The sequence below is a fragment of the Sutcliffiella horikoshii genome, from assembly GCF_021991925.1.
Taxonomy (GTDB): domain Bacteria; phylum Bacillota; class Bacilli; order Bacillales; family Bacillaceae_I; genus Sutcliffiella_A; species Sutcliffiella_A horikoshii_F.
This window is the reverse complement of sequence record NZ_RXZI01000003.1, coordinates 56,818-172,160: the sequence shown is the minus strand read 5'-3', so window position 1 is coordinate 172,160 and position 115,343 is coordinate 56,818. Positions and strand designations below refer to the sequence as shown.

Below are 115,343 nucleotides of genomic sequence, written 5' to 3'. Positions count from 1 at the left end.
GATATCCTAGACTTAATGATATATCCCAAAATTTCATGATATATCTCTAGTTTTAATGATAAATCTCAAAATTTCATGATATATCTCCAAACTTCATGATATCCACCTATTTTTCATGATATATCTCCAAACTTCATGATATCCACCTATTTTTCATGATATATCCCAAAATTTCATGATATCCCCCAAGATTTCATAATATAACCCAAAACTTCATAGTATCCCCTCAATTGTTCTTCACCCTAAACCACTCCAACCAAACAAAAAAGCCAACTGCTACGCAGCCGGCAAGTTTAGAAGTCCAAGTCCTGCTTATGGTCATTATAAGATTGACTTGATTGGCTTCCTTTGTTCTGTTTATTGTTATTCAACATATGTTGGACCTTTTCAACTGCCTGCGGGGCAAGATCCAACAGTCTTTCATAGATACTTGTGCTTTCATCGAGGTGTAACATCTTCACCCCATGGGAATTTACAATCAAGAAAGCAATTGGTGTGATGGAAACCCCACCCCCACTACCTCCGCCAAACGGAAGCTTGTGACCTTGGTTCTGTTGGTTGCCGCCACCTCCATCATGTTTCTCTGGACCGGATGACCCACCGCCGTGGAACTCACTTCCTCCTGCGGCAAATCCGAATCCTACTTTGGAAACGGTAAGGATGACACTTCCATCCGGGGTTTCGACCGGATCACCGATGATTGTATTTACATCAATCATGTCCTTTAAATTTTCCATTGCAGTTGTCATCAGACTCTTAATAGGATGTTCAGACATATTAATCCTCCTTTGTTCTTTTACATGGATTCGTGCTTATCCTCCTTGGACAACACGGATAGCGGACGGGTTTTGAATGTTGGTCTGCCACCCTTCCAATATTTAACGATTCTTATTCCTGCCAACATAGCATGCCCGATTCGAAATCGAAACATACACTTTATTAGAGTTTGGGATACAGCTTGTTGGAAGTATGGCGTGATGGAAAGAACCGGATGAGCCTTAAAGACGGTGTAGTCACTTAATATACCAACCATTCCCCCTTTAATCGACCAACCTACTCCCACAATCATGCCAGTGTGTGCCGCATCCCCCAATCCAATATTGCTATGCCATTCCAATTGCTTCACTTCTATTCTTGCCAACATTCTCCGAACTATTTCATGCATGCCCACAACATGTCGTACAAGTTCATACGTGTCTTGAAAGCTCTGCCAAATCTCTTTAGGTGAGAAGTCCTTCTCCTTCTTCTTGCCCTGGGACGGATCTCCTGCTCCCATCTTGGTTTTTTCCTCGACGTGAATGGATGCCGTATCCGTGTCCACGCTGATCAGTGGTACGTCAATGGTATACCGCAACAATCCAAACCATGCACTCAGTTTCACTGTCATCTGATCATCATTGTCTATCTGATGATGGAAATAAAATTGAATGGTAATTCTTGTGACGAGAACCACAATCAAGAGAATAAGTATGATGGCTACGATAATACTGGTCCAAATCACGTTTTCACAACCTTTCTACCCTCTTCCATTATCTCCGAGGATAAAAAAAATAAACCTGCGAACCATTTGTGGCCAGCAGGTTTATTCCTTAATTTTCATGTATGACAGTAGTGTCTGCGATAAAGTCGTGCACTCCCTGCTTTTTGCTTGTAAAAGCGGCAACAAGAAAGACGATATACGTTAAAGGGAAATAGAACAAGGCAATGTAACGCCCTACTCCTTCCCTGAACAAAATACTTTTCCATGACAAATGGTCATGCTTCAAGTCTATTACCTTTAAGCCAAACACCATCTTTCCCAGTGTTTGTTTGAAATACTTCGTCATTAAAATGAAGTATCCATACAAAATGATAGCTGTTGCGATTGATGCCGGTGAAAATAGGAAAGTCTTGCTCTCTGAAATGCCCAGTAACCTAAATAGCGGAAATACCACAATCGCACCAATGCTCCATACAATCAATAAATCTAATAGGAATGCCCATAACCTCATCCAAAATCCTGCATAGCGGTAAGTGGGGGCAGGAACTTTTTCAGAAACTGCAAGAATGTGATCTCCTTCTGTTACCAAAGATTCTCTGCTTTCTGCTACCCTAGATTCGTCTTTGGCTAGAAGGGACTCTTCCTGGTCTATATTTTCGTACTCGTTTTCTTTATACTGCTCTTCTCTCATCATATTCCCCTCCTACTCTGCATATAAGTACATTAGTCTTGGAGAATTAGGTTGATTGATCAGTCTTGCCAACATCTGCATTTCTGACTCTGGCTTCAATAGGGATTGAACATTCATACTGAATAAGGAGCCCCATCCCAGGTTTTCTGTATATTGAACCACCTGGACATTCCCCAACTCATGGTCATTCTTCATCGCATCGATGACATCTTCAAAGTAGCCAAGCTCATCTACAATATTAATGTCCTTTGCCTGTTGCCCATCATAGATTCGTCCGTCCGCAAAATTACGTACTTCCGCTTCACTCATTCCCCTGCCCTCAGCGATAACCTCCACAAACTGGTTATACATATTGTCTACCATGGATTGCAGGATCTGGCGTTCTTCTTCAGACATGTCCTTTGTCGGGGACATGATATCTTTATAAGGACCGCTTTTAATGGTTTCAAATTTCACTCCATAGTTTTCAGCAAGCTCTTTATAATTAATTCCCTGCATAATGACTCCTATGGAACCAGTAATCGTTTCACGAGATGCATAGATTTTGTCAGCAGGAGCAGCTATATAATACCCTCCTGAAGCAGCCATCGTACCCATAGAAATATAGATTGGCTTTTCTGTTTCTTCCTTGATTTCCACCAATCGCTTATGTATCTCTGCACTCTCTGACACTCCCCCACCCGGGGAATTCACTCGGACAATGATCCCTTGTACGGAATTATCTTCCTTAGCCTGGTCTAACATTCTTAAAAACTGACGATGATTGTAGCCTGGTGATTGAAAGATGGAAGTTACATCACTTCCGGTATCTTGAATAACACCGTTCACTTCCAATACAAGTATCTTACGGTTTGGACTTCCATCCTTTATTACTTCTTCGATGAATTCTGCTTCGCCCCCGAAAATACTGGAAAATGACTCAGATGTGGCGCTTTCGGATGGCCTTGTGGCTATGCTTGTGATGATGGAAACAAAAAATAACAACGCCGCTATCCCTAACGCGGCCCAACGCTTTCCGTTCATATTCAAACCTCCTAGTTGTTCGTACAGTACCTATACGTTAAATGGTTTTAAAAAGTTTCATCAAAATGGTAAACTTATCACAATATAGAATTGTACTAAAGTTCTTTCCAAAAGGGTAATGTTTTCTGGATATTTTTTGTTAGTATTCCAATTTTTATTATAATTGAGGAGGCAATAAGGATGACAGAACGCCGTAAAATTTTTTTCTTTTACAAAAGAGAAGAAGAATTGGTGGCCAAAGTTGCAAAGCTTGAGCAATTGGCTGAACAAAATAACTTCGAAATTCTAAATGATTACCAACATGCCAATATCATTGTGGCAGTCGGTGGAGATGGTACATTCCTGCAAGCGGTACAAAAAACAGGCTTCAAAGAGGACTGCCTATACGCCGGCATCAACACCGGAGACACGTCTAGTTTCTATTGCGACTTCCATATTGATGATACAGAAAAAATGGTCGAAGCAATGACCTTTGAACAAATTGAGGTGAGAAAGTACCCTACCATTGAAGTATCTATTGATGGGGTGTCAACATTCCAATGTTTGAACGAATGCTCGATCCGTTCTGCCATCATTAAAACATTCGCTATAGATGTCTACATAGATGATCTCCACTTTGAAACATTCCGCGGGGATGGGATGATCGTATCTACCCCTACAGGCAGTACAGCTTATAATAAATCCGTACAAGGGGCAGTCGTTGATCCGATGTTGCCATGCTTTCAAGTGAGTGAATTGGCATCAATCAACAATAACAGTTACAGGACGCTTGGATCACCATTTATCATGGCCGGTGCAAGAAAGCTGACATTGAAAGTGATACAAGACGGCAACGATTATCCTACAATCGGGATTGATAATGAGGCTTTAAGCATTAAGCATGTCGAGCGTTTGGATATTCAATTGACTGATAAAAAAATTAAGACGGTTAAGTTGAAGGATAATTCATTTTGGGAGAAGGTTAAGAGGACTTTCTTGTAGGCTGGAATTTTTGAGAGCTTGACACATCATTGGTAATCGGAGGACATTGAAGGTATAAGTGTCCCCCGGTTACCTTTTTTCATAAGTTAAGAATCTTGTCTTACATACATCACGGTGCCATCAATAATGGTCATCATGACATTTGCATCTAAAATATCATCTTGTGTTGCTTGGAATAGGTCTGTATCAAGGACAGTAAAATCGGCATAGTAGCCTTTTTCGATGATGCCTTGTTTATGTTCCTCGGAAATTGCTTGGGCACTTCCCTTTGTAAAGAGTCCTATTGCCTCATACATAGATAGGCACTGTTCTGGTTGGTAGACCGTTTTCTCCGGGTCACCGGGAGTTTGCCTTGTAACAGCAGCGTGGATGCCAAGGAGCGGGTCTACCGGTTCGATAGGTGCATCAGAGCCACCTGCACAAATCAACCCTTCGTCTAATAACGTTTTCCAAGCATACGAGTAGTTCAATCTTTCTTCCCCTAAGCGTTCAATAATCCATGGGAAGTCTGTTGCCACAAAGCGTGGTTGAATATCTAGTATTAATGGAAGCTGTTTTGCTCTTTCTATCAGATCACTGGTTAAGATTTGGGCATGAATCAATCTATCTCGCTCTCCTACCGGTGCAGGATGCTTTTCTATGGCATCCAACATATATTCAAATGCGAGATCTCCAATTGTGTGGACGGCCACCGTCATGCCATAGTCCCTCGCCTTTTTAACCAGGTTTTCTAATTGAGTTGGGGTATGAATGGCCACACCGGATGTTTCCGGGGCGTCATTATATGGACGGCTCAATAGGGCTGTTCTGCCGCCTAATGCCCCGTCTGCAAAAATCTTCATAGAGCCAAGAGTAATATAACCGGTTGTATCTTTATAACGATGCCCTTCTTCATGCATATCATCTACCACTTCATGATGTACCAAGAGATGTGCCCGATATTTAAAGCCATCCCGTTCAATTAGGTTTTGAAAGGCACCATAAGTTTTCGTGAAACTACCATAATAGCTTAAATCCTCACTGTGACTTCCAACGAGCCCAAGACGTATACAATCTTCAATCGAAGTCTTCAAAGCCTGATAAAGGTAATTCTCACTTGCTTTTGGTATCATTTTTTTCACTAATTCTTGTGCCTGGTCAAGGAGATAGCCTGTCGGTTCCCCAATTATATCTTTAACAATCACACCACCAGGGGGATTTTCTGTATCTTTAGTGATGCCTGCGAGTTCCAAAGCCCTTGTATTGACCAAGACAGCATGCCTGCAAACCCTCGATAAAATCATGGGGTGAGATGACGTAATTTCATCGAGTTCCGTTTTATGAAATATTTTACGGTCGACAAAATTATTCTCATTCCACCCCTCCCCGAAAATCCATTCGCCTTCTGGAGTTTCTTGAACTTTTTTTAGAAGTACCTCTTTAACATCTTGAGAAGAGGTATAGGTGGAAAGATCGAGGCGAAGCAGCTTTTCTCCATGCCCTATCAGGTGCATATGGCTGTCTGTGAAGCCTGGGTACATTACTGCCCCTTTAATATCTTGTTTTTTGGCATCCGGGTATGTAGCGAAAAGATTCTCCCTGGATCCTAAGTTTTTAATGAGTCCATCTTCTGTATAAACGGCCTCCACCGTTTCCATTTCTGCTTTCATTGTATAGATTGTTCCACCGTACCAGATTTCTCCCATGTGTTCTTGCTCCTTCTTTTTATAAAATTACTATTAGAGTATCATTTGTTAAGATTATGCACAAAAAAATTGCATTAAAAAAGGCAGGATAGGTGGAGTCAAGGAATCGTGTCCCCACCAGCCTGCCTTCTTTGAATTATTTAGCCGCTTGGGCTAATTCCTGTTGCCTTAATTCTATTCTTCTTATTTTTCCTGAAGTGGTTTTCGGAAGTTCTGTCACATACTCGATTTTCCTTGGGTATTTATATGGTGCCGTCAGTTCTTTGACATGCTCCTGAAGCAGCTTTGTCAGTTTTGCTTCATCCTGATCCACTCCATCTTGCAGGACGACAAATGCCTTCACCACATTCCCCCTGATTTCATCTGGACTTGCCACAACAGCGCACTCACGTACCAACGGATGCTTTACTAATGCATCTTCCACTTCAAACGGTCCAATGGTATATCCTGAGCTGATAATGATATCATCGCTTCTGCCTTCAAACCAAAAATATCCGTCTTCATCTTTTTTCGCCTTATCACCTGTAATATAATAGTCCCCTCTGAATTGTCTGGAGGTACGCTCCGGATCTTTGTAATAGTGCTTGAATAAGGCCGGTGTCTCCACATGGACGGCGATGTCCCCTACTTCCCCGACCGCACACTCCTCCGCATTCTCATTTATAATTGTCACCCTGTTACCAGGTGTCGGTTTCCCCATCGATCCCGACTTGATCTCCATCCCCTTTAACACTCCAAGCAGAAGCGTGTTTTCGGTTTGTCCGTAACCATCTCTCACGTCTACTTGGAAATGCTTGCGGAATGTCTCAATGACTTCACGATTCAACGGTTCACCAGCTGAAACTGCACTGTGAAGGTGCGGTAGCTGATAAGCATTCAAGTTATCCACTTTCGCCATTAAACGATATTCCGTTGGTGTGCAACAGAGGACATTTACTTCATATTTCTCCAACAGCTTCAAATATGTGTTCGGATCGAACTTGCCATGATAGACAAATCCCGTTGCCCCGGAACCAAGTGTAGATAAGAAAGGACTCCAAATCCATTTTTGCCAGCCAGGGCTAGCTGTTGCCCACACCACGTCATTGTCTTCGATCCCTAGCCAATTCTTAGATGTCGTACGAAGATGTGCATAAGCCCAGCCATGCGTGTGGACGACCCCTTTCGGATTGCCTGTTGTCCCGGATGTATAGGATAGGAATGCCATGTCATCATTGGAAGTCGAAGCAAATTCCAGTTCATCGGATTGTTTTTCCATCGCTTCATGAAGGTTTGTCCACCCTTTTTCAGCTATTCCTCCAACACTGAATCTTACCAGGTTGCTTACTTCCTCCAGTTTATCTGCCTGTTCCACGAACGGTTGATATGTAATGATTCCCTTAACATCCCCGTGCTCAATACGATAGGCTAAATCTTTTTCCCTTAGCATTTCAGAGCATGGAATCACTACAATCCCCGCTTTTAGCGCTCCAAGGTACACTTGATAGGAATCTATCAGCCTTGGCATCATGACAAGGACTACATCCCCTTTTTTCAATCCTTCCGAAAGTAAAGCGTTTCCAATTTTATTTGCAGCTTTCATTAACTCTTGATAAGTTACTTGTTCTTTCTCCCCTTGCTCGCTCTCCCAGATCAAGGCAAGCTTTTCACTATCCATCGCGTACTTTGCAACTTCTTCAACCAGATTGTACTTTTGCGGTGCTAAAAGTTCTTCTCTTTTCATATGAAGTCATCCCCTTTGTAATAGTACTACCTCCATCTTACAAAATTTTTAAAATAATTTGAATTGTTTTGTAGAATTATTCATTATTTTTGTGGTGATTTAGTAAATGTCCAAAGATTTGCAGAAGTTGTCCGAAGTTTTTTAAAAGTTGACCAAAGATTTGGCAACGTTGACCGAAGTTTTTCAAAAAGTGACCGAACCAATTTTTCAAATGACTGAACCATCAAGTTTCTTGACCAAACCTCATCTTCAATTGGCCGAACCACCTGCATATTTAAACCATATTTGTCCGAACAAAGCAGTAGATTGACCAAACTACTATAAAATTGAGGTCATTTCATATAATTATTTTTGAAGTAAACACACCACACTTAGGTCTAACTGATCCATCATTCATTAAAAACGCCATGAATAAACTCCTTAAAATAAAAACACCTTCCTAAAAGAAGGTGTTCAGAAAATAATTACTGCTCATTCGATTTTTCAGCATGTTTTGGCTCATTACGACGTTTTCTGCCCTGTTTCTTCTGCTGTTTTTCTACTTGATTTTGCTCCTTCATTAAAAAGCACCTCCAAGATAAGAATAGAAGAAAGGTGGGGTTTCCCCCACCTCGTAGCCATTTTATATATTATTTTTGGTAACCACCGCTGAAGCTTTGTTCAGCCATTTGAACTAAGCGTTTAGTGATTTCTCCACCAACGGAACCGTTAGCGCGAGCAGTTGCATCAGGACCAAGTTGAACTCCGAATTCAGAAGCGATTTCGTATTTCATTTGGTCAAGAGCTTGTTGTACACCAGGTACAACTAGTTGGTTTGAACTGTTGTTTGCCATGTGTTTTCACCTCCTTGTGAATATAGAATGTGTCAAAACACATGGCATCATTCATGTTTTAAAAATGGTAATTCTTCACAGCACCCTATTATTAAAACAAATCATTGATACTGCTGTCTTCTTCTTTCTTTTTCCCTGTAATTAGCAGTTTCTCCGTACGCTCTACCGCATCGTCGACCATTTTATCAATATCGAAAAAGCTTTCGTAAAAATTGATTTTTTCCTTTTTGGGTTTCGTTTTTGGAGCGGATGGAGTAAAAATGGTACAGCAATCTTCATAAGGTCTATTGGAGATTTCCAAGGTATCAATCTTCCTTGCGATATCCATGATTTCAATTTTGTCCATGGTGATCAATGGCCTGATGATGGGAGTTGACGTGACCTCATTGATGGTGGACATGCTTTGCAGCGTTTGGCTTGCTACCTGCCCAAGGCTCTCTCCGGTGATGATGGCAAGACCTTGTTCTTTTTCTCGTATTTTATCAGCGATCTTCAACATGAACCTTCTTGTAGAAGTCATAGTGTAGTTTTCAGGAACCTGCTTTTGAATGGCTACTTGAATGTCTGTGAATGGCACGATATGCAAGTTGATGGAGTGACCAAAGTCTGTAAGCCTTTCTGTCAGCTCGACCACCTTCTGTTTGGCACGTTCACTTGTATAAGGTGGACTGAAGAAATGAACAACCTCCAGTCGAATTCCACGTTTCATTGACAAATAGCCGGCTACAGGACTATCAATTCCACCAGAAAGCATCAGTACACCTGTGCCACTTGTTCCAACAGGAAGCCCACCTGCCCCCATAATATCTTTACAGGTAATATAGGTCGCTTCTTCTCTGACTTCCACTCTGACATTGATATCAGGCTGTTTCACATTGACTGTTAAATCATCTTCTGTATTACGCAGTAGGTGTGACCCGATTGCGTGGTTGAGTTCATTGGTATCAAGCTCAAAATTCTTATAGGCGCGTTTAGCCGTGACCTTGAAGGTCTTGCCTTTATAGGGTAACGCTTCAAGGGCAAACAAAGCACCTTCTTTCATGCTTTCGATTTCCGTTTTTGTTTTAACAGCCAAACTGAATGAGTGGATGCCAAAAATGCTTTGAAGGCGGTCAATGATTGGTTCATGTGGCTCACCATTCAATTTGATGAACATTCTGTCCCTGCTTTTTTCAATGCTTATTTCAGGAAAATCCTTTATCTTTTCAAGAATGTTATAGCTGAGTCGTTGGACAAACTGCTTTCTATTTCTTCCTTTGGTGGATAGTTCACCAAACCGGATTAATATATGATCATATTTCATGTTCTTTACCTCGTTACTTCTTTTATAGTAATAATTGCATCTTCAAGTTCATGAAGGAATGTTTGAATTTCCTGCTTGGTTGTATGATAGGTCATGCTCACCCTTATCGCGCTTTCTGCTTTTTCCCTGGAAACGCCCATTGCCATCAATGTCTTACTTGGCGCTTTTCGCTTGGAGGAGCAAGCAGAAGTGGTGGAAACGAAAACCTTCTTTGATCCAAGTGCATGTACCAATACTTCTGACTTGATGCCAGGTACCGAAAAGTTAATGATATGCGGAGCGGAATGAGTTTCTGGCGTATGGAGGAACACACCATCCATTTTCTTCAACTCATGTATACAGAAATTCTTCAATGCCTGCATTTCCGACAGGCCGTTCTCTCCTTTTTCCAATGTCATTCTAAGTGCCTTGGTCATTGCCACAATTCCAGCAACATTCTCTGTTCCCGAACGGAGTGTCCATTCCTGATTTCCTCCACTAAGGATTGGGTGGAGTTTCACCCCGCTTTTAGCAATGAGGATCCCATTTCCTTTCAGGCCATGAAATTTGTGTGCAGAAAGGGAGCAAAGATCGATGTTTTGCATATTTAATGTAACTTTTCCTATTCCCTGTATGTGATCTACATGGAAGGTTACTTGTGGATAGTTTGCAAGAAGTTCACCGATTTCTTTCACGGGTTGAATGACTCCCGTCTCATTATTTACGTGAATAATGGAGATAAGGACCGTTTCTTTCCTTATTGCTGCCTTTACTTGCTCGGTGGAGATCCTTCCATCCTTATCGACCGGCAGAATCGTAACATCAAATCCTTCCGCCTCCAAGTCTTTTATCGCATTGATGACAGAGGGATGTTCTATTGACGTAGTGATGATGTGGTTCCCTATGCTTTTTTTACTAAGGGCGCTTCCTTTTATGGCAAGGTTATTGCTCTCGGTCCCACCAGATGTGAAAATCACTTCCTTATGATGAACACTCAAAAGGGAAGCAATGGTCTCACGAGATCGGTGCAGCAGCTTCTCCGCTTCTCCTCCCATCGAATGGATGGAGGAGGGATTCCCGTAATAATCCGTTGATACCGTCAGATAAGAATTCAGAACTTCTTTATATGGTTTAGTTGTTGCGCTATTGTCTAAATAAATCATGTCATCCTCCATTTTTTTATGAGGAATAGAATTCATCAAATATATATAGATAAATTTTTATTCTAAGCGAATATTAATGTTAGCATACTTTATATCCATGGAAAAGATAAGCGTAACCCTTAAAAGATATCCACCTGTAGATTGGAGTGCAAGGTGTGAGACTCCAGCGGGGGAGAACGGTAGACTTGAGACCCCGCAACGAAGTGAGGAGGCTCAAGCACCGTCCCGCGGAAAACGAACACCTGGAACGTAAATCTACAGGAGTTTAAGAAGTTCATCTATATTTATTAAAAGGAATTACAGGAAATTTGCAATTTCCCCTTTCAACTCTTGTATAGACATGTTAAACTAATAAATGTTTTTCTAATATATTGAATTGTTGAACTTTTAAGTTATTCGACAAATTTCATCAAAATTATGATAGGATGAAAACGTATTCATTTCATTTTCTCATCAGGAGGATTATTCATGCAAAAAAAATATACAAATAAGGATATATTGGTATTGGGGCTTATGCTTTTTGCCTTATTCCTAGGAGCAGGAAATATGATCTTCCCTCCGTTGCTTGGACAGGCAGCCGGAGAAAACGTTGGCATCTCCGTCATCGGATTTCTGATAACCGGGGTGGGGCTTCCACTTCTCGGAGTAATGGCAATCGCTTATACTGGAGGCGACCTCCAAACCCTTGCCAATCGTGTAAACCCAATTTTCGGAATTATTTTTACTATCATCATGTACTTGGCGATCGGGCCATTCTTTGGAATTCCACGTACGGGGACCGTGGCATTTGAAATAGGGGCAACGCCATTCCTGCCTGAAACAGTAAATCCACAGGGTTGGGCGCTATTTCTATTCACCATTGTATTCTTTGCGATAACCTATTATTTAGCACTTAATCCCACAAAGCTAGTGGATCGAATCGGAAAAATTCTTACCCCTATATTATTGACGGTTATTGGGATTCTTGTTTTTAAAAGCATTGTCACACCAATGGGGACTATCGGGGCTCCATCAGAAGGATACCAAAGTTCCCCATTTTTTAAAGGGTTCCTTGAAGGCTATCTGACGATGGACACGATTGCAGCCCTAGTTTTCGGAATTGTTGTAATTTCAGCAATAAAAGATAAAGGTGTAACCGATAAAAAGACAATTACTTCTCTTTGCTTAAAGGCAGGCTTCATTGCTGCTATCGGTCTGACTATCGTTTATGCAGGTTTGTCCTATCTTGGTGCAACGAGTGTTGATGCGATCGGTGCAGCAGGAAATGGTGGCCAAATCCTTTCAGGGTCCGCTAATCATCTGTTTGGATCCATCGGGGCAGTCATTCTTGGCCTGGCAATTACATTTGCTTGCTTGACTACCTCTGTCGGATTGGTTTCTGCGACAAGTAAATTCTTTTCGAAGATTATGCCATCCGTATCCTATAAAGTGTTTGTTGCGATTTTAAGTATCTTCAGTTTAATCGTCTCAAACGTCGGACTGGAACAGCTGATTGCGTTCTCATTGCCGGTATTGATCATGATTTATCCTTTAGCGATTGTATTGATTCTTCTATCCTTCTATCGTTGGAGAAATGAATCCTACGTCTATGGGTTTGCTCTTTTATTTACAGGGATTGTGAGCTTTGTGGACGGCTTGGCCATTGCTGACATCAACATCACTTTCCTACAAGACATCTTCAGCATCCTACCATTATACAGTGAAGGTGTTGGCTGGTTGATACCTGCCATCATCGGGGCACTGATTGGAATGTTGATTGGTGCATTGACTACGAAACAATCAAAAGAGAGCATTGCTTAATATGCAGTAAAGTGATGCACGATAAAAAACAGCCCGGAAAGTATACATCTACTTTCCGGGCTGTTTTCTTATGTTATTCATCATGACCTTCTATAAGAGATAGCAGGCGGTCGATGCCTACCCCATCTTTTCCGATATTCCAACCCTTCACCATTTCTTTGGTAAGGCCTTGACGAACATCGGTTTTTAGGGTAGGACTCTTCTCTTCCCGCAGTTCTTCTTTTGGATGCACAAGTTCTTCCACCACTGGCGGCTTGACCGACAAATCTGGTTTGGACCCATTTTCTTGAAGGGATGAGATGACAGTGAACCAGGTAAGTCCACCTAAGATAAGGAGAAGGGAAACGAGTGCATACGGTACGTACTTCACGTACTTCACCTGCTTAACTCTCCTTTTCTAAAATCTTTTCAATTTTCTTCATGACGCCAGGTTCCACTTTTTCCAAAGAGGTTGCGGCTTCTTCCAAAGCGTTCTTATATTCGTAGTTTCTAAACAACTGCTCTGCCTCTACCAGGCTTTCATGAACAGAAGGATGCTTGCTGCGATATCTATTTCCATATTGAATGACGCTTTCAGCTAAATAAGCATGGTCAAGGATTTCCAATGCTTCCTCATGGCATTTCTCCACACTTGCCACTGCTTGCTGCAGGATGGCATTTACATCCACTATATTCAATGGCTTTTCTTCTAGCTTATCCATCACTGCTTTCAACTGATCGTTAGCTAAAGATAAATCTTGGTAGACGCTTTTTGGCAATCCCGGTATATTACTTTTTTCAATGGAACGCTTTACTTCAAACAACATTCTTCTTAAGGCATTCAACTGATCTCTTGCTGCCATTTCGTCTTTTCGTAAAGCCATTAAGATATCCATATATTGTTGATGAATTCCCTGAAGAGAATTTATCTGTTCACAAATATCCTCTAGCTCTTCTTTCAGGATTGTGAAGGCAATGGTCTGGTCTTTGAGATGACCACTCAGCTTTTCATAACGATCATTAAGTGCTAGCATTGATTCTTCAATCTTGCGCTGCGTTTGAATGTCCTCTTCTTGAAGCTGATAGCTTTCCTGTACCACATAGGTTTCCTGTCTTGTCTTTTCACTAGCGGAAGATAAGGCGGAAAGAATGGCTTCAACAGCCGGAAGCTCCTTGACGACAAAATGCTTTGCTAAGACTTCCTTCTCAATTTGATCATATAGCTCGTCCATTTCTGATTTAATAATCTCAATGCCTTCTTTTGCTTCCATAACTTTCGTTTCCATCAGAAGCTTGGAGGTCTGTTTCATCTTATCTTGTAGACCTGTTAGGCTCTCCTCAAGATTAACGTGGTCTAGGATATAGCCTTCTACCAACATTTCATTGTAACCTGTTTCCACTTCTGCAAGCTGACTTGGAATCACGGACTGGCAGTCTATCAGAAGACCTGGAATATGCTCCAATTTCACTTCAAAGCCTGAGAGCTCCATTTCTATTTTATTGATTAATTCTCTGGCAACCAAGTAGTTGCCATTGGATATTGCCCCATTGAATTCAATGAAAAGTTGCTCGATTTGTTCCAATTCTTTCTCTAATAAAGGTGTAGTACTTCCGTATTGATGGCGTTGATTTAAAAGCTGTTTCTTTAAGTCTGCATACTTTCCTTCCAGCTTTTCGTTTTGCTCCACACTCTTTGCCTGGCTACCTATCAAATCATCCAGTTCATCATAAATGGATTTGATTTTCATTTCGATATCACGCAATTTGTCATCTGCTATCGACAATACTTCTTTGGCTTTTTTAAACCGGTATTTGTCCACATAGTCTTCTGCATCAAAAAGATACTCCTCGATGCTGACAAGCTCTGTAGACAAGATATCATCCCACTGATAGCGCCAGTTCTCGAACAATTCCTCCGTTTGGCCAGTCATATTCAAATCTTTCACTTTGGAAAGTTCTTCGGATACGGGCTTGTTCATGATTGAAACTTTCCACGTTTCCAGTCGATCCACTTCTTCGTAAATCTTCTTTCTTCTTAAAAAGCTTACACTGATAAATATAACTACTAGTGCTAAAATCCCAATGATTATTTCCATGCCTAGTCCCCTTCTACCCGGATGGTGGTTCCTGTCTTCTATGTTTATATTAATAAGGTTCGAATAAAAAAATAGTTATTCTTCCGTTGAAGAATGTATGTAGAAAAATGGGTAAATGGGTCGATATGTATATCTGCCCCATTTTATTTATATTTGAATGTTTTTATGATACCATGTAAACGACATTTTTTGAGCAATATTTTTAAATTTTTTACATATTTCTTCAAGTATCGGAGGGTTTTTTTTGATAATCGACAAACATGTCCATACTCCCTATTGTCCGCATGGTAGCACAGATAAGATAGAAGCGTATATAAATCAAGCTTTGGAGCTGAACTACCAAGAGATTTCTTTTACAGAACATGCGCCATTACCTAGAGGGTTCCATGATCCTGCACCTGATAAAGATAGTGCTATGGAATGGGCAAGCCTCCCCTCCTACTTAGAAGAATTGCAAAAGCTGAAAGCCTATTATGCGTCCACTATCAACATTAATATCGGGCTTGAAGTTGATTATATTGAAGGGTATGAAAAAGAGACCCGGGAGCTTTTAAGTGAAATCGGCCCTTCCTTGGACGACAGCATTTTATCTGTTCATTTTCTGAAGAAAGAAGCGAAGTATTACTGCATGGACTTCAGCGAGGAAGAATTTGAAAGGATGGTCGAAATCTTTGGAGGTCTTTCCTCCGTTTATGAAAGTTACTATTCTACCCTTTTGAAATCCATTGAAAGTAATTTAGGGCCATACAAACCAAGACGGATCGGGCATATCACCCTTGTGGAGAAATTCAAGAAAAAGTTTCCCCATACTATTCCTATAATGGAGTATACAGCCCCTATACTTGATGCCATTGCCTTAAAGCGGTATGAGCTGGATTACAATGGAGCTGGCTTCGCTAAACCGTTATGTGGGGACTCCTATCCTCCTGCCCACATTGCAAAAGAAGCTCACAAAAGAAAAATCCCCTTAATCTATGGGTCAGATGCCCATACAGCAAAGGGATTGGCGCAAGGATATGAAGGGATGGATAAAGAATTATTTAAGCTGTGAAGGGGGATGCGGATCAACGGAAGCTAAAGCGCTATTTTCTCCAGCTGTGGTTTCGCAAAAACAGACTGCTCCAACCACTGCACAATTACCTTCTCATATTGATCAATTGCGGAAGTCTCATAAGGCATGATATGCCAGACTTCCGCAAGATACTGGGATTGGAGAAACGGGGTGCTGATCATGCTCTTTAATTGCATGACAGCAAGTAGCACGGAATGTACCACAAACTCCTTCGATTTATGTCCTTTTTCCAGAATGGCTTTGAAGTAATATTTTTCCTTTGTGAGGTAAGTGGACATGATCTCTCTGACAAGCATCGTATCCAAAGTGACTTCGCGATAAACATATCGTGCAAGCTGCCGGTTCTCCCTATGAAACTTCATGGTTTTTTCCACACATTCCAACATACACTCTTTTGCTGAAATGGCAGGCATTTTTTTATAAGCATTTTCCAATATGTTTACGTATTGATCAAAGAAGCTTGAAAGAAGATGTTCTTGCAGGCCTGCTTTGTTTTCAAAATAATAGGATATGTGCCCCACATTTACATTCGCCTTTTTGGCCAACTCCCGAATCGAGGTACCATCATAGCCTTTTGTATTAAATAGAATAATCGCTGCGTCAATGATTCTTTGCTTCGTCTTTTCCATATTCATTCACCCTTTCTGGTGATTTCAGATCTTAATTATTGATTTCGTGAAGATGAACGTATATCCTTTTATTAAATGTCGACAACTTCAATTGGTATTCTGCTTAAATAGTTGTTTTTCCACAATAAGTTTTGAAAATGCGAGGGGATTATGATGTTTCAAGTCGAAAACTACAAAGGAACGCGAGAAGAAAATTACGAGCTTGTCTTAAAACAGCTGCAAGCGCTAATTTCTGATGAGCCTAATTTCATCGCCAACCTTTCCAATGCTTCTGCCTTATTAAATGTCTTCTTAAACAATATAAACTGGGTAGGTTTCTACCTTACCGATGAGACCAAGCAAGACATGCTGGTATTGGGGCCATTCCAAGGTCTGCCTGCATGTGTAAGGATTCCATTCGGACGTGGAGTATGCGGAACTGCCGCCTCCACCAAAGACACACAGCTTGTTGCAGATGTACATGCATTTCCAGGTCATATCGCCTGTGATGCGGCTTCCCAGTCAGAAATCGTCGTACCGATGGTGGTAGACGGTAAGGTGATAGGGGTCTTAGATATCGATAGTCCTATCAAGGATCGTTTTGATGAGGTAGACAAGGATTACCTAGAGAAGTTTGTTTCCATATTGCTTGCTGAAGCATAAAAAAAAGCGCCGACTTGGCGCTTTTTTTTCTTCTATAAGTTATCCAATGCCTGTTTTAAATCCTGCCAAATATCTTCCTTGCCTTCGAGCCCTACAGAAAGACGCAATAGCCCGTCTGTTATTCCCATCTGTTCTCGGTTTTCCTTTGGCACAACAGCATGTGTCATGGTAGCAGGGTGCTGGATCAACGTTTCGGCGTCTCCAAGACTTACTGCAATTTTAATCAATTTTAACTGATTCAGTAACTTTTGTGCTTCCTCTTTTCCACCTTTCACAGTGAAAGAGATAAGCCCACCACCCTTTTTCATCTGCTTTTGCATAATGGAATATGCTTCGCTTTTCTTATCACCAGGGTAATATACCTTTTCAACCATTGGATGTGCTTCTAATTGTTCGAAAATGTATTCCGCATTATCACAATGGCGATCTAAACGGACATGCAGGGTCTTCAATCCACGGATCAAAAGCCAAGCGTCAAACGGAGACATCACTCCTCCGATATCCTTTAAGGTGGTCATGGAAATTTCTGTGATCATTTCTTTGGAACCGACGATTAATCCCGCAATAACATCCCCATGCCCTCCGATATATTTGGTGGCACTGTGAATAACAATGTCACAGCCGATATCAAGTGGCTTCTGCAGATAAGGGGAGCAGAATGTATTATCCACCACCACTTTTATATTTTTCTCTTTTGCAATAGTTACGATAAGATCAAGATCGATAAGTGCCATCGTAGGGTTTATGGGCGTTTCCACATAGATGCAGGTCGTATTCGGTTGGATTGCTGCCCTGATATCCTCCTCTGATTGCATGGTACAAAAGCTATGGGATACCTCATATTTACTTTTTAACAACTGCAATAAGCCAAACGTACAGCCATAAATCCCTTGGGAGCAAAGAATATGGTCATTGCTTCTTGTTAAAGCAATCAATACCGCAGACACTGCTGCCATTCCGGAGCCGAATGCAAGACCCGCCTCTCCGTTTTCAAGTGCTGCAATCCGCTCTTCCAGCATTTTCACTGTTGGATTTCCAAGCCTTGAATATATATAACCTTCTTCTTCTCCGGCAAATCTATTTTCCCCTTGTTGTGCCGTTTGAAAGGAAAAGGTAGAAGTTTGAAAGATTGGTGGTGCCAAGCTTCCCTGATAAATGGAACTATCATATCCATGGTGAATGACTTCTGTCTCAAACTGCTGCTTATTTTGCTTTTCCATAATAATTTCTCCCTTCCAATTTCCCATCCATTACTAGCATATGGCAAACAAAGAAAAATTGAAAGCGTTTTCTTTTAAATTTTGTTTCCTCATAAAAACCCCTCCTTTTCTCTTAAAGGAGGGGGTTCAGTTTGTAGACAAAGCTTAAAATAATGAGATTCTCAAGTTGATCGCAGTGGAAGGAGCGTAGACTCCTGCGGGAGGAAAGGACATGGAAGACCCCGCAGGGCGTAGCCCGAGGAGGCTTCCGGACTGCCCGCGGAAAGCGAAGCTCCTGCAACGAAGATCAACTCTTCCAACAGAAAACCTAACTAGTTTATAGTGTGTCAACAGTCTGCCCCCCTTTTCTCAATTAAAGGAGGGGGTTACACTATTTTTTCAAATTACTAACTCTTGCACTTTTCGAGTGATTCAAAGCACATTTGATTCTTACCTTGATCTTTCGCTTTATACAAGGCATGATCCGCTCTTAGAAAAAGATCTTTCGGGGTATCCGTTGAATTCTTGCTCCAACATGATATTCCACAGGAAACCGTTATCCCCGGGTTGGTCTCTTCCCTTATCTTATCTATGATTCTAGTAACTATGCCCTTCCCCAAGGTTAGGTCGATTTTCGGCAAATAGATGGCAAGCTCTTCCCCACCCCATCTTGCCCCGATATCCGTATCTCTGATATTGGCTTTAATGATATTGGCTACCTGTATAAGAATTTTATCCCCAACTTGATGTCCGTATGTATCGTTAACAATTTTGAAATCGTCGATATCCAATAGAATGAACGTACCGTAAGAATCATGTTTCATGGACTTTTCTATTTTATCGTCCAAATATTTCCGGGAATAAAGCTTTGTCAAGTAATCAGTGATCACATATTGCTCCAATTCCTCTCGCAACATCGAATTATTAAAGGCCAATGTGGAATGGTGAATCAGTGATTGTAATAGCTTAAATTGTTCAAAACTGAAATAGTAAGGTAATGGATGTGTAAGGACACATGCTCCTTTGATTCCATTTGGCGCAAGCATCGGAATAACCATACAAGAACAAAAAGGAAGGTCCGACAAGCGCTCATGTACCCGAAGGTCACCAATAAAAAGTGGTTCTCCATCGGAGTAGAGATACTCCTCCATATGTATTAGGTATTTCTTTATGTCCTTTTGTTGGAAGAAGTCTGTTGAACCCGGCAACACTTCCGCCCCTTTTTCCTTGAATAGAATAAATGCGGCTTCCTTCGCCTTAAAGGAAATTAGGATTTTCTTGACCATAAATGTGGTCACTTCCGACAACCTAAGATTAGTATTTAATTGATGGGAGGTTTCATTTATCAACTGCAAATCGGAAATGACTTGTTTGGATTGCTCATAAAGATGCGTATTTTCCAGTGCAGAACCAGTGGCATCTGCTATAAGCTTGATGAAATCTATCTCTGCTTCAGGGAGGGTGGTGGCATCTAGAGACATAATTTGGAGAACTCCGTACACTCCCTGCTCACCTTTAATGGGAACATAAATGTATGCCCTTCTGTCTATAATAGAATTTTCATATTGGACATCGCCTGTCACATAGGCATTCATGGCGCATAGGTTTGTATCATCAAAGTCCAATTTTTTAATAGGTAGATGCTGAAGATCATCATTATCAGAAGTAAGCAAAAGTAGATAGGAAAAGTCGTCATACATTTTTTGCAATAACTTGATGACTTCTGATAAAATGCTTTCCACTTTCATAGCAGAATGAAAATTGGATGTGATGTTATATAATTCTTCATATTGTTTCTCGATGTATCTTTTATGTATGTATTGATTATAGTGTTGAAAAATGATTGAAAGCTCTTTTGAAATATGATTGAAGCTATCTAATGGAAGGGGTAGCGGAGAAAGGAAATGCAGATCTATCTTCCCGATGGCATCTGCCTCATCAAAAAGCGGTATGACTACATTTTCCATATTGCTACCAATGTTCATGGGTGCGGAATAGGATACAGCCTGTTCACATATAGTGGACAGATTTCGGGCTACGGGTTTTCCTTCCAATGTGACGATTGCCTGTTCCGCACAGAGCTCCTCTTTCAATAGAAGTTGCAATTGTGTCAGAAAAGTAGATTGTGTTAGATCGGAAGACGAAAGGAAAAAATCAAATATTCTGCTTTTAATTTCGAGCATCTTGGTATTAGATTCCATTATTTTCACCTTTTATATTACTTATTACCTATATTATAACGGTAATAGGTAACATTTTCCTAGCATTATTTTAAGGCACTAACAAAATTGTATCTTTTTCAAATAGAACGAACCATAAATCTTCATTCTCGGAAAGGCGAACAACCGATAGCGGTTTTTCTTCCAAAGTCTTTTCAAGTATCGGGCCCTGTTTATTGTTTACTTGCAGAACATAATTGTCTGTATCCAATTCTTCTATATTAGTAGAAAAACTTTGTTCTGCCTTTATTCTGAATTTCTCTTGCCTTTTCTCCACTAGCAATTCCGGGTTGTAGTAGATCCAATTGTTTTCTTCCTTCAACCAAACCCCATCCGTTTTTTGATCCTGTTGCATATCGGTTGGCGCAATCTTCAGGTTAACTGCTTGCATGGTTTCAAAACGATAGTTGTTCTCTGTATCCACTTGATAGGTAACAAGAATCGGTTCCCCTTCATGTTCCCTCACCATTGTAAGCTTGGGAATGGCCTGTTCCTGATTTCTCTCTTGTAAGACCACAGCCATTTGCTTTACTGTTTTTTTATGTAGCGGGGCGTTGGCGGCTTCATCCTGTGGAGTATATTGATTTACAAATAAGTACAGTGTGATAGTTGCAATTGCAGCAATAATGGAGAATCGAATAACTTTTTCCTTGCCAGTTTCCTTATACATCTTCATTCCACCTTGATATAATTCTGAAAAAATTATATCATAAACATCTACTTTTTTTTCCTATTTAATAGTTCACAAAACATTTTAAACTGTAAAGTCCCCAACCTTTTTGAAACTATCCTTGACTTCTTATCCTTTTTTCCGATATAATAGCCTTTGTGTAAAATATTGCAGCCTATGTGGTATGCTATGTTGATTCATTTTGTTCCCCGTATTGCTTTACGGAGGTGTATCGTGTAACTCTTTGCTGCAGAGCGAGGATACATGAAAACAAAATGTCCAAGTAGATTAGTCACATCTGTTATTATTTTACAACAAATAATAACACGAAGGAGGAGTCATTCATGGCTCGTTATACAGGTCCAAGTTGGAAACTCTCTCGCCGTCTAGGCATTTCATTAAGCGGTACAGGTAAAGAATTAGAAAAGCGTCCTTACGCACCAGGACAACACGGTCCTAACCAACGTAAAAAGCTTTCTGAGTACGGCTTGCAATTACAAGAAAAACAAAAATTACGTCACATGTACGGCGTAAATGAGCGTCAATTCCGTAGCATTTTTGATGCTGCTGGTAAAATGCAAGGTAAGCACGGTGAAAACTTCATGATTCTTTTAGAATCTCGTTTAGATAACCTAGTTTACCGTTTAGGTCTTGCTCGCACTCGTCGTGGAGCTCGTCAATTAGTAAACCACGGTCACATCACGGTTGATGGATCTCGCGTAGATATCCCATCTTACCGCGTAAAGCCTGGTCAAGTAATCGGCGTTCGCGAAAAGTCTCGCAACCTAAGCTCTGTTAAAGAATCTGTTGAAGTAAACAACTTCGTACCAGAATTCTTAACTTTCAGTGCTGACGCTTTAGAAGGAACGTTCACTCGTTTACCTGAGCGCTCTGAATTAGCTGCTGAAATCAATGAAGCACTAATCGTTGAGTTCTACTCTCGTTAATAGTGATGACCTCAAAAACAGGACGGAATTTTCCGCCCTGTTTTTTTATTGCCTAAAAGGATTTTTCCATTCCATTAAGGTGGCATAGTTACGTGAATCCTCGTCTTCCAGGTAGTTTTGCGCCACTTTTACAGGGCTCCTTCCACAGCGTAAAAGGAAGGTAATGACAGGGTCCTTGATGTCGCCACTCACCACTTTTTCAAGGTAGTCCTCCGCTGACATTTCATCTTCATACTTATGATAATGCGGCATCCTTCCACCACCAAGTAAGCGTTCCATCCCAAGCTGTATGACCACTTCATACATAGATTGCATGAGCCACTTACCAAGCCCAAGTTTCCGGTATGATGGACTGACGCTGATATCCACCACATACAAAGTGTTTCCTTCAGGCTGGTGGTTACGAATGTAGCCGTTATCCGTAATTTGCTCCCAAGAATGATCAGGCTCACCTGGGGAATAATTAACACGCAAGCCAGTCATCGATCCAGCAATCTCCCCATCAATTTCTACACAAAGTGCCCCTTCCGGAAACAAATTCACATGATTCTTCAGCTGTTCCTCGGTCCACCACAGCTCTGATGGAAATGGTGGCGGAAAACACTCCTGCTGTACGCGAATCAGTTGCGCAAAGTCCTTTTCCTGATAATTTCGGATAACAGCTTTAATCGGCTTGTCATTATCAAAAACATAAACCTCTTTTCGAAACAATTCCATCCCTCCTAGTAAGCACTTTATAAACAAGTTTACCACCTATCAATTTGTGAGTGTAAAAAAAAGACTGCCCAAACGGACAGCCCTCACAAAAAGTTAGTATTTAATAAGGAAGTATTTCTTCTTCCCTCTTCTTACAACCGTAAATTGACCCTCGATACGGTCGTTTTCACCTAACACATAAGCAAGCTCTTGAACCTTCTCCCCATTAATGGAGATAGCGCCATTTGTAATATCTTCACGTGCTTGACGCTTAGAAGGTGCAATTTTACTCGCAACCAATAATTCCACTAATGCAAGCTGCTCCTCGTTTTCCACTGTAAAAGAAGGAACATCTGCAAAGCCCTGCTTGATTTCATCGGCAGAAAGTTCAGAGATGGATCCACTGAACAATGCTTTAGAGATGCGAATTGCCTGTTCTAAAGCATCTTCCCCGTGCACCAATTTCGTTACTTCTTCTGCAAGGCGTTTATGTGCGGAACGCTTTTCCGGTGCTTCTTGCAATTCTTTTTCAAGCTCTGAAATCTCACCATGAGACAAGAACGTAAAGAATTTCAAGTATTTCACAACATCACGGTCATCTGTATTGATCCAGAATTGGTAGAACTCGTAAGGAGATGTCTTCTCACGATCTAACCAGATTGCGCCGCCTTCTGTTTTACCGAATTTCGTGCCATCTGCTTTTGTCACTAGAGGAATTGTCATACCAAATGCTTTGGCATTTTCTTCGGACTTACGGATTAACTCCATTCCTGCAGTGATATTTCCCCATTGATCACTTCCACCAATTTGAAGCTTACAATTTTGACCTCTGTATAAATGTAAGAAATCTAAGGATTGAAGAATCATGTAACTGAATTCCGTGTAGGAAATACCAGATTCAATTCGAGATTGAACGGAATCTTTAGCAAGCATGTAATTAAGACCAAAGTTCTTTCCGACATCACGAAGGAAAGAGATAACATTCATTTCCCCAATCCAGTCATGGTTGTTTGCAATCACTGCTGGATTATCAGTAGCTGTGAAATCCAAGAATTGAGATAGTTGACCTTTAATACGATTGGACCACTCCACTACGATATCAGAAGTATTCAATGTACGTTCCGCTTTTTTTCCACTAGGATCCCCGATCAAACCAGTTGCTCCACCTACCAACGCGATTGGATGGTGCCCTGCCTGCTGGAATCTTTTTAATGTAAGAATCGGCAGCAAATGTCCGATATGCAAACTGTCCCCTGTTGGATCAAAACCAGAGTATAACTTCACCTTTTCCTCCGATAAAAGCTTCGTCAATCCTTCTTCATCCGTAACCTGATTCACTAACCCTCTAAACTGCAGATCCTCTAATAAGCTCATGATATAATCTCCTTTTTTCTAAGAAAGTTTGATTGTTTTAAAACCCTAGCTGTTGATTGTAGCACAGAGCGCAGACTCCAACGGGAGGTAGCGGGTAGTGGAGACCCCGCAGGTTTGCCGAGGAGGCTCCACAGGCGCCCCGTGGAAAGCGAAGCTCCGTGCGGAAATCAACAGCGGTGTCAAAGAGTGTTCCAAAACACAAAAAAACCCATCCCTCCTATAAAAGAAGGGACGAGTTTATACGCGGTACCACCCTAATTGAAAAGCAGACTAAGCCGCTTTCCCACTCAAAAATGTAACGGTTCTCACCGTCTCCTGCTACTAAGCCTACGTTAAGCCTTTCCCAAAAGATGCTCGAGGAGGTAATTCATCCAAACAGGTGTACTGATTCTCACCAACCATCAGCTCTCTTTAAGCATGCCTATTTGTACTACTTATTCCTGTCTTAGCACATTCTATAACTAATCAAAAATTTATATAAAGTCTTTTTACCATAAAAATGAGTTTCATGTCAATATAATCTTTAAGAAAATTTTGGTAAAGAATAAAAAGTTTGTCGCTATAAAACCTCAATATGCTATAATTAGTATGATTTGCCGGGGGGTAGATAAATTATGTCAAACTACGACAAGTTCAAAGAAAAATCGCAGACCTTTTTTCGATTTTTTGTAAATAATAAGACGAAAAAAGGCGCCAACATTACATATTTAGTAGTGTGGAATCTAATTCTTGTTTTTCTCGTTATCGGATTGATCGGCGTGTCTTTCGCTGGTGGTGCTGGTGCCGGATATTTTGCCGCACTGGTAAAGGAGGAGCCTATCCGTTCTTATGAAGATATGAGAACAAACATTTACAACTACGAAGAATCTACAGAAATGTATTTTGCAGATGACGTTTATTTGGGAAAATATCGTGCAGATCTACTTCGTGAAGAAGTGTCCCTGGATAACGTTTCAGAGCATTTAATCAACGCGCTTATCTCCACGGAGGATGAGTACTTCTACGAGCATGAAGGGGTCGTACCAAAAGCGATTGTCCGTGCCATTGTTCAAGAAGTGACAAACTCGGCCAACCAAACCGGTGGTAGTACGTTGACACAGCAATTAATCAAGAACCAAGTTTTAACAAACGAAGTCTCCTTTGATCGTAAAGCGAAAGAGATTCTTCTTGCCCTTCGATTAGAAAACTATTTTTCAAAAGAAGAGATTTTAGAAGCATACTTAAACGTTTCCCCATTCGGAAGGGATTCAAATGGTAGAAACATCGCAGGAGCCCAGACTGCAGCTGAAGGTATCTTTGGCGTAGATATAGGGGAACTGTCGATTCCACAGGCCGCTTTCATTGCTGGCTTGCCGCAAAGTCCTTTTGCCTATACTCCATTCACCCGTTCCGCAGAGGTAAAAGCGCCGGAAGGACTGGAGCCTGGCCTTGAAAGAATGCGCTATGTTCTACACCGGATGCACACAATGGGACATATCGATGACAAGCAATACGAGGAAGCAATGGCATATGATATTACTAAGGACTTAACAGGTCCAACTAATAGTGCCATTGACGAATTTCCATATGTAGCATTTGAAATAGAAGAAAGAGCACAGGAAATCATCGCTGAGCAACTAGCATTAAATGATGGATACGAGAAAACAGACCTAGAAAATAACGATGAATTGTATAGGGAATATAAGCTTTTGGCAGACACCGCCTTAAGGCAAAAAGGGTATGTCATCAAGACTACCATAGATAAAGAGATCTATTCAAAAATGAGGGAGATAACGCAAGAGTTCCCTTATTTCGATAATACAAAGGTTTACTCCTATGAAGAAGAAGAAGATCCGGATACCGGGGAAATGGTTGCAAGAAACGCAGAGCAAGTAGGGGCTTTGTTGATGGATAACAAAACAGGTGCAATCATCAGTTTTGTTGGGGGACGCGACTTCAAGCTGAAGGATTTGAACTTTGCAACGAATACATGGCGTCATAACGGTTCCACGATGAAACCATTATTAGGATATGCACCTGCCTATGAGATGGGAACTTTACAGCCTGGTAGTATACTTGCAGATACACCATTGACGGTAAATCTTCCAGGTCAAAAGCCATGGTCTCCTAACAACTGGAACAACCGATTCAATGGTTTACAAACGGTTCGTGAATCTGTTGCCCTATCCCATAACTTGGCAGCTATCCGCGGATATATGGAAATCCTTCCACAACGTCCAATGGATTATCTATTCAAGCAAAACTTCACGAAGCTTACACAAGGCGATGCCGGAAACATATCAGCTGTTCTTGGATCTCCATCAGTCGGGGTAAGTGTAGAAGAGAACACTGCCGGTTATGTAACCTTTGCAAACGGAGGAAATTACGTAGAACCGTACTTAATCGAAAGCATCACCACAAAAGATGGCGATGTTATCTATGAGCATAAGGTAGAGCCGGTTGAGATCTATTCTCCACAAACAGCCTACCTGATGATTGATACGATGCGCGATACCTTCAAAAGGGGTACTGCCATACCTGCTAGGGATTATCTACAATTCCGTGCAGATTGGGCTGGTAAAACAGGTACTACACAAGATACTCATGATATTTGGATGATGGGCTCTAATCCTAACATCACTTTCGGACTGTGGATGGGTTATGATGAGCGACACGTATTAAGAAATATCGGAGATCGGACACCTACTAAAAGAAGTCAATTATTATGGGCACAACTCTTGAACGGAGCTTACGACATCAACCCTGAATTAATCGGTCCTTCCGAACAGTTCCAAATGCCAGGCGGAATCGTCCGACGAAGCTATTGTAAGTTGTCTGGGTTGCTTCCATCCGACCTTTGCAGCAAGGCAGGGTTGGTTGGGGAAGATCTATTCAATGCAAAATATGCTCCTACCAGAACGGACGACAGCCTGACAACAGGAAAATATGTTCAAATTGGCGATGTGGCGTATGCACCGTTAAGTTCCACTCCAAGAGAGTTTGTAAAAGAAGGACCAATGCTGAAACCTGATTTCTTAAAGAAATTACAAATTAGCAGTGTGGAAGAGCTGGCAGAGTACATGCCAAATAGTTCGATCTTTGATGGTTTGACCGTACTATCAACGGATCCACTACCATCCAATAGTTCAGCACCTGGACAAGTTGGTGGTGTGAGCATTTCCGGTTCCACCCTGAAATGGTCCGCAAGTTCTCAAAAGGACGTTATCGGTTATTACGTCTACTATAAAGCGAACAGTTCAAGCTCTGCCAGCAAAATTGCGGCTGTGCAGGCTGGGAAAAATCTATCAACAAATGTCTCACAAAAATCTGGTTTCTTCTATGTCACTGCCGTTAATGCAAGTGGCAAAGAGTCGTCCCCTTCAAGCTCTGTGAAGCTTGGGGATCCCGACAAGAAAGAAGAACCTAAGCCAAAGCCAAAACCAGATCCAAAACCACCTTCCAATGGCGGCGGTAATGGTGGTGGAAACGGTGGTGGTGGAAACAACGACGGCGGCGGAAGTGGCGACGATAATACCACAGATCCACCACCAGATGATAGCGGAGATGACGAAGAAGATTGATTTCTCTTTTCTAAGAATGTAAAAAAGGCACTTGATCCACTGGGGCAAGTGCCTTTTTATGTTACATCAACGCCGCTTCCTGCTTCTTCTTACTACTCCATATGCTTGCCACAATAAGGACTACAAGAGAGGTAGTGATGAGTGTTCCATGAAGGAACCAAACCATCTGAGGCATTGTGAAGCCTTTCAATAAAAGGGGAGCAAGGACAAATCCCAGAGCGAATCCTAACGATTTCAACAGCATTCCAACTGCGAAAACACGGCCCCTTATGTAATTTTCCGATTTTTGCAGAATACTTGCATGTAACGTGGTAAAACACGCATCAAATACTCCTGTTAAAAATGCGAAAAATAAAATCACGCTGACAACTGTATTGGATAAGAAGATAATGAAGCCCAGTGACATGAACATGGCCGATAAAAAAAAGACGGAATAAATTTTATCGCTCCTGATAATTTTTAATTTTGGAATGGTGTATGTCGCAAGAACGGAACCTATCCCCCATACACCCCAAATCATGCCGTAATAAAAGCTTTGACGCTCCCCATTAATCTGTTCTGCCAATAATGGAATCCCCAGATTATGCGAACTACCTGCAAAAGCGCCGACAAGAAACACGATGTTGATCATAAGAAGCATAGGTGCAACCTTTAAATATTTATATACTTCCTTCGTATCCCTGATAATGGACAATGCACTATTTTTAAATCCTGTAACAAGTTCCTTGCTCGCCTTGGCTTCTGTTGTGTTCCATTTCATCCGCCACAGTACAACCCCAGATAAAAGATAGGTCGCTGCATCAATCATCAGGGTGTATTTATATCCTAACACTTCCGTAATAATCCCGGCGCCAATAAAGCCGGTAACAAGGCTAATCGATGTCAACCTGGCAATAAGGGAATTGGTTTCAATTATTTTGTCCTGGCCGAATATTTGAGGAACTTCTGCACTGAAACTGACCATAAAAAAGCTATTGATAAAACCGATCATCGCAGATACTACCAGGATCATAACTGGATCCGGAAAAGGAATCAACAGAAGAATCAATCCGGCTCTCAAGATGTCTGTCACAAGCATGATGGCCTTCCTGTTCCATTTATCTGCTGCCACCCCACTTACGAGGCTTGCCAAAACCCCACCGATTGTTCTGGCTGCCATTGTTGCAGCCAACCAGACAGGGCTCCCTGTTGCTGCATAAACGACTACATTCAATACGATTAAATCCATAAAAGAGCCGAAGTCTGATAATGCTTTCGTGTATAAAAATAATTTATGTTTTCCCATTGCGGCTTCCCCTATTCTCTATGTTCTGTATCTATAGTACTCTTGTTTAGGTTTATTTCGCAATACGAAATTTTAAAAAGTCGAATATTTCTTTTTGTTCTACCATTTAGGCGGAATGTTCTACACTTTAGTGGATAGTTTCTACCACTTTCATGCGACCTTCTACCTTTTAGAGAAAACCTTCTACCTTCCAACAAAATTCGACAAACCTCACCTCCCCCATATTCAAAAAATCCAATTAAAAAAACAACAACCCACCGCAAAACGGCAGGTTGTTGTTTGAAAACTAAGCTCATTAATCTTCCATTGTAGACAAATCACCAGTCGGTAAATCCAGCTCCCATGCTTTTAACACGCGACGCATGATCTTACCGCTTCTAGTCTTCGGAAGCTTATCCCGGAATTCAATCTCACGTGGCGCCGCATGTGCAGCGAGACCACGTTTAACAAATTGGCGAATCTCCTCTTTCAGCTCATCACTTGCTGTGTGCCCGTCACGGAGGGCAACGAACGCCTTGATGATCTCTCCTCGTACTGGATCAGGTTTACCGATTACACCAGCTTCTGCTACTGCAGGGTGCTCGACAAGCTTGCTTTCCACTTCAAATGGCCCGACACGCTCACCAGATGTCATGATAACATCATCGATACGGCCTTGGAACCAGAAGTAGCCTTCTTCATCCATATAAGCGGAGTCCCCGGATACATACCAGTCACCAGGCATGAAATAAGACTCATATTTCTCTTTATTGTTCCAGATGGTGTGCATCATGGACGGCCAGCCTTTTTTAATGGCAAGGTTACCCATGCGGTATGGAGGCAATTCATTTCCTTGATCATCTACAATTGCTGCTTCTACTCCCGGAATCGGTTTACCCATGGAACCAGGCTTAATTTCCATTGCAGGATAGTTACAAATCAGCTGGGCTCCTGTTTCTGTCATCCACCATGTATCATGGACGCGCAGGTTAAATACCTTCACTCCCCAACGAATAACTTCGGGATTTAAAGGCTCCCCGACACTCAAGATATGACGCAAGGAGGAAAGGTCATACTTCTTCACCACTTCATCCCCTGCTCCCATCAGCATGCGGAATGCTGTTGGCGCGCTATACCATACAGATACACCATAATCAGAGATTGTTTCATACCATGCTTCCGGTCTGAAACGTCCACCAACAATGACATTGGATGCCCCTACAAGCCAAGGGCCGAAGATTCCATAAGCAGTCCCTGTTACCCAACCTGGATCTGCCGTACACCAGTACACATCTTCTTCCTTCAGGTCAAGTACCCATTTCGCCGTTTGATAGTGCTGCACCATCGCATTATGCACATGCAGTACCCCTTTAGGCTTACCTGTAGATCCACTAGTATAATGAAGGACTAATCCATCCGTCTTTTCTACCCATTCCATTTGAAGCTTTTTGCTCGCATCTTTCATACGGGAAAGGAAGTCCACATAAGGACCTTCCTCTTTCACATCATCCCCGACAAGTACCACATGCTTCAATGCGGGAAGATCATCAAGAGGAATTCTTTTTAGAAGTTCAGGAGTCGTTACGATCACTTTTGCTTCACTATCTTCCAAGCGATCTTTAACAGCACCCTCCATGAACGCTTCAAATAATGGCCCGACAATTGCACCAAGCTTAATGGCACCTAGAACGGCAAAATATAATTCCGGTGAGCGCGGCATAAAGATGAAGACACGGTCTCCCTTTTCCACATCACACGTCTGTTTTAAAATGTTTCCCGCCTTGTTGGACATTTCTTTCATTTCCTTGAACGTGTACTTTTCATCACGTTCTGGATCACGATAATACAATGCCACTTTATTTTTTCGTGCAGATTCTGCATGGCGATCAATTGCTTCATATGCCACATTGACTCTTCCTGTTTCGGCAAAGCTGAAGTTCTTTTCCACCTCTGACCAATCAAAATTACGATAGGTTTGTTCATAGTCTTCTAGATTGTAGTTCCCCTTCGTTACTGGTAACGCTTCCACTTTCATCCACAAACACCCCTTATGTATAATCTACAATTCTATTATAGTACAGATGGAGTTTTTTCTCAATTTTTTAAAAATTGATATTATTACATGAATAATTTCGTATTTTCTAGTAGACTAGAGGTAGAGCGTGATGAAAGCGTTTTAATTATCTTGTGTTTTTTCTGTAAAATGAGAAAATATAGCTAGAGATTCACTATTATTCTTGTAGGTAAAAGTAGGTGGGAACTTAGATGGAACATAGAAAAACGTATAATGCAAAAGAAATCAAGACAAGAAACAGCCGTTTGATCATAGAGGGGCCAGTCACTCCCGAGAAACTGGCAAGCTATGAGTTTCATAAAGATCTTGTTGCATTTAGACCTCCTGAGCAGCAACGTAAAGCCTTAATTGAAATTGCAGGGCTACCAGAAGGCAGAATCATCATTGCAAGAACACAAGATACCATTGTTGGATATGTGACCTATTTGTATCCGGACCCAATGGAGAGGTGGTCCGAAGGCAAGATGGAAAATCTCATTGAGCTTGGTGCCATTGAAGTGGTCCCGGAAGTGCGCGGTAGCTCCGTTGGTAAATCCTTGTTACAGGTCTCGATGATGGATGAAATGATGGAAAACTATATTGTGATAACTACTGAATATTACTGGCATTGGGATTTGAAAGGTACTGGCCTGAATGTCTGGGAATATCGAAAAATAATGGAGAAAATGATGAATGCCGGTGGATTGGAGTACTATGCAACGGATGATCCAGAAATCAGCTCACATCCAGCCAATTGCTTGATGGCACGCATCGGCACAAATGTCGATCAGGAGTCTGTTCAGAAATTTGATCAACTACGCTTTCACAACCGCTTTATGTACTAGCATATGATGTCTTAACCGGAACTTGTTTGACAAGGAGGAACGACCATGATTGTAGAAAGAATTATGAAGAAGGATGTATTTACGCTGCTCCCGACGGATACAGTTGAACGCGCACTTCTTCTAATGGAAGAAAAAAGCATCCGCCACATCCCGATTGTAAATGCCAATCATCAATTGGTCGGCATCATTTCTGATAGGGATGTTCGAAATGGATTGCAGGCTGCCTTATATGGAAATAGCACCCAAGAAGATTTGCAACAGCCTCTTTCAAAAGTGATGAAGACCAACTTGTTGACGGCCCATCCTCTTGACTTTGTAGAGGAAGTGGCAGCAACATTTTACGAATATAAGATTGGCTGCCTACCAATCGTCCAGAATTCTAAACTAGTTGGAATTGTCACAGAAACAGATCTTTTGTATACATTTGTACAATTGACAGGTGCAAATCAACCAGCTTCTCAATTTGAAGTGAAGGTGGAGAATATCGCCGGAAAATTGGCCGAAGTGACCTCCATTTTAAGCAAAAGGAAATTAAATATTCTAAGTGTGCTTGTCTACCCTCATCAGGATGAGCAATCTAAAATACTAGTCTTCCGTGTACAAACGATGAACCCTACAGGAGTCATCCATGACTTACAGGAGGAAGGCTATGAAGTACTCTGGCCGAACTTACCGGGTGTTACTTCATGAAAAAAGCAACTTTTGTCTACTCGGATGATTTTCAAACCTATAAATTCAGCGAAAATCATCCGTTCAATCAACTGAGAGTCAAACTGACTTATGACTTGCTGCATAAAAGCAAGTTTCTATCATTCCAGGATATTATTCCACCTAGAATGGCAACAGATGAGGAATTGGCGCTGGTGCATGACCCGCGCTATATTGAAGCTGTTAAATTGGCTGGAAAAGGGCAGTTGTCCAATGAAAAAGCAAACAACTACGGTCTTGGGACGGAGGATACCCCTATCTTCCCGAACATGCATGAGGCAAGCGCACTGCTTGTGGGTGGAACCTTAACTGCTGTCGATCAGGTCATGACGGGTAAGTCAGAACATGCATTAAACCTTGGTGGCGGGCTTCATCATGGATTCCGTGGCAAGGCATCCGGCTTTTGTATTTATAACGATACGGCCGTTGCCATCAAGTACCTTCAAGAAAAATACGGTGCCAGAGTTCTTTACGTTGACACAGATGCCCATCATGGAGATGGTGTACAGTGGGCATTTTACGAGGATCCTGATGTATGCACCCTTTCCATTCATGAAACGGGGCGCTATTTATTCCCTGGGACGGGGAATGTGAATGAGCGTGGCCAAGGGGATGGTTATGGTTATTCATTTAATATCCCCATTGACGCTTTTACGGAAGACGAGTCTTTCCTGGAAGTGTACGAACAATCATTAACAGAAATTGCCGAGTTCTTTAAGCCTGATGTCATTCTTACCCAAAATGGTGCGGACGCTCATTACTATGACCCTCTCACCCACCTTTCCACTTCCATAAAAGTGTACCGGGAGATACCGAAGCTCGCTCATAAAATTGCCCATCAACATTGCAAAGGCAAATGGATTGGAGTTGGAGGCGGGGGCTATGATATCTGGAGGGTCGTACCAAGGGCATGGTCTCATATATGGTTGGAAATGATTGAAAAGAACGATGTGCAAGGTTCTTTGTCAGAAGATTGGATAAACGAATGGAAAGATCAATCACCAGTGAATTTACCTGTTACTTGGGAGGATAAAGCAGATTTGTACAAACCTATCCCACGAAAACAGGAAATCACCGAGAAAAATAAACAGATCCTGATGAAGGCGCTATACCCTATCAGCCACCTGCGAAAAGATAATTCCCAGATTGGTTAATCATCTCAAACGGAAATCAAATGAACTTAACAATAAGAAAGGCTCTTTTAAACGCCGCTGTTGATTTCCGCATTAGGCTTCGCCTTTCCTAGGGGCGTTTGGGGAGCCTCCTCGGCTTTGCCTGCGGGGTCTCCCCTAAACGCTATCTCTCTTAGGAGTCTTTGCCTATTGCTCTAATCAACAGCTAGGTTGCTTTAAAAATCAACAGGAAGCTTTAACATAGCCAAAAGAAAAAAGCCAACCCTACACCTTTGGCGTGGAGTTGGCTTTTCGCTTTTTCAATCGATTCTCTCTTCCTGCTGCGGATCAGAAATGACTATCTCGACTCGCCTATTCTTTTGATAATTTTCACTTGACGTGTTTTCCACTATAGGTCTTGTATCACCATATCCAACTGCAATAAACCGCTCAGGATCCAAGTCGTGAGAATCCACCAGATAGCGGATGACGCTACTTGCTCTCGCAGCAGACAATTCCCAGTTAGAAGGGAATTTGTCGGTTGAGATGGGACGATTATCCGTATGGCCTTCTATTTTGACCAGATTAGGGATTTTATTTAAAAGCGTCCCCACCTTATCCAAGAATGGATGAGCGATGGGAAGGATTCTTGCCTCTGCCGTCTCATATAATACTTTTTCTTCCAGAACTAGAACAATTCCTCGTTCCGTCCTATTGGCCACTACCACATCTTCTAAATCATTTTCCTCCAGGAATATCTGCACTTCCACAAGGAGCTCCTGTAGGCTATCTGTTTCCGATTCCGTTTCACGATTTTCTGGTTCTTTAGAGACATCATCCTGATTATTCGTTGATTCCGTATTGACGGAAAAGTCCGTTGGGTTTTCAAATGGGACAGCGGAAGGATTATAATCGAGAATATTCACTTGCTTGAATGATTCTGCTACCGCTTTGAATTTAACAAGATCTATCTGTGACATGGAAAAGAGTAAAATAAAGAATACCAGGACAAGCATGAAAAGATCGGAAAACGTAACCATCCATTTTGGTGCACCTTTTTCATGTGCTTCCCTTTTTTGACGCTTCATTGAAAATTCTCCTCGAGCGTTTCAGCCACAGCTTCATCCTTTTTAACCCGATCTTGACTGGAAAGGAAGGCTGATAACTTTTCCTCCAATATTTTAGGGTTTTGACCAGATTGTACGCCGATGACCCCTTCTATGATAATTTGTTTCAAGAATACTTCTTTTTCTGTTTTATTGGCTAGTTTACTAGCCATCGGGAGAAAGACTAGATTTGCTAACAATGTTCCATATAAAGTGGTCAAAATGGCAATAGCCATATTGGGTCCAAGCGTAGTCGGGTCATTCAAATTTTTCAGCATCAGTACCAATCCGATGAGCGTTCCAATCATCCCCCATGACGGAGCATAATCCCCCGCTTTTTCCAAAATGCTTCTTCCTTTCATATGCCTTTCTTCCATGGCAGAGATTTCCGCATTCATAATATCATGGATCACTTCAGGCTCCACCCCGTCCACTGCAAGCAGCACGCCTTTTTTTATGAAATCATCTTCTACTTCTTCTAGCTCAGCCTCAAGTGCCAGTAAGCCTTCTCTTCTTGCCCGGTCAGATAGCCTTACAAATGTTTCAATTAGATTTGGTAATTCATTTTCCTGTCTGGAAAATGCAGCTTTCATCACAGTCGGCATTACCTTCATTTCTTTGAGATTGAACGTAATTAATAAAGCTCCAAGTGTTCCCCCTATCACAATGAAAAAAGAGGGAAGATGCAAGAAGTTGCTTGCACCGCCAAACCCTGAATTATTAACGATACCGAATAATATCATAGCCAAACCTAGTACAAGACCTATTGGTGTTAACACATCAAACTTTTTCATACTGTCTCCCCTGACCTTAAACGCTCTTGTTTGTTTTTAGTAACTTACTTCAATAACTCCCAGTTTCCATCCGTTTCAGGTGGTCGCTTTCCGCGGGACGGTGCTTGAGCCTCCTCGGCTTCGCCTGTGGGGTCTCAAGCTACCGTTTCTCCCCCGCAGGACAAGGAAAGCTCCGAAGCATTTCATCGCACGAAGAAAATGCGTTAGCATTTTCGAGGAGTCTCCCACCTTGCACTCCAGTCAACTGGGGAAAGTTGTGTAATCACTTGAATTAACATTTTAAGATAAAGAAAGAGGACAAACGTTATTGCTTTTGTCCTCTTCTTTTACTATCTATATCGACAGCTTTATTATTTTGTTGAGCGTCTAAATTCAATTCTATGCGGAAGTACGACAGTTTGGTCTTCCACTTTCTCTTTGTTCATAAATTTCGTTAATAGCCTCATGGCAACTGCCCCAATATCATACATCGGTTGAACCACGGTCGAAAGCTGTGGGCGCACCATTGTCGCTAGTCGGGTATTATCAAAACCTATTACTTCTATGTCTTCAGGGATATTCAGACCATTGTCTTGAGCACCATGGATGACCCCTAGTGCCATTTCATCGGTACCAACAAAGATTGCGGTAGGACGGTCTTTCAAGCTGATCAACTTTTCAACCGCTTCAATACCCGAATCATAGGAATAATCCCCTTCTAGAACAATCTCTTCATCATAGGACAAACCAGCTTCTTCTAAAGCACGCTTGTATCCTGTCAGCTTTTTCTCTCCGTTGATCGGTTCTTCAAAAAGGCCTGACACATAACCCACACGCTTGTGTCCCTTCTCAATCAATGCTGTTACAGCATCAAAGGCTGCTTGTACATAGTCGATCGTTACAGACGGTACCTTATTGTCTCTTTCAATGGAGGCTGCCAATACGATTGGTACAGGAGATCTTTCAAACTCCGCTGCAAGCTCTTCGGTAATGTTTCCACTCATGAAAACAATTCCATCCACTTGCTTGCCAAGCATCGTGTTCAGTAAGTGTAACTCCTTGTCCACATTTTGGTCGGAGTTGCTCAAGATGATATTGTACTTATACATGGTTGCAATATCCTCGATACCACGAGCTAGCTCTGCATAGAAGATATTGGAGATATCAGGAATGATTACCCCAACCGTTGTCGTCTTTTTGCTTGCCAATCCTCTAGCAACTGCATTAGGGCGATAGCCAAGACGCTCAATGGCTTCCAATACTTTTTTTCTAGTGGTAGGTTTTACATTCGGGTTTCCATTTACTACTCTGGAAACCGTGGCCATGGAAACATTCGCTTCTCTGGCAACATCATAAATCGTTACGTTCATTCGCACACACTCTCCTTCATTTTTCATGCATCTATGTAAGGCAATATTTAATAAGATAAATTTGGCAAAATAACGCATTTATCTAATAATCATACGTTATTCTTTGACTACAATCAATGAATTTACTATACTCCTCCTCATATCTTTTGCTAAATGTAAATTTTTTATGAAAACTTGTGAATACAAGAAAAGACGAGCGTTTCAATTCGCTCGTCTTGGAGAAAATGTTTATTATGACTTGTACGAATAATGACTGCGTAATTCCGTGATGAATTCATTGAATTGATCAATGTCCATCTGCTGTGCCGCATCAGAAAGTGCTACTGCCGGATCTGGATGAACTTCTGCCATCACTCCATCTGCACCGATTGCAAGTGCAGCCTTTGCAGTAGGCAATAGAAGATCTTTTCTACCAGTGGAATGTGTTACATCCACAAATACAGGTAAGTGAGTTTCTTTCTTCAGGATTGGTACAGCTGAAATATCCAAAGTATTTCTAGTTGCTTTTTCGTACGTTCTAATTCCGCGCTCACATAGGATGATCTGGTCATTCCCTTGGGAGATGATGTATTCAGCTGCATTGACGAATTCATCAATGGTTGCAGCCAATCCTCTTTTGAGGAGTACTGGTTTTCTCACCGCACCTGCGGCCTTCAGTAGTTCGAAGTTTTGCATGTTACGTGCACCTATCTGGATGACATCGACGTAATCACAAGCGACTTCAATATCTGCAGGGTTGATGATTTCACTGATGATTGCCATATCATATTCATCACCAACACGTTTTAATATTTTCAATCCTTCAAGTCCAAGTCCTTGGAAATCGTAAGGTGAAGTTCTAGGCTTGAACGCACCACCGCGAAGCAATTTAACTCCTTGTGCTTTTGCAGCTTGTGCAACCTGTGCAACTTGTTCATAGCTTTCTACTGCACAAGGACCGATGATGAAGTTTTGAGATCCATCACCAATTTTCACACCCTTGACTTCTACAACCGTATCTTCCGGTTTTTTCTTACGCGACACTAGCAATGCTTTTCTATGATCGTCTTTTTGCAGTTCCAAACCTGCTTTGAAGATCTCTTTGAATAAATGTTGTAAAGTGGAGGTTTCGAAAGGACCATCGTTATGCTCCGTGATCAAGTCTAGCATTTTTCTTTCACGGACTGGGTCATATCGATTTACACCTTGCGCTTCCTTTAGCTTACCAATTTCCTGGACAAGCTCACCGCGCTTGTTGATGACCTCTAGTAGTTGTAAGTTGAGTTCCTCGACTTGTTTTCGCAAGGCGTCTAGTTCGTTATGACTCATATTATTTCATCCTTTCTGTATTTATAACAGTACCGAATTGTGGTACATTTCTATTAATTAGTTATTATATACGATGACTTTAAGATTGTCACGGATTTTTTCTTTATTAATTAAACGCTTTTAAGCGGTAAAGTATCATATGATTGAAATTAGGGATGGTGAATGTTTTTTGATTTTCGCATTGGACATAGGAACCAGGTCTGTAGTTGGCCTGCTTTTGGAAAAAGAAAACGATAAATTCCGCATGATTGACATGGTGGTAAAAGAACATGATGAACGTGCCATGTTGGATGGCCAGATCCATGATATATTGGCAGTTTCAAAAGTGATTACATATGTGAAGGAACAATTGGAGAAAAAGCACGGGCCTCTCACAAAGGTTTGTGTAGCCGCTGCCGGAAGGGCTCTAAAAACCCAGACTGCATATGCCATTCAGGATATCAAAGGGAAAGCACTTTTCAAGGAAGAGGATATTTTTCTACTTGAACTGGCTGCGGTACAAGAAGCACAACGTAAATTACTACAAGGGAACCAAATAGATGATGCCAATCAGTATTTTTGTGTTGGTTATTCGGTACTCCGTTATTATTTGGATGAAGAGGAGATTGGCAGCCTTCTTGATCAACGTGGAGAAAAAGCTTCTGTTGAAATCATCTCGACGTTCCTTCCTAAAATTGTGGTGGAATCTTTGATTTCCGCACTGCAACGCTCCAACTTGCAGCTCGAAGCCCTGACTCTTGAACCGATAGCAGCCATTAATGTCCTCATTCCAGCGTCCATGCGACGCCTTAATATTGCATTAGTCGATATTGGAGCGGGTACCTCTGATGTAGCAATTTCAATGGACGGAACCGTAACTGCTTATGGGATGGTTCCTGTTGCAGGTGATGAAATTACAGAAGGCCTGAGTGATGCCTTTCTGCTGGATTTTCCACAGGCTGAACAGGCTAAGAGGGAGATGCTGGCAATGGAAACCATCACCTTTACAGATATATTAGGCTTTGAACAAACCCTTTCAAAATCTGAAATGGTGGAACATATCTTGCCATCGATTGAAAAACTTGCAACGTCCATTACGAATGAAATCAAAAGACAAAATAATCAAAAATCCCCTAAAGCTGTCATGCTTGTAGGTGGAGGTAGTTTGACACCGTCTCTTCCAGCTTTGATTGCTAGAAATTTGGAATTACCTGAAAACCGAGTTGCAATTCGTGGAGTGGATGCCATCCAGCAGCTTCACCCTACCACCCTACCGGTGAAAGGACCTGAATTCATCACCCCTATTGGAATAGCCATAGCTGCAAAAGAAAAACCAATTGAATACGTTTCTGTCACTGTCAACGAAATGCCCATCCGCTTATTTGATGTAAAGAAATTGACGATTGGTGACAGTCTCTTAGCATCAGGAATCAACATCAATAAACTTGTCGGGAAACCTGGATTAGCATTGATGATAGAAAAAAATGGGGAAAAGATTACTATTCCTGGCAGCTTTGGAGAACCGCCAAAAATATATAAGAATGGCCAAGCCGCTCAGGGCTTTGATTCAATTGAAAATGGAGACGAGATTTTCGTAGAAAAGGGACAAGATGGAGAAGCTGCCAAGGCAACCGTAGGACAACTGATCGGAACGGAAAATAAATCTTTAACATTACTTTTAAACGGGATTCCAGCTGACCTCAATCCCACTATACTAGTAAACGATAAGCCTTCTACGTTGGATACCCCTCTCGCAGACAGGGATAAAGTAACCTTTAGCTATCCAAAAAACATTAAAGAGCTACTTGTGTCCACAAAACAAATGACAGAGGATGATTTGGAACCGTTTTACCTATACATTAATGACGATAAAACCACTTTTCCTTCTCTTTCTGTTCAGTTAAGGCGTAATGGTAGCAAGGTGTCTGCCAACGATACCTACTCTAATCATGATCAGATTGTATGGGAGCAGGCAGCAAACGCAACAGTTAAAATGCTGTCCATGCTTCAACAATACGAAACAAAACAGGAAATTGTCGTCACTTATAAAGACGCTAAAGTGGTATTATCAAAGAGCCTACTTGAATTTTACCGCAATGGAGAATTATTAGGGGAAGAGGATTTACTAAAAAGAGGCGACCATTTGCAACTGATGGTCAGACGGAAAGAACCATTCATCTTCCAAGACATATTCAGGTTCGTAGACATCGAAAAACCAATAGGAGCTGGATCCTTCGTTCTAAAGAAAAATGGAGTAAAAGCATCCTTCTATGACCTAATCGAACACGGTGATGAACTCGATATAGAGTGGGAAAACAAGAGGGTTCCGGTATAAATGAGTAAATAATCTTTTAGCTGTTGATTAGAGCACAGGGCGGCGAAGACTCCTACGGCAGGTAGTGCTTGGCTTAGGCCCTGCAAGCACCCTGTGGGATTAAACCGCGGTGTTAAGAAAGAATAAAACGAACGTGCGTCGATGCACGTTCGTTTTATTTTACATTTTCCTGTAAAGAAGAATACGTGATTTTCCAATGAGAAGCATTCCACACAACGTCTCCACCCTTAAACATTAAAGCTTGCGGAGATTCATGCTTCACTCCTGTAGCTTCCGCAATATGATTGGAAAGCTGTCTTGCTTCTTGGACATTTAAGTAATAGCAAGGAACCTGATCCTGATCTGCTACAAAATTCTCAAATTCTTCAAAAGCAGCATGACTAATGGGACAGGTTGTACTGTTTTTAAATAAGAGAAATGTTTCATTTTCTTGGAGAACCTGATTAAATTCTTCTACGGTTTGTATCATAGTTTTATCCATATTTCCGACATCCTTTACAATTGAATTATGAAATTAAAAACGGCGAAGCTATCATATCACTTCGCCGTTTGAATCTCAAGTTATGAGTTTACGTTCTGTACGTTTTGTTCGTTCTGTGCATTCTGTTCGTTCTGCTCTTCTTCACTCTGTGATAACTTTTTCTCTACGTCCTCTAATGCAGCTTTTGTATCTTCTAGTCTTTGTTTTACTTCGTCAGACATGTCCTCGGTACCATTCTCAATAGCAGTAGCCGCTTCAGAGATGATATCTTGAACCTGCTCTTGCAGTTCCATGGAGACATCCCCATTTTTTTCTCTCAACTGCTTAACTTTATCCATCACTTGTTGAGTTTGATCTGTGATGGCTTTTGTTAATTGGTTGGTTTTATCTTTAGCTGTTTCAGCAAGTTCAGTAGTATATTCAGTAGCTTGAAGCTTCCAAAGGTCAGTTCTTTCCTTTAGTTGAGTTGCCTGATCTGTAATATCCCCACGAAGTTCTCTACCGGATTTTGGAGCTAGGAATAGCGCAGTAGTAGCGCCCACGATTCCACCAATTAATGTACCGATCAATAAGTCCTTTGCATTGATGCTGTCTTTGTTAACTTCTTGATTTTTCATCTCTTCTTTGCTCATTTCCGATTCCTCCTTATAAATTGTTGATTTTGTTTTTCTGTTTTCTTTCATTCCATTTGTCGACAATTTCCATTGCTACATTGGACCATTGAACGACCTGTGACACTTTATCTTGATTTTGATCTAGCTGCTTGGCAACATTATTAGATAAACGTGAAACGGAATGATTAAACCCTTGAATGGATGTACCAACATCCTTTACAGCAGTTACAACCGTATTAAGTTGTTGTGACTTATCTTGAATGTCATCCATTAATACGTTGGTTTTATGTAATATCTGCTCTGTCTCGGATGTTATCCCCTTCATCTGATCTTCAATGCTACCTAAAGTCCCGGCTACTTGATTTAATGTGCCTTGCACGGAAAGAAGGGTTTTTGAAACAAAAATAACCAATATTAAAAAAGCAATAGCTACAATAATTGCGCTAATGTAAAGCAATTCACTCAAAGTGACACCTCCTGGCTGCTGACCTACATATTAACTAGTTACCCTATCTGTTACAGTTTAAACATCCTATACCCCTTTTTATTCTAGGACAAAGATAAAATCCCTTCAAAAAATAAAAGATTTTTTTAAAATATGACATTTATTTTTAGACAAAAAATTCAACAAACTTCGCGGAATCGGTTACAATATAGGTGTTACATAACCAATTTCACTAGGGGGCCAAACAATGAAAGATCCTCGGATTCAAACACTAGCAAAAAATTTGATAAACTATTCCGTACGTCTTCAAAAAGGCGAAAAAGTATTAATTGAAAACTTCGGTCTGCAAAAAGAGCTGGTAATCGCACTTGTAGAGGAAGCTTACAAAGCTGGGGGCTACCCTTTCGTTTCTTTGAAGGATGTCCAGGTTGACCGCGCACTATTAATGGGTGCACAAGAAGAACAATTTAATATGAAAGCCGATTTTGAAGCAAATGTCATGAAGGATATGGACGCATATATCGGCCTTCGTTCAGGTGACAACATCTCAGAATTATCAGATGTTCCTGATGACAAGCAAAAAATTCAAGGTAGCACAGTTGGAAAGAAAGTACACCGTGATATCCGTGTACCTAAAACCAAATGGGTGGTCCTCCGCTATCCAAATGCAAGTATGGCTCAACTGGCGAAAATGAGCACAGAAGGGTTCGAAAACTTCTATTTTGACGTATGTAATTTAGATTACGGAAAAATGAGCAACGCCATGGATGCACTAGTTGAATTGATGAACAGAACCGATAAAGTAAGAATCACTGGTGAAGGGACTGACTTGACTTTCTCTATCAAAGATATCCCTGCGATCAAGTGTGCTGGCGAAATGAATATCCCTGACGGGGAAGTTTATACAGCTCCCGTTAAGGACTCTGTAAATGGAACGATTACGTATAACACTCCATCTCCTTATCAAGGATTCACGTATGAGAACGTAAAATTGACTTTCCGCGATGGAAAGATTGTGGAAGCAACAGCAAATGATTCTGATCGTATCAACAAAATTTTCGATACTGATGAAGGAGCACGATTTGTCGGGGAATTCGCAATTGGAGTTAACCCGTATATCCAACATCCGATGCAGGATATTTTGTTTGATGAGAAAATTGACGGCAGTTTCCACTTCACTCCTGGTCAGGCCTATGAAGACGCTTGGAATGGAAACAATTCCGACATCCATTGGGATATGGTGATGATCCAGCGTCCTGAATATGGTGGGGGAGAAATCTATTTCGATGATGTATTGATCAGAAAAGATGGAAAGTTCGTCGTTTCGGAGCTTGAAGGTTTGAATCCTGAGAATTTAAAATAAGTTGATATGGTGCCATCCACAGGTTGAATATGTGGATGGTTTTTTGTTTCTTGGGGGAACGGTTTCGTAGATTGACTGACACGATAGCTCTGTTTCCTCCTAAACAGAAATCCTTTTCCTATGCCTAAATGACAAAAAACCGGTCTTCCCTCTCACAAAGGAAAACCGGTTCTAATATAATTATACTTGTAACGACTTTTCATATGCTTCCTGGAATTTCGTTACATCACCAGCACCCATAAAAATGATGACTGCATTTTCATGTTTAGCCAATAATTCAGTTCCTTCTTCCGTCAAGATCGCTGCCTGATCTATTTTTTCCAGAAGATCATTTATGGTCAGCTTCCCCTGGTTCTCACGCGCGGAACCGAAGATGTCACATAGATAAACATGGTCTGCACCGCCCAGGCTTTCAGCAAACTCGTTCAAGAAGGTTTGCGTTCTTGTAAAGGTATGCGGTTGGAATACTGCAATGACATCGCGATCCGGGTACTTTTGATTCGCAGCATCGATTGTCGCGCGGATCTCGGTCGGATGATGGGCATAATCATCAATTAATACTTGTGAACCGACCACTTTTTCAGAAAATCTGCGTTTTACTCCTTCAAAAGTTAGCAATTGGCTCTGGATTACATCCGCAGGAATTTCTTCATAATGACATAGCGCAATCACCGCTAATGCATTCATGATATTGTGATCGCCATAGCCTTTTATTTTGAAGGTTGCATAGTGGTTGTTACGGACAAACACATCGAAGGTCGTACCTTCTGTGGACTTTTCCACATGACGGGCCTGGAAATCATTTTCTTCCCCAAAGCCGTAATAGATCACAGGGACCTTCGCTTGGATTTTTTGCAGATACTCGTCGTCTCCGCAGGCAATGATTCCTTTCTTCACTTGCAAGGCCATCTCCTGGAAGGCATTAAACACATCATCAATACTGCCAAAGTAATCCGGATGATCGAAGTCAATGTTTGTCATGATCGTGTAGTCAGGGTAATAGGACAGAAAGTGTCTCTTGTATTCACAGGCTTCGAATACGAAATATTCGCTGTCTTCTGCTCCCCGGCCAGTACCGTCCCCAATCAGATAGGATGTCGGCTTTGCCCCTTGTATGACATGAGAAAGCAATCCTGTGGTAGAAGTCTTTCCATGTGCACCAGTTACAGCAATACTTGTAAACTTCTCCATAAACTGACCTAGAAATTGCGGATAACGAATAACAGGTACATTCAGTTGCTTCGCCGCCTCAATCTCCTCGTGTGTATCAGGAAATGCATTACCTGCAATCACCGTCATGTCTTCCTTTATATTTTCTTTATCGAAAGGAAGGATCGTGATGCCCTTTTCTTCCAGGCCTTTCTGAGTAAAGAACCTTTTCTCGATATCCGAGCCTTGAACCTGATAGTGCATATCGTCGAGAATTCCCGCAAGTGCACTCATTCCTGAACCTTTTATACCAACAAAATGATAAATGGTCATGAAAAAACCTCCAACATTTATCTATATATAATTCGATTACTTACTCTGCAAACGAACTGATCAATAGTTTATTTTTGTACAAGACATCGCTTTTCGTGTATGGATATTCCATTATATGATAAGCGTCTAAATTTGCTAATTCCCCTAATGACAAGGGTTCAAACCATATGTAGAAAAGTCCTTTTGTCTATCAACGACCTATTATAGCACTAATTAAAGAATTACTCTAGTTCAGTCCAGCCAACGGTAACGTCAGAAAGAAAAACCGATAGACACATATATTTCTACCAGTTTCCCAATAAATGTGGACCTATATACGTTAGTCCACTTTTTCGAGACGCTCGTTAAACCGGTACTTCCTACCAGCTTTTGCTTGCGGTTCCCCGTTTAACACAACATTATCGCCGGTAAAACCGATATGAATTTTCAACAGGCTTCCTCCGACACCATATATGTCCACTGGTACGTCCTGTTCTTCAAATTCTTTGATGCGTTGCTCACTGAAACCGCCACTTACCACGATTTTCACATGTTGGAAGCCTTCTTTATCCAACGCTTCCCTTAGAGCAAAAATTAAAGGTGCATTTACACCGCGCGGATCAAAGGTTCCAAGTACATCTTGATGGCGGATGAAATGTTGGTCAATCATGGTTCTGGAAGTATCCACTCGGACTCCTTTGAGTTTGTCTCCAAACTCCCTTGCAACACGAAGGGCATCGGTGATCACATCATTGTTGTAATCCACCAGCACAAGCAATTCATCCTCCGGGAACTTGGCGTGGTATGCTTTGGAAGCTTCCACTACGTCCCCGTTAAAAAGTTGGATAAGGGCGTGTGGCATGGTCCCCATCCCTTTTTTGCCCCACCATTCATTCATGGCGTGCGTTGCTTGTGCAGTAGATCCTCCGATATGTGCGGCATAACCGTCCCCTGCCTGTTGCGTATAATGGTCATCACGGTCTCCCATAAAGATGACAGGCTTTTGTCCAGCAGCTTTGACCACATTATAAACATTCGTAGATACAGAAGTTCTTCTGGCCAGAATCCCGTCAATCACACCTTCTAAGAAGCCGAAATTTTGATATGGGCCGGTGATGGTCAGTACTGTTTCGAACGGGGAGATTTTATCCCCATCCTTTAAAGAGTAAATTTCAAGTGATTCCGGATCATCCGCGAAGGTTTTGATTAAAGCAATCACTTCGTCTGTACCGCATAAAACGGCATGCTCTTTTTGAAAAAATTGCATCGTAACGGTATTATCTGGTTTGAATTCCTTCACGATCTCTCTTGTTTTCAAAAAGTATACCGCTGAGAACCAACCTTCCTTCACACGTTCATCAAACTTGAAGGTGCGATTTGTCAGCCTTTTTATTTTACCCTGTAGCTTCAACTCAATTTCTTTCATATTATTAAAAGCTCCTTACGACCCTGTATTTTGGGTTACTGTCTTGCCGGATATACCGACTCCTATAGTTTTACTATTATTTATAATAATAGAAGTTTGTATCCATTTACAACATTTCCTGTAACAGAGCTTTAATAGTCAGAATCTTGCATATTGATTAGTTCTTCTGCTGATACAAGTACTTCCCTCGGTTTACTGCCTTTTGGTCCGGAAATGACACCATGATCCTCCATCAACTCCATCAAGCGCGCTGCACGATTATAGCCAATGCGGAACCTTCTCTGGAGGCTGGAGGTTGATGCACCATTCTGATCTACTACATATTGGCATGCCTCGAAAAACAGCTCGTCCTCATCCTGACTGGTAGCTTCTTTCAACAGCTCGCTTTGTTCAAACAGATATGTTGGCTTTTGCTCTTTACGGACGTGATCTACCGCTCTCTCAATCTCTTCATCTGATACGAAGTTACCTTGGACCCTGATTGGTTTTGGGGCACCGTTTTCCAATAACAACATATCTCCCCTGCCTAGCAGGCGCTCTGCTCCACCAATATCAATGATGGTTCTGGAATCGACCTGAGAGGAAACGGAAAAGGCGATTCTTGTCGGGATGTTTGCTTTTATCAATCCTGTTATGACATCAACGGAAGGGCGCTGGGTGGCTATTAATAAGTGCATGCCGCAAGCGCGCGCTTTTTGAGCGATTCGGCAAATGGCTTCCTCTACGTCACTCGGCGCCACCATCATCAAATCTGCAAGCTCATCAATGATGATTACCATATAAGGCAATGTTTCCTGATTATGCTTCTTGGCCACCTCATTGTACTTTCCAATGTCCCGGACTCCTGCGTGAACAAATAACTCATATCGGCGTTCCATCTCTTCCACTGCCCATTTCAACGCTGCTGTCGCGGCTTTAACATCAGTGATGACAGGACTTACTAGATGTGGAATATGATTGTATGGCGTAAGTTCGACCATCTTTGGATCTATCAATAACAGTTTTACCTCATCAGGAGTACTTTTAAATAAAAGACTCATAATAATAGAGTTTACGCAAACGCTTTTTCCTGATCCAGTGGCACCGGCGATCAACCCATGCGGCATCTTTTGCAAATCCAAAACGACCGGTTGCCCCGATATATCAAGCCCCATGGCTACCGTCAAGGGCGATGCATGTTGGATAAAAGACGGGTGACGAAGGATCTCCCTAATGAATACAGGCTTACTCACCCGGTTGGGCACTTCAATTCCAATCGTGTTTTTTCCAGGTATCGGTGCCTCCATCCGAATGTCACGTGCAGAAAGGCTTAACTTTATATCATCACTCAAATTAGTTATCTTGTTCACTTTTACACCAGGCTCCGGCTGCACTTCGAACTGTGTAACAGACGGTCCTTGTGTGGCCTTTACCACTTTGGCACCAACTCTAAAGTGGTGGAGGGTTTCATTGAGAAGCTCCCTTTGAGCCTCCACCCATTCCCTATCATCCTCAGAATGCTGTGGTGGAATGGAGAGCATCGTGATAGAAGGCTTTCTAAAGTAAGGCTGCGGCTCTTCTTGTTTACCAGTTACCTGTTGTTTTCTTTCCAGGGACCGTTTATCCTGTTTGAGCATGATTACATTAAAAGGAATATGCTGCTGTTTGCTGGAATCTTGTCGCGTTGGAGTCTCTCGTTTCGCTCTCTCCTCTTTTCTTACTGGCTGTACTTCCTCTATTGTGACTGCAGATTCCGCATAAGAAGGAGCTTCTGCTTTATTTTCCTCATAAGCATGGTCAGTTTCAGGTTGAGGCTCCGCTTTAAGCCATGCTTCATCTGAGTCAACTTTTTCACTTGTCTCTTCTTCTTTATAAGGATCGGATATCGGCTCCTCGCTTGGTTCCTTATCCGCTTCATAAGAAGGGGCTACCTCTTCCAATCCTGCTTCCTCTATTTCTGGAGTTGAATTTTCTTCTAAAAGAACGTCACTGAATTCTTGGACCTTTTCCTTCTCCCTTTCCAACTCCGCAAATCCTTGATAGCTTCCATAGGAAGCTTCCATTGGAGTGGCCTCCGCTACTTCTAATTCCCCAGTAGGAGATTCCCTGCTTGTTAATTCTATCTCCGGAAGATAGGTATGTCTTTTTTCAATAGAAGGACGAGGTTTGTATCCAAAGATGGGCGAAACGAATTCTGTAGGATGAAACGGTTGTTTGTTTTCGTTCACCACTTTTTCAAATTTCTTTTGAGGCTGCGCAGTTTTTTTCTTTTCTGCAACCTTCTTCATAGATGGCTGTTCCACTTCACTCTTCTGTTTTTCCTTTTCCTGCACGAATTTTACTTGTTCAGGCTGCGGTTTGCTTGGCTGCTTGGCCTTTCCATTTTCTCTTTTTCTGGGCTGATCTGCATTTCCTTCGTCGGGAATCAAGGGGAATCGGAATTTCCCTGTTGGGTATTGATACGCCACCTTTGCATTCGCTTGTTTTTGTTTATTTCCCGGTTTCTCAGCGTAATCTTGCTCAATGGTACGTTCTTCTTCCTCACTTAGCTGAGCAAACAGCTTTTTAAACCAGTTCACATCTATCACACTCTTTCTTTCTTACTTTTTGTGGTACCGCATACTTATAATAGGCGATGGTTGTTACCTATATTTTTCGAAATCATTTCTTATTTTTCAACTGTTATTTCTGATGTTTCTTATTATCTTTTCCCAAAATGAAGATCGGTTCCAACTGTCCTTCTTCATATAAGAAGGATAATGCAGTGATAGGAATTTTACCATTTACGAAAAAGCTCATCGTCAACTCAGCAAGGATGTCGTATCCCACCTCATTCTGTATATCCGCCAAAATCAATACATCCTGATGGGGAACTGCCACTGTCATCGTACCTGTCACCTTCTTTTTAAAAGAATCCAAGAAGGATTCATTAAGGATCCTGCTAGCATCGTAACCATCATTGGAGCGCACAAAATAATAGGTGTTACCGGCCACTACATCTTCTTTCATACTTGTAGGCAATGATCTGACATTGAACATGGCCATTTCTTTTATTGTGTTTTTAGATAGATTTTCTCTTTGTAATAGATTTTCATCAATCAGTTTATAGGACTTCCCTAAATCAATCGCATAGTAAATCCTCGTTTCTGCAGTATGCTCATCATACACCAAAGGCACATCATTGCTTGTTTTCGGGAACGAGGTGGAACGAATGACAGGATAGATATGTCGCTCTGCCCCATTTAATTGAACAGGTATTTTCATACTTGTGAGAGCCTCTCTCACGTAATACACGTATTCTTCCAACGCTTGAACATCGTTTACCTGTTCGTATTTTGACAACACCCCTTGCAGGGCTATCGTGATTCCCTTTTGAGTTTCCTTATCCTCCACACGCAAGGCTTCATTTTCTCTATCGTATGTAAATACCCAGCTTGGATGGGCCAACTTCTCTTCTAGAATTCGTCTGATTTTCTGTATCGTCATTTTTTCCATAAGGAACAATCCTTTCTCTCTTTTGAGGTCACCCTTTATTGTACAACAAATGAGATAGATATTGTAATTTGTCGAACAACGTATTAGGTTTATGTGGTATTGTTCCTACCAACTCTTTGAAAGTTTTAACCCCCTTACCCCTTCTGGCCTATCCCTCCTACCAAATACCCTCATATTTCTTGTAAATCCCTGAATCGGATTGCTTATTTGAGCTTCCTTTATTCTTTTAGGAATACGAGTACTAGTACGTTTTTATTGTTTTTTAAAAATTCATAACGTATCAGATCGATTTAGGCTATTCCTACTACGTATTTTTTTCAGCTGGAAATACTGTAAAGATTAGGAAACAACCCTTGTTTATAGAATTATTTTACATATATTCTTCCTATTACCACTTTATATCCAACCTCTACCAATTAACTAACCTGAAAAACCTGTCTGAAACTTACGGACTATTTTTAGAATATTCTGATAGTTTTCTTTCTTTTTCGACACTATTCTTCTACACACTTTATTAATCTTTAATTGTCACCGAGATACTCCTACATAAAGCAAGATTCTACCAAACAGCGATGGTTGGTGGGAATTTATTTGAAAAGGGGGGGGAAATTCATCGGTTTTTTGTATTTAATTTTAAAGGGGGATGTTGAATGAGTAGGAAGAACAAACGTAATTTTGCTAGAGTATTCAGTATCATTATGTGTTTATTACTGATCGCCCCAAGTTTTAACCCTGGTACTGCTTCTGCACAAGGGAATAAAGCTTCCGTCTCTTTGGGTGAATCTAAAGAAGTGATGGCAAGTAAAATAACCGATCGTTTATCTACGCAGTTTTCTAAAGATGGGGAAAAGGTAACCTTCCTTATCAAATTCAAAGAACAGGTAGATACGCAGGCAGTAGCTGCTAAAGCTGTGGAAGCAGCCAAGGCGCAAAAAGCTTCTGCCGGTCAAGAAAAACTGATGAAACGTAATGCTGTTGTCTCAGAGTTAAGAGCAACATCAATCGAAACCCAAGCAAATGTAAAAGAATATCTTGAAAAAGCGGTAGCTGACGGAAGAGCAAAAGATATCCAATCCTTCTATGTAGTAAACGGTATGGCCGTTACTGCAACGAAAGAAGTAATGGAAGAGCTTGCTAGATTCCCAGAAATCGAAAAACTTTTACCAAACGAAGTACGTCAGTTGGATCCTGCAGCTGAAGCAGCTGCGACAACTGAGATGGAAGTAGAAGAAAAGCCTGCTGCAAATCTTCAGAACATTGAATGGGGCGTTGCCCAGATCGGTGCTCCTCAAGCGTGGGAAATGGGTGTTGACGGTCAAGGTACTGTTGTAGCCAGTATCGACACAGGTGTTCAGTGGGATCATCCTGCATTAAAGGAAAAATATCGCGGATTTAATGCCGGAACTGGAAACGCAAACCATGAATACAACTGGTTTGATTCAACTCCTGCAAATCAGTCCACTCCTTATGATGATGATGGTCACGGTACGCACGTAACAGGAACGATGGTCGGTGCTGAGCCGAACGGATCCAACCAAGTCGGTGTTGCTCCTGGAGCAAAATGGATTGGCGTTAAAGCATTTACTCCATCCGGTGGTACGGATGTTGCCCTTCTTGCAGCTGGTGAGTGGATTTTAGCACCTAAAGATGCTAGTGGAACTCCAAACCCTGCGATGGCTCCTGACGTTGTCAACAACTCATGGGGCGGCGGACCTGGCTTAGATGAGTGGTACCGTCCAATGGTTCAAGCATGGGTAGCGGCTGATATCTTCCCTGCTTTCGCTGCAGGAAATACACGCATCGGGAACCCTGGTGGTCCTGGATCTGTTTCCACTCCTGGTAACTATCCGGAATCTTTTGCCACTGGTGCAACGGATGTGAACATGAACCTTGCGAGCTTCTCATTACAAGGTCCATCTCCATACCAAGAAATCAAGCCTGAAGTATCCGCACCTGGAGTTGGAGTTCGTTCTTCCTTCCCTGGTAACAGCTATGGTGCTGCAAGTGGAACTTCCATGGCAAGCCCGCATGTAGCTGGTGTGGTTGCTTTACTTAAGCAGGTCAACTCTAACCTGACTGTGGCAGACATTGAGGAAATCTTGATGACTACAGCAACGGCAAGAACAGATTCCAATTTTCCTGATTCTCCAAACAACGGTTATGGACATGGGATCGTCAATGCATTTGATGCAGTATCTTCCATCATATCCGGTCTTGGAAAAATTAAAGGGCAAGTTGCGAAGGATGGAGAAGATAGCGAGGCTCCAACTTTCGAACATACAGCACCTGTTGAAACGTATGCTGGCATGAACCTGCCTTTAAGCATTCACGTACAGGATAATGTAAGTATTTCTTCTGTAACCTTGCAATATCAAAACACTTCTGGTGAGTGGGTAGATCTTGCGGCAGAACGTGCATCTGGTTCTTATAATGACGCTACTTACACAGCATCCATACCTGGTGACGACATTGGTGAACCTTCTGTATCTTATCGTTGGCACATTGTTGACTTCGGTGGCAATGAAGTAACATCTGATACGTACGAAGTGAGTGTTCAACCAGGTATTACTGTTGGATATTCTACAGACTTTGAAACGGATCCTATTGGCTGGTATTCCTTCGGTGCTGAAAACACATGGCAATGGGGCGTTCCATCTGCCGGTCCGGCTGAAGCACACTCCGGTGAAAAAGTATACGGAACGAACCTCGAAGGTAACTACGGGAACCGAGCAAACATGACACTTGTGATGCCTCCTATCGACCTACCTGAGGATAGTGGTGCATACCTTCAGTTCATGAACTGGTTCAACCTTGAGACTCGTTACGATTTCGGTCACGTATTCGTTTCTACAGACCAAGAGAACTGGACGCAACTTCTACGTTTTGATGGTATCAGCGAAAGCTGGACTGCTAGAGAAGTCGACCTTTCTGAGTATGCAGGTCAACGAATTTACATCGGCTTCAACGTTACAACGGATGGTAGTGTTGTACGTACAGGCTGGTATATCGATGATGTCGCATTATCAGCGGAGTCTAATGCAACAGCAGCATCCACTCAGCTGGAAGTGACGAAAGAAGAGAAGGTAGAAGCTAAAGAGGAGAAAGTGAATCCAGATAAAATCCATCCGGTTGCTACTCCTGAAAAAGAAGAAGCTCTGAAAGAGGATGTTAACCCAGCAGTACTTCCATTACATGCACAAGTTACTGTATTGGAAACGAACCGATCAGTTAACACAAATCCTGCTAACGGACAATACGAACTATTGCACGCTGCGGGCACATTTACGGTGCAAGCGGAAGCATATGGCTATCACCCAGCTCAACAAACAGTTGAAATCGCTCCAGATGGAGAAGCGGTTGCTAACTTCGTATTGGACGAAATGGCACGTGGTACTGTCAGCGGTACTGTGACAAACAGTGTTACTGGGGAACCTATTGCAAACGCAACATTAATGCTTATTGAAGATGCAGCAATTGCCCCTGTTACAACAGATGAAAATGGAAACTTCTCCATCACTGCATTAGAAGGGGACTACACACTACGTGTAATGGCTCCTTCCTACTATAGTGAAACTGTAGAGGTATCTATCGAAGGGGATGAAACGACTACCCTTGATGTAGAATTGCGCCCATTCATCGGATACCCTGGTGAAATCGGCTATGATGATGGCACTGCTGAGAATGCCCGTGCATTCTATGACGCCGGAAACGGGTGGGCAGTGAAAATGTCTCTACCGGAAGGTCAAAACAGCGCGCTTGTAACTGGTGGATTATTCCGATTCTGGGATACTACATGGCCAACTCCTGGTGGTACAGCCTTTAAAGTAGAGGTTTGGGATGCATCTGGTTCTGATGGAGCTCCAGGATCTAAGCTTGCGGGACCATTTGACGGTACGGCACTACGTACTGGTGAGTGGACGACAGTTGACTTGGCAGAGCATGGAATCATCGTAGAACAAGACTTCTACATGGTTTACATCCAGTCCCAACCTAATCCGAATGCACCTGGACTTGGAACAGATGAAGATGGACCAAATGCTGGCCGCAGCTGGCAATATGTTGGCGGTTCATGGTCTCCTTCTCCTGAAGCAGAAGGAAACTATATGATCCGTGCTTTAGTTAACTTTGAAGTGACAGCACCAACGATCACTTCTCCAGCTGATGGTTCCTTCACAAATGAAGAAACGGTAACGGTAGAAGGTAATGCTTCTCCAACAACAACTGTTCATGTGATGAACAATGGGGAAGAAGTTGCAACTGCTACAGCTACCGATGAAGGAACATTTGCAGTAGATGTTTCCCTGACAGAAGGGGCAAACGTACTAACGGCTAAATCCTCCACGGAGACAGGCGAGACAGAAGAATCTGCTCCAGTAACAATTGTTCTTGATCAGACTGCTCCTGAACTTGCCATTACCAGTCCTGAAAATGGTTCCAAAACAAACCGCGAAACAGTTACTGTAACAGGTACTGTCGCGGATGAGAACTTGGATTTTGTAAAAGTAAACGGAAAGAAAGCCACTGTTCAAGATGGCACATACTCTCTAAGAGTAATGCTTGATAATGGAGAAAATAACATTCGTGTAGTTGCTCAGGACTTAGCTGGTAACCGTACAAGACAAGATGTAACGGTTTATGCTAACTACGATGCGCCTGAAATCACTAATCTGAAGCCAACGGAAGACAAGCACTTAAGAGCCGGTGAATCTGTGAAGATTGAATTCAACAGTGAAGAAGGCCTTCGTGCAACATTCTCTATCCGTATGCCATTAACAAATGCTTCCATGATGATGCAAGGAAACGACGTAAACTATGAAGTAAGCAATGCGGTTGAACTTCCATTGATGGAACAATCTCCTGGTTATTATGTAGGATATTGGACTGCTACTTCTAGCGTTGTGGCAAGTGGGGCAGAAATCGAGGTTAAAGTATCTGATGACTTCGGTAATGTAACTCGTGCGATTGCAGATGGCAAGCTGTACATCAATGATGGAAATGGTGGGAACGGTAACGGAAAGGGTAAGCCTGAAAAGCCTGGGAAGAAAAATAACTAGGTAAATATAAAAAGGCCGGCACTCACGAATTGTGATTGCCGGCTTTTTTATCAACCCAACGAAGCAACAAATGCTTCAATTTCTTCTTGCGTTTTACGGTCCTTACTAACAAAACGACCTGCTTCTTCCCCATTTTTATATCCAACAAAGCTTGGAATTCCGAATACACTCAACTCGGCACAAAGATCAATAAACTCATCCCTGTCCACATAAATAAACGTGTACTCGTTAAACTTCTCCATAATTTCCGGTAATACCGGCTCAATGACTCGGCAGTCGGGACACCAGTCCGCAGAAAACATGAACACAACATCTTTCTCTTTTTTCATTTGGTTAAATTGTTCCAAGGATTGTAATTTTTCCATTATCGTTCCCCTCCAATATTAATTTTCATATCCCCTTCTTTAATGAGGGATCGCTTTCTCATCCATTCTGATACAACTAAACTTACCACAGCGGGTCCCACAATGTGAAGCAACAAGACTTTCATTAGAACCGATAAAGAAAAGCCCATTGCAGCAAAAGTCATGATTTGACCGACCAATCCGCTTGTCCCCATTCCTGCCCCTTCTTTGACATTTACCATCTGGAAAACCGTAGTACCAAGAGGAGCAAAAATGATTCCTGCTACCGTTGGGGGGATGATGATCATCGGGTTTTTAATGACATTCGGCACTTGGAGCATGGAAGTTCCTATCCCTAAAGCTAAAAGCCCAGACATTTTATTTTCTCGGTAACTACTTACAGCAAACCCTACCATCTGGGCAGCACAACCAATTGTGGCAGCACCGGCCGCAATCCCTTCCAACCCCAGCATCATCGCAATGGCGGCACTTGATATCGGTGCTGTCAGCGCCCACCCCATTAACACCGCAACCAGCATTCCCATTACAATGGGTTGTTGATCGGTAGCCCACATGATCAGGGATCCTAATGAATTCATCCCGGCATTAATGGGAGGTCCAATAAAAGTCGCAACAAGGAAGCCTGTCAAAATGGTTATAAAAGGTGTAACCAGAATATCTACTTTTGTCTCTTTCGATACCAGCTTGCCTGCTTCTGTTGCCAAAAGTGCGGCAACAAAACTGCCTGCCGGTCCACCCAGCTGCGCGCCTGCCGCTCCGGCAATAACAGTCGCAAATAAAACCAATGGTGGTGCTTTCAGGCCATATGCCACTGCTGCACCTATTGCTGGGCCCATCAATCCCATTGCCAATACTCCCATATCCGTAAAGAAAATCCACCCCAGCTGATCCCCCACCGTTTTAATAATCAATCCGATGATCAAGGAAGAGAACAGACCCAGAGCCATATAACTTAATCCGTCTATAAAATAAACCCTTGCCGACAACGTAACTCCCTTTTTATGTAAAAAACCTTTCATTTCCTCACTCATTCCTTTTTGTATTTCCTGCATGATTTACATTAATAATAACGAATAACTGTCGATATATACTAGTAGATATTTTAGCTTTTGTTAAAAGTTTGTTGTGGTTATTGTAGAAATATGTCTATAATTACTTTAAAATATCAGATTTTTAACAAAACATATAAAATTCGAAAGTCTTTTATGTTTTAGGGGGGTACCATGAAAACAATAAGAGGTAGAGTAAGATTTATTTTATTGGCAGCCATTACAGGTCTTATCATTGTATTATTATTCAATTTCTTTTTCTACTTTACGCAATCCACTGCAAAAGAGCAAGAAACCGCTTTGTTTGAAGCTGTAAACGGAAGTAAAGAAATAAAATTCGCTTTCTCGGATACTCGTAAAAATGAGCAGGAGTTTTTACGAATTCCAAGTGATGAGACTTCCTTGGTCATTAAAGAAAATTTAGAGAACATCCAGCAAGAGTCAGCTGAAATGCAACAGCAGTTCGCTGAGTACGAAGAGATTGCAAGCCGCTTTTCTGAAATCGAAACGGCTGCAACCAATTATCTCAATGAATTTATTCCTCTTGAAGAGCTCTATAATGAAATAGGTTTTACAGAATTCACCGGCCTCCAGGGAGTGATGAACGGTGCGGTCAGAAACCTTGTCATCAATGTAAGAGGGGCAAATCGCGAGGAACTAACAACCACTTTAATGAACATGAGACTCTATGAACAACAGTATCTGGCTACCAAACAGGAAGCTAGATACCGAGAGTTCATGAAAAGCGCCGATACCTTCAAATCACAATTGGCAGAGGCCGACCTTCCTGATTCCCAGAAAAATGGGCTATTGGAGCTTTACAATCCTTACGTGGAAGCAATGACAGATTTATATAATAATTACACCTCATCGTACAGCTTTGTGAGAAACTTTGAGACGATAAGCGACGAAGTGGAAGCAAGTGTAAATGAAGTGGAAGCTGCGGTGTCCGATCTGCAAGCACAGCTTCAACAAGAATCCAATGGGAAGCTTCAAACCATCATGTTGCTTACACTCATTATTAGCGTTCTTTTATTAATTTTCTTAAGCACGACAGGCTATTTCCTAAACCGAAAAATTGCCTCCTCCATCCGTTCTTTGAAAGATGGAGCATCTAAAATTGGAGAAGGAAATTTCGCTTACCGTGTTCCTATCACCACGAAGGATGAAATGGCAGACCTTGCAGTAACTTTTAATGCTATGGCCGAAAAAGTACAGACTTCCCTTTTAAAAGTGATGGAAGCAACAGATAAGCTACAGTCTTCTTCCCAAAACCTAGCGGCAATATCTGAAGAAACGACCGCACAATCGACAGAGGTGAACGAAGCGATCAAACAGGTCGCCATCGGTTCCAGCGAGCAGGCTCTGCATCTTGATGAGAGTACTGACATTTTAAAACGGGTCAAATCGGCTGTTGAACAGGCAGACCACTTAAGCACCGTAATTAAATCAAAGGCAGATCACGCTAGACTGGTTGGGGAGGACGGATTGACGGTAGTGAAGGATCTGCACCAATCATCCGAGCAGTTCCTGGAACTGGCCAACCACTTGACTGAACGGGTACAACAAGCAACAAAACAGTCCCAGCAGATACATACCATCGTTGCCACTATACAAGAAATCGCGGAGAACACCGACCTTCTGGCATTGAATGCTGCTATTGAATCTGCCCGGGCAGGTGAGGCTGGAAGAGGATTTGCCGTTGTCGCTCAAGAAGTTCGTAAACTTGCTGAGCGTTCAAAACATGAAGCACTTTCCATTAAGAAGCTTGTGACAGAAATGGGTAATCAAATGGGCAAACTTTCCAATGACGCCTTGCAGTTCAACGAGTATAGAGATTTACAACAGCACTCCGTTGATCAGACGAAAACATCTTTTGAGAAAATTGCTGGAAATGTTCTTGAGATCAATCATAAGGTGGATGATGTTCAGCAAGCGATTATACAGGTTACCCAATCTAATAAGCAATTAGAGGAAAAGCTATCAGAAGTCCATTACATCTCAGAAGAAGCTGCGGCGACCTCTGAGCAGGTCAGCGCTTCCAGCGAGCATCAAATTGTCGCGATCGAACAGGTGAATGAAGCGGCTATCTCCCTTTCCGATATCGCTACTGAACTCCAGGAGGAAGTAAGCCAGTTCATCGTGGAAGAAGAAATCGGACAGAAGAATGAGCAGATATTCGAGGACAACGAACAGGACATTCAAGAATACGAAGAAGAACTCACATCTGAAGAGGAAGAGGCCGAAGCTAGATGGGCTCATGAAGAAGCTGCAGCTGGCATGAAAGAAACCGCTGCATCCTCAGAACAAGAGAAACAATAATCAATGCAAACCAGCTTGTCCAAGAAAGTCCAGGACAAGCTGGTTTTTCAAATAGAAAGTAAGTTTCTCTGTAAGTTGGGGTGCAAGGTGTGAGATTCCAGCAGGAGGTTGAGGCCCCTGAAGCGTTGTGAGGAAGCCAACCATCGTCCCGCGGAAAGCGAACACCTGGAACATACTTATACAAAAAAAAAGAATACGACAGGCACTTCCTCCCCATCATATTCTTTCTCTCATACTTATTTAATTTTAACCGAAGAAACAACCTCCATCATGCTTTTCGTGCTGCTCTCCATGTTTTTGGTATCCGTTACTGTGGTCATTTTCACTCCACCAACTCCTACCGTCACCTCATAAAACTCTTCTTTTTCTCCTTCAACGGGAGATATAAGCAAATAACCTAAACGCCCGTCTTCCGAGACTGTATGATCCAGTTCCAATTCATCATAGTTCACCTTGGTAGAATCATATAAAACCTCAGAATCCTTTGATTCAAATGGATTCACAAACAACAGATAAGTTTGCTCTTTATGTGTAAGGACGATGTTGTTTTCCGTTTCTGTATCAACTGAGAACTGTGAGGGAAGATAATAATGAAAGGCATCTGTCTCCTCTGTTGCTTCCATTTCTTCAGCCTTGAACGTTTGTTCAAAAGCATCGATGGATTTCTGTGAGGCATCTTCAATAGAGACCGAGCATCCCGCTAAAAATAATAATGATAAAAATAAAATAGAAATGATGGCTCTTCCGAAATACAATATTTCCACTCCTTTTAGTACTAAGTGACTACAAAATTCACACTGATTCTATCATACCTATAATTCTTTCCCCATGACAAGGACAAGTTGGAATTATCACTTAATTCTCTATTTTATGATAGACTAATTAATAGATAAATAACAAGAGGTACTATTTGGAGGGATTGTAATGAAATTTACTATTTACCTTGCTGGAGAAATCCACACCGACTGGAGAGAAGAATTGAAAGACAAGGCCAAAGCGTTAGACCTTCCCTTGGAGTTTGTCGGACCAATGACAGACCATGAGCGTTCGGATAACATTGGGGAATTGGTTATGGGCACTCAAGCAAACAACATCGCAAAGGATGAGGCAGCTTCACAAATCAACAACCTGCGTACCCAACTTCTAATGAAAAAGTCAGATGTTGTCATTGCCCTGTTTGGCGAAAAGTATAAGCAATGGAATACAGCGATGGACGCAAGTGCAGCCATCAGTCTTCAAAAACCCCTTATATTGATTCGACCTGAAAACCTTCATCATCCCTTGAAAGAGCTGTCCAATAAAGCAAATGTAACGGTGGAAACGGTGAATCAGGCATTAAAAGTACTTACTTACGTGCTTGAATAGAAGCAGGCTTTATGCCTGCTTCTTTTTACTATACTTCCATTGCCCCACAAGCAATCGACTTACATGCTCAAACATTTGTTGCCTTGCTACAGCCCCTTCAGAAAATATCCCTACTGCCCCCTCATGTTTCCTGATTTCTTTCCGCTGACAATATTCATCCATAAGATCTCCAAGCTCTCTTCCTGCCAGGAGTTCTCCTTTAAATGATTCCGGAAGAGGTATCCTGGCACCACCTGCAATGAATTCTTCTCCATCTTTCGTTACAAGCGCTCCCCAATTACAAACCATGACAGTGAAAGCTGGAACTGAATCCAAGACCACCCCTCCCTCAAGCCCTATTGCAAATTCAGCATCCTCGTTTTCTACTAAAGCTTGTCTTGCTCGATGTAATGCACCATCAATGGTCTCCTTGTCACTTAAAGGCTGATTACGCACACCAGAATCCACTTCCATGGCGATGGTTTCACAGTCATTTAATTCCAAATCAAACAAAGCCGTTTGCACGGCCATATATTTTGCAGGGTTTTTTGATCCAATCATCACTTTCATCCATATTCCACCTTTCGTAAAATTGCAACTAAAAAAACGGGGGAGGTAATCCACCCCCACCGCTTCATCGATTTATTTTGTATAGAACTTTTGATTAACGACTTCTAATGGAATCCACTGTGGATTGATCTGTAGATTTGACAAGCTTCACGATTAGTTCTCTTGCCGCCGCATAGTCATCAACATGTACAATAGAAGCATGTGTATGGATATAACGGGAACAAATCCCAACCACTGCAGAAGGTACGCCCTCATTTGAAGTATGGACACGCCCTGCATCCGTACCACCTTGGGAGATGAAGTATTGATATGGGATGCTATTGGATTCAGCTGTATCCAATACAAAATCCCTCATCCCTGTGTGTGTTACCATAGAGCGATCGTAAATGCGCAATAACGCACCTTTTCCAAGATGACCAAATTCCTTCTTATCCCCTGTCATATCATTTGCTGGAGAAGCATCAAGGGCAAAGAAAATATCAGGTTTGATCATGTTGGCCGCAGTTTGGGCTCCACGCAATCCTACTTCTTCCTGCACAGTAGCTCCAGAATATAGCACGTTTGGAAGGGTCTCACCTTGAAGGTCCTTCAATAACTCAACAGCAAGTCCGCAACCATAACGATTATCCCATGATTTTGCAAGGATTTTCTTTTCATTCGCCATCGGAGTGAAAGGACAGATTGGGACAATTTGCTGACCAGGCTTGATGCCAATCTTTAAAGCGTCTTCTTTATTGTCTGCACCAATATCAATTAACATGTTCTTGATATCCATCGGCTTAGCCCTTCTTGCTTCGTCGAGAAGATGAGGAGGAATCGAGCCGATTACACCGATTACTGGACCATTGTCCGTCATTACTTGCACACGTTGAGCAAGTAAAACTTGGCTCCACCAGCCACCAAGTGTTTGGAATCGAATCATTCCGTTTTCCGTAATGGAAGTTACCATGAAACCAACTTCGTCCATATGGCCTGCTACCATAACGGTTGGACCTGCTTCATCTCCTCTTTTCACACCAAAAACTCCACCAAGGCGGTCTTGAACCACTTCATCCGAGTATTTTTCCAATTCACTGCGCATGAAACGGCGAACGTCATGCTCAAATCCCGGTGCCCCTTGCAGCTCCGTTAACGTTTTAAATAATGATAATGTCTCTTGATTCAAGAAAGTCATCTCCTTTTTACTTAAGCTTATATGTATGTAGATCTGCATATACTTCGTTAGATTATCGAAATATTTTAACTATATTGTATCGAACTTTCTCTATTGTTTCCAGCTTTAACATGACATTTATTTGTTTTCCAAGTTATACTATTAGTATGATAGACACAAACAATCCAACGAATCAACTATTCACATTTTGTAAAGGCTTACTTAAAAGCTACAGTTCATTTGACTGAAAGGATGATACGAGATGAAATGGAAAGTACTTCTAATCGGTGCTGGCATTGGTGCAGCAGCCGCATATTTTTTCACGGAAGCATCAAAACAGCAAGCCATAAAGCCTGAAAAAGCATTAAAAATAGCCAAAGAAGCTTTCAAAAAGCGTGGACCTGTTGATGGCTCCTGGATACAGATGGTCCCCGAAACAATTATCCGGAATGATTTATCCTACTCCATCTATAGAGGCGGCATTTCCAGAAGAATTGATAACGTATTGGAACAATATGAATTTGTGGTCGACAAAAATACGGGATTAATATTGGATGTCACTCAATTAACATGATCAAGCGGCCTGGCAGCAAGCATTTCTGCCAGGCCATTTCTTTACTTCATACGTTCCACTTTATCTTTAATTTCAAAGCGCTCATTCCATTTTACTGCACGGTAAAATGCATCATGGTAGAAGGTGAACCATGCATTGCGGTGAATCCCTTCTTTGATCCACTTCTCCTTTGCATCTATTGATGTCATCGGATAGTCGTCATAGGCCAGCACCCATAGGGATGGGGAGTGAGCATGGGTCGGCATAAGGTCTGCCATGTGAATGATGGATTCCTCCCCTTGTGTCATTTCGACAATCGAATGTCCATCACTGTGTCCACCTGTATGGATCATTCTTATCCCCTCAATGACCGTTGTTTCTTCTTTAAAAGTCTTAACTTGCTCTTCAATGCCTTTCCAGTTCATTTCCCAGTACGTGTTTATGGAACGGATATTAGGGTTTCTCATTTCCATCCACTCCACCTCTGAAACATGAATGGTGGCATTTGGAAAAACGGATACGTATTTCTCTTCCTTTTTATCCCAGGTGGTAAGCCCGCACACATGATCAAAATGAAGATGCGTCATGATGATGGTGTCAATGTCCATAGGAGTTAAACCAAGTTTTTGTAAATCCACTTCCACTGAAGATTCCTCTGTCGCACCAAAATTCCGTTTCTGTTTTTCAGAAAGTTTTCCTTTTCCAAGCCCTGCTTCCATAAGGATATTACGGTCCCCTGTTTGGATAAGGATCGGATCTGTTCGAAGTTCAATTTGGTTGCTGTCGTTAACAGGGTACCTTCTTGACCATAATGCCTTTGGAACCACCCCAAACATGGCCCCTCCATCAAGATGCGTAACCCCTCCGTTCAACCAAGTCAGTTTCCATTCCCCAAATGTTAGCGTTTCCATTTTATCCATCTCCCTGTATTAGCATTTTGTATGTATGTCTTTATTGTATCAAAAGAGGGCAAGTTTTCGCGAATATCCTGATGGCTCCATCACCATATCCATCCTGAAATTGCCTTCATCACCCTATGATGACAATCTCATCATCATTTCCAGACCGAGATTGTCTTCATCCACCTTATTATGACAATCTCATCATGATTTCGAGAACGAGATTGTCTTTACCCCCCTTTTAATGACAATCTCACCGTGTTTTCCAGACCGAGATTGTCTTCATCCCCCTATGATGACAATCTCATTCCAAAATCCAGCACGATATTGTCTTCATCCACCCTATCTTTTAATACCGTACCGCTGACCCATAACAAAAAAGCGCCCTCTCTTATAAAAGGGGCGCTTTCAAGTTCTATTCCGGATATTTCACTTCACATCGATAAATAGGAAACCCTTTACTGGAAAACTTCTCTTCATACTCTGTCATGATATTTCCTTCAAAATCACTGTTATGAAGGTCTAAACTGACATACTTCAACAAAAGTCCGTACTCAGAAAAGCTCATCAAACTATACTCAAACAACCCACGGTTGTCTGTTTTAAAATGAATTTCCCCTTGGGGGACCAATACTTCTTTGTACAAATCCAGGAAAGCCTTGTACGTAAGCCTTCTTTTTTCATGGCGGGTTTTTGGCCAAGGATCAGAAAAGTTCAAATAAACCCTGTCTACTTCTCCTGCATCGAAGTACTCCGATAACTTTTGGGCATTTACGTTCAAAAGCTTTACATTCGGGATATTTGCTGCGACTGCCTTTTCCAAAGCCTTCACAATCACACTTTCAAAAAGCTCTATTCCAATGTAATTTATAGCCGGATTAGCTTTTGCCATCTCAGTAACAAAAGTCCCTTTTCCTGTCCCCACTTCAATGTGGATCGGATTATTGTTCCCGAAAATATCCGTCCATTTGCCTTTATGGTTTTCTGGATCTGGAATGCAATAATACGCATTTTCTGCGATAAACTCTGTCGCCCATGGTTTGTTTCTGAATCTCATGTCGTTAGGTCACCTCGTTGTTCTTATTAATTGGCTCTTTGCGTACTGATAAAATAGCCATTATATTCGTTATCATCGTGTTCTTTTCCCTGCTGTACTTAATTGATTACTCGATCCTAATAAGTAATACGACTTTTTACTAGAGTAGCACCAATCTTTTGGAAAAGAGCCTAATAATTTTGCTTCTTTCACAGAAAAAAACCGATCTCGATGGACCGATTCTTTTGTCGTGTATAAGAATGATAAATAAACAAAGGCTAGTACATATATAAAATAAAGGAGTGCTGAAACATGCCGTTAAATTATCATGATCAAATACATCTTCTAAAGGATATTTTGGCGGATCATCAAATTGATTGCTGCGGTTCTGTTGCAGAGTATGAGCAGCTAGAACGTGTCATCAAATCACTAATGGTCAATAATGAAATCGATCAGAATGTGAAAAGTATCCTCCAGGATATCTATTCCTATAGCCAGGCCGGCATCAGTTCAAACAACGACCATGATCATAATCAACTTCATCAATCAAAATTCACCGGCTGGATTGAAAGTATCGACCAATACTCCTAATTAGGCAGGCAAAAGCCTTTCCAAATAGTTCAGCCAGTTTTGCTTTTCCTTTTCAATATCTTTATGATGATACCATTGTACAGAAAGAATGGTCTGTGCTATCACGTACCAATGCATACGATGGCGCAGGTCATCTGTCAATGGTATTCCATATGTGGAAAGCCAATCCGCCCAGTCCTGCTCTGGAATATACCAGTATAAGAGCATGCATAAATCAATAGCGGGATCTGCGATTACAGCCCCGTCCCAATCAATCAAAAATAACTCCTGACTATCTGAAAGCAGCCAATTGTTATGGTTTAGATCACAATGACAGACTACTTTATCTTTATATTGGACATGATGAATTTCCTTCGTAAGAAAATCCAGTGATTTTTGGATCACATCCAAAGATAAGAGTTCAAAAGCCATTCCGTTTTTGATATCCTCAAGGATTGTCGAAGGCTCCACCGGTTCTTTTCCTAACCGGGTAAGCATATCAAGCAGCTCTTTTGAATGGTGGATTTTGTGTAAGAGTTGTGCCACCGTTTCCATATTCATATCATTGGGCTTCAATTCTCTTGCACTGATCCAATGTTGTGCAGTAATTACATCCCCATTTTCCAGGCGTTTTGTCCAGACCAGCTTCGGTACGATACCCTCTGCTGAAAGAACAGCCAAAAATGGCGATGAATTTCTTTTTAGGAATAACTTCTTGCCCTCATTTTGTGCAAAGTAAGCATCTCCAGTCAAACCACCTGCAGGGCTGATTTTCCACTCATCACCTAATAAATGTTCCAACCATTTCACCTTCAATTTCAACACAACTTTTCATTATCAAATATTAGAAAAGCGCAAGCGCTAAATAAGAAATTTTAATTCACATACGTCTTTAAGCAAAAAAACAGCTATTGAATAATTTCACAATAGCTATCTTTTAAATTTTATCGTTATTTCTCGATTAAATCAAGTACTTGTGTAACAATTAATGTTGAGCAAGGACGACCGTACTGATTGGTGCCACCTGTATATCGCCCTTCACTTTCCGGATCGGTGATACACCTGCAGCAGATTCATTTACCAGAACCTCCCACTCTCCCTGTAGGGGCAAGGCTACCGTTTCTGAATGAAGCCCATTATGGAAGATGACAAGCAGATGGTTCCACTCTCCATATTTTTTTACATCACTGAGGTGGTATACGAGCAGATGTCCCTTTTCAACTGGAAATCTTACGTGCTGCTGGATTTCGGATGTTGTGGAAAAGCGGAAAGCTTTATGTGACTTCCTTAGTTGGATAAGTCCACTTATATAGGTGACATTCTCCAGATATTGCTCTTTTCTTTGCCAATCCAGGTTATTTACGGTATCGGGAGACTTGTAACTGTTCTCTTCGCCGCCCTTTGTACGATAAAATTCCTGCCCTGCATGGAGGAAAGGAATACCTTGCGCCAACAGGATGATAGCAGTGGCAAGTCGGTGGCGTTTCATTCTTGTTTCTTCGTCCTCATGACTATTACAGACCGATATTTTATCCCACATTGTGTGATTATCATGAGACTCTATATAGTTGATGGATTGGGTCGGCTCAAGGAATAGCCCTTTTGTATTTGGTTCTGTTTGGATACTTCCCGAAAGTGATTGCTTCATTAAATGGGTTTTATGAGTATTTCCAAGGGCAAATCCGCGGTCAAACATGTTGAACGTACTGCCTTTGACCGAATCCCTGACCATATCATTGAAGAACGCTATTTCAGGCATCTTTTTTGCATTGATGATCATCGCCTTCTGATCTGCAGCAAGAGGGGTATTCAGCTCCCATCCTTCCCCGAGTAGGATGGCACCAGGCTTAATGATGGAGACTATTTCCTTTACGGCGTTCATTGTCTTAATATCCATTATTCCCATCAAATCAAATCGAAAGCCATCTACATCATACTCCTCCATCCAGAATTTGATGGAATCCAGAATAAATTTACGAACCATTTTCCTCTCAGAGGCTATGTCATTTCCAACTCCGGTCCCATTGGAGGGCATGCCATGTTCGTCATGTCGGAAGTAATAGCCAGGGACTATCTTTTCAAAAGAGGAATCCTCCCTGATATATACATGGTTATACACTACATCCATGATTACCCTCAAACCTTTTCTGTGAAGGGTGTTAATCAATTCTTTCAGCTCCACGATCCTTGAATAAGGATCGTTGGGATCAAGGGAATAGCTTCCTTCAGGTACATTGAACAGAAGCGGATTATAGCCCCAGTTATATGCTTTATCAGGATCTGCCTCGTCTACCCCTCCGTAGTCATTGAACGGTAATAACTCAATATGGGTGACGCCCAGCTTTTCTATATAAGGCAGACCTGTTTCGCCTGTTTCAGGAGTTGGTGAAGGATCTTCAGAAAAAGCTGCATACTTCCCTTTTTGTGTTATTCCACTTTTGGGATGAGAGGAAAAATCACGTATATGCAGCTCGTAGATGATGGCATCCGTTTCATCCATAAATGGAGGCAACGGGACTTTCGGGATATTCATCCGTTCTTTGTCGATAACGACCGCAGCTTCGCTATTTAAGCTAGATGCGATGGCATAGGGATCTACCGCTTCTCTCCAGACAAGGTTCACACAGACCAGATACGTATATACAAAGCCCTCCAGATCACCCTGGACGGTAATCCGCCATATCCCCTTTTCTTCCCGGATAAGGCTATAATGGATATCCTCTTTGCTTTTGGGGGCTTTTAGTTTTATTTTGACAGCAGATGCAGTCGGTGCCCAAAGTGTGAAGGTGGATTCCCCTTTTTGATAGCTGGCACCAAGATCATTTCCTTCATAATAGAAGGCTTCATCAAATGCCTCCGTGCGGATAACAGCACCGATTTGCAGATCAGTTTTTCTACCATGTTCATCCGCTATCCTATACTTGGACCCTATATTGATGATTGTATTTGATTTACAGGTGTATTTAACCGTATTGGGTAATGTCTTTTTGTCCACAATTTCCAAAGGGTAGGTATTTTCTTCAAAAAGGAGGGTGAAGGTAGCTGATTCTCCATGATAACTTCCCATTGGTAAGAGGATGGTTATTTTGTCCATCTCATCTAAGTAGGCTTCAAATTCTCTCTTGATGAAAATCATGCGTTTCCCTCCCTGTCTTAAAAGTAGGCTTCTATGCAACCATGCCCATTCTATAGCGTATTCCGTTTCAAGGCCCAGCTTGACAGATATTCTTACAAACCACCATTATTGCTTCTCCATTATTGCCATTCCGGCCGGTCTATATAAGTAGATTGGCAATGGGACAGCAACGCTCCAGCTGCTTTAAGCTGACTGTGTTTTAGCGGCAGCCTGTTTTCCCTCATTTTCTCAAACCACTTATCATATGTACGTTTATCGATTACCTGGACATCAGTAGGGCCATCAAAAATGTCAATATACCCTTTTGGATGCAGCAATAGCTTTGTCACGGGGAGACTAATTTCATATTGCGGAAGGATGTTCTTGATTATGGCACCCATCCTGTTCAAACTGATGGTGGGATTCACTATTTTTCTCTCATTTTCTTTTTCACGAATGGACCAGAAGCGGTCATTATTCCCCAATATCACACTCTCATCTTGTTCATCCATGTAATAAACGGCAAAAATTTCGTTTGGTGTAATGATGATGATTTCCAGTTCAACAGGGGCTTGCTTAACAAGGAATATCGGTTTGTACATGACAAAAAATGTGTCTGGAAAGCGTTGCAGGAAGTATTTTAACAAGGTCTCCCGCCTGTAATTCTTTTGGAGGTGGGACATCTCCCTGATAGTAGAACTCGCCCACTTTAGCTGGAGGGGAAGGATGGAATCTAGAAATTGTTGTTTCCTTTCTTCTGGAGACTTCTTCCCTCTTATTTCCGGAAGCTTCCATTCCTCCTCCATATCTGGAACAACTGGACTCACCTTCCCAATATATAAATCTTCTACATCATCGTCCTTCCTTTTAAAAGACTTGAATAAGGAAGATAGCTTGCTTTCTTTTCCTGCCTTTTCTTCTTCTAACTGCTCCACCTCCGGGATAGTGGCATCCACAGGATTTTTGAGCATCGCTTCAAAAGTATTCCATTGCTGTTTTTTTAATCGTATATATTGATTCGGATAACGATATATATCTACTTCATATCGCGTAATATAATCTTGTAATTTTATTAACTGCGCCACAGGCGGTCACTCTTTTCTATAGGCTCTTTTCGTAAACTTTTTTGCTTTTTCGTATGGATACATTAACCGTTATTTTCTTTACTGTCGTGCTCTTTTCCCTGCCGTACTTAAGAAATCACTTGCACCTTATAGAGTATGAAAGCAGTAAAAAGTCCAATTGCCGACTTTTTACAAGGATATAGCAACAACCTTTGAGAAAAGAGCCTTTCTATAAAAAATAATGTATGCTCATGGGCAAAACTAACGCATACAGCAGGGCGGAAAGGGTCATGCTGATTGAGCTGAATGCGGCTTCTTCCTCTCCATACTCCGTGGCCTTGGTAGTACCGATCCCATGTGCCGCACAGCCTAGCGCAACCCCTACACCAAGATAATGAGATATTCCCATATACTTCATCAGCACCGGGCCAACAACGGCTCCAATTATCCCGCTCAGTATAACTAAAGCAGCAGCCAGACTTGGAATGCCTCCTGTAATGACAGCGATATCCATCGCTATTGGGGAAGTGACAGATTTCGGCAAAAAGGTCGCAGAATAAATAGGGCTGAGCGCTGCCACTTTCACGTACAACATACCTGTAACGATTCCAATAAAGACCCCTGACAATAAACCTGCAAACAAAGGAAATCGATAACGAACTATTTTCTTCCGCTGATGGTAAAGCGGGTATGCGAGGGCAACAACAGCGGGACCAAGCAATTCCTGGATCCACCACCCCCCCAGCATATATGTATCATAGCTCACATTTAAAGCCATCAATCCGAGGATAAGTAGAAGAGTGGTAGTGGCAACCGGATTGAGCATTGGGTTACGGAAACGATGATAGATACTCCTCATCCCTAAGAAAATTAAAATAGTAATGAGAATGAACATGATGCCGTACCAAGTATTCATATCCCATCTCTCCTTGAACCCTTTGTTTTAATATCGACCGCTGCTGCAGTTTTTTGAGCAACCAGACCGGAGCTCAAAAGCACCAAAATCGTCCCTATTAGGAGTGCAAACAGCATGATAAGACCGTCTTTGCTCGATAAAAATCCAAAATGGTCCATGACTCCCACTGTGGCAGGCACAAAAAACAAAGGTAGGAAAATAAGCAATACATGTGCTCCTCCTTGAAGGGATTTATCCTTCAGGATACCTGTCTTAAGGAACAACAAAAGCAACAACATCCCTATGATGCTCCCAGGTACCGGGATGGAAAAAACATCTTGAATAAATACACCTACCCGATAAAAAACATAGAGAATACATATCTGAACTACTAGTTTCATTCCCCTCATTATCCAAATCTACTCCTATACTAATGGAAAAATTTCCTTTTCTTCATACTTTGGCATCCTGTTAAGGTGTGTTTCATAAAGGATTATATCGTTCACTTCAAAAGAACCTCTCTTTTCGCTATTGGTCGAGAGACTTTCTTGGTCTATCGCCCCTGGCCCCTTCCATTTCCTAGCTAGCGTGATATGTGGATGAAATGGCCGTGAATCAAGCTGGAATCCCACCTTTTCACATGCAGCATATATATCTTTACGTAGGGAATTTAATGATGGGGAATTTTCAACCCCAAGCCAAAATATTCTTGGAGACTGAGGATTACCGAACGTGCCCAACTCACTTAATGTGAGGGGGAAGGATCGATGTTGCGCTGCTACATCCAAAGTCAATGAAACAAGCTTTTCTTTTTGAGATTCCTCCATATTCCCTAGGAACGCGAGTGTTAGATGCAAATCTTCGGGATGTACCCATCTGGTAAAAGGATACTTGCCTTTCAACTCTTTCATATATAAATGTAACTCTTCCTTCCATTCTTTTGGAAGAGGGACTGCGATAAAATAATGGGTTTGAGTAGTCATCGTCTCACCTTTCTTATTTTAGCAATATATTGCATTGCTTTGTATAGTATCTTAGCATCAAACAGACCATATGATTAGTCAATACCCCTAACATTCATCTGTTTAGTCCGTTTTTCTATTTTATGTTACAATACGAATTATTAGATGCATGTGAATGAAAGGTTGTGTGTAATGGTGAAGGTTGTTACAAATATGGCTGATTTAATTGGAGATACTCCTTTGGTTAAATTGAATCGCATCGTCCCAGAAGGCGCTGCAACCGTTTATTTGAAATTGGAATTTCAAAACCCCAGCGGAAGTGTTAAGGATAGAGCCGCTTTCAATATGATCATACAAGCTGAAAAAGATGGACTTATCAAGCCCGGTGCCACAATCATTGAACCAACAAGTGGCAATACTGGTATCGGCCTTGCGATGAATGCCGCCGCAAGGGGATATAAAGCGATACTCATCATGCCAGATACTATGTCTAAGGAGCGTATAAATTTACTGAAAGCTTATGGTGCAGAGGTAGTATTGACTCCAGGCGATGAAAAAATGCCAGGTGCGATAAAAAAGGCACAGGAACTAGTAGAAGAAATTCCGAACAGTTTCATGCCGATGCAATTCGAAAACCATGCAAATTCCGATGCTCATCGAAAGTCCACCGCATTGGAAATCATTGATGGAATGGAGCAGATCGGAAAGCCATTGTCCGCTTTTGTGGCTACTGCCGGCACCGGTGGAACGATTACCGGAACGGGAGAAGAACTGAAGAAGCATTATAAAGGGTTAATCGTACACGTGGTGGAACCGGCGGGATCTCCGGTATTGTCAGGCGGAAAACCCGGGAAGCACAAGCTTGTCGGAACAAGCCCTGGCTTCATCCCTGATATTTTAAACCAGGAAGTATATGAGGAGATCTTCAAGATCAAAGATGAGGATGCCTATGAAATTACACGTAAACTTGCAAGACATGAAGGTATCTTGGTAGGGCCATCTTCTGGTGCTGCCTGCTTCTCCGCAATAGAAGTGGCAAAAAGATTGACACCTGATGATGTTGTGGTCTGTATCGCCTGCGATACAGGGGAAAGATATTTGTCTACTGACCTTTTTGATTTTGAAAATGAATAAACGAAAAGACCCTTGGCTTAATAATTAGCCAAGGGTCTTAAAGTGTGTAGACAAAGTCCAAAAATGAAAAAATCTCTAGTTGATCGCAGTGGAAGGAGCGGAGACTCCTCGGGAGGAAGGGACATGGAAGACCCGCAGGGCGTAGCCGAGGCCACTGAAAAACCCAATAACTTATCGTTCAAATGATTTCTAGCTGTTAATTGGAGCAATAGGCGCAGACTCCTGCGGGGGGATAGCGACAATCTTGAGACCCCGCAGGGCGCAGCTCGAGGAGGCTCAAGGTCGCCCCGCGGAAAGCGAAGCCGTTTGCGGAGATTAACAGCGGTGTTAACCAGATTATTAACAATCATTAATTTTTCAGTGGCCTTGGCGTAGCCAGAGGAGGCTTCCGGACCGCCCGCGGAAAGCGAAGCTCCTGCAACGAAGATCAACTTTTCCAACAGTTAACCTAACTAATCTATAGTTTGTCAACAGTCTGAAAGACCCTTGGCTTTATGATTAGCCAAGGGTCTTTCTTTTCTTAAGAATCACGATGCCTTTACAAGTTCTTTTTTATCGGATTGGTTGATCTTCATGATGAACACCAATCCACACATTGTTAAAAGACCGAAGAACAAATAGACATGTGCAACGGAATAATACTCCGCAATGAATCCACCAAAGAAGGTACAGAACCAGCTACCAAGTCCATTACCGACGGCAGTATAAAGGGAAACCGCCGTAGCACGGGCAGATGTTGGAGCTATATCCCTCACGAATTGTAACGCTGCAGGAATGAAAAGCCCGACAGAAAACCCTTGGGCAATCGTAGTCGCATACACAATATACAGTGGAGGTTCAAAGAAATAAAGTACCCAACGTATCATCGCAATGGAAGCAGCACTGATCATGATCGTATGAAGCCCAAATCGGGCAATCCACTTGCCTGCCACCCTCATAAAAGGTGCCTCACTACCTGCAGCGAGCAAGAAAGCTATCCCGACACCCGTAACGGTTCCACCGATATCGGTAATGAACAATCCAAAATAAAAATTATTGGCGAAAACAGGACCAAATATAAGAAAAGTTGTCACAAGGAACATCACAAATTTAGGCAATTTCATGAGCGTTCCAATACCATCCCGAACATTCACACTAATTGTCTGACTTTCTTTTGGTAGAAAACTCGATACCACAGTCCCTAACAATAAAGCTAGTGCAAAGGTAAAGAAAATTACTTTTAAGGAAAAGAAATCGGAAAGCCACCCTGCAACGAGAACAGCCACCGCAAAACCAATAGCTCCCCATAGTCGAATAGAACCGTAATTTCCCTTTGTCCTCTGAACATAATTAAGTGTAATGCTGTCTGAAATGGGAACAAGGGCACTTTGTGTAACAGCCAAAAGAAACGCGACGGCAAGTAGTGCCCCATAGCTCGTCATAAATGAAAAGGCAACCCCTGTTACCGCTGTAAGAAATAACGTCCAGATGAGGATTTGTTTTGGTTTTTGGGTATAGTCGCTAAAGACTCCCCATAAGGGCTGAACAAAAATCATCACAACCGGACTAATGGACATGATCATCCCGATCTGTGATCCACTCAATCCCACATCTTCTTTCAAATATACTGTCAGCAACGGGAATAGTGCCCCAAAGCTGAAAAAAGTTAAAAAGTAAAAACTGTAAAAATAGCGAGTTGTTTTGTCCTTCACGGAGGCAGTACTCATGATAAATCCTTCTTTCTTCATGTTAAGTAAGGAAAAAGTAAAAGGCTACCGCCCCTTAGGGAAGTAACCTTTACATTCTACCACAATTATATTTAGGATAAATATGTTATTTCGCTAATTCATAGATAGCTTGTGCATAGATGGCAGTAGCCTTGATGAGATCTTCTATGAAAATATGCTCATCTTTTTGATGCGCCACATCCTCTCTGCCAGGGAATAACGGCCCAAAAGCCACCCCTGCTTCAAGAGATCTCGCATATGTCCCACCACCGATGGACAATAACTCGGCTTTCTCCCCAGTTTGTTCTTCATAAACCTTTTGCAGCTTCTGAATCAGTTCGTGATCCTGTGGTACATGATGGGCAGGAGCAACATTGAATTTGTTTACTTCGAAGCCATACGCATCTCCTTCTTTTCGCAACTGCGCTTCTGATTCCTTTGTATCGCAAGTTACTGGAAAACGAATGTTTACACCTAGGTTGCCAACAGATGTCTCACGGTCATAACGGAAAAGACCTGTATTAATGGTAAGGTCATCGGTAATTTCGTCGTTAAAATTGATGTTAAGCTTCTTTCCACGTGAATCAAATGCAAGCTTTTCACTGATAAACCCTACATATGATGCTCCGTTTGCATCCAGCCCTACAGAGTGGAGGAAGGTCGCCAAGTGGTATCCTGCATTCGTACCATTGTCCGGCTCCATCGCATGGGCAGAAACGCCTTTGATGTTAAGGTACAGTGCATTTCCTTCCTTCGTATAGCCACCCTCGATTCCTTTTTCTGAAATGTATTCATTAAAAGCGTGAGTGATTGCGTCCATTTCTTCCATCACTTCAAGTGAGGCTTTTGCATGATCTGGCACCATGTTCAGTCGACGACCGGATTCAAACGTTAACAAAGTGTTTTTCCCAGATGCCGTCTCCCCTTTGAAATTTAACCGGAGCTGGATATCCCCTAGTCCTTTTTCCGCATAGATGATCGGGAAGTCCGCGTCAGGCGCAAATCCCATTGTCGGCATTTCTTCATGTTTAAAATAATGGTCCACACACTGCCAGCTGCTTTCCTCGTCTGTACCGATAATGATGCGCACACGTTTGGACAGAGGAAGATCTAACTCTTTTACTATTTTCAAAGCATAATAAGCCGACATTGTAGGCCCTTTATCATCCATCGCTCCGCGGGCGAAGATTTTCCCGTCTCGTATGGTGGCACTGAATGGCTCATCCGTCCAGCCATCTCCTTCTGGCACTACATCGACATGACACAGGATTCCCACAAGCTCTTCCCCTTGCCCATGTTCAATATGTCCTGCATAATGATCGACATTTTTTGTGAGGAAACCGTCCGCTTCCCCCTTATGTATTAAATATTGAAGTGCCTCTTCGATTCCTTTTCCAAAAGGCGCTGATTCGCTTGCTTCCCCTTCATTTAAGACACTATTGATCTGCAAGAATTCCTGCGTATCTTTAATCAAAGAATCCTTTCTTTTCTCTACTTCTGCTAACCAATTGATTTTTTCCATTTGATCATCACCTCATTAGAAAATGAAAAAGCGTATTGAAAATGAGCACCAATCCAACCAATCCGACGGCCGGATAGTACAACCACCTTGTTACAAGCTCCTGATAGTGCCCTTGAATCAGCTTCTTCCCCTTATGCATATTCAAAAAGGGATGTCCCACCAATTCCTCATATACTATATTTAACCACTCTTTCAGGAAAAAGAAAAATGCCATAAACAAGCCTAATGTCACCCACAATGGGAGATATCCCATGACAGCAATCGTGATTCCGATTATTTGCAGGTACGAGAAAATATGGCGAGAATTTCGCAACAGATATTTAAAGAACAATTCGGTCAGGGCACTATGTGGTCTCCTGTCCTCGAAAATTCTTTGTGATTGCCCGAAAAATAATGGCTTTGTTCTTTCTGAAGCACGGGGAACATGGACGTATTCGGATGCATAAAAGATCATGCCGACATATTTTTGACGGGTTATCTCATTATCGGCCATGTCCAAGGAGAAGCTTTCTACCCTCCAATAAATGACATAAAAAAGGACAGTACCAATCAACAGTATAGCAATCGCTATGTACCACAGCCCTATATGAATCGTCATATAAGTTAAAAACCCAATTAGAAGAAAGAGAATGAAGTATACACCTTTACGCTTCCATCCAGACCAATGAAAGTCTATCACTCTTCCCAAAATGGTTATAAAAAGAAAGAGAACAGAATAATACACCACCCATTCCACTAGCGGCAACATGGAAGGATTGACAGCCTCCATCATTAGGTAGGTGAGGGTAGCAATCAGCCCCGCCTTGATGGCATTCAGACCAGTACTCGCTAAGATCCCCCATTTTTTCAAGCCTTTCAATAAATCTTTTCTATGTACAAAGAAATACGAATCCGCCTGCTGATAGAAGATCCGGATAGTTCCCGTCCAAGCAAGATAATAGATTACAAAAAGACTCAATCCATAGGGCGATCCTTTTAACAGTGTGATTAAACTTGGAAACATATCATAAATCATGGCAGCAACGAATACTAATGTAAGGACAATATAGACTAGGATCGTCCAATCAATAATGGCTTTCGTATTCTTCCATTGATATTTCCGCTCTTGCTTTAGACGCTCCTTGTATAAATGGAATGCCTTCATTCCTCCTGCTCCCTTGCCGATAAAGTATAGAAACAATCAAGCAACGAGGCACCGGGAAGTTGGCAATCTTCCTGTATATCAGCTAAAGTCCCTTCTGCCTTTTTGCGTCCTTCAGCCAAAAGAATAAACCTGTCACAAATTCTTTCTGCAGTGTCAAGCACATGTGTACACAACAAGATGCCGGCTCCCCTTGCCTGTTCATGCTGGAAAAGCTCGAGAAGTTTCTTCGTAGCAATGGGATCAAGCCCAATAAACGGTTCATCCACAATGTACAAGGAAGGCTTAGAAATGATGGCAAAGATCAACATGGCTTTTTGCTGCATCCCTTTTGAAAAGGTGGCTGGAGACTCATGTATGACTTTTTCCAAATCAAATAACTTCAATAACTCCTCCACTCGCTTTTTCCAAATGTCATCATCCATCTCCAGTAAAGATGCCATCAAATCTATATGTTCCCATAAAGTCATATCATAATAGAATACAGGCTTTTCAGGGATATAGGCATATGATTTATCGGAAGGAAGTGATATGTCCCCTTCATAAAATGGATTCAAGCCAAGAAGCGTTTTGATTGTCGTACTTTTACCAGCTCCATTAGGACCAATCAGTCCAACCATTTCTCCTCTAGATACGGAAAAATTAATATCCTGGACTACTGACATGTCATCAATATCCTGCTTTCCTTAATTTTAAAGTCAATAATTCCATAACTGATACCTCCTAACATCTAATAATACGATGTTTTAGGTCGAAAGTTTCATATTTTTCTAAAAATTACTAGCAGGATATTGTCGAGTAGTGTAAAATAATGTATATAGACTCATATCCTTTTGTTTTCACTTAACACTTCAAAGACTAAATGTTAATATTGTGTAAATTGCATCATTATTCTAGAATTTTTTCCACATAATCGTGTACAATATAAACTAACTTAATACCTAACACCTATCATCAAGAATTTAGCGAGTAGTACCATGTTAAATACCGGATAAGGAGTGGTTTTTTGAAGCCTTCAACTAACCGTATGCTAACCCGTATTAAAGCCGTCTACATGTTTATTCATGAAAAGGGAACTGTCTCCACACAGCAGTTGGTCGATGAATTTGGGATCACCCCCCGAACCGTCCAACGTGACTTAAATGTGCTGGCATTTAATGACCTGGTTCAAAGTCCAACGAAAGGTAAGTGGACTACTACGCAGAAAAAAGTTAGGTTGACTTCATAGGACTACATATACAATTAATCACACCAAAAATAAAAGCCCCATTCCTTTTTTATAGGGAATGGGGCTTTTCGTTTTATCTTCGTTGCAATAATTCCAATTCTTCATCTGTTAGCTCACGGTACTCCCCAAGCTCAAGGTCCTCATCAAGCTTCAGTTCTCCCATGCTCAGCCGCTTCAAGTAAGTTACTGTCTTTCCAACCGCTTGAAACATTCTTTTCACCTGATGAAATTTCCCTTCAACGATGGTGATCTCAATTTGTGATTCTGGGCCAGCTTCAAGAATTTTTAATTCCGCCGGTAACGTCTCATATCCGTCATCAAGTGTTACACCTTCACGAAAAGCTTGGATATCCTCCTCCGTTACCTCCCCATCAATTTTTGCATAGTAGGTTTTAGGCACGTGCTTTTTGGGTGAAAGAAGCTGGTGGGCTAATTGACCATCATTGGTCAGGAGCAAAAGCCCTTCTGTATCCTTGTCTAAGCGGCCAACCGGAAATGGTTCAAAGATCTTATCTTCCTCTTGCAGGATATCCACTACCGTTTCCTGGCGGTGATCTTCTGTTGCAGATAACAATCCTGGTGGCTTATGCATCATAAGGTAAATGAACTCACGGTATTCCACGATATCATCATGTACCGTTACCTCCTGCACCTCCGGATCCACATGCACCTTTGCATCCTTTACCACATTTCCATCCACTTTTACCACACCCGTTTTCAGAAGCTTTTTTACTTCTTTTCGCGTTCCAAAACCGCTGTTAGCAAGCATTTTATCCAATCTCATATTTCGTGCCGCTCCTTTCATAGGGAAAGAGGCCCCCTTTGACTCGAGACCTCTATCCTCTTACTTTTCTATTTAAAAATGAAAAACGATTTCCGAACAGGTACATTAATAGATTACTTCTGTAGCTGAGGAAGAAGTAGAGGCCGGCACCGACCAAACCGCTGACAGCCACAACAATGATGGCTTGTAGACGGCCTTCGCTGTAAGGGACGAAGCCTTCTAAGAAATAGAGGGCAACAAGCACCGCACCGATCATCACGATGTTGAAAAGGATCATCAGAAACCCGCGTCTTAGAACCATGGAATAATCAAAGTCAGTAAACTTCTTTATTGCCCAAAGATTTATCGCAACACTTGCTGTATAACCTATTGCCGTTGCCACGATGGACCCTTCCGCACCCATTAACAGGATGAGTGGATAATTAAGGACCAATTTTAATAACAACCCGATTGCAAGTCCTACAACTGTATATTTCTGTCTATTGATGCCCTGCAATACAGAGGCAGTGACAGTGAAAATCGCCAATGGTATAGCCGTCGGTGCATACCAAGTCAATAGCTGTCCACCTATTGGATCGTAGGAGAAGAACGCTGCATACGCCGGTCCGCCTAAAAGGGATAAACCAATACAAGCCGGGACAGTCAAAAATAGTAAAATCTGCAACGTCACACTAAGTTGCTTTTGCAGACTTTGATGCTGACCATTGATAAATGACTTTGTTATAGCAGGAAGCAGACTCAGTGCAAAAGCTGTCGCCAACGTAATTGGAATCATTATTAATTTCTGACCGTAATTGTTGATGATACCAAACGCGGTATCTGCATATGTTGCCGTGAATCCAGCTAACACCATTGCATCATTAAAAGAAAATGTATCTATCAATTGATAGAGAGGCATGGCAAGCCCGACAAAAACAAATGGCATCGCATAAGAAATTAGTTCCTTATACATATCTTTATAAGAAAGATCTACTGTTTCAGGGTCTTTTTCAAGCATGGAGTCCAAGTTCTTTTTACGTCTATACCAGTACCACACTAGTATAACGAGACCTCCAATAGCCCCTATAAAGGCAGCAAATGTTGCAAAACCAATGGCAAGGGTCATATCCCCATTTAAAACTTCCAGTATGAAATATAGACTTCCCAATAGGAACACAATTCTTACTAGCTGCTCCACAACTTGAGATATTGCTGTTGGACCCATGGATTCATAACCTTGAAAAAAGCCACGAATCAAACTCATGATAGGAACCACCAGCAAAGCGACACTTACCATCCTGACGACAAAGGTAATATCCTCATAGGTATGTTTACCTTCTTCTATGATGAGAGGAGAAAGATATGGTGCCAACAGAAACAACGTTAAAAACGAAACAACTCCCGTAATACTCATGACCATAATACCCGAACGGAAAAGTTTCCTGCCAACACTATACTCTCCCAAAGCATTATACTTTGCAACAAACTTGGAGACTGCGAGTGGAACACCAAGTGTAGCGATACTTAAGAAAACAGAATATAACACATAAGCATACGAATAAAGAGCTCCTCCATCATTACCAACCATGGCATGAAAAGGAAAAATATAGACTAGACCGAGTACCCGTGACAGCATCGTTCCAACTGTCAAAATAAGAGTACCTCTCAATATATTAGATGTTGACATAAAATCCCTACCTACTATTTGTAACTTTTTGTCTAACCTTTGTATTTTATCACACTTCTTATTACGCAAACACTATATTACCATCCCGCCAGTAAACTTCTAGTTAGTGAAATCTTTGGAAAAGATAGATATGGCGTATCGTCTTTCAAGTTTTCCAGATGCTCTTTTGTTACGACCAAGGTGAATTCCCTATAGGCATCTGCGTCTAGTAAGAGTACTCCAGCTTCTTTCTGGTTAAAGATAAGACCGAATTCTTCTTGTTGGTTTAGGCGGATACAAAGAACATAAGCATCCATTTCTTTTTCATAGAGCCACGTATAAGAAAATTTATGTATAATGGTGGTCATATCTATAGGCATTGTCGGAACGGAAAGAAGCAGGACCGGGGTTCCACTTTCCTCTGTCCAACCACCGTCATATGGAATATGTGCTTCTGAAAGATTTGGTGAGTATGTCATGGGATACCCCTTTTCTTTAATTTGTAATCTACTAGAAATCATACGGAATGTTGCGCTTTTTGTCCAACAAGAGAATAGAGGGTATAATAGGCAACATGTAAGCAAAATAAAGTTGGTTGGTGAAAAAATGAAATACGATGTGATTATCATAGGCGGCGGTCCATCAGGTCTTATGGCCTCCATCGCTGCAGCAGAACAAAAAGCAAGAGTATTACTGATAGATAAAGGTAATAAACTTGGGCGGAAGCTTGCCATTTCAGGAGGCGGTCGCTGTAATGTGACGAACAGGCTACCTGTAGATGAAATCATCAAACATATCCCGGGTAACGGGAGATTCCTATATAGCGCATTTTCTGAGTTTAATAATGAAGACATCATCCAGTTTTTTGAGAAGCTTGGGATACAATTGAAGGAAGAAGATCACGGCCGGATGTTTCCTGTTTCCGATAAAGCACAAAGTGTGGTTGATGCGATGTTGAACAGGATGAAAGAATTGCGGGTGGACATTCGGACCAATACGTCTGTGGAAACGGTGGAATATGATGATGACCGCACACGAGGTGTACTGTTAAAGACAGGGGAGTTCTTGGAGTGCAGCTGTGTGGTCATTGCTGTTGGTGGAAAATCCGTGCCGCACACTGGTTCCACTGGTGATGGGTATCCTTGGGCACGCAAAGCCGGGCATACCATTACGGATTTATTCCCGACAGAAGTTCCTTTGAATTCACAAGAAAAATTCATCCGCGAAAAAAGACTGCAAGGTCTGTCCCTTCGTGATGTTGCTTTGAGCGTCTTAAATCCTAAAAGGAAAGTGGTAAAGACGCATCAAATGGATATGATTTTCACCCACTTTGGTGTATCTGGCCCTGCTGTATTGCGATGTAGCCAGTATGTTGTGAAAACGATGAAGAAATTTGGCGTGGATAAAGTGACGATGAATTTGGATGTCATGCCTTCTTTGAATGAAGAAGTAGTGTTTCAACAGCTTAATAAAGCCTTGAAGGACGAACCAAAAAAAGCCATTAAGAATGTCCTTAAAGGGCTTGTACCTGAGCGTTATTTATTATTTTTGTTGGAAGTTTGCGGAATTGACGAGCAGGAGATCGGAGCGACATTAGCACATGAAAAAATAAGGGAACTCGCAAAAATGTGCAAGCAGTTCCGATTTGAAGTATCCGGCACCCTTTCCATTGAAAAGGCATTTGTAACCGGAGGCGGCGTTTCTGTGAAAGAAGTTCACCCGAAAGAGATGTCCTCCAAATTGAAAGACGGATTATACTTTTGTGGAGAAGTACTTGATATCCATGGATATACTGGTGGTTATAATATCACTTCGGCCTTGGTGACAGGAAGACTTGCAGGCCTGAACGCCGGGAAGAGGGCGGCAAGCCTACGTAGTTACTAGTAATACGAAAGACATTACAAAAGCTAGTCCTACTCCATACATGCCAAACTCGTTGATAAATGATTTGCTTTCTTCTGGAAGTACCTCGTTTTGTGTGTGGTGGTTCATAGTGACTACATCCTTTCTCTTTTTAGTTTCTGTTTATATGACCTGTTACTAATTAGACGTATGGTGTTACGAAAATGTTTCAATTATTTATGATTTATTTCAGATATTTATCTATACCCACAAAAAAGAACCTGATAAACGTCTTTTTAAGAAGTTTTCAGGTTCTAAATATTACCATTGCTGAGAAGCAATAAATCTGTTCTTCCTCATCGTTGATACACCCGACTTGATACTTGATATCAATCACATCCCTGTCCGACAAACCTTTTAGAAAATCATTAACTGCATCCTCCAGATCCCGCTCATGCTCCTCATCAAACACCCTGATCTGCACCAACCCGGACACCCTCCTTGCATGAATAATAGAACTTGTTTTCTATTACTATGTATAGGTGGAAAGGTGGGGTTTTATACTTGGGTTTTGTGAAAAAATAGAAGGAGGTTCGCTGTAAATGAGCGGAGCTCCTTCTTTGTTTAAAATCCTAGCAACTGCATGACACCTATAAAGATGGCGACTGCTGCAAAACTCAATGAAATCTTTTTAAATTTTAAAAAGTTGATAGGTGGCCTTTCATCACGAAGATCCCCCACTACTTCTTTAATGAAATCCTTATTGGGGAAATGCTGGAACTCCACTTCCAACCCACTTATCTCCAGGTCTTTCCACTTTATTTTGATGGTTTGATGAGGATCATCCAAATAATACATAGTGATATAGTTGCTGCTGATATACTCCTCATTTGCTATAACATCATTTTTATAAGAATACCCTTTGTCCTTAAGGTTTCTCTCTAAAATATTCATGACATCTTGTGGTACATACTTTTCTATATGTATCTCGTCTTTTTTTCTTTGCATAAACATCATAGCTAGCGGGACCAATAACGGACCTAGTGTAAAATAGAGCAAATTACCATCCCAGTTTTCTTGAGAGGTCGTGAACCAAATGAGCCCAAGCGTAACAAATCCCGTTATGAGTATTCCTTGAAACCTATCACTAGTAGAAACAGTGGAAACTCCTTTTTGCAGGAAACTTGTAATTGCTGCCACAATGAGCATGACACCAAGAAATACAAGGAATAGTGGGAATATGTTTTGGTCGATGTAGTCCATGTTTAGTGTGGTCTCCCTTCTGGCTGTTAGTTTTGTATATTAGTATACGTATGAGATTGGGAATGGTTTCAAGTTTTGGGTAGGAGTGGGGTGAGGTTGTAGGTGCGGGATTTGGTGTTGCCTATCCCTTTTAATTTCATATTCCTTATAAGGACCCTGATAATATGATTATTATCAATGCGTAAAAACCTCTTTAATTCTGACATCGTTATTTCCGTATTGATTAACAATGCATAATCTATGAGGGCTTGAATATGGGCGTCAGCTGAAATGAGTAAACAATCAGGACATTTCCATTTCCCATGGATTCTTTGCATCACTACATTAGGCTTGCAATCTGGACATAATACTCCAGTAAGTATGTCAGGTGGAAATACCTTATATTTACCTGTTGGTGAGCTATGAAGTGGTGTATGATCTTTAATTAGTAATTTTGAGATTTTAATGAGAGTTTTTTTATCATAATGGCTGTTAGAGTGCTTTCTTATAAGAGGGGCTACTTTTCCTGATAGGGCAGGACTTTTAATTACATGTTTTTCTACGATACTTGGGGAAGAGAGGACTTTTACAATAGCTTTAGGATTGGTCAACACAACCAACTTTTCAAAAGGTGCAATAGGTAGATTTTTAAGTTTTACCCGTGCCTCCAGTTTATAACATTGGTTGCTAACTTGAAGTATGGGATCTTGTAACGCTTTAAGTGGCTTACTCTCCACTTCTTGTATGAGTTGATGATTTTTCGGGTCGAAGTGAATGAGTCCACGTAAGTATTTCACCTCGAGGAGTAAATAGAAGTTTGAAAATAAAATGAGGGTATCTATTTGGAAATGACTATCTCTATATGGAAGCCGTAAATCATAGAAAATATAATACGGGGTCTCAGTTTCTGGGAGAAGTTTAAGATAATAGTCTAGAGCCTGTTCACCATAAATACCTGCTTCCTTTATTCCTAATTCACTCAATATTTCTTCATACTTTTCATGATTTGGACAGACCCTTCTCTTCATTGCCCTCAGAATCTGAACTCTTAAGGGTATTTCTCTGTGTTTTTTTATCAAAATATCACCTCTGCTATGGTATGTTAATACTATTAGACAACAATCTACAAATTTCCTCCTTTTTCAAAGCGAAAATCTCGGTGAGAATTTGATTATGTAGCATAGCGAGTTACTCTCCAGAAAGGATTGTGACTTTTCGGAGGGTTATTATGACTTTTTTGAAGGGGATTGCGACTTTTCCGGACGTTATTGTGACTTTTTCACCAGTTATTGTGATATTTCGGAATCCCGCCGAAATTTCAACGGATTCCCTTCCCCTTAGTTACCAACTTTTAGAAAAAACCTAATACCAAAAAACCACCAACCAGCGGCCCATTTCTCGCCCACTGGTCAGTGGTCTCGCATCACTTAAATTATTCTACGTCGCCTTCCCACTCTAGCATGCCGCCGACCATGTTGCGGACTTTGTAGCCTTGGTCTTGCAGGTAGTGGCAGACGTTTTCGCTTCGGCGTCCGGAGCGGCAGATAACGATGTATTCTTTGTCTTTGTCGAGCTTGTCCAGGTTTTCTGGGATATCGCCCATGCGGATGTGTTCTGCTTGTTTGATTTTGCCCATTTCGATTTCTTCGTCTTCGCGAACGTCGACAAGGTAAAGTTCCTCGCCTGCGTCAAGCTTCTTCTTTAACTCACCAGTCGTAATTGTTTGAATCTCTGACATTGTATGAAAACCTCGATTCTATGTAATGTAATGCTAACTACCTCTATTTTAACAAAAAGAAAACAAGACTGCCAAACCGGACGGTGGCAGTCTTGCATTCTCCCATGATTAGTTCGCTACGATGTTCACAAGTTTGCCTGGAACGGCGATAACTTTGCGAACCGTTTTGCCTTCAATGGATTCTTTCACCGTGTCATCTGCAAGGGCGATCTCTTCCATTTTTTCACGTGTGGCATCAGATGGAACGTAAAGCTTTGCTTTTAGCTTACCATTCACTTGGACAACGATTTCGATTTCGTCTTCTACTAATTTGGACTCGTCATATGTCGGCCATGCCTCATATGTGATGGTTCCTTCGTTGCCAAGCTTCTCCCAAAGTTCCTCCGCTATATGCGGGCATACTGGGGAAAGCATTTTTACGAAGCCTTCTACGTAATCTTTGGCAATGGTGTCTGCTTTGTACGCTTCATTGATGAAGACCATCATTTGAGAGATAGCCGTGTTGAAACGTAAGCCTTCGTAGTCTTCGGTTACTTTTTTCACGGTAGCATGGTAAGTTTTCTCCAGTGTATCTTCTTCCGTTACTTCGACAACCTTGGAGCTAAGTTTGCCGTTTTCTTCTACAAACAATCTCCATACGCGATCTAAGAAGCGGCGGGAGCCGTCAAGTCCGTTGGTGGACCAGGCGATGGACGCTTCAAGTGGTCCCATGAACATTTCGTATAGACGAAGGGTGTCGGCACCGTGGGATTCGACAATGTGGTCAGGGTTTACGACATTCCCTTTGGATTTACTCATTTTTTCGTTATTTTCTCCAAGGATCATTCCTTGGTTGAATAGCTTTTGGAATGGCTCTTTTGTTGGAACCACACCGATATCGTATAAGAATTTGTGCCAGAAGCGTGCGTATAGTAAGTGAAGTACTGCGTGCTCTGCTCCACCGATGTAAATGTCAACCGGCAACCATTCTTTCAATTTTTCCGGATCAGCTAATTTCTCGCTGTTTTTGGGATCGATATAGCGCAGGTAGTACCAGCAGCTTCCGCCCCATTGTGGCATCGTATTTGTTTCGCGACGGCCTTTTTTGCCTGTTTCAGGGTCTACGACATTTACCCAGTCTTCAATGGCAGCAAGCGGGGATTCGCCTGTACCGGATGGACGGATTTCTGACGTTTTTGGCAAAACAAGTGGTAGTTGATTTTCCGGAACCGCTGTAGTCGTGCCATCTTCCCAATGGATGATTGGGATCGGCTCGCCCCAGTAGCGCTGGCGGCTGAACAACCAGTCACGAAGGCGGTAGGAAACTTTCTTTTCGCCTTTTTCATTGGCAGCTAACCATTCGATCATGTTAGAAATCGCTTCTTCTTTTCCAAGGCCATTCAAGAAATCGGAGTTAACGTGCTCGCCGTCACCTGTGTAGGCTTCTTTGGAAACATCGCCACCTGCAACCACTTCTACGATAGGGAGCTCAAATTTCGTCGCGAATTCCCAGTCACGCTCGTCATGAGCAGGCACTGCCATGATGGCACCAGTTCCGTAGCTCATTAATACGTAGTCGGCAATCCAGATTGGCAATTTCTCACCATTAGCTGGGTTCACCGCAAATGCGCCCGTGAACTCACCGGATTTTTCTTTGGAAAGCTCCGTACGCTCAAGGTCACTTTTACTTTGGACTTTTGCAATATACGCTTCCACTGCTTCACGTTGCTCATCGGTTGTAATTTTCTTCACTAATGGATGCTCAGGAGCCAACACTGCATAAGTTGCACCGAAAAGTGTGTCTGGACGTGTTGTGAAAACGGTGAAGTTCTCATCTGTACCGTCGATGCTGAAATGTACATTCGCACCTTCAGAGCGGCCGATCCAGTTGCGTTGCATATCCTTCAAGCTCTCCGGCCAATCCAGGTCATTTAAATCCTCAAGTAGGCGATCTGCATATTCTGTGATTCTTAGGATCCATTGTCGCATTGGACGGCGTTCTACGGGATGACCCCCACGCTCTGATTTCCCGTCGATTACTTCTTCATTTGCTAAAACCGTACCAAGTGCAGGGCACCAGTTTACAGGAACTTCGTCCACATATGCCAAGCCTTTTTCGTATAGCTTCAAGAAGATCCATTGTGTCCATTTATAGTACTCAGGGTCTGTTGTGTTTACTTCACGGTCCCAATCATAGGAGAACCCTAGGGACTTGATTTGTCTGCGGAATGTGTTGATGTTTTGCTCTGTGAATTCTGCTGGGTCGTTTCCTGTGTCCAAAGCATATTGCTCTGCAGGTAGACCGAATGCATCCCATCCCATTGGATGAAGGACATTTTGCCCTTGCATACGCTTCATGCGGGAAAGGATATCTGTTGCAGTGTATCCTTCCGGGTGACCTACGTGAAGGCCTGCTCCGGACGGGTAAGGGAACATGTCTAGTGCGTAGAATTTTTCTTTTCCTTTTTCTTCATGTGTTTTAAATGTTTTGTTTTCTTCCCAATACTTTTGCCATTTTTGTTCAATGGACTGATGTTGAAATGACATCTTTTCTTCCTCCCGATAATTCAAATGAATAGGCTGTTTTTCTTAAATAAGGGTAGTATTTGTTTGTAGTTTGATCGTTACTTTCCGCTGCAGGCACTCGCTTATCCAGAGGGCGACCTTGAGCCTCCTCGGGCTTCGCCCTGCGGGGTCTCAACATTGTCGCTACTCTCCCGCAGGATTTGAGTGCCTTCCGCTCCAATCCACTCAAATGTTTTAATATAGAATAACAGCCGATAAATACAAAAAACCCCTCATCCCAATAAAGGGACGAGAGGTTTGAATATACATAACCTACCGCGGTACCACCCAGATTATCATCACAGTATTATTGTGTTGATCACTCAAATCCTTAACGCGGATGATACGGCAAAATATTACTGCCTTCTATAATGAAGGGTTCACACTTGCTACTCCAAGGCGAGTTCATGTCCGATCGTTTGTTGACTTCCACCACCCGTCAACTCTCTATGCTCGTTTCGTCCACTACTGATCCTTTTCAACGTATGAGTTTTAGTTGTTAGTTTGTATTGTAATGAATTTACTTAAAAACTGCAAGGGGTATTTTCACTAATCATTATGAACGTTTTTCAGAAAAGTATTCAATAGTACAGCCGCTTTAGCAGCAAGATTCCTTTTCCTTCTGATTTTCGCTGCAGCAATCCTCTGTTTCAACTACTTCATCACAACATGCCTGATTTTCCTTTACCTCTATGATTTCCACTTCACAACAGCTAGATTCTTTCTTCTTCAAAAATGAAAACATATCTTTTCCTCCTTTGTTTTAAATCAATATTTTTTGATTAATTACACAAAATTAATGTTGTGCACAGCATGGATCTTGTGTCTGGCTCTGATCGTGTCTTTTCACTTGGGCATATAAGTTTTGCAGATAGCGGATGATGTTTACTCTACTGCCTTTTGATGCAATTGCCATTCGGCTGTCAAGTTGTAAGCTCTCTACTCTTTGTCCGTTCAATTTTGAAAGGGTATATGGATGTGTGTTCATGTTCTTCCCTCCTCTTTACATCAAATTTTATTGATTAATTAATTTTATTATATGTGTGGAGGAAAAAATGTGCAACCAATTACATCAAGAAAAATTGATTTATTTTTCGACATTTATATGAAAAAGTCCCAGGGCCCACTTTTCTAAAAAAGCGGTAACCTGGGACTCAACCTTTCAAAAGATTATTGCACCGTATATCCACCATCTATCACGACTGCTTGCCCGGTAACGCCTCCGGCCGCGTCGCTGCTTAAAAACATTGCATAATCGGCAATCTCCTTCACTTGCAACAGTCTGCGCTGGGGAACAAGTGGATAAATGACCTCTTCCAATACTTTTTCCAATGGAACCTTCCGTGTTTCTGCCAAATCCTTCAACTGCCCCCGGACTAGCGGAGTATCCACGTACCCTGGGCACAATGCATTGACAGTTATGCCATCGGCGGCTCCCTCTAAGGCAGAAACCTTTGTCAACCCGATAACTCCGTGTTTGGCGCTGTTATATGCTGCCTTCCCGGCAAATCCGACCAAGCCGTTAATGGAGGCCATATTTAATATTCTCCCAAATCCTTGGGCCTTCATGACCGGAAAGGCATGCTTTGTAGCGACAAAAGGTGCTACAAGCATGACTCGTGTCAGTAACTCGAATTTTTCTGTCGGGAATTCTTCAATCATAGATACATATTGCAATCCTGCATTGTTTATCAGTACATCCAACCGCCCAAACTCAGAGACCGTTGCATCAATCACAGATTTCAACTCTTCTTCCGAAGTTACATCACAACGTAAGCCCCGTGATGTGAACCCCAGTCGGTTCAAACCTTCTCCTGCTTCTACAACGTTCTCCTCATTCAGATCGGTCAACACAACTTTTGCTCCAGCTTCGGCAAATCGTTTTCCTATTTCGTATCCTATTCCTTGGGCTGCTCCGGTGATGAGAACAACTTTATCTTTAACCAATGCTCCAAACTCCCTTCGAAAGAATATTAGATTCCTAGTCCCATAGAGAACAACGCAATAGCTAACGCCAAGCCGATTAACGGAACGATGACTGTCACCGCTGCAACCGGGCCATATGCCGCCTGATGCGTCTCTCCACAGATCGCACGGACAGTCGTTACGACATAACCGTTATGTGGCAAGGAATCGAGGGCCCCGGATGAAATGGCTACTGTACGATGCAACGCTTCAGGATTGACTCCCATATCGATATAATGAGGGGCAATCAACGGCAGAGCGATTACTTGCCCACCTGAAGCAGATCCTGTCATACCTGCAATGACACTTACTGCGATTGCCGCCCCGATCAGTGGACTGCCTGGGATATTCGTCATTGCTTCAACCACTGTACCAAATGCCGGAACTGCTTTGGCAACTCCACCGAACCCGACAACCGCAGCTGTGTTACCAATCGCAATTAAAGCACCCATTGTTCCTTCTGATATCGCATTCCAGAAATTCTTGAAGTACTTTCTTCCAAGAATATAGGTAGTAATGATCCCTCCGAGCAATGCGATAATGAGGGCCGATTGCATAAGAGAATCATGGAAAATAAACGAGATTACTAGTACAACCACTAACGGGATAAAACTTAAAAACGGATTAGGCAATGGCCTTTCCCCATCAATCGTTGGGTCACTGTCCCTGGAAACGAACGTCTCCCCGCGACCAACCGCTTTGGAAATCATCCGTTTCAACCACCAGTAACCAAAAATCATCATGAACACCGCAACAAGGGCACTTACTTCCCAACCCGCATATGGGCTAGTACCTAGATATTCAATAGGAATCCAGTTTTGGATTTCTGGAGATCCAGCAGAAGTCATGGTAAATGTTACAGAACCAAACGCTAGTGCTGCTGGGATGAATCGACGAGGCAGGTTCGCTTGCTTGAACAAGCTGATTGCCATCGGATAAACGGAGAAGGCTACAACGAATAAACTAACTCCACCATAGGTTAAAATTGCACAAGCTGCGACAATGGCCAAAACAGCAAAACGCATACCAAGCTTATCAACAACTAGCTTGGATACAGAATCAGCCGCTCCACTGTCCTCCATCACCTTTCCGAAAATGGCACCAAGTAAGAACATCAGGTACCAGGATGTCACGAAGGATGAGAAACCGCCCATATAGCTGCTGACAAAGTTGACCTCTCCTTCTCCTACAAGTTGTGGAAATAATGGCATCCCACTTAAAAGAGCAACAAACAATGCCGATAATGGGCCAACCACCAAAAGGTTCATGCCTCTCATCGTTAAAAAAATCAATAATGCCAAACCGCCGATAAGTCCAATCATACTCCACATCTGTCTTTCCCCCTCTATCTCGGTAAACGCTTTCAATATTCAGAAAGCAAATTACCTTTGTTTTTGTCTTCCGAACATAATAATGCAAGAAACGTGCCAACTTACAAAGTTAATTGTTTCAATATTTTGAACAAAAAGTTTTTCCGGAAATCTGGACAAAAGCAGACAAACTGGCATTAAACAAAGGATTCCAGAATTACGGAATACTTTCCGGTTTTCTGGAATCCTTCTAATCATTCTATTTCTTCGTTTTATTGTCATTGAATGGAGTATTTTTTCAACTTTTCATAAAGGCTTGATTTACTGATGCCAAGTTGCTTGGCAGCCATCAGCTTATCATTTTGATATTTTTCCAATGTTTGGGTCAATGCCTGCTTTTCTGCATCTTCCAATGTTTCCTTTAACGGTTTGGATCCAATCGGAATGGAAAAGGAATCTGTCAAGTAATCTGGTAATGCTTCTAGTGTCAGCTTTTCGCCTGTCGATAAGTGAACGGCTGCCTGGATGACATTCTCTAGCTCCCGGATGTTTCCCGGCCAACGATATCGTGATAATGCCACTAAGGCATCCTCCGCTACCGAAGTGATTCTCCTGCCGGTACGCTTACAGATTTTCTGAATAAAATGCTCCACAAGCTGCGGGATATCCTCGGTTCTTTCACTTAAGGCAGGGATATGAAACGGGATGACATGAATTCTATAATAAAGGTCATCACGGAACCGCTTCTCCTCCATCATCTTTTCCAAGGGGCGGTTGGTAGCAGCAATGACACGCACGTTCACCTGTACCGGTTTAATCGCACCAACCGGCTCCACTTCTCCTTCCTGTAGCGCGCGCAAAAGCTTAATTTGCATCGGCAGGGACATGTCCCCGATCTCATCCAGGAAAAGGGTGCCGCCGTCCGCTAGAAGAAACTTCCCTTTCTTCCCGCCCTTTTTCGCTCCCGTAAATGCCCCTTCTTCATAACCGAACAATTCCGACTCCAGAAGGTGCTCTGGTATCGCTGCGCAATTCAATTTGATAAAAGGCATCTGGCTTCGGTTACTTAACTGGTGGATACTGTGTGCAAACAATTCCTTTCCTGTACCGCTCTCCCCCCGGATTAAGACGGAAACGTCACTGGCAGCGATCTGTTTCACCTTATCTTTCAATAATCGAATAAGCTTGGAATTTCCTATTATATCCTCAAGCGTATATTTCACCCCGGTCTGTTGCTCATATTCTTGCAGGTAATTTCGAATTCGCCCCAGCATGCTTTTGACATGACTGTTCATCTTGTCCCATTCACTCGTATCACGAAAAATGACCGTTCCATAAGCTCCGATTACTTCCTTGTTCTTGTTAAAAATGGGCACTCGGTTAGCAATCATATAATTTCCTTTGATATATTGAAGATCGGCCAGCTCTTCCTTACCCGTCTTTACCACTTCGTGCATACGGGTATTTTCGATCACTTCCGTCACATGCTTGCCGATCACTTCTTTGTTATCCACCCCAATAAACTTGCAATAACTATCATTCATATAGATGATATTACCTTCTTGATTGACTACCACTATCCATTCAAACGCATTTGCAATGATGGTATCCATCATTTCCTCTGTTAGTAAGCTTTGTTTTACTCCCATCCTATACCCCTCCTGCATAACTAAATTAAATATATCACAAAAGTCTGACGATTATGAGAGCGATTACATAATCATCTATAGCTCATATTTGATAGAATAGAAGTATCTATCAATTGTTGATCGTGAGGAATGCATCATGCCGGATTGGTCTTACCATGGAATATTCAGACCTGTATTAAAAAAAGTACCCCCAATATGGTCGAGGGAATTTATTCACCGTGGGATGAATATAATTGCCTCCCTACCATTTGGGTTTGGCGGACACATTATTAACTTTCTTGGCAGGGAGGAGAGCTCTCCTCATCTAGCAAAAGAGCACATGGGTCTCAGCTTCCAGAATCCGGTTGGATTATCTGGGGTTCTTGATCCAAATCTTAGTGGCACCCGGGCCTTCTCCAACCTCGGATTCGGTTTTTTGGAAATTGGTCCAGTAACATGGGAACCGACAGGGATCGGGGAAGCGCCAATAGTGAAGGAGGAAACACAATCCATTCTCTTTCCAAAAGAATCGATAGGTTTCCAAACAGCCATGGAAAGGCTAAAGAATATTCCACCTAAACAACCATTTCTAATTAGACTTCAGGGTAGTTACGAGGAAATAAAAGTAATGGCTGAAGGATTGAATCCATATGCGGCAGGTTTCATCGTGGAAGCTTCTGAATGGATGGACATAGGATTTACAGATAAACCCATGCTCTTATCCATACAAAATATAGAAAACCTTTCACTGACAAGCATATCCTCTTTTTCCGGTTTGATTGTGGAAGAAACGGATGGGTTTGAAAACCTTAAAAAGAAAATTATCCAATTAAGATCACTTGGATGGAATAAAACCATCATTAGCTCAGGAGGAATATATGAACCGGTTCAAGCCATGGAATTGGCTGAAGTCGGTACGGATATGATGATGGTAAAAGAGGGCTATGTCTTTTCAGGACCGGGGCTAACCAAGCGAATCAAGGAAGCCTTTTTAGATGAGGAGAAGGTTTCCATTCCATCTCAGGATGGGTGGTTTTCTTACTGGCTTTTCGGTTTGTTTATCCTAGCTGGAGGTATGTTGGCCCTTCTTTTCAGCATCACTTCTATCATTCTTCCATATGATGAATACTTTCTAAGAATGAAAAAAGAAGAAATTTGGATGTTCAATGAACGAATCATGCTGTTTATGGCGCATGACAGGATGACCCTTGCAGGAACGATGATTTCTGGTGGAATTGTATATATGCAGCTTGCCAAACATGGAGTCAAGAAAGGCTTGAAATGGGCTAAAGAAGCCATTGACTTTGCCGCAATAGTCGGTTTTCTAGGAATCTTTGCATTTATCGGCTACGGCTATTTCGATTGGTTGCACCTATTATTTTGGTTAATCCTATTGCCTTTTTACCTTCACGGTTATAGGAAGACAAAAGGAATATCCGGTACACCTTCCTCTCCTAATCGGCTTAATGATAAGAGTTGGAATGTGGGTATCTTTGGACAACTGGCTTTTGTCATTTTAGGATTCTCCTTTGTAATGGGAGGAGTGATTATATCTGGTATTGGGGTATCTTCTGTATTCGTGGCGACAGATATTCAGTACATTTGTATGCCTCCCGAGATGCTAGAACGCTTCAATCAAAACCTGGTACCAGTTCTTGCCCATGATCGAGCTGGCTTCGGTAGTGCTCTTTTAAGTGTGGGGCTTCTGGTATTGACCCTGGCACTATGGGGATACCAACAAGGGAATCAGTGGGTCTGGTGGACTTTCTTAATTGGAGGATTACCTGCTTTTATTGCGGGCATTTACATTCACTTTGCGATTGGATATACCACGTTCATCCACCTGCTTCCAGCCTATTTTGCACTAGGATTATATCTTTCAGGACTACTACTATCCTATCGTTTTTTACATAGTAAATAAGATTAACTACCACGGCAATGTCAGTAGAGGCATTGCTTTTTTATTTTCTTTACTGAACGCTGCTATTACGTTAATTTAAGCGGCAAAAGTGCAATTGCCGACTTTTTACTTTACTAGAGGCAGTAATTTTGGAGAAAAGAGCTTTACCAAAACATACCTTATACTCAGGACCATAGAACTAATTAAAAATTAATAGTTTTCTAATATAATAGAAATTGACTTTAAAATTTGAATAAGGGAGTGTTTGGATGAAACAGATTAAACTTTCTATTGTCATGATGCTGACCGTTATATTAGCGCTTACAAGCTTCATGAACCCTGACTTTGTTCATGCGGGTCAAAATAAAAATGAACCTGTTACCAAAGGTGAATTTGTAAAAGAATTGGTACATACTCTCGATATTGACCTTCAGGACGGGGAAATACCTTACTCGGACGTAGATGCCGACTTAAAGCCCTACGTAGAAGCGGCTATTCGTACGAATATCCTGACAGATGTGCAGGAAACCTCTTTCGGACCGAACGAGAAAATAACTCGTGAACAGGCTTATGTATTCTTAATTCGTTCCCTTAACCTTCGGGACTCCTATTCTAGTGAATCTGTGAAAAAATTCAAAGACCACCGAGCAATCAACCCTGACTTCACACGAGAACTTTCAGCAGCAGTGGAACTTGGATTGGTTGATGACAAAAGGGGTACACTCTTACCTAAAAAACCAGTAACCTATTCAGATTTAAACCAAATGATGATCAGCTACGAAAAGAACTTCGATTTCGTTACGGTTGTTCATACAAACGACATGCACGGTAGAATCATTTATAACCAAACAAATAAAGAGATGGGGCTTGCAAAAATAAGTGAACTTACCAATAAAGCACGCAGCAAGAACCCCACTCTCTTAATCGACCTAGGTGATACGTTCCACGGCACTAACTATGTAACGATGAATAAAGGACAAGCCGCAGTCGATGCGATGAATGAAATGAAATACGATGCAATGGTACCTGGTAACCATGATTTTAACTATGGTCAGGATCATCTTTTGGCATTAAAGGACGAGTTGAACTTTCCTTTAGTGAGCGCCAATATCCTTAAAAACGGAAATCCGTTCCTTGATGGATATACCATCGTTGAAAAGGATGGTAAGAAAATAGCATTGGTTGGCTTGACCGCTACGGATACGGCTGAGAAGACCAACCCTGCAGGTATAGTAGGGATTACCTTTGAAGATGAAGTGACTGTAGCAAAAGAGATGGTCGAACAACTTCGTGATCAAGTGGATGTTATTGTAGCCATTTCCCATGCGGGACTTGATACCGACGAAAACATCGCAAACGAAGTAGAGGGAATTGATGTGATCTTTGGCGGACATAGCCATGATACGATTGAGAGCCCTATTAAATTTGAACATTCTTATGTAACACAAGCGAATGAATACGGGAAAGCCCTAGGTAATACGAATTTGATTTTCCATAAGGACAAGCTTATCGGTGTGAATGGCTTCCTTTACAGAGATAGCCAAAATAAACAAGAGAACCCACAAGTTGCAGCTATCCTGCAATCCTATAAAGAAGCTGTGGATGCGGAATTAAACGTTGTCATTGCTAACACTTCCGTGCAATTGGATGGAGAAAGAGGAGATGTCAGAACGAAAGAGACGAACCTTGGCAATCTTATTACAGATGCCATGCGTGAAACCCTTGGAACGGATATTGCCGTAACAAACGGAGGAGGAATTCGCGCTTCCATTCCTGCTGGTGATGTGACAAGAAACCATGTGTTAACCACATTACCCTTTGATAATACCCTTGTAAGAACAACTTTGACAGGTGCAGAAATAAAGGCGGCGCTTGAACATTCCGTCCGTGTCTACCCTCAAGAGAATGGCGGATTCCTTCATGTCTCCGGGTTGACATTCACCTTCGATCCAGCAAAATCGGCCGGAAGCCGGGTGGAAAAAGTAGTTATCAACGGTGAGCCTTTAATCAATGATCAAGCATATTCTGTTGCAACCAACAATTTTACGGCTGTAGGTGGAGATGGTTTCAATATGTTCAAAGCTGAAAATATTGAATTTGACAGTGGAGAACTGTTAAGCTCTGTTCTGATCGAGGCATTACAATCCAATGTTGTAATTCCTGGTGTGGAAGGCAGAATACAAGTGAAGTAAGTTGTTAAGGAGAAGGAGACCGTTTACCGGTCTCCTTCAGTTTGTTAGACAAAGTCATACGAAATAGTTATTGCGTATCCTTCGTTCTATATCGCGGCTAATGTAGGTGACTTTCTCGGCTGGCTGAAGACAATCTTAAGGGTGAATTTCGGTTGAGATTGTCTTCATCGGGTGTATGAAGACAATCTTGAGGGTGGATTTCGGTTGAGATTGTCTTCATCGGGTGTATGAAGACAATCTCGAAGGTGAATTTCGATTGAGATTGTCTTCATCGGGTGTATGAAGACAATCTCGAAGGTGAATTTCGGTTGAGATTGTCTTCATCGGGTGTATGAAGACAATCTCGAAGGTGAATTTCGGTTGAGATTGTCTTCATCGGTGGTATGAAGACAATCTTGAGGGTGGATTTCGGTTGAGATTGTCTTCATCGGGTGTATGAAGACAATCTCGAAGGTGAATTTCGGTTGAGATTGTCTTCATCGGTGGTATGAAGACAATCTTGAGGGTGAATTTCGATTGAGATTGTCTTCATCGGGTGTATGAAGACAATCTCGAAGGTGAATTTCGGTTGAGATTGTCATCATCGGGTGTATGAAGACAATCTCGAGGGTGGATTTCGGTTGAGATTGTCATCATCGGTGGTATGAAGACAATCTTGAGGGTGAATTTCGATTGAGATTGTCTTCATCGGGTGTATGAAGACAATCTCGAAGGTGAATTTCGATTGAGATTGTCATCATCGGTGGTATGAAGACAATCTTGAGGGTGAATTTCGATTGAGATTGTAATCATCGGGTGTATGAAGACAATCTCGAAGGTGAATTTCGGTTGAGATTGTCTTCATCGGGTATATCGAAAAGCATTTCGAGGTGGAAGCCATCATTATTGGACCTCATGTAGTGTGAGAGGCTCAAGGTCGTCCTGGATAAGTGGAGCCGGTTGCGAATATCAAGCGACTTAAATTAGATTACAAAAATTACTAGAATTTAAACAACTTTAGGTTTGTCAAAAGTCTGAAGGAGACCGTTTATTGGTTTCCTTTTTTCTATGCAGCTTGCCTTGCTTCATATGTCCTGATGACAAATATGGATAAAATTGCTTTTTCTCACAATATCAGTTAGTACAAATGGAATAGCATATAGTTAACTTTGCTTATTTTCCTGAATTTTCAGCCCATTTAGTTGACCATCCTCTCCCTTTAACTTTACCCTTGGTATAGAAATACCTGTAAAACAAAAAAGGAGTCGAGGTGGAAAAATGAAAAGAAGAAACTTAAAATCTTTATGTTCCATTATTCTATCATTAGTCCTATTGATGGCACTTGTCCCCAATTTCGGACATGCCCAAAAACCGGTTAAAGGCAGTAATGAAGTGGCCGTGGGCAAAGATGGCATGGTGTCTACATCCCATCCACTTGCATCGGAGATCGGAGCGGATATTCTGAGGAAAGGCGGCAATGCGATGGATGCTGCCATTGCGGTCCAATTCGCCTTAAACGTAGTGGAACCGATGATGTCAGGTATTGGTGGCGGTGGATTTATGATGGTGTATGACGCAGAAACGGATGAAACAACGATTGTGAATAGTCGAGAACGGGCTCCAGCCGGCGCGACACCTGATATGTTCTTGAATCCTGATGGTAGCCTCATCCCCTTCCAGGAGCGTGTGAGACATGGTAATTCTGTTGGAGTGCCAGGGACATTGAAGGGTCTGGAAGCAGCCCATGAGAAATGGGGAACCAGACCTTTCCAACAATTGATCACCCCAGCATTTCAACTTGCACAAAATGGATTCTCGGTAGATAGACAGTTGGCGTTACAAATCGAAAACAATAAAGAAAAATTGGCAGGAACTGCTGCCAAGGAAGTGTTTCTTCCAAAGGGCGAACCAATAAAGGAGGGAGATTGGCTAGTCCAGAAAGACCTTGCAAAAACGTTCAAACTAATTAGATCCCATGGTTCAGAAGTCTTTTACGATGGAGAGATTGGGGAAGCTCTTGCCGCGACCGTCCAGGATTTTGGAGGTAGCATGACGATTGAAGATCTACAAAATTATGGAGTCACAGAGGACGAACCGGTATGGGGAGAATATAAGGGCTATGACATTGCGAGCATGCCACCTCCAAGCTCCGGAGGATTGTTCTTACTACAAATGTTAAAAACATTAGATAGTTTCGATATCAGCCAGTATGACCGTAGATCAAAAGAAGTATATCACTTACTCGCTGAAGCCATGCATCTATCTTATGCAGACCGTGGGGCATATGCAGGAGATCCAGAATTCGTGGAAGTTCCGATGATTGGCTTGCTTCACCCAGATTACATCGCAGAACGCAGTGCCCTCATTGATATTAATTCCGTCAACACAAATCCACAGCCAGGAGATCCTTGGCAATATGAAGATGTTGATCCTAATTATAATGTAATAAAGCAAAACGACGAAAAGGATATCGGGGAAACCACTCACTTTACCGTCGCTGACAGATGGGGAAATCTTGTTTCCTATACCACCACCATTGAACAAGTATTCGGCTCTGGAATTATGGTACCAGGATACGGATTTATGCTTAACAACGAATTGACAGACTTTGATGCTAGACCAGGCGGAGCGAATGAAGTCCAACCGAACAAACGACCACTTAGCTCCATGACCCCTACGATTGTTTTTGAAGATGGGAAACCCATTATGAGTGTTGGATCACCTGGTGGGCCTACCATTATCACTTCCGTTTTACAAGTGGTGTTGAATGTCATGGACTATGAAATGGGACTCGAAGAAGCGATTGCAGAACCTCGTATTTATACGAATACCATCAATAGCTATCGTTACGAAGATGGTATATCTGCGGAAGTTCTCTCGGAACTGAATGCAATGGGACACCGTTTCCCGAGCAATTCAGAACTGATCGGAAATGTACAAAGTATTTTAATAGACTATGAAAAGGACGAATATGTTGGAGTTGCTGATGCCAGACGTGATGGAGCTTCGGTAGGCTACACACGTCCCGGTAAAAGAAATTGAATAATTGAAAAAAGCAGCTTCAGACTTCTGACAAACCATAATTATCTTTAGATTTGCATTTACTTGTTGATCTTCGCGTTACAGGCGCTTCGCTTTCCTGCGGGCGGTCCGGAAGCCTCCTCGGCTACGCCAAGGCCACTGAAAAAGTAATGAATGTTAATAATCTGGTTAACACCGCTGTTAATCTTCGCAAACGGCTTCGCTTTCCGCGGGGCGACAATCTTGAGCCTCCTCGAGCTGCGCCCTGCGGGGTCTCAAGATTGTCGCTATCCCCCCGCAGGAGTCTGCGCCTATTGCTCCAATTAACAGCTAAAAATCATTTGAACGATAAGTTATTGGGTTTTTCAGTGGCCTCGCTTTCCTGCGGGGTCTCCCATGTCCCTTCCTCCCGCTGGAGTCTTCGCGCCTATCACTACGATCAACATGGGTATTGCATTTTCTTGAAGAGTAAAATAACTTTTTCTACACACTAAAGCAGCTGTCAGGTCTATCTGACAGCTGCTTTTTATGACTGGGTATTTATTGGTCAGGAACCACTATCTGAAATCCTTCCTAAAAAGAAACCGTCTACTTCGCTTAGTTTCCCTCTCCAAAGAATTTTCCCTTCCGATGGTGTAGGTTTATTATCTCCACAATAAACCTTTGTATTTTTCAGATGGATGAAATTAACTTCAGCGCCTTTACTGGAATCAACGCTTTCCCCTGCATTTGCAAGTTGTTCACTGATTTTTTGGGCTATTTCATTACCATCTTCAAACGTTTCACTCATCGTTTCAAAGTAATCCTTTGCCGGTATAAGAGTACCTGATATCACAGCACCGTTAACGTTTAAGGTAATATCAAGTGAAAAATCGTGTCTATTGGCAGCTTGCACAAAGAACTCTAAAATACTGTCCTTATTAGCACCAAGTTCACTATTCATTCACACTTCCCCTTTCTTAAGTTGAAAAGAAAGTCAGAGCGTTTCCGCTCCCTGTCTTGCTTTATTCAGCTTTAGCTGTCTTTTTGGATGATGACGATTTCTTTTTCGTTTTGGTAGAACTAGATTTAGTTCCTGAGCGCTTTTTCTCACTCTTTTCTTTATTCTCATCATCCTTAGCTTTGTCTTTCTCTGAATCTTGGTTTTCTGCAGATTCAGTTTCAACTTCGGATTCTTCAGACTTATCCCCATGATCATCCTTGGCATTGTCTTTCTCTGAATCTTGGTTTTCTGCAGATTCAGTTTCAACTTCGGATTCTTCGGACTTATCCTCATCTTCATCATCATCTCTAAGTTTTGCTATCATCTCTTCTAATTTTGCTATACGATCTGTGAGTTTACCGTTTTTCTCTTTCAATGATTGATAGTCACTATTATCATCGGAATCTTCATCCTCTTCCCCGCTGTCTGTGAAATCATCTAGAAAGAAGCCATTAATATCGCTTAGCGGACCTCTCCAAAGAGCTGTTCCCTTAGAAGGGGTTGGTTTACTGCTCCCACAAAAAACTTTGGCGTCCTTAAGGTGGATGAAGCTTGCTTCGGCATCTTCTCCTGAATCAATTGCTTCTCCTGCTTCAGCAAACTTTTCACTAAGCTGTTGAGCCACATCACTGCCGTCTTCAAAGGTTTCACTCAGACCAACGAAGTATTCCTTGGCTGAAACGATCGTTCCTGTAACAATGGCACCATTTACATTTAATGTGATATCGATTGAAAGATTGTGATTATTCGTTGCCCGGACAAGGAAAGCAAGAATGTTGTCTTTCCCTGCCGACTGCTCATTAGTCATATAAAAAACTCCCTTCATTCATTAAGATGAAGTATCGTCATCACTGGAAAGAGTGGTTCCATTGCTCTCTTCATCTTTTTTCTTCTTAGAAGACTTTTTAGCTGTAGAACGTTTCTTTTTTGGTTTATTTTTCTTTCCCTTTTCATCATCCTCACTATCATCTTTCTCTTCTGAATCGTCTTCCTCTTCGTCGGACTCTTCTTCGCCATCTTCTTCCTTATCTTCTTCGCTGTCTTCCTCGCCATCCTCTTCGGAGTCTTCTTCGCTATCCTCTTCCTTTTCCTCTTTGTTGTCTTCTTTGCTACCCTCTTCCTTTTCCTCTTTGTTGTCTTCCTCGGAGCTATTGGCTGCTTCTTTTTCTTCCGTTAGTTTAGTCAGCATTTCTTCTAACTTCCCTAATCGGTCGTTCAGATTTTTATTTTCTTCTTTCAAGGATTCGTAATCTTCATTTGTGGAGTCCTCCTTTGTAGACTCTTTTGTTGCAGCCACCTCTTGTTCACTTGAAGCATCTTCATTGGAAGCTTCATTTTCAGAATCATCTTCATTCGTTTCCTCGTTTTCTTTATTAAACATACCTTTTGCTGAACTTTTGATAGATTCATAAGCTTTCTTGGATTTTTCCTTGGCTGTTTCTCCAAAACTAGAACTCTTTGATTTAAGCGCCTCAGTATCAATACTTTCCATTAGTTTCTTCCCGTTTTCAGGAGTAGCTAAATAACCCACTGTTGCCCCGATTAGTCCTCCCGCAATGGAACGAGTAATTGGACCTGCAAATGATGTTTCTTCCTTATTCGTGTTTTGTTCCTCTGTTTGATTTTCTGTATTATTTGTTTTGTTTTCTGCCATGATAAAAACCTCCTAGTTTTAGTTAAATTAGTAGTTGAATTCAGTTGAATTTATTCGATTAGTACTTAGCTTTTTTTCGAGAGATTCAAGTCTCTCCTGTAACATTTTATTTTCCTCTTCCAATGCTTTGGTGTTGTTATCTACCGCTTTAGAGCTTAGATAAGGATCCGTTTCCCACCAATCCATTCCAATCTCTTTTGCTTTATCAACAGAAGCGACAATAAGTCGTATCTTGATGGTCAACAGCTCTACATCTGCGATACCCACTGTAATGTCCCCTGCGATTACGACACCTTTGTCTAAAATTTTCTCAAGCACATCCACTATCGTACTTGATTGACCAGTCGTTTGAACTGCCATTATATGAACCCTCCTTAGGGTGGTGTATTTATAGCAAGCTTCCTAGAGGTCCAAGGTCCAGATTCAAGTCGTCTGCATCAAGGCCGAAGATATCTTTTAATTCTTCCATCTTTTCTTCCAGATTCATCAAAGCTTCGCCTAAATCCTCGATCTGCTCATCGGTCAGCGTTCCGCCTTCCACGCGTCTTATTGCATGGCGCTCCACGATTTGCCTCAGAAGTTCCACCACAGTCAGGACAAGCTGAGCTAATCCATGTTCTGCTTTATCAGGATCTAAATTAATTCTTCCACTTGTCGGGTTGGCCGGTTGCATGTATTAATCCCTCCCTTTGGTGATCAAATTCTACGGAAGATACCGTTTTGCCATTTCCCTGCTGTGCCTGAACAAGAGATTCTACAGATGCAATCAAGACACGAAGATCCAAGTAAACAAGATCAACACCAGCGATGGAAATGACCAAATCGGCTTTTATTGCCACACCTTTATCAAGTATGACGTCTAGAATATCTATTAAAGCTATATCCTTGTTTTCTATCGAATCTCTATGGGACATAATTAGTCATCCTCACTTATGAAAAGCTTGAAAAGTGATAAGCAGGCCATGGCCCGGTCGGTTCAAACTGCCAGCCCATATCCCCCATTTTCTTTTCAAATTGCTGGATTTCTTCCAAGAACTGTTCCACTTTTGAGGAAGAAATAAGATAGACGCTATTCCAAGTCATATTTTCTTTCCTGCCTGTCACATCTTTGCTCCAATTCCTCTTTACATTCCCCTGTAAAACAAATTCTTTAAGATGTGTATGAATTCTTTCACTCACACGATCCTTTTCGTTCTCGACTTCATCATCAATCAACTTATCAAGTTTTCTCTTTTCAAAAAACTGTTTCCCTTTAGATAGTTGACTGATTTCTTCTCTCTGCTTCTCTATCGCGGGATTGCTCTTGCTCACTTGCTTCTTTAATAATTCATCATTGCAATATATTTTAAGATTCCATTCCTCATTGCCTTCTAGAAGTGCAAAGGTGTCTGTCATCTTGGAATGATTTTGCTTCACAATATCTGTTAAACTAGTTTCATTTTTATACAACGTACAAAACTTTAAAGGGATTACAGTATATAATTTCGATAATCCCATTACTGTTTCATGATGATGAAATGCTTTTTCCTGCAGCCATTCCATATCACTATTAATTTTCTCTTTTATGATTTCCTCTGAATACTCTTTTGCATCCAATTTACAAACAATAGCGGTTATTTCCTCTATTGATATGGTGTATATATCACCTTTTCCATCAAAACCTTTCATGGATGGAACAGGCTGGCTTACTGATTCATTAGATGGGATTAACCCATATAAATAAATTAATTCCCCCATATCCTAACCCTCACTTCTTTTTGGTCAACTGCTCCCATTGTTCCATTTCCAAATTCTTGGCTACTTCGTAACGGTGCAACAGTTCTGCTTCCTTCTCTTTATATGCCTCATCCGGAATTTCACCTAATTCATACATCATCTGTAATTGAATGAGCTTTTTTTGAATGGTTGGAAGGTCATACAGTTCTTTGTCCGCTTCCTCTTTTACTTTCTCGCCGATCTTAATGACAAGATTGATAGGTGCAGAAACTAATTTATGGAGCATTTAAGCACCCTCGACTGTTAATCTGATATTGACAAAGTTGTAGGCCGGCCATGGACCACTGTAATTGAAATCGACCTTATCCTTCCATTTTTCATGAGCTTCATTTACTTTCTCATCAAATTCTGCTTCCTTTTCCCTATCAATTAAAAAGGAGGCATTCAACAGCATTTTCTCACCGATAGGATCATTTACCTTCGATGCTTCCGCTGTTTCCTTTAATGGTTGAAAGATTTCTGCTTGCATCTCTTCTTGGAGGGAAAGGAAAAGCTTTTGAGCAGCTTCACCCAATTGAATTCGCTCATAGTAGCTGGCTGCTTCTGATTTCCCACGGACTTTTTCTGCCATTTTCCCCATTTTTTCATTTCCGCCAGCCAATTCTTCCAGCCATTCTTTTTTGCCAATTACTTTTAAGCCCAATTCAATTTTTCCTTTGATGGCTGGGAAAAGTTTTTCGAATTGAGGATACAGGTTTTCAAGCAGGACGGCCACATCTTCTCTTGAATGAAAAACATTACCGAAGCTTACAGGTATGACGGTATCGTTTTGTTTCATCACAAGTGATATGGCTTGTTGATGCATCATCAGATTCTCTTTATTCGGATGGTAGATTTTCATTGGCACCTCTGCAGCCACCATGGCAGAGTCCTTAAAGGAAATAGTGAAGAGCTCTCTTCTCTCTCCTTCCAATTCAATATGCCCAAATTCCTCATCTGTTTCTGTTTGAATTCCACAGATGATATATATACCCATTTTCTCTTCTTGGCTCATGTTTTGACTCTCCTTTATTACTCAGTGACCTTCATATTTTCACAGGCCTTTATTATCAATTTTTCCGCGTCTTTCAACGGTTGCTCACTATCCAAGCATCTTCCTAATGGATGGGCGAGAATATCCTTGCATAGCCGCTTGAAATCCTCATTACCCCCGTCTATAGGGATATCTCCCTCTGATGCAAGCTTGGCAATCATCAGGGAAGCACGTAAACTAGGACCATTCTTATTGCATTCTTTACGAAGCTCTGCTACAAGACCAGTAATGGCTTTCGCTTCTCCTTCTTTCATATCGACTTTCTGGGAGACGATCTTTGCCTCCCTATCCACCTCTTTATAATCGACATGGATGGTAATCAACCGGTCAAGTAACGCATCCTGTGTATGAAAAACACCTGCATATTCATCAGGATTGCTTGTAAAGATTACGGCAAAGTCCGGATGAACGGGTACAAAGGGTTCTGTAAGCTTCGAACCATATAATGGAAGAACCCCTTCCTCCAATATGGATAGAAAGATATTATTTGTCGTTGGTTGAGAACGGGTAAATTCATCGTATACTAGCGTGTAACCATTTTTCACGGCTTCCAATAAACGACCGTCCCTCCAAGTTTCTGTCACATTTTCCTCTTTTTTATAGACGGAACGGATATAGTTATCTACAACCTTTTTCCTTGTATACCCTGTAAAGTCACCAATTAAATCTTTATTATTTAACTCATGATTTCCGTGTATGAGCATAACAGGCTTTTTCCTTTTCTTTGCAAGAGCGAGTGCCATGGAAGTTTTACCTGCACCAGAAGGGCCTGTAAAATGAATAGGGTATCCGGCCTTTAGATATTGCAGTGAGCGAGAAAGCAAATCTTTCGTTTCTGAATCTTGAATTAGTGCCCTTGGATCTTTCTTGATTTTTTCTTTTAAAACCGTCACTCCATTCCCTCCTACTCACTGCGTGCTATCCTTCATGTTTAATGGAACTTCTATACCTGATATCGCGCCTTTTATATGAAACGACCTCTTTGTCTTTGTTTAAATGGACGTCATATATTCCGAGCATTTCATCTTTTGCGTACTTTTTCATGTATTCTTTTTCTTCAATCACTTCCACTGTAAGCTTCCATCCTTCGTTGTCACTTTCTTCAACGGAGGTGATTTTATGAAGGGGGGCGACAAATTCATTGAAGAAATCTGCAACATTCCCCATTATTTTTTTGATTTCCATATGAACCTCCTGCATAAATAGAAGGGAAAGCCTGAGGAGTATCCCCTGGCTGTTCCCATTCTAATGTCTAAATACTAAAGCGCGGGCTTTGACTTCTTTCATTTTGCTGTTCAGGGAGCCCATTTTCTTCTACTTCATCACGAAGTAATCCAACCGCTTCTGCGTATCGTAACCATGTGTCGACGCTGGCAATGACCACCCTTGCCTCTACCGTCAAGATTTCAATTCCTACCACTGAAACCCTAACAAAGGCGTCAATGACAATTCCTTTATCCAATATACGGTCAATTACCTCTGCTAAACTTGAACTGTCTGTACTTTTTTGAACGGCCATCCATCATTTCTCCTTTCATCATTCATCAAGACCCCATTGTCTTAATGTCATTTGAGGATTTGATATTTTTTGAGCTTTTGATATTAGTGGCACCTTTCATGTCGGTGTAGCTTTTGATGCTCTTTACACCTTTTACTTTGCGGTCATCGTCATCTTCTCTAGTCGAGGATATCTTCTCTTGGAAATCCTCTCCCGCTTCAACGACTTTCCCAATCTTGTCACGAACAGAAAGTAGGGCATCTTGTGCTTTTTCTTTTCCTTCTTCTGCCTTGTCTTCGAACTGTTCAGCTTTTTCTTCTGTCGCTTCCTTGAGGTTGTCAGTAGCATCCTCAGCCTTTCCTTGAATACCACCAATGAATTTTTCTTTCGCTTTTTCTTTAACTTTATCTTTGATTTCCTCTTTAATCGGCTCCGGAGTGTGTTCATACACCTTCTTTGCCGCCTTGCCTAATGTCTTTTTAATCTCTTTGCCCATCCAATTACCACCTTTGGATTCATTGAAAGAGGTCTAGCTATTTCTTTGAATCCACTAATTCACTAAGCATGCTTTCAATCTTATCGAGTCGATTATTTATATTTTTGTTTTCTTCCTTTATTTCTTCCAATTCGGAAGATGAATTATCGTCTTTAGCATCCTTCTTTTCATTACTTTTAGTTGGATTTAATAGGCTCACCACATTTTTGCCCATATAACCTGAGGCCAACTGCTTGATCCCATTTTGCGCCTGTGCAGCAAGCATCTCTTGGGCTGATCTTCTTAATTGATTGCCGGCAACCTTCACCACTTCTGATTCACTGATATTTTTATAAAGCTTTTTACTTGTGCCTGGGCTGGAAAGTAAACCAATGCCTGCACCTACAACTCCTCCCACAATTGCTAAATTGATAGAGTAATTGCCATTATCATTTTTTTCTTCTTGCTGTTCGTTTTTCTCTTTAACTGTCATGTAAACCAACCTCATCCCTTCTGTTTGTGAATCTTGCATTTTATTTATAAATTTTTTTTGTAAAAATGGAGGATTAGAAGCTGAATTGCCCTTCTTGATTTCTATTAGCCAAACCTTCTTCCTCGACCTCATCACGTAACAGGCCTACCGCTTCCGCATATCTCAACCATGTATCCACACTTGCAATGACTACCCGTGCTTCGACTGTAAGAATTTCAATTCCTACCAATGAAACTCTTACAAATGCGTCAATCACGATTCCTTTATCAAGAATCCGATCAATTACCTCTGCAAGACTTGAACTGTCTGTACTTTTTTGAACACTCATTTACGCATTGCTCCTTTCCACTTTATAAATGTAGTCATATGATCAAAGTTTTCTTATTTAATTAGCTTAGTAGGTATATAACCCATTAATCTGTATCTAAAACGGGGCTTAAGTTGTGATGTCTATAAAAATCCCAAGATATTCATTTTTTATTTCCCAAATCAGCATTCATGTAATATCAGAATGTGATAGGAATCCATATATCTTGAAGATTCAGGAAAATACTTGAAGTTATATTACAATAACAATACATTTTTATAAAAGAAGTTTTGAACAACAAAAAAAGAACATGGCTATACCACATTCTCTCTTAATGAAATATTTCTAGGTTTTAGGTTTACTTGATCAAATGGTGGTAGCTAGTAACTTACAAAAGGAGGAGAATGACAGATTGATTCATCCCCCAACTTATCATCAGCAATTACAGATCATCACCACGTTCCCGTCAGGATCTTTAATATTGAACCATGCCGTATCCCCCACCCTTTCTATTTCACGTACCACTTCAATTCCTTTGTTCTGAATAAATTGATATGCCTCTTCAATGTCTGGTGAGTAAAAATTAAACAAAGGTGCGCTACTTGGTTCATGCTTAAACGTAGGATCGAATGTATGGTCATCAAGTGTCAAGGAAGTGCTTCCCTTCAATGGAATGTTATACACAGGAGACTCGACAGTGCTAAGGTCCACTTCTAAACCCAACAGGTTGGTGTACCATTCTGCGGATTTTTTGAGATTTGCCACATGGATAAATACACCATTCATTTGATTTTTGATTGGTATTGTTTTTTGCATTTTCCATTTCCTCCTCCAAGTTTCCTCCTTTTATGTATTCTTGATTCATGGGAGATTTCCTTTGAGAAAAATCATTCGAGAAACTACTGTTCTTGCCATACCATTACATCAATCGAAACCACTTCCGAGAAAACAAAAGAACCAACCCCACTCGTTAATGAGCAGAATTGGCCTTTTCCTTTATTAACTATTTTTTATACCATCACTTTACATACGTCATTCGTAAACTCAACAGGATCCTCCAACGGCAATCCTTCAATCAATAGCGCTTGGCTGTATAGAAGGTTTGTGTACAACGCCAGCTTTTCACGATCGCCTTCATGGGCACTTTTCAATGATGCAAACACATCATGGTTTGTGTTGATTTCAAGGACCTTGTTTGCCTTGATGTTTTGGTTATCTGGCATCGCGCTTAGGATTTTCTCCATCTCAATGGTTACTTCCCCTTCAGTTGATAGGCAGACAGGATGTGTTTTTAGACGTTTAGAAACCTTAACCGCTGAAACCTTATCAGCAAGGATTTCCTTCATCGCTTCAAATAGATCCTTGTTTGCTTCCTGTTCAGACTCCGTTTGCTTTTCGTCCTCTTCAGAGTCAATTCCAAGGTCCCCGCTCGATACGTTTTTGAACTCTTTTTCTTTGTAGTTCATCAGCATCTTGATTGCGAACTCATCAATGTCCTCCGTGAAATAAAGAATTTCGAAGCCCTTGTCCGATACAAGTTCTGTTTGCGGAAGCTTTTCTATTCTTTCTTTTGACTCCCCGGTTGCATAGTAAATGTACTTTTGGTCCTCTTTCATACGGGAGATGTACTCATCGAGCGTCACAAGTTTCTTTTCTGTGGAAGAATAGAACATCAACAAGTCTTGCAGCTGCTCTTTGTTTGCCCCATACTCTGCATAAACACCATACTTCAGCTGACGGCCGAATGCCTCAAAGAACTTCACGTAACTGTCGCGCTCGTCCTTTAACATGCCAAGCAGGGCACTCTTGATTTTCTTTGCAAGGTTCTTCGCGATGAACTTCAGCTGACGATCTTGCTGCAGCATTTCACGAGAGATATTAAGGGAAAGGTCCTCAGAATCCACCAATCCTTTCACAAAACTGAAATGATCAGGCAACAAATCCGCACATTTGTTCATAATTAATACACCACTTGAATATAGCTCCAGCCCTTTTTCATACTCCTTGGAATAGTAATCAAATGGAATGTTCTCCGGAATGTAAAGAATAGAGTTATAGCGGATCGTCCCGTCCACACTGATATGAAGGTGCTTTAATGGCTTGTCAAAACCATAATGCTTTTCACTATAAAATTTTTCATAGTCTTCTGTTGTAAGCTCTGATTTATTTTTACGCCAGATCGGCACCATGCTGTTGATGGTCTGTTCTTCTGTCACTTCTTCTAGTTCCTCTTCGTTGTCCGCTTTCGGTTTGGACGTGGTCACATCCATTTTGATAGGATAGCGGATGAAGTCTGAGTACTTTTTGATGATGGACTTTAAACGATATTCTTCCAAGTACTCATCATAGCTTTCATCTTCCGTGTTTTCTTTTATTTTCAGGACGATTTCAGTACCAACAGAGTCTTTATCAGCAGGCTCGATTGTATATCCATCTGCACCTTCCGATTGCCATTTGTATGCCTCATCGCTTCCAAGTGCTTTACTTGTCACTGTCACTACATCCGCAACCATGAATGCCGCATAGAAGCCGACACCGAACTGACCGATAATGTCATGGCCGTCCTTGATTTCGTTTTCTTTTTTGAACGCCAAAGAACCACTCTTTGCAATAACACCCAAGTTGGCTTCCAATTCTTCTTTGGTCATCCCGATCCCTGTATCCATAATGGTTAATGTTCTTTCTGCTTTATTAGGGATTACCTTTACAAAATAGTTGTCTTTATCAAATGTAAGGGAATCATCTGTCAGTGCACGATAATAGATTTTATCCATTGCATCACTTGCATTGGAAATTAGTTCACGTAGAAATACTTCACGCTGGGAGTAAATGGAGTTGATCATCATTTCCAGCAGTCTTTTCGATTCAGCTTGGAACTCTTTTTTTGTCATGGTCTGATTTCTCCTTCCGGTTATGTATCCATGTTTATTTTAGCACTCTCTGATAAAGAGTGCTAACGCTCAATAAAATAATTATCATATTTGGATATTTTATGTCAATAGGAAATCATGAAAAAACGGTGCGATTCTTTTTAGGAATCGCACCGCTTGGAATACAGGAGTTCAGGAAGCACTCTTAGAAAGTTCAGGTATGTTTGTTGTAGTTGTTTTTAATTTCCGATCGTAAATGGAAGTAGTAAATATCGCAATCACCATAAAGCCCATCAATACCCCAAAAAGCATGCCCATCCCAGAGAGATCTACCAATACTCCACCCATGAAAGGACCAAGCATCCTTCCCCCGGTTGCAGTCGAGTTGACGATTCCTTGATAGAAACCTTCCCGACCTTTTGGGGCAAGCTGATTCGCCACAGTTGGAACAGCAGGCCAGACGAACATCTCCCCGATTGTAATGATGATCATCGCTACAAGGAATGCCGTGTATTGTTCCGCTACACCCACAACGGCAAAAGAAATGATGAATATGACCAATCCCACAATGATCTGAGTCTTCAACGTTTTTGTGTATTTTTTTACAATCCATGTAATGATGGGTTGAGCCAGTACGATTAATGCTCCATTAATTGTCCATAAAATGCTGTACTGTTTTAGGGAGATCCCAAGTGATTGTGTATGTGTGGCAATGGTCGTCTGCCATTGTACATAGCCCATCCAGCACAGAAGGTAACCGATACACACTATTAATAAAGCGTACAGCTTAGTATGATCCTTGATTTTTTGCTTTTGATCCAATACGGAAGTCTGGCTAGTAGGATTAGCCTGTATCTTCCGATAGCCAAATAAAGCGATGATGAAAAAGATGGCGTATGTGACTGTATTCGCAAGGAATATGTAGTCAAAACGAATATCCGCAACAAGCCCACCAAGTGCCGCTCCAATTGCCACACCAAGATTCTGTGATACATACATGGCATTGAACGATTTGCGTCCACCTTCTTTCCACACGGAACCTGCCATCGCGTACATGGATGGAAACACAATCCCTGACCCAAAGCCGATGATGGTCAAATACACCACATAAAAATTCCAGGTGTGATTGAATGTCAACCCGATAAGTGCAATGATGGTGATGGAAATCCCTAAAAGAATGGACCGGTAGCCACCAATTTTATCAAAAAGCACACCGCCTATCAGGTTTCCTATTACGCTTGCACCGGCATTAACCATCAGAACAAGTCCCGCTACAGAAAGCGACTTCCCAAGGATGTCATGAATGTATATTGTATTTAACGGCCATAAAAAAGAAGCCCCAGTTACGTTTATTGCCATACCAATAACTAATAACCAAAGGGCCTTGGGCATTTTAAGCATAACTGCATGCCCTCCTTCAACCAATTATTTCGAAATCCAAAATAATTGTAATCCGTTTTGAGGGCAGTTTCAATATAAAAAGTCAGAAATCAGGAAATGTAATTATTCTGATTTTTGGGACATGGTTGGAGAGTTGGTTTTTTAACTTTAGGTATTTTTTGGGTTATATCTCACGTAATTTTAGGATTGGTGGATTATCGTGGCTTCTAGAAGAGAGAATGGTAAGTTTTTTATGAGTTATGGAGAGCTTCTCATGTTGATTGTAACTTTTGTGAGGGTTATTGTGACTTTTTCCCTCGTTATTGTGACTTTTCCGGAGCTTATTGTGACTTTTCTCCTGGTTATTGCGACTTTTCCAATTATCTCGTTATTCTCATACCCATTTTCAAATACATACATCATATAAAAAAGCAGCACAAAGGCTGCTCTCCTACTCATTCTCGCTATGATTTTTGGATCTGACTGGTTGGGCTTTTTTCAAATTCTTCTGCTTTACTTCCCTAACTGGATTATATTCTGCACCCATTTCGACGGCCGTGTTTTCGGCGTTTCTTGTTTTTTGCTCCGGGTTATTTTGCTTGGAACGTTTCTTCATGATTGTAGGCCCCCTTAATGTCTCAATAAAGTCATTTCATTTTGAAGATTTTGCAGTTGCAGGCGCATGCGATTTAATTGCTCGCGTTGCTGAGCATTACAGCTCTGGGAAAGATGCATAAGATCATTGTACGTTGCCTCGATTTGTTCTTGGGCATTTGTAAATTCGGTATCGTTATAGTGCTCCAGCTGCTTTGCTTCACTATATTGTGCATGTGCATTGCGCAGTGCATCTTCACATTGTTGAATAAATTGTTCAACAGATTCTCTTGTTGCCATGGTTCTATTCACCCCACAATTTTTCTGTGTACTCGGCTTTATTTTGCGCATTTTTTTCAAGTCCATGCTAAAAAAGTGAACGGCATTGAAGCAGGTTGTGCATACATGCTAAAATAGTTTGTTAGCATTAGTTGGACAAAAAGAGGAGGAGTACGGATGACTAAACAAACTACGCAAAATCCGTTTCCATATTCCGTTGAAGATAAACGATATCACACGTGGAATTATCATTTACGTAATCATTTCGGACACAAGGTATTCAAGGTGGCTTTAGATGGCGGTTTTGACTGCCCTAACCGTGACGGCACAGTAGCTCATGGTGGTTGTACATTCTGTAGTGCCGCAGGTTCCGGTGATTTTGCAGGAAACCGAGCAGATGATCTAATCACCCAATTTTATGAGATAAAAACGAAAATGCATCATAAATGGAAAGACGGCAAATATATGGCCTATTTCCAGGCATTCACCAATACGCATGCACCCGTAGAGGTCCTAAGAGAGAAATACGAAACCGTGCTACAGCAGGACGGGGTGGTCGGCCTTTCCATTGGAACACGCCCTGATTGCCTACCAGATGATGTGGTGGAATATTTAGCCGAGCTGAATCAGCGCACTTATCTTTGGGTGGAGTTAGGTCTGCAAACGGTTCATGAGAGAACTGCCCTCCTGATCAATCGTGCCCATGACTTTGAAACATATGTGGAAGGTGTCAATAAATTGCGTAAGCATGGCATCCGTGTATGTTCCCACATCATTGACGGTCTGCCATTGGAAGATAATAAGATGATGATGGAAACGGCGGAGGCTGTCGCGAAACTGGATGTGCAGGGGATCAAAATACACTTATTGCACCTTTTGAAGGGCACTCCAATGGTAAAGCAATATGAAAAAGGTATGCTTGAGTTCCTTTCCTTTGAGGATTATATCCAACTAGTTTGTGATCAGTTGGAAATATTGCCTCCTGAGATGATTGTCCATCGCATTACAGGAGACGGGCCCATTGATATCATGATCGGCCCAATGTGGAGTGTGGATAAGTGGTCAGTGCTGAATGCCATAGATGCCGAACTGAAAAGACGAGACAGTTGGCAAGGAAAGTATTATGTTGGGAAAGGCGCTGAGGATGGACGATGAAATTGGAACGAGTCTTACCATATAGTAAAAAGATATTGAATCTGGCTGTGTCAGAAGGTGATATTGCTGTGGATTGTACGGTAGGTAATGGACACGACACCCTCTTTCTCGCAGAGCTAGTTGGAGACACTGGTCACGTATATGGCTTTGATATCCAACATGAGGCGATAAAGAACACAGAAGATTTGCTGGTGGAACATGCTGTTGGATCTCGTGTCTCGCTGTTTGAGGCAAGCCATGCAGAGTTACTGGATAGAATCCCTTCTGAAAAACATGATCAGATCAGGGGAGCCATATTCAATCTAGGTTACCTTCCTGGTGGAGACAAAGGAATTGTAACGGTACCGGAAAGTACCATCAACGCCGTGGACAAGCTTCTTTCCGTCATGAAAAAAGAAGCAGTCATCGTCATTGTCGTCTATCACGGACACCCAGAAGGCCAGGTCGAACGGGATGCCCTTCTCGACTACGTCACCAAACTGGATCAGAAAAAAGCACACGTCCTCCAATACCGCTTTATGAACCAAGTGAACAACCCACCATTCATCATCGCCATAGAAAAGAAATAACAAAGGATCCGGCTTATGTGCCGGATCCTTTGTTGCTTTACCGTGGTGAGGGTCAGACCCCTTTTAGCACTTTATAACTTTAACGCAGTGAGGGTCAGACCCCTTTTAGCACTTTATAACTTTAACGCAGCGGAAGTCAGTCCCTTTAAGCTCCACGCCAACTTTGAAAGCGTCGATATGCCCTTCCGTTCATGTAGAAGAAATAGGCGGTACCGCCGCTTGCTTTGATGATGCTTTTGGCCATGGAGGAGATGTCTTTGCAGTTGTGGACTTTGCGATCTGAGAGATAGACACCGAGCAGTCCACGGTTGATCAGGCGGTGGAATTTTTCAAAAGGCAATCCTTCCGTATAGATATCTGCCTGCTCCATGAAATGCCGCAACCTATCCATGAACACTGACTCATTCTCATAATACGTGCAAAAATTAAGATCTCCACCTTCCAGATCTTCTTCCTGATCAATGAAATAATCCAGTAGTATATGCAATCCTTGTATATAAGGAAAATATCCTCCCACAATCTTCTCTGCATGTTCGGCAGTAAAGGATTCACGGGAGGCCTGCGAAACCAGACAGAATATCCCCAAGGTTGACCCAGAACAAGCGGAAAACTCATACCACTCCATCGGAGGCAGCTCTTCCTTATAAAGGGAGAACCACTCTTCAAGCCTTGGTACCCTTTCCTCCACCACTACATGCTTATGTACTTGCAAGTCGCAATAATATCCGGCAAGCTTCACCAAGTGCGGAGCTATGAGCGCATAGTTGCCCAAAGAACTCAACACACTTTGACATGTTGTCACCAAACTTCCCAGGTACCCTCCATCATCCTGCTCTTCCCTGAATCGGTAATAATTTTTCAAAGGGGCCCCCACGGTCAATGCATCTGGCATGGATTCATGAAGGGCTGCGAAATCCAAAGGATCCATCGAGGTACTCCTATCAC

Annotated in this window: 106 protein-coding genes and 2 other annotated features (1 of these 108 running past the window's edge); of the genes, 24 read left to right on the top strand and 82 right to left on the bottom strand. The window is 41.7% G+C overall.

The features are described from left to right. Nucleotides 1–293 precede the first annotated feature (293 nt). The 4 genes from ytfJ to sppA all read right to left on the bottom strand — a co-directional run bounded on the left by ytfJ (nt 294) and on the right by sppA (nt 3,194). Nucleotides 294–776: a GerW family sporulation protein gene (gene ytfJ / locus EKQ44_RS10435; protein WP_237663474.1), complete on the bottom strand. Its 483-nt coding sequence runs from the start codon at nt 774–776 to the stop codon at nt 294–296. Nucleotides 777–796: 20 nt separating this feature from the next. Further along, nucleotides 797–1,501: a DUF2953 domain-containing protein gene (locus EKQ44_RS10430; RefSeq protein WP_237663473.1), complete on the bottom strand. Its 705-nt coding sequence runs from the start codon at nt 1,499–1,501 to the stop codon at nt 797–799. Nucleotides 1,502–1,589: 88 nt separating this feature from the next. Then, entirely contained in the window at nt 1,590–2,174 is a 585-nt protein-coding gene (locus EKQ44_RS10425; protein ID WP_237663472.1) for an RDD family protein, read from the bottom strand. Between the two features lie 9 nt (nt 2,175–2,183). After that, entirely contained in the window at nt 2,184–3,194 is a 1,011-nt protein-coding gene (gene sppA, locus EKQ44_RS10420; RefSeq protein WP_237663471.1) for a signal peptide peptidase SppA, read from the bottom strand. 180 nt (nt 3,195–3,374) lie between these two features. On the opposite strand from sppA, the gene EKQ44_RS10415 reads away from it, so the two are divergent. Then, nucleotides 3,375–4,175 (top strand): NAD kinase, encoded by an 801-nt coding sequence (locus EKQ44_RS10415; RefSeq protein ID WP_237663470.1) that lies wholly within the window; start codon nt 3,375–3,377, stop codon nt 4,173–4,175. An 86-nt stretch (nt 4,176–4,261) separates the two neighbouring features. Here the strand turns inward: EKQ44_RS10415 and EKQ44_RS10410 are convergent, their stop codons facing one another. The 5 genes from EKQ44_RS10410 to EKQ44_RS10390 form a co-directional block, all read right to left on the bottom strand. Further along, a complete protein-coding gene (locus EKQ44_RS10410; protein ID WP_237663469.1) occupies nt 4,262–5,860 on the bottom strand; it encodes an amidohydrolase in 1,599 nt (532 codons plus the stop codon). Between the two features lie 136 nt (nt 5,861–5,996). Next, complete coding sequence (gene mbcS / locus EKQ44_RS10405; protein WP_237663468.1) at nt 5,997–7,583, bottom strand: acyl-CoA synthetase MbcS; 1,587 nt, start codon at nt 7,581–7,583, stop codon at nt 5,997–5,999. 629 nt (nt 7,584–8,212) lie between these two features. Next, the gene (locus tag EKQ44_RS10400; protein WP_010195477.1) at nt 8,213–8,416 is read right to left on the bottom strand and encodes an alpha/beta-type small acid-soluble spore protein; all 204 of its coding nucleotides are present in this window, start codon (nt 8,414–8,416) and stop codon (nt 8,213–8,215) included. A gap of 91 nt (nt 8,417–8,507) precedes the next feature. Next, nucleotides 8,508–9,719, bottom strand: a complete 1,212-nt coding sequence (gene thiI / locus EKQ44_RS10395) for a tRNA uracil 4-sulfurtransferase ThiI (RefSeq protein ID WP_237663467.1) — start codon at nt 9,717–9,719, stop codon at nt 8,508–8,510. Nucleotides 9,720–9,724: 5 nt separating this feature from the next. Beyond that, nucleotides 9,725–10,861, bottom strand: a complete 1,137-nt coding sequence (locus EKQ44_RS10390) for a cysteine desulfurase family protein (protein WP_237663466.1) — start codon at nt 10,859–10,861, stop codon at nt 9,725–9,727. Nucleotides 10,862–11,329: 468 nt separating this feature from the next. On the opposite strand from EKQ44_RS10390, the gene brnQ reads away from it, so the two are divergent. Next, complete coding sequence (gene brnQ / locus EKQ44_RS10385) at nt 11,330–12,661, top strand: branched-chain amino acid transport system II carrier protein (RefSeq protein WP_237663465.1); 1,332 nt, start codon at nt 11,330–11,332, stop codon at nt 12,659–12,661. A 73-nt stretch (nt 12,662–12,734) separates the two neighbouring features. Here the strand turns inward: brnQ and EKQ44_RS10380 are convergent, their stop codons facing one another. Continuing rightward, nucleotides 12,735–13,040, bottom strand: coding sequence for a hypothetical protein (locus tag EKQ44_RS10380; RefSeq protein WP_237663464.1), 306 nt, complete (start codon nt 13,038–13,040; stop codon nt 12,735–12,737). 4 nt (nt 13,041–13,044) lie between these two features. Beyond that, entirely contained in the window at nt 13,045–14,736 is a 1,692-nt protein-coding gene (gene ezrA / locus EKQ44_RS10375) for a septation ring formation regulator EzrA (RefSeq protein ID WP_237663463.1), read from the bottom strand. 244 nt (nt 14,737–14,980) lie between these two features. Here ezrA and hisJ point away from each other — a divergent pair, with 244 nt between their 5' ends. Then, nucleotides 14,981–15,787 (top strand): histidinol-phosphatase HisJ, encoded by an 807-nt coding sequence (gene hisJ / locus EKQ44_RS10370; protein WP_237663462.1) that lies wholly within the window; start codon nt 14,981–14,983, stop codon nt 15,785–15,787. Nucleotides 15,788–15,810: 23 nt separating this feature from the next. Here hisJ and refZ read toward each other — a convergent pair whose 3' ends face one another. Next, nucleotides 15,811–16,437, bottom strand: a complete 627-nt coding sequence (gene refZ, locus EKQ44_RS10365; RefSeq protein ID WP_237663461.1) for a forespore capture DNA-binding protein RefZ — start codon at nt 16,435–16,437, stop codon at nt 15,811–15,813. A gap of 153 nt (nt 16,438–16,590) precedes the next feature. Between refZ and EKQ44_RS10360 the strand changes: the two genes are divergently transcribed. Beyond that, on the top strand, nt 16,591–17,079 hold the full coding sequence (locus tag EKQ44_RS10360; RefSeq protein ID WP_237663828.1) for a GAF domain-containing protein: 489 nt from the start codon (nt 16,591–16,593) through the stop codon (nt 17,077–17,079). A 32-nt stretch (nt 17,080–17,111) separates the two neighbouring features. Here EKQ44_RS10360 and megL read toward each other — a convergent pair whose 3' ends face one another. The 3 genes from megL to EKQ44_RS10345 form a co-directional block, all read right to left on the bottom strand. Beyond that, nucleotides 17,112–18,299: a methionine gamma-lyase gene (gene megL, locus EKQ44_RS10355; RefSeq protein ID WP_237663460.1), complete on the bottom strand. Its 1,188-nt coding sequence runs from the start codon at nt 18,297–18,299 to the stop codon at nt 17,112–17,114. A 386-nt stretch (nt 18,300–18,685) separates the two neighbouring features. Continuing rightward, the gene (locus EKQ44_RS10350; protein ID WP_237663459.1) at nt 18,686–20,479 is read right to left on the bottom strand and encodes a sensor domain-containing diguanylate cyclase; all 1,794 of its coding nucleotides are present in this window, start codon (nt 20,477–20,479) and stop codon (nt 18,686–18,688) included. 70 nt (nt 20,480–20,549) lie between these two features. Then, complete coding sequence (locus EKQ44_RS10345; protein WP_237663458.1) at nt 20,550–21,167, bottom strand: hypothetical protein; 618 nt, start codon at nt 21,165–21,167, stop codon at nt 20,550–20,552. A gap of 344 nt (nt 21,168–21,511) precedes the next feature. Between EKQ44_RS10345 and rpsD the strand changes: the two genes are divergently transcribed. Next, nucleotides 21,512–22,114, top strand: a complete 603-nt coding sequence (gene rpsD, locus EKQ44_RS10340) for a 30S ribosomal protein S4 (protein ID WP_237663457.1) — start codon at nt 21,512–21,514, stop codon at nt 22,112–22,114. A gap of 45 nt (nt 22,115–22,159) precedes the next feature. Here rpsD and EKQ44_RS10335 read toward each other — a convergent pair whose 3' ends face one another. Both EKQ44_RS10335 and tyrS read right to left on the bottom strand, forming a co-directional pair. Beyond that, nucleotides 22,160–22,825: a GNAT family N-acetyltransferase gene (locus EKQ44_RS10335; RefSeq protein ID WP_237663456.1), complete on the bottom strand. Its 666-nt coding sequence runs from the start codon at nt 22,823–22,825 to the stop codon at nt 22,160–22,162. Nucleotides 22,826–22,924: 99 nt separating this feature from the next. Beyond that, complete coding sequence (gene tyrS, locus EKQ44_RS10330) at nt 22,925–24,187, bottom strand: tyrosine--tRNA ligase (protein WP_237663827.1); 1,263 nt, start codon at nt 24,185–24,187, stop codon at nt 22,925–22,927. Between the two features lie 221 nt (nt 24,188–24,408). After that, nucleotides 24,409–24,640, bottom strand: a binding site (T-box leader). Nucleotides 24,641–24,798: 158 nt separating this feature from the next. On the opposite strand from tyrS, the gene EKQ44_RS10325 reads away from it, so the two are divergent. Next, complete coding sequence (locus EKQ44_RS10325; protein ID WP_237663455.1) at nt 24,799–27,744, top strand: transglycosylase domain-containing protein; 2,946 nt, start codon at nt 24,799–24,801, stop codon at nt 27,742–27,744. A 61-nt stretch (nt 27,745–27,805) separates the two neighbouring features. Here the strand turns inward: EKQ44_RS10325 and EKQ44_RS10320 are convergent, their stop codons facing one another. Together EKQ44_RS10320 and acsA are read right to left on the bottom strand one after the other, a co-directional pair. Then, nucleotides 27,806–29,029, bottom strand: coding sequence for an MFS transporter (locus EKQ44_RS10320; RefSeq protein ID WP_237663454.1), 1,224 nt, complete (start codon nt 29,027–29,029; stop codon nt 27,806–27,808). Nucleotides 29,030–29,324: 295 nt separating this feature from the next. Next, nucleotides 29,325–31,043 (bottom strand): acetate--CoA ligase, encoded by a 1,719-nt coding sequence (gene acsA / locus EKQ44_RS10315; protein WP_237663453.1) that lies wholly within the window; start codon nt 31,041–31,043, stop codon nt 29,325–29,327. 230 nt (nt 31,044–31,273) lie between these two features. Here acsA and EKQ44_RS10310 point away from each other — a divergent pair, with 230 nt between their 5' ends. The 3 genes from EKQ44_RS10310 to EKQ44_RS10300 are packed head-to-tail and all read left to right on the top strand — an operon-like array spanning nt 31,274 to nt 33,768. Then, nucleotides 31,274–31,906, top strand: a complete 633-nt coding sequence (locus EKQ44_RS10310; protein WP_237663452.1) for a GNAT family N-acetyltransferase — start codon at nt 31,274–31,276, stop codon at nt 31,904–31,906. A gap of 45 nt (nt 31,907–31,951) precedes the next feature. Continuing rightward, nucleotides 31,952–32,596 carry an acetoin utilization AcuB family protein gene (locus EKQ44_RS10305; RefSeq protein WP_237663451.1) on the top strand — a complete coding sequence of 215 codons (645 nt, stop codon included), beginning with the start codon at nt 31,952–31,954 and terminating at the stop codon, nt 32,594–32,596. Further along, nucleotides 32,593–33,768: an acetoin utilization protein AcuC gene (locus EKQ44_RS10300; protein WP_237663450.1), complete on the top strand. Its 1,176-nt coding sequence runs from the start codon at nt 32,593–32,595 to the stop codon at nt 33,766–33,768. Before EKQ44_RS10305 ends, EKQ44_RS10300 begins: the two co-directional genes overlap by 4 nt. Before the next feature lie 278 nt (nt 33,769–34,046). Here EKQ44_RS10300 and motS read toward each other — a convergent pair whose 3' ends face one another. From motS to EKQ44_RS10280, 4 genes are all read right to left on the bottom strand, one after another. Next, nucleotides 34,047–34,814 (bottom strand): flagellar motor protein MotS, encoded by a 768-nt coding sequence (gene motS / locus EKQ44_RS10295; protein ID WP_237663449.1) that lies wholly within the window; start codon nt 34,812–34,814, stop codon nt 34,047–34,049. Beyond that, on the bottom strand, nt 34,811–35,626 hold the full coding sequence (gene motP, locus EKQ44_RS10290) for a flagellar motor protein MotP (RefSeq protein WP_237663448.1): 816 nt from the start codon (nt 35,624–35,626) through the stop codon (nt 34,811–34,813). Before motP ends, motS begins: the two co-directional genes overlap by 4 nt. A 350-nt stretch (nt 35,627–35,976) precedes the next feature. Next, nucleotides 35,977–36,975 (bottom strand): catabolite control protein A, encoded by a 999-nt coding sequence (gene ccpA / locus EKQ44_RS10285; protein ID WP_237663447.1) that lies wholly within the window; start codon nt 36,973–36,975, stop codon nt 35,977–35,979. 231 nt (nt 36,976–37,206) lie between these two features. Continuing rightward, a complete protein-coding gene (locus EKQ44_RS10280; protein ID WP_237663446.1) occupies nt 37,207–38,283 on the bottom strand; it encodes a bifunctional 3-deoxy-7-phosphoheptulonate synthase/chorismate mutase in 1,077 nt (358 codons plus the stop codon). A 139-nt stretch (nt 38,284–38,422) separates the two neighbouring features. Between EKQ44_RS10280 and EKQ44_RS10275 the strand changes: the two genes are divergently transcribed. Beyond that, nucleotides 38,423–40,597: a cell division protein FtsA gene (locus tag EKQ44_RS10275; RefSeq protein WP_237663445.1), complete on the top strand. Its 2,175-nt coding sequence runs from the start codon at nt 38,423–38,425 to the stop codon at nt 40,595–40,597. A 154-nt stretch (nt 40,598–40,751) separates the two neighbouring features. On the opposite strand, the gene ytxJ is transcribed toward EKQ44_RS10275, so the two are convergent. From ytxJ to EKQ44_RS10260, 3 genes are all read right to left on the bottom strand, one after another. Then, nucleotides 40,752–41,078: a bacillithiol system redox-active protein YtxJ gene (gene ytxJ / locus EKQ44_RS10270; RefSeq protein WP_237663444.1), complete on the bottom strand. Its 327-nt coding sequence runs from the start codon at nt 41,076–41,078 to the stop codon at nt 40,752–40,754. 80 nt (nt 41,079–41,158) lie between these two features. Then, complete coding sequence (locus EKQ44_RS10265; RefSeq protein WP_237663443.1) at nt 41,159–41,710, bottom strand: YtxH domain-containing protein; 552 nt, start codon at nt 41,708–41,710, stop codon at nt 41,159–41,161. A 13-nt stretch (nt 41,711–41,723) separates the two neighbouring features. Beyond that, a complete protein-coding gene (locus EKQ44_RS10260) occupies nt 41,724–42,158 on the bottom strand; it encodes a DUF948 domain-containing protein (RefSeq protein ID WP_237663442.1) in 435 nt (144 codons plus the stop codon). Between the two features lie 226 nt (nt 42,159–42,384). Here EKQ44_RS10260 and EKQ44_RS10255 point away from each other — a divergent pair, with 226 nt between their 5' ends. After that, entirely contained in the window at nt 42,385–43,500 is a 1,116-nt protein-coding gene (locus EKQ44_RS10255; RefSeq protein ID WP_237663441.1) for an aminopeptidase, read from the top strand. Between the two features lie 180 nt (nt 43,501–43,680). Here EKQ44_RS10255 and murC read toward each other — a convergent pair whose 3' ends face one another. The 4 genes from murC to EKQ44_RS10235 form a co-directional block, all read right to left on the bottom strand. Beyond that, complete coding sequence (gene murC / locus EKQ44_RS10250; RefSeq protein ID WP_237663440.1) at nt 43,681–44,982, bottom strand: UDP-N-acetylmuramate--L-alanine ligase; 1,302 nt, start codon at nt 44,980–44,982, stop codon at nt 43,681–43,683. Between the two features lie 319 nt (nt 44,983–45,301). After that, nucleotides 45,302–46,387, bottom strand: coding sequence for a nicotinate phosphoribosyltransferase (locus EKQ44_RS10245; RefSeq protein ID WP_237663439.1), 1,086 nt, complete (start codon nt 46,385–46,387; stop codon nt 45,302–45,304). A 131-nt stretch (nt 46,388–46,518) separates the two neighbouring features. Then, complete coding sequence (locus tag EKQ44_RS10240; protein WP_237663438.1) at nt 46,519–48,945, bottom strand: DNA translocase FtsK; 2,427 nt, start codon at nt 48,943–48,945, stop codon at nt 46,519–46,521. A 103-nt stretch (nt 48,946–49,048) separates the two neighbouring features. Beyond that, the gene (locus EKQ44_RS10235) at nt 49,049–49,861 is read right to left on the bottom strand and encodes a DUF1444 domain-containing protein (RefSeq protein WP_237663437.1); all 813 of its coding nucleotides are present in this window, start codon (nt 49,859–49,861) and stop codon (nt 49,049–49,051) included. A gap of 650 nt (nt 49,862–50,511) precedes the next feature. On the opposite strand from EKQ44_RS10235, the gene EKQ44_RS10230 reads away from it, so the two are divergent. Then, on the top strand, nt 50,512–54,915 hold the full coding sequence (locus tag EKQ44_RS10230; RefSeq protein WP_237663436.1) for a S8 family peptidase: 4,404 nt from the start codon (nt 50,512–50,514) through the stop codon (nt 54,913–54,915). A 50-nt stretch (nt 54,916–54,965) separates the two neighbouring features. On the opposite strand, the gene EKQ44_RS10225 is transcribed toward EKQ44_RS10230, so the two are convergent. Both EKQ44_RS10225 and EKQ44_RS10220 read right to left on the bottom strand, forming a co-directional pair. Further along, on the bottom strand, nt 54,966–55,280 hold the full coding sequence (locus EKQ44_RS10225; RefSeq protein WP_237663435.1) for a thioredoxin family protein: 315 nt from the start codon (nt 55,278–55,280) through the stop codon (nt 54,966–54,968). Beyond that, nucleotides 55,280–56,299, bottom strand: a complete 1,020-nt coding sequence (locus EKQ44_RS10220) for a PTS transporter subunit IIC (protein ID WP_237663434.1) — start codon at nt 56,297–56,299, stop codon at nt 55,280–55,282. The genes EKQ44_RS10225 and EKQ44_RS10220 overlap by 1 nt, the downstream gene beginning before the upstream one ends. A 204-nt stretch (nt 56,300–56,503) precedes the next feature. Between EKQ44_RS10220 and EKQ44_RS10215 the strand changes: the two genes are divergently transcribed. Further along, nucleotides 56,504–58,651, top strand: coding sequence for a methyl-accepting chemotaxis protein (locus tag EKQ44_RS10215; RefSeq protein ID WP_237663433.1), 2,148 nt, complete (start codon nt 56,504–56,506; stop codon nt 58,649–58,651). 236 nt (nt 58,652–58,887) lie between these two features. On the opposite strand, the gene EKQ44_RS10210 is transcribed toward EKQ44_RS10215, so the two are convergent. Continuing rightward, complete coding sequence (locus tag EKQ44_RS10210; protein ID WP_237663432.1) at nt 58,888–59,406, bottom strand: hypothetical protein; 519 nt, start codon at nt 59,404–59,406, stop codon at nt 58,888–58,890. 169 nt (nt 59,407–59,575) lie between these two features. On the opposite strand from EKQ44_RS10210, the gene EKQ44_RS10205 reads away from it, so the two are divergent. Further along, a complete protein-coding gene (locus EKQ44_RS10205) occupies nt 59,576–60,016 on the top strand; it encodes a YtoQ family protein (RefSeq protein ID WP_237663431.1) in 441 nt (146 codons plus the stop codon). 9 nt (nt 60,017–60,025) lie between these two features. On the opposite strand, the gene EKQ44_RS10200 is transcribed toward EKQ44_RS10205, so the two are convergent. Both EKQ44_RS10200 and EKQ44_RS10195 read right to left on the bottom strand, forming a co-directional pair. Continuing rightward, nucleotides 60,026–60,565, bottom strand: coding sequence for a DUF84 family protein (locus EKQ44_RS10200; protein ID WP_237663430.1), 540 nt, complete (start codon nt 60,563–60,565; stop codon nt 60,026–60,028). Nucleotides 60,566–60,659: 94 nt separating this feature from the next. Further along, nucleotides 60,660–61,730 carry a M42 family metallopeptidase gene (locus EKQ44_RS10195; RefSeq protein WP_331254658.1) on the bottom strand — a complete coding sequence of 357 codons (1,071 nt, stop codon included), beginning with the start codon at nt 61,728–61,730 and terminating at the stop codon, nt 60,660–60,662. Nucleotides 61,731–61,980: 250 nt separating this feature from the next. Between EKQ44_RS10195 and EKQ44_RS10190 the strand changes: the two genes are divergently transcribed. Next, the gene (locus tag EKQ44_RS10190) at nt 61,981–62,292 is read left to right on the top strand and encodes a PepSY domain-containing protein (RefSeq protein WP_237663428.1); all 312 of its coding nucleotides are present in this window, start codon (nt 61,981–61,983) and stop codon (nt 62,290–62,292) included. A 41-nt stretch (nt 62,293–62,333) separates the two neighbouring features. On the opposite strand, the gene EKQ44_RS10185 is transcribed toward EKQ44_RS10190, so the two are convergent. Continuing rightward, complete coding sequence (locus EKQ44_RS10185; RefSeq protein WP_237663427.1) at nt 62,334–63,182, bottom strand: YtnP family quorum-quenching lactonase; 849 nt, start codon at nt 63,180–63,182, stop codon at nt 62,334–62,336. A gap of 403 nt (nt 63,183–63,585) precedes the next feature. Continuing rightward, nucleotides 63,586–64,227, bottom strand: a complete 642-nt coding sequence (trmB, locus tag EKQ44_RS10180) for a tRNA (guanosine(46)-N7)-methyltransferase TrmB (protein WP_237663426.1) — start codon at nt 64,225–64,227, stop codon at nt 63,586–63,588. 291 nt (nt 64,228–64,518) lie between these two features. Here trmB and EKQ44_RS10175 point away from each other — a divergent pair, with 291 nt between their 5' ends. After that, complete coding sequence (locus tag EKQ44_RS10175) at nt 64,519–64,797, top strand: YtzH-like family protein (protein ID WP_237663425.1); 279 nt, start codon at nt 64,519–64,521, stop codon at nt 64,795–64,797. Here the strand turns inward: EKQ44_RS10175 and EKQ44_RS10170 are convergent, their stop codons facing one another. The 6 genes from EKQ44_RS10170 to thpR all read right to left on the bottom strand — a co-directional run bounded on the left by EKQ44_RS10170 (nt 64,798) and on the right by thpR (nt 70,833). Continuing rightward, nucleotides 64,798–65,577 carry a phosphotransferase family protein gene (locus EKQ44_RS10170; protein WP_237663424.1) on the bottom strand — a complete coding sequence of 260 codons (780 nt, stop codon included), beginning with the start codon at nt 65,575–65,577 and terminating at the stop codon, nt 64,798–64,800. A 184-nt stretch (nt 65,578–65,761) separates the two neighbouring features. After that, nucleotides 65,762–67,912 (bottom strand): type I pullulanase, encoded by a 2,151-nt coding sequence (pulA, locus tag EKQ44_RS10165; protein WP_237663423.1) that lies wholly within the window; start codon nt 67,910–67,912, stop codon nt 65,762–65,764. A gap of 119 nt (nt 67,913–68,031) precedes the next feature. Then, nucleotides 68,032–68,976, bottom strand: coding sequence for an NERD domain-containing protein (locus EKQ44_RS10160; RefSeq protein WP_237663422.1), 945 nt, complete (start codon nt 68,974–68,976; stop codon nt 68,032–68,034). A 208-nt stretch (nt 68,977–69,184) separates the two neighbouring features. Beyond that, nucleotides 69,185–69,871, bottom strand: coding sequence for an LrgB family protein (locus tag EKQ44_RS10155; protein WP_237663421.1), 687 nt, complete (start codon nt 69,869–69,871; stop codon nt 69,185–69,187). Then, complete coding sequence (locus tag EKQ44_RS10150) at nt 69,868–70,251, bottom strand: CidA/LrgA family protein (RefSeq protein ID WP_237663420.1); 384 nt, start codon at nt 70,249–70,251, stop codon at nt 69,868–69,870. Before EKQ44_RS10150 ends, EKQ44_RS10155 begins: the two co-directional genes overlap by 4 nt. A 24-nt stretch (nt 70,252–70,275) precedes the next feature. Continuing rightward, entirely contained in the window at nt 70,276–70,833 is a 558-nt protein-coding gene (gene thpR / locus EKQ44_RS10145) for an RNA 2',3'-cyclic phosphodiesterase (protein WP_237663419.1), read from the bottom strand. Nucleotides 70,834–71,007: 174 nt separating this feature from the next. On the opposite strand from thpR, the gene cysK reads away from it, so the two are divergent. Beyond that, nucleotides 71,008–71,946 (top strand): cysteine synthase A, encoded by a 939-nt coding sequence (gene cysK, locus EKQ44_RS10140; protein ID WP_237663826.1) that lies wholly within the window; start codon nt 71,008–71,010, stop codon nt 71,944–71,946. A 527-nt stretch (nt 71,947–72,473) separates the two neighbouring features. Here the strand turns inward: cysK and EKQ44_RS10135 are convergent. From EKQ44_RS10135 to EKQ44_RS10120, 4 genes are all read right to left on the bottom strand, one after another. Beyond that, entirely contained in the window at nt 72,474–73,652 is a 1,179-nt protein-coding gene (locus tag EKQ44_RS10135; protein ID WP_237663418.1) for an MFS transporter, read from the bottom strand. 106 nt (nt 73,653–73,758) lie between these two features. Next, nucleotides 73,759–75,174 carry a dipeptidase PepV gene (gene pepV, locus EKQ44_RS10130; protein ID WP_237663417.1) on the bottom strand — a complete coding sequence of 472 codons (1,416 nt, stop codon included), beginning with the start codon at nt 75,172–75,174 and terminating at the stop codon, nt 73,759–73,761. Nucleotides 75,175–75,181: 7 nt separating this feature from the next. Then, entirely contained in the window at nt 75,182–76,318 is a 1,137-nt protein-coding gene (locus EKQ44_RS10125; protein ID WP_237663416.1) for an ABC transporter permease, read from the bottom strand. Further along, nucleotides 76,315–76,980, bottom strand: coding sequence for an ABC transporter ATP-binding protein (locus EKQ44_RS10120; protein ID WP_331254657.1), 666 nt, complete (start codon nt 76,978–76,980; stop codon nt 76,315–76,317). Before EKQ44_RS10120 ends, EKQ44_RS10125 begins: the two co-directional genes overlap by 4 nt. A gap of 341 nt (nt 76,981–77,321) precedes the next feature. Between EKQ44_RS10120 and EKQ44_RS10115 the strand changes: the two genes are divergently transcribed. Next, complete coding sequence (locus tag EKQ44_RS10115) at nt 77,322–77,543, top strand: DeoR family transcriptional regulator (RefSeq protein ID WP_010195377.1); 222 nt, start codon at nt 77,322–77,324, stop codon at nt 77,541–77,543. A gap of 73 nt (nt 77,544–77,616) precedes the next feature. Here EKQ44_RS10115 and EKQ44_RS10110 read toward each other — a convergent pair whose 3' ends face one another. The 3 genes from EKQ44_RS10110 to EKQ44_RS10100 all read right to left on the bottom strand — a co-directional run bounded on the left by EKQ44_RS10110 (nt 77,617) and on the right by EKQ44_RS10100 (nt 80,451). Continuing rightward, nucleotides 77,617–78,327 carry a pseudouridine synthase gene (locus tag EKQ44_RS10110; protein WP_237663825.1) on the bottom strand — a complete coding sequence of 237 codons (711 nt, stop codon included), beginning with the start codon at nt 78,325–78,327 and terminating at the stop codon, nt 77,617–77,619. Nucleotides 78,328–78,379: 52 nt separating this feature from the next. Continuing rightward, nucleotides 78,380–79,993: a putative polysaccharide biosynthesis protein gene (locus EKQ44_RS10105; protein ID WP_237663415.1), complete on the bottom strand. Its 1,614-nt coding sequence runs from the start codon at nt 79,991–79,993 to the stop codon at nt 78,380–78,382. Between the two features lie 77 nt (nt 79,994–80,070). Next, a complete protein-coding gene (locus tag EKQ44_RS10100) occupies nt 80,071–80,451 on the bottom strand; it encodes a hypothetical protein (RefSeq protein WP_237663414.1) in 381 nt (126 codons plus the stop codon). A gap of 127 nt (nt 80,452–80,578) precedes the next feature. Here EKQ44_RS10100 and EKQ44_RS10095 point away from each other — a divergent pair, with 127 nt between their 5' ends. Then, a complete protein-coding gene (locus EKQ44_RS10095) occupies nt 80,579–81,856 on the top strand; it encodes a BaiN/RdsA family NAD(P)/FAD-dependent oxidoreductase (protein WP_237663413.1) in 1,278 nt (425 codons plus the stop codon). On the opposite strand, the gene EKQ44_RS21440 is transcribed toward EKQ44_RS10095, so the two are convergent. From EKQ44_RS21440 to EKQ44_RS10045, 11 genes are all read right to left on the bottom strand, one after another. Continuing rightward, nucleotides 81,842–81,964: a hypothetical protein gene (locus EKQ44_RS21440; protein WP_269151620.1), complete on the bottom strand. Its 123-nt coding sequence runs from the start codon at nt 81,962–81,964 to the stop codon at nt 81,842–81,844. The two genes, EKQ44_RS10095 and EKQ44_RS21440, sit on opposite strands and share 15 nt — an antisense overlap. Nucleotides 81,965–82,121: 157 nt before the next feature. Next, nucleotides 82,122–82,301, bottom strand: a complete 180-nt coding sequence (locus tag EKQ44_RS10090) for a sporulation protein Cse60 (protein ID WP_010195371.1) — start codon at nt 82,299–82,301, stop codon at nt 82,122–82,124. 137 nt (nt 82,302–82,438) lie between these two features. Then, nucleotides 82,439–83,077 (bottom strand): hypothetical protein, encoded by a 639-nt coding sequence (locus EKQ44_RS10085; RefSeq protein ID WP_237663412.1) that lies wholly within the window; start codon nt 83,075–83,077, stop codon nt 82,439–82,441. 68 nt (nt 83,078–83,145) lie between these two features. Then, on the bottom strand, nt 83,146–84,135 hold the full coding sequence (locus EKQ44_RS10080) for a nuclease-related domain-containing protein (RefSeq protein ID WP_237663411.1): 990 nt from the start codon (nt 84,133–84,135) through the stop codon (nt 83,146–83,148). A 353-nt stretch (nt 84,136–84,488) separates the two neighbouring features. Further along, the gene (locus EKQ44_RS10075) at nt 84,489–84,794 is read right to left on the bottom strand and encodes a rhodanese-like domain-containing protein (protein WP_237663410.1); all 306 of its coding nucleotides are present in this window, start codon (nt 84,792–84,794) and stop codon (nt 84,489–84,491) included. Nucleotides 84,795–84,902: 108 nt separating this feature from the next. Next, on the bottom strand, nt 84,903–87,320 hold the full coding sequence (gene leuS / locus EKQ44_RS10070) for a leucine--tRNA ligase (protein WP_237663409.1): 2,418 nt from the start codon (nt 87,318–87,320) through the stop codon (nt 84,903–84,905). A 260-nt stretch (nt 87,321–87,580) separates the two neighbouring features. Beyond that, nucleotides 87,581–87,829: a binding site (T-box leader), on the bottom strand. A 107-nt stretch (nt 87,830–87,936) separates the two neighbouring features. After that, nucleotides 87,937–88,083: a hypothetical protein gene (locus tag EKQ44_RS10065; RefSeq protein WP_237663408.1), complete on the bottom strand. Its 147-nt coding sequence runs from the start codon at nt 88,081–88,083 to the stop codon at nt 87,937–87,939. A 51-nt stretch (nt 88,084–88,134) separates the two neighbouring features. Beyond that, nucleotides 88,135–88,326, bottom strand: a complete 192-nt coding sequence (locus tag EKQ44_RS10060; RefSeq protein ID WP_237663407.1) for a hypothetical protein — start codon at nt 88,324–88,326, stop codon at nt 88,135–88,137. A 182-nt stretch (nt 88,327–88,508) separates the two neighbouring features. Then, the gene (locus EKQ44_RS10055) at nt 88,509–89,285 is read right to left on the bottom strand and encodes a 3-hydroxybutyrate dehydrogenase (protein WP_237663406.1); all 777 of its coding nucleotides are present in this window, start codon (nt 89,283–89,285) and stop codon (nt 88,509–88,511) included. A 26-nt stretch (nt 89,286–89,311) separates the two neighbouring features. Then, nucleotides 89,312–90,634, bottom strand: a complete 1,323-nt coding sequence (locus EKQ44_RS10050) for a GntP family permease (protein ID WP_237663405.1) — start codon at nt 90,632–90,634, stop codon at nt 89,312–89,314. Nucleotides 90,635–90,891: 257 nt separating this feature from the next. Further along, a complete protein-coding gene (locus EKQ44_RS10045; RefSeq protein ID WP_237663404.1) occupies nt 90,892–92,262 on the bottom strand; it encodes a sigma-54 interaction domain-containing protein in 1,371 nt (456 codons plus the stop codon). 136 nt (nt 92,263–92,398) lie between these two features. Between EKQ44_RS10045 and EKQ44_RS10040 the strand changes: the two genes are divergently transcribed. The 3 genes from EKQ44_RS10040 to ggt all read left to right on the top strand — a co-directional run bounded on the left by EKQ44_RS10040 (nt 92,399) and on the right by ggt (nt 99,354). Then, nucleotides 92,399–94,162: a dihydroorotate dehydrogenase gene (locus EKQ44_RS10040; protein WP_237663403.1), complete on the top strand. Its 1,764-nt coding sequence runs from the start codon at nt 92,399–92,401 to the stop codon at nt 94,160–94,162. Between the two features lie 248 nt (nt 94,163–94,410). Further along, the gene (locus EKQ44_RS10035; RefSeq protein ID WP_237663402.1) at nt 94,411–96,333 is read left to right on the top strand and encodes a 5'-nucleotidase C-terminal domain-containing protein; all 1,923 of its coding nucleotides are present in this window, start codon (nt 94,411–94,413) and stop codon (nt 96,331–96,333) included. 1,257 nt (nt 96,334–97,590) lie between these two features. Beyond that, the gene (ggt, locus tag EKQ44_RS10030) at nt 97,591–99,354 is read left to right on the top strand and encodes a gamma-glutamyltransferase (RefSeq protein ID WP_237663401.1); all 1,764 of its coding nucleotides are present in this window, start codon (nt 97,591–97,593) and stop codon (nt 99,352–99,354) included. Nucleotides 99,355–99,880: 526 nt separating this feature from the next. Here ggt and gvpU (EKQ44_RS10025) read toward each other — a convergent pair. From gvpU (EKQ44_RS10025) to EKQ44_RS09930, 20 genes are all read right to left on the bottom strand, one after another. Continuing rightward, the gene (gene gvpU / locus EKQ44_RS10025) at nt 99,881–100,276 is read right to left on the bottom strand and encodes a gas vesicle accessory protein GvpU (protein ID WP_237663400.1); all 396 of its coding nucleotides are present in this window, start codon (nt 100,274–100,276) and stop codon (nt 99,881–99,883) included. 61 nt (nt 100,277–100,337) lie between these two features. Further along, nucleotides 100,338–101,123 carry a gas vesicle accessory protein GvpU gene (gene gvpU, locus EKQ44_RS10020; RefSeq protein WP_237663399.1) on the bottom strand — a complete coding sequence of 262 codons (786 nt, stop codon included), beginning with the start codon at nt 101,121–101,123 and terminating at the stop codon, nt 100,338–100,340. Nucleotides 101,124–101,144: 21 nt separating this feature from the next. After that, complete coding sequence (gvpT, locus tag EKQ44_RS10015; RefSeq protein ID WP_237663398.1) at nt 101,145–101,969, bottom strand: YtxH domain-containing protein; 825 nt, start codon at nt 101,967–101,969, stop codon at nt 101,145–101,147. A 27-nt stretch (nt 101,970–101,996) separates the two neighbouring features. After that, on the bottom strand, nt 101,997–102,329 hold the full coding sequence (locus EKQ44_RS10010) for a gas vesicle protein (RefSeq protein ID WP_237663397.1): 333 nt from the start codon (nt 102,327–102,329) through the stop codon (nt 101,997–101,999). 28 nt (nt 102,330–102,357) lie between these two features. Beyond that, entirely contained in the window at nt 102,358–102,642 is a 285-nt protein-coding gene (locus tag EKQ44_RS10005; RefSeq protein WP_237663396.1) for a gas vesicle protein K, read from the bottom strand. Next, nucleotides 102,608–102,883, bottom strand: coding sequence for a gas vesicle protein (locus tag EKQ44_RS10000; protein ID WP_223490831.1), 276 nt, complete (start codon nt 102,881–102,883; stop codon nt 102,608–102,610). The genes EKQ44_RS10005 and EKQ44_RS10000 overlap by 35 nt, the downstream gene beginning before the upstream one ends. A 16-nt stretch (nt 102,884–102,899) precedes the next feature. Next, nucleotides 102,900–103,706, bottom strand: a complete 807-nt coding sequence (locus EKQ44_RS09995) for a GvpL/GvpF family gas vesicle protein (protein WP_237663395.1) — start codon at nt 103,704–103,706, stop codon at nt 102,900–102,902. A 10-nt stretch (nt 103,707–103,716) separates the two neighbouring features. Then, nucleotides 103,717–103,971: a gas vesicle protein GvpG gene (locus tag EKQ44_RS09990; RefSeq protein ID WP_237663394.1), complete on the bottom strand. Its 255-nt coding sequence runs from the start codon at nt 103,969–103,971 to the stop codon at nt 103,717–103,719. Next, nucleotides 103,972–104,739 carry a GvpL/GvpF family gas vesicle protein gene (locus tag EKQ44_RS09985; protein WP_237663393.1) on the bottom strand — a complete coding sequence of 256 codons (768 nt, stop codon included), beginning with the start codon at nt 104,737–104,739 and terminating at the stop codon, nt 103,972–103,974. It lies immediately after the preceding gene. Between the two features lie 17 nt (nt 104,740–104,756). Continuing rightward, nucleotides 104,757–105,671, bottom strand: coding sequence for a gas vesicle protein GvpN (gene gvpN, locus EKQ44_RS09980; RefSeq protein ID WP_237663392.1), 915 nt, complete (start codon nt 105,669–105,671; stop codon nt 104,757–104,759). 25 nt (nt 105,672–105,696) lie between these two features. After that, on the bottom strand, nt 105,697–105,963 hold the full coding sequence (gvpO, locus tag EKQ44_RS09975) for a gas vesicle protein GvpO (RefSeq protein ID WP_237663391.1): 267 nt from the start codon (nt 105,961–105,963) through the stop codon (nt 105,697–105,699). A 67-nt stretch (nt 105,964–106,030) separates the two neighbouring features. Continuing rightward, entirely contained in the window at nt 106,031–106,297 is a 267-nt protein-coding gene (gvpA, locus tag EKQ44_RS09970; protein WP_237663390.1) for a gas vesicle structural protein GvpA, read from the bottom strand. Between the two features lie 25 nt (nt 106,298–106,322). Next, nucleotides 106,323–106,772 (bottom strand): gas vesicle protein GvpQ, encoded by a 450-nt coding sequence (gene gvpQ, locus EKQ44_RS09965; RefSeq protein WP_237663389.1) that lies wholly within the window; start codon nt 106,770–106,772, stop codon nt 106,323–106,325. Between the two features lie 37 nt (nt 106,773–106,809). Then, entirely contained in the window at nt 106,810–107,244 is a 435-nt protein-coding gene (gvpT, locus tag EKQ44_RS09960; protein WP_237663388.1) for a GvpT/GvpP family gas vesicle accessory protein, read from the bottom strand. 73 nt (nt 107,245–107,317) lie between these two features. Next, on the bottom strand, nt 107,318–107,572 hold the full coding sequence (gene gvpA / locus EKQ44_RS09955) for a gas vesicle structural protein GvpA (protein WP_064098149.1): 255 nt from the start codon (nt 107,570–107,572) through the stop codon (nt 107,318–107,320). A gap of 414 nt (nt 107,573–107,986) precedes the next feature. After that, a complete protein-coding gene (locus EKQ44_RS09950) occupies nt 107,987–108,367 on the bottom strand; it encodes a VOC family protein (protein WP_237663387.1) in 381 nt (126 codons plus the stop codon). Between the two features lie 194 nt (nt 108,368–108,561). Next, nucleotides 108,562–110,442 carry a molecular chaperone HtpG gene (htpG, locus tag EKQ44_RS09945; protein ID WP_237663386.1) on the bottom strand — a complete coding sequence of 627 codons (1,881 nt, stop codon included), beginning with the start codon at nt 110,440–110,442 and terminating at the stop codon, nt 108,562–108,564. Nucleotides 110,443–110,613: 171 nt separating this feature from the next. Beyond that, nucleotides 110,614–111,813 carry an MDR family MFS transporter gene (locus tag EKQ44_RS09940; RefSeq protein ID WP_237663824.1) on the bottom strand — a complete coding sequence of 400 codons (1,200 nt, stop codon included), beginning with the start codon at nt 111,811–111,813 and terminating at the stop codon, nt 110,614–110,616. Nucleotides 111,814–112,252: 439 nt separating this feature from the next. Continuing rightward, nucleotides 112,253–112,417, bottom strand: a complete 165-nt coding sequence (locus tag EKQ44_RS09935) for a hypothetical protein (RefSeq protein WP_047971026.1) — start codon at nt 112,415–112,417, stop codon at nt 112,253–112,255. Nucleotides 112,418–112,431: 14 nt separating this feature from the next. Beyond that, nucleotides 112,432–112,695 (bottom strand): YtzC family protein, encoded by a 264-nt coding sequence (locus tag EKQ44_RS09930; RefSeq protein WP_237663385.1) that lies wholly within the window; start codon nt 112,693–112,695, stop codon nt 112,432–112,434. Between the two features lie 156 nt (nt 112,696–112,851). Here EKQ44_RS09930 and mnmL point away from each other — a divergent pair, with 156 nt between their 5' ends. Both mnmL and mnmM read left to right on the top strand, forming a co-directional pair. After that, entirely contained in the window at nt 112,852–113,829 is a 978-nt protein-coding gene (gene mnmL, locus EKQ44_RS09925; RefSeq protein ID WP_237663384.1) for a tRNA modification radical SAM protein MnmL/YtqA, read from the top strand. Next, nucleotides 113,826–114,398, top strand: coding sequence for a tRNA 5-(aminomethyl)-2-thiouridylate-methyltransferase MnmM (gene mnmM / locus EKQ44_RS09920; protein ID WP_237663383.1), 573 nt, complete (start codon nt 113,826–113,828; stop codon nt 114,396–114,398). Before mnmL ends, mnmM begins: the two co-directional genes overlap by 4 nt. Nucleotides 114,399–114,543: 145 nt before the next feature. Here mnmM and EKQ44_RS09915 read toward each other — a convergent pair whose 3' ends face one another. Continuing rightward, on the bottom strand, nt 114,544–115,343 hold the 3' portion of the coding sequence (locus tag EKQ44_RS09915) for a tetraprenyl-beta-curcumene synthase family protein (RefSeq protein WP_237663382.1). The gene runs 271 nt beyond the window's last position; 800 of the gene's 1,071 nt are visible here — the last part of the coding sequence; its start codon lies beyond the right edge, outside the window; it ends in the stop codon at nt 114,544–114,546.

Bases quoted from the DNA above. Each gene is read 5' to 3' on its own strand.
- ytfJ (WP_237663474.1), bottom strand. From the start codon at position 776: ATGTCTGAACATCCTATTAAGAGTCTGATGACAACTGCAATGGAAAAT.
- EKQ44_RS10425 (WP_237663472.1), bottom strand. From the start codon at position 2,174: ATGATGAGAGAAGAGCAGTATAAAGAAAACGAGTACGAAAATATAGAC.
- sppA (WP_237663471.1), bottom strand. From the start codon at position 3,194: ATGAACGGAAAGCGTTGGGCCGCGTTAGGGATAGCGGCGTTGTTATTT.
- EKQ44_RS10415 (WP_237663470.1), top strand. From the start codon at position 3,375: ATGACAGAACGCCGTAAAATTTTTTTCTTTTACAAAAGAGAAGAAGAA.
- EKQ44_RS10410 (WP_237663469.1), bottom strand. From the start codon at position 5,860: ATGGGAGAAATCTGGTACGGTGGAACAATCTATACAATGAAAGCAGAA.
- mbcS (WP_237663468.1), bottom strand. From the start codon at position 7,583: ATGAAAAGAGAAGAACTTTTAGCACCGCAAAAGTACAATCTGGTTGAA.
- EKQ44_RS10400 (WP_010195477.1), bottom strand. From the start codon at position 8,416: ATGGCAAACAACAGTTCAAACCAACTAGTTGTACCTGGTGTACAACAA.
- thiI (WP_237663467.1), bottom strand. From the start codon at position 9,719: ATGAAATATGATCATATATTAATCCGGTTTGGTGAACTATCCACCAAA.
- EKQ44_RS10390 (WP_237663466.1), bottom strand. From the start codon at position 10,861: ATGATTTATTTAGACAATAGCGCAACAACTAAACCATATAAAGAAGTT.
- brnQ (WP_237663465.1), top strand. From the start codon at position 11,330: ATGCAAAAAAAATATACAAATAAGGATATATTGGTATTGGGGCTTATG.
- ezrA (WP_237663463.1), bottom strand. From the start codon at position 14,736: ATGGAAATAATCATTGGGATTTTAGCACTAGTAGTTATATTTATCAGT.
- refZ (WP_237663461.1), bottom strand. From the start codon at position 16,437: ATGGAAAAGACGAAGCAAAGAATCATTGACGCAGCGATTATTCTATTT.
- EKQ44_RS10360 (WP_237663828.1), top strand. From the start codon at position 16,591: ATGTTTCAAGTCGAAAACTACAAAGGAACGCGAGAAGAAAATTACGAG.
- megL (WP_237663460.1), bottom strand. From the start codon at position 18,299: ATGGAAAAGCAAAATAAGCAGCAGTTTGAGACAGAAGTCATTCACCAT.
- EKQ44_RS10350 (WP_237663459.1), bottom strand. From the start codon at position 20,479: ATGGAATCTAATACCAAGATGCTCGAAATTAAAAGCAGAATATTTGAT.
- EKQ44_RS10345 (WP_237663458.1), bottom strand. From the start codon at position 21,167: ATGTATAAGGAAACTGGCAAGGAAAAAGTTATTCGATTCTCCATTATT.
- rpsD (WP_237663457.1), top strand. From the start codon at position 21,512: ATGGCTCGTTATACAGGTCCAAGTTGGAAACTCTCTCGCCGTCTAGGC.
- EKQ44_RS10325 (WP_237663455.1), top strand. From the start codon at position 24,799: ATGTCAAACTACGACAAGTTCAAAGAAAAATCGCAGACCTTTTTTCGA.
- EKQ44_RS10320 (WP_237663454.1), bottom strand. From the start codon at position 29,029: ATGGGAAAACATAAATTATTTTTATACACGAAAGCATTATCAGACTTC.
- acsA (WP_237663453.1), bottom strand. From the start codon at position 31,043: ATGAAAGTGGAAGCGTTACCAGTAACGAAGGGGAACTACAATCTAGAA.
- EKQ44_RS10310 (WP_237663452.1), top strand. From the start codon at position 31,274: ATGGAACATAGAAAAACGTATAATGCAAAAGAAATCAAGACAAGAAAC.
- EKQ44_RS10305 (WP_237663451.1), top strand. From the start codon at position 31,952: ATGATTGTAGAAAGAATTATGAAGAAGGATGTATTTACGCTGCTCCCG.
- EKQ44_RS10300 (WP_237663450.1), top strand. From the start codon at position 32,593: ATGAAAAAAGCAACTTTTGTCTACTCGGATGATTTTCAAACCTATAAA.
- motS (WP_237663449.1), bottom strand. From the start codon at position 34,814: ATGAAGCGTCAAAAAAGGGAAGCACATGAAAAAGGTGCACCAAAATGG.
- motP (WP_237663448.1), bottom strand. From the start codon at position 35,626: ATGAAAAAGTTTGATGTGTTAACACCAATAGGTCTTGTACTAGGTTTG.
- ccpA (WP_237663447.1), bottom strand. From the start codon at position 36,975: ATGAACGTAACGATTTATGATGTTGCCAGAGAAGCGAATGTTTCCATG.
- EKQ44_RS10280 (WP_237663446.1), bottom strand. From the start codon at position 38,283: ATGAGTCATAACGAACTAGACGCCTTGCGAAAACAAGTCGAGGAACTC.
- EKQ44_RS10275 (WP_237663445.1), top strand. From the start codon at position 38,423: ATGATTGAAATTAGGGATGGTGAATGTTTTTTGATTTTCGCATTGGAC.
- ytxJ (WP_237663444.1), bottom strand. From the start codon at position 41,078: ATGGATAAAACTATGATACAAACCGTAGAAGAATTTAATCAGGTTCTC.
- EKQ44_RS10265 (WP_237663443.1), bottom strand. From the start codon at position 41,710: ATGAGCAAAGAAGAGATGAAAAATCAAGAAGTTAACAAAGACAGCATC.
- EKQ44_RS10255 (WP_237663441.1), top strand. From the start codon at position 42,385: ATGAAAGATCCTCGGATTCAAACACTAGCAAAAAATTTGATAAACTAT.
- murC (WP_237663440.1), bottom strand. From the start codon at position 44,982: ATGACCATTTATCATTTTGTTGGTATAAAAGGTTCAGGAATGAGTGCA.
- EKQ44_RS10245 (WP_237663439.1), bottom strand. From the start codon at position 46,387: ATGAAAGAAATTGAGTTGAAGCTACAGGGTAAAATAAAAAGGCTGACA.
- EKQ44_RS10235 (WP_237663437.1), bottom strand. From the start codon at position 49,861: ATGGAAAAAATGACGATACAGAAAATCAGACGAATTCTAGAAGAGAAG.
- EKQ44_RS10230 (WP_237663436.1), top strand. From the start codon at position 50,512: ATGAGTAGGAAGAACAAACGTAATTTTGCTAGAGTATTCAGTATCATT.
- EKQ44_RS10225 (WP_237663435.1), bottom strand. From the start codon at position 55,280: ATGGAAAAATTACAATCCTTGGAACAATTTAACCAAATGAAAAAAGAG.
- EKQ44_RS10220 (WP_237663434.1), bottom strand. From the start codon at position 56,299: ATGAAAGGTTTTTTACATAAAAAGGGAGTTACGTTGTCGGCAAGGGTT.
- EKQ44_RS10215 (WP_237663433.1), top strand. From the start codon at position 56,504: ATGAAAACAATAAGAGGTAGAGTAAGATTTATTTTATTGGCAGCCATT.
- EKQ44_RS10205 (WP_237663431.1), top strand. From the start codon at position 59,576: ATGAAATTTACTATTTACCTTGCTGGAGAAATCCACACCGACTGGAGA.
- EKQ44_RS10200 (WP_237663430.1), bottom strand. From the start codon at position 60,565: ATGAAAGTGATGATTGGATCAAAAAACCCTGCAAAATATATGGCCGTG.
- EKQ44_RS10190 (WP_237663428.1), top strand. From the start codon at position 61,981: ATGAAATGGAAAGTACTTCTAATCGGTGCTGGCATTGGTGCAGCAGCC.
- EKQ44_RS10185 (WP_237663427.1), bottom strand. From the start codon at position 63,182: ATGGAAACGCTAACATTTGGGGAATGGAAACTGACTTGGTTGAACGGA.
- trmB (WP_237663426.1), bottom strand. From the start codon at position 64,227: ATGAGATTCAGAAACAAACCATGGGCGACAGAGTTTATCGCAGAAAAT.
- EKQ44_RS10175 (WP_237663425.1), top strand. From the start codon at position 64,519: ATGCCGTTAAATTATCATGATCAAATACATCTTCTAAAGGATATTTTG.
- pulA (WP_237663423.1), bottom strand. From the start codon at position 67,912: ATGATTTTCATCAAGAGAGAATTTGAAGCCTACTTAGATGAGATGGAC.
- EKQ44_RS10155 (WP_237663421.1), bottom strand. From the start codon at position 69,871: ATGAATACTTGGTACGGCATCATGTTCATTCTCATTACTATTTTAATT.
- EKQ44_RS10150 (WP_237663420.1), bottom strand. From the start codon at position 70,251: ATGAAACTAGTAGTTCAGATATGTATTCTCTATGTTTTTTATCGGGTA.
- thpR (WP_237663419.1), bottom strand. From the start codon at position 70,833: ATGACTACTCAAACCCATTATTTTATCGCAGTCCCTCTTCCAAAAGAA.
- EKQ44_RS10135 (WP_237663418.1), bottom strand. From the start codon at position 73,652: ATGAGTACTGCCTCCGTGAAGGACAAAACAACTCGCTATTTTTACAGT.
- pepV (WP_237663417.1), bottom strand. From the start codon at position 75,174: ATGGAAAAAATCAATTGGTTAGCAGAAGTAGAGAAAAGAAAGGATTCT.
- EKQ44_RS10125 (WP_237663416.1), bottom strand. From the start codon at position 76,318: ATGAAGGCATTCCATTTATACAAGGAGCGTCTAAAGCAAGAGCGGAAA.
- EKQ44_RS10120 (WP_331254657.1), bottom strand. From the start codon at position 76,980: ATGTCAGTAGTCCAGGATATTAATTTTTCCGTATCTAGAGGAGAAATG.
- EKQ44_RS10110 (WP_237663825.1), bottom strand. From the start codon at position 78,327: ATGAGATTGGATAAAATGCTTGCTAACAGCGGTTTTGGAACGCGAAAA.
- EKQ44_RS10105 (WP_237663415.1), bottom strand. From the start codon at position 79,993: ATGTCAACATCTAATATATTGAGAGGTACTCTTATTTTGACAGTTGGA.
- EKQ44_RS10100 (WP_237663414.1), bottom strand. From the start codon at position 80,451: ATGACATACTCACCAAATCTTTCAGAAGCACATATTCCATATGACGGT.
- EKQ44_RS10095 (WP_237663413.1), top strand. From the start codon at position 80,579: ATGAAATACGATGTGATTATCATAGGCGGCGGTCCATCAGGTCTTATG.
- EKQ44_RS21440 (WP_269151620.1), bottom strand. From the start codon at position 81,964: ATGAACCACCACACACAAAACGAGGTACTTCCAGAAGAAAGCAAATCA.
- EKQ44_RS10085 (WP_237663412.1), bottom strand. From the start codon at position 83,077: ATGGACTACATCGACCAAAACATATTCCCACTATTCCTTGTATTTCTT.
- EKQ44_RS10075 (WP_237663410.1), bottom strand. From the start codon at position 84,794: ATGTCAGAGATTCAAACAATTACGACTGGTGAGTTAAAGAAGAAGCTT.
- leuS (WP_237663409.1), bottom strand. From the start codon at position 87,320: ATGTCATTTCAACATCAGTCCATTGAACAAAAATGGCAAAAGTATTGG.
- EKQ44_RS10065 (WP_237663408.1), bottom strand. From the start codon at position 88,083: ATGTTTTCATTTTTGAAGAAGAAAGAATCTAGCTGTTGTGAAGTGGAA.
- EKQ44_RS10060 (WP_237663407.1), bottom strand. From the start codon at position 88,326: ATGAACACACATCCATATACCCTTTCAAAATTGAACGGACAAAGAGTA.
- EKQ44_RS10050 (WP_237663405.1), bottom strand. From the start codon at position 90,634: ATGTGGAGTATGATTGGACTTATCGGCGGTTTGGCATTATTGATTTTT.
- EKQ44_RS10045 (WP_237663404.1), bottom strand. From the start codon at position 92,262: ATGGGAGTAAAACAAAGCTTACTAACAGAGGAAATGATGGATACCATC.
- EKQ44_RS10040 (WP_237663403.1), top strand. From the start codon at position 92,399: ATGCCGGATTGGTCTTACCATGGAATATTCAGACCTGTATTAAAAAAA.
- EKQ44_RS10035 (WP_237663402.1), top strand. From the start codon at position 94,411: ATGAAACAGATTAAACTTTCTATTGTCATGATGCTGACCGTTATATTA.
- ggt (WP_237663401.1), top strand. From the start codon at position 97,591: ATGAAAAGAAGAAACTTAAAATCTTTATGTTCCATTATTCTATCATTA.
- gvpU (WP_237663400.1), bottom strand. From the start codon at position 100,276: ATGAATAGTGAACTTGGTGCTAATAAGGACAGTATTTTAGAGTTCTTT.
- gvpU (WP_237663399.1), bottom strand. From the start codon at position 101,123: ATGACTAATGAGCAGTCGGCAGGGAAAGACAACATTCTTGCTTTCCTT.
- gvpT (WP_237663398.1), bottom strand. From the start codon at position 101,969: ATGGCAGAAAACAAAACAAATAATACAGAAAATCAAACAGAGGAACAA.
- EKQ44_RS10010 (WP_237663397.1), bottom strand. From the start codon at position 102,329: ATGGCAGTTCAAACGACTGGTCAATCAAGTACGATAGTGGATGTGCTT.
- EKQ44_RS10005 (WP_237663396.1), bottom strand. From the start codon at position 102,642: ATGCAACCGGCCAACCCGACAAGTGGAAGAATTAATTTAGATCCTGAT.
- EKQ44_RS10000 (WP_223490831.1), bottom strand. From the start codon at position 102,883: ATGTCCCATAGAGATTCGATAGAAAACAAGGATATAGCTTTAATAGAT.
- EKQ44_RS09995 (WP_237663395.1), bottom strand. From the start codon at position 103,706: ATGGGGGAATTAATTTATTTATATGGGTTAATCCCATCTAATGAATCA.
- EKQ44_RS09990 (WP_237663394.1), bottom strand. From the start codon at position 103,971: ATGCTCCATAAATTAGTTTCTGCACCTATCAATCTTGTCATTAAGATC.
- EKQ44_RS09985 (WP_237663393.1), bottom strand. From the start codon at position 104,739: ATGAGCCAAGAAGAGAAAATGGGTATATATATCATCTGTGGAATTCAA.
- gvpO (WP_237663391.1), bottom strand. From the start codon at position 105,963: ATGGAAATCAAAAAAATAATGGGGAATGTTGCAGATTTCTTCAATGAA.
- gvpA (WP_237663390.1), bottom strand. From the start codon at position 106,297: ATGGCCGTTCAAAAAAGTACAGACAGTTCAAGTTTAGCAGAGGTAATT.
- gvpQ (WP_237663389.1), bottom strand. From the start codon at position 106,772: ATGGGCAAAGAGATTAAAAAGACATTAGGCAAGGCGGCAAAGAAGGTG.
- gvpT (WP_237663388.1), bottom strand. From the start codon at position 107,244: ATGACAGTTAAAGAGAAAAACGAACAGCAAGAAGAAAAAAATGATAAT.
- gvpA (WP_064098149.1), bottom strand. From the start codon at position 107,572: ATGAGTGTTCAAAAAAGTACAGACAGTTCAAGTCTTGCAGAGGTAATT.
- EKQ44_RS09950 (WP_237663387.1), bottom strand. From the start codon at position 108,367: ATGCAAAAAACAATACCAATCAAAAATCAAATGAATGGTGTATTTATC.
- htpG (WP_237663386.1), bottom strand. From the start codon at position 110,442: ATGACAAAAAAAGAGTTCCAAGCTGAATCGAAAAGACTGCTGGAAATG.
- EKQ44_RS09940 (WP_237663824.1), bottom strand. From the start codon at position 111,813: ATGCCCAAGGCCCTTTGGTTATTAGTTATTGGTATGGCAATAAACGTA.
- EKQ44_RS09935 (WP_047971026.1), bottom strand. From the start codon at position 112,417: ATGAAGAAACGTTCCAAGCAAAATAACCCGGAGCAAAAAACAAGAAAC.
- EKQ44_RS09930 (WP_237663385.1), bottom strand. From the start codon at position 112,695: ATGGCAACAAGAGAATCTGTTGAACAATTTATTCAACAATGTGAAGAT.
- mnmL (WP_237663384.1), top strand. From the start codon at position 112,852: ATGACTAAACAAACTACGCAAAATCCGTTTCCATATTCCGTTGAAGAT.
- mnmM (WP_237663383.1), top strand. From the start codon at position 113,826: ATGAAATTGGAACGAGTCTTACCATATAGTAAAAAGATATTGAATCTG.